87 protein-coding genes, 2 rRNA genes, 2 pseudogenes and 1 CRISPR repeat array (1 of these 92 only partly in view) are annotated in these 115343 nt (G+C 63.5%); of the genes and pseudogenes, 60 read left to right on the plus strand and 31 right to left on the minus strand.

Annotated elements, in window-relative coordinates; translation table 11 throughout:
• The first annotated feature begins 53 nt into the window (after positions 1-53).
• The 5 genes from NJ69_RS00510 to NJ69_RS00530 all read left to right on the plus strand — a co-directional run bounded on the left by NJ69_RS00510 (position 54) and on the right by NJ69_RS00530 (position 6978).
• Positions 54-2945, plus strand: a 23S ribosomal RNA gene (locus NJ69_RS00510).
• Positions 2946-3082: 137 nt separating this feature from the next.
• Positions 3083-3198 (plus strand): 5S ribosomal RNA (gene rrf, locus NJ69_RS00515).
• 217 nt (positions 3199-3415) lie between these two features.
• Entirely contained in the window at positions 3416-4075 is a 660-nt protein-coding gene (locus NJ69_RS00520) for a paraquat-inducible protein A (protein WP_029614576.1), read from the plus strand.
• Entirely contained in the window at positions 4062-4685 is a 624-nt protein-coding gene (locus NJ69_RS00525; protein ID WP_039575270.1) for a paraquat-inducible protein A, read from the plus strand. The genes NJ69_RS00520 and NJ69_RS00525 overlap by 14 nt, the downstream gene beginning before the upstream one ends.
• Entirely contained in the window at positions 4678-6978 is a 2301-nt protein-coding gene (locus tag NJ69_RS00530; protein ID WP_029614578.1) for a PqiB family protein, read from the plus strand. Before NJ69_RS00525 ends, NJ69_RS00530 begins: the two co-directional genes overlap by 8 nt.
• 123 nt (positions 6979-7101) lie before the next feature.
• Here NJ69_RS00530 and rpsT read toward each other — a convergent pair whose 3' ends face one another.
• Positions 7102-7380, minus strand: a complete 279-nt coding sequence (rpsT, locus tag NJ69_RS00535) for a 30S ribosomal protein S20 (RefSeq protein WP_029614579.1) — start codon at positions 7378-7380, stop codon at positions 7102-7104.
• A 253-nt stretch (positions 7381-7633) separates the two neighbouring features.
• On the opposite strand from rpsT, the gene murJ reads away from it, so the two are divergent.
• From murJ to ispH, 6 genes are all read left to right on the plus strand, one after another.
• A complete protein-coding gene (gene murJ / locus NJ69_RS00540; protein WP_039575272.1) occupies positions 7634-9172 on the plus strand; it encodes a murein biosynthesis integral membrane protein MurJ in 1539 nt (512 codons plus the stop codon).
• A 118-nt stretch (positions 9173-9290) separates the two neighbouring features.
• Positions 9291-10241, plus strand: a complete 951-nt coding sequence (gene ribF, locus NJ69_RS00545; protein WP_039575274.1) for a bifunctional riboflavin kinase/FAD synthetase — start codon at positions 9291-9293, stop codon at positions 10239-10241.
• A complete protein-coding gene (gene ileS / locus NJ69_RS00550) occupies positions 10238-13075 on the plus strand; it encodes an isoleucine--tRNA ligase (RefSeq protein WP_039575276.1) in 2838 nt (945 codons plus the stop codon). Before ribF ends, ileS begins: the two co-directional genes overlap by 4 nt.
• Positions 13068-13583: a signal peptidase II gene (gene lspA, locus NJ69_RS00555; RefSeq protein ID WP_039575279.1), complete on the plus strand. Its 516-nt coding sequence runs from the start codon at positions 13068-13070 to the stop codon at positions 13581-13583. Before ileS ends, lspA begins: the two co-directional genes overlap by 8 nt.
• Positions 13576-14013, plus strand: a complete 438-nt coding sequence (locus tag NJ69_RS00560) for an FKBP-type peptidyl-prolyl cis-trans isomerase (RefSeq protein WP_029614581.1) — start codon at positions 13576-13578, stop codon at positions 14011-14013. The genes lspA and NJ69_RS00560 overlap by 8 nt, the downstream gene beginning before the upstream one ends.
• Positions 14014-14027: 14 nt before the next feature.
• Positions 14028-14975, plus strand: a complete 948-nt coding sequence (gene ispH, locus NJ69_RS00565) for a 4-hydroxy-3-methylbut-2-enyl diphosphate reductase (RefSeq protein WP_039575282.1) — start codon at positions 14028-14030, stop codon at positions 14973-14975.
• On the opposite strand, the gene NJ69_RS00570 is transcribed toward ispH, so the two are convergent.
• Positions 14976-15440, minus strand: a complete 465-nt coding sequence (locus NJ69_RS00570; protein ID WP_245219491.1) for a GspH/FimT family protein — start codon at positions 15438-15440, stop codon at positions 14976-14978.
• Positions 15441-15570: 130 nt separating this feature from the next.
• On the opposite strand from NJ69_RS00570, the gene NJ69_RS22570 reads away from it, so the two are divergent.
• Genes NJ69_RS22570 through thiO form a run of 5 tightly spaced genes read left to right on the plus strand, consistent with a single transcriptional unit; the run spans position 15571 to position 18596 of the window.
• Positions 15571-15936 (plus strand): hypothetical protein, encoded by a 366-nt coding sequence (locus NJ69_RS22570; protein WP_155290505.1) that lies wholly within the window; start codon positions 15571-15573, stop codon positions 15934-15936.
• Positions 15933-16598 (plus strand): prepilin-type N-terminal cleavage/methylation domain-containing protein, encoded by a 666-nt coding sequence (locus NJ69_RS00580; protein ID WP_039575287.1) that lies wholly within the window; start codon positions 15933-15935, stop codon positions 16596-16598. The genes NJ69_RS22570 and NJ69_RS00580 overlap by 4 nt, the downstream gene beginning before the upstream one ends.
• A complete protein-coding gene (locus NJ69_RS00585; RefSeq protein ID WP_039575289.1) occupies positions 16595-17095 on the plus strand; it encodes a hypothetical protein in 501 nt (166 codons plus the stop codon). The genes NJ69_RS00580 and NJ69_RS00585 overlap by 4 nt, the downstream gene beginning before the upstream one ends.
• Complete coding sequence (locus tag NJ69_RS00590; RefSeq protein ID WP_039575291.1) at positions 17079-17468, plus strand: type IV pilin protein; 390 nt, start codon at positions 17079-17081, stop codon at positions 17466-17468. Before NJ69_RS00585 ends, NJ69_RS00590 begins: the two co-directional genes overlap by 17 nt.
• A gap of 30 nt (positions 17469-17498) precedes the next feature.
• On the plus strand, positions 17499-18596 hold the full coding sequence (gene thiO, locus NJ69_RS00595; RefSeq protein ID WP_039575294.1) for a glycine oxidase ThiO: 1098 nt from the start codon (positions 17499-17501) through the stop codon (positions 18594-18596).
• Positions 18597-18634: 38 nt separating this feature from the next.
• On the opposite strand, the gene NJ69_RS00600 is transcribed toward thiO, so the two are convergent.
• A complete protein-coding gene (locus tag NJ69_RS00600; RefSeq protein WP_039575295.1) occupies positions 18635-18865 on the minus strand; it encodes a PP0621 family protein in 231 nt (76 codons plus the stop codon).
• A 99-nt stretch (positions 18866-18964) separates the two neighbouring features.
• Positions 18965-19984, minus strand: a complete 1020-nt coding sequence (locus NJ69_RS00605; RefSeq protein WP_029614585.1) for an outer membrane protein assembly factor BamD — start codon at positions 19982-19984, stop codon at positions 18965-18967.
• A 147-nt stretch (positions 19985-20131) separates the two neighbouring features.
• Between NJ69_RS00605 and rluD the strand changes: the two genes are divergently transcribed.
• The 6 genes from rluD (at position 20132) to NJ69_RS00635 (ending at position 28080) form a co-directional block, all read left to right on the plus strand.
• Entirely contained in the window at positions 20132-21094 is a 963-nt protein-coding gene (gene rluD, locus NJ69_RS00610) for a 23S rRNA pseudouridine(1911/1915/1917) synthase RluD (RefSeq protein WP_029614586.1), read from the plus strand.
• Positions 21091-21831, plus strand: a complete 741-nt coding sequence (gene pgeF / locus NJ69_RS00615) for a peptidoglycan editing factor PgeF (protein ID WP_039575297.1) — start codon at positions 21091-21093, stop codon at positions 21829-21831. The genes rluD and pgeF overlap by 4 nt, the downstream gene beginning before the upstream one ends.
• 186 nt (positions 21832-22017) lie before the next feature.
• Complete coding sequence (locus NJ69_RS00620; protein WP_039575301.1) at positions 22018-24735, plus strand: LuxR C-terminal-related transcriptional regulator; 2718 nt, start codon at positions 22018-22020, stop codon at positions 24733-24735.
• Positions 24736-24868: 133 nt separating this feature from the next.
• Positions 24869-26476 carry a tetratricopeptide repeat-containing response regulator gene (locus NJ69_RS00625; RefSeq protein WP_039575303.1) on the plus strand — a complete coding sequence of 536 codons (1608 nt, stop codon included), beginning with the start codon at positions 24869-24871 and terminating at the stop codon, positions 26474-26476.
• Positions 26473-27165 (plus strand): sensor histidine kinase, encoded by a 693-nt coding sequence (locus NJ69_RS00630; RefSeq protein ID WP_029614588.1) that lies wholly within the window; start codon positions 26473-26475, stop codon positions 27163-27165. Before NJ69_RS00625 ends, NJ69_RS00630 begins: the two co-directional genes overlap by 4 nt.
• 177 nt (positions 27166-27342) lie before the next feature.
• Positions 27343-28080: an OmpA family protein gene (locus NJ69_RS00635; RefSeq protein WP_039575305.1), complete on the plus strand. Its 738-nt coding sequence runs from the start codon at positions 27343-27345 to the stop codon at positions 28078-28080.
• 37 nt (positions 28081-28117) lie between these two features.
• On the opposite strand, the gene pta is transcribed toward NJ69_RS00635, so the two are convergent.
• Both pta and NJ69_RS00645 read right to left on the minus strand, forming a co-directional pair.
• A complete protein-coding gene (gene pta, locus NJ69_RS00640) occupies positions 28118-30205 on the minus strand; it encodes a phosphate acetyltransferase (protein WP_039575308.1) in 2088 nt (695 codons plus the stop codon).
• 31 nt (positions 30206-30236) lie between these two features.
• Complete coding sequence (locus NJ69_RS00645; RefSeq protein ID WP_039575311.1) at positions 30237-30539, minus strand: DUF3565 domain-containing protein; 303 nt, start codon at positions 30537-30539, stop codon at positions 30237-30239.
• Here NJ69_RS00645 and NJ69_RS00650 point away from each other — a divergent pair.
• Both NJ69_RS00650 and NJ69_RS00655 read left to right on the plus strand, forming a co-directional pair.
• Positions 30538-31023: an FKBP-type peptidyl-prolyl cis-trans isomerase gene (locus NJ69_RS00650; protein ID WP_039575313.1), complete on the plus strand. Its 486-nt coding sequence runs from the start codon at positions 30538-30540 to the stop codon at positions 31021-31023. The genes NJ69_RS00645 and NJ69_RS00650 overlap by 2 nt on opposite strands.
• A 143-nt stretch (positions 31024-31166) precedes the next feature.
• Positions 31167-31649 (plus strand): glutathione peroxidase, encoded by a 483-nt coding sequence (locus NJ69_RS00655; protein ID WP_029614589.1) that lies wholly within the window; start codon positions 31167-31169, stop codon positions 31647-31649.
• Positions 31650-31672: 23 nt separating this feature from the next.
• Here NJ69_RS00655 and NJ69_RS00660 read toward each other — a convergent pair whose 3' ends face one another.
• Entirely contained in the window at positions 31673-32887 is a 1215-nt protein-coding gene (locus NJ69_RS00660; protein WP_039575316.1) for a glycosyltransferase family 4 protein, read from the minus strand.
• A 267-nt stretch (positions 32888-33154) separates the two neighbouring features.
• On the opposite strand from NJ69_RS00660, the pseudogene NJ69_RS23090 reads away from it, so the two are divergent.
• Positions 33155-33835: pseudogene (locus NJ69_RS23090) on the plus strand (PAS domain-containing protein); the annotation flags it as partial.
• A gap of 114 nt (positions 33836-33949) precedes the next feature.
• A pseudogene (locus NJ69_RS23095) lies at positions 33950-34381 on the plus strand (methyl-accepting chemotaxis protein); the annotation flags it as partial.
• A 30-nt stretch (positions 34382-34411) separates the two neighbouring features.
• On the opposite strand, the gene cysZ reads toward NJ69_RS23095, so the two are convergent.
• The gene (cysZ, locus tag NJ69_RS00670) at positions 34412-35149 is read right to left on the minus strand and encodes a sulfate transporter CysZ (RefSeq protein WP_039575321.1); all 738 of its coding nucleotides are present in this window, start codon (positions 35147-35149) and stop codon (positions 34412-34414) included.
• 365 nt (positions 35150-35514) lie between these two features.
• Here cysZ and trxB point away from each other — a divergent pair, with 365 nt between their 5' ends.
• Positions 35515-36477, plus strand: coding sequence for a thioredoxin-disulfide reductase (trxB, locus tag NJ69_RS00675; RefSeq protein WP_039575324.1), 963 nt, complete (start codon positions 35515-35517; stop codon positions 36475-36477).
• Between the two features lie 83 nt (positions 36478-36560).
• On the opposite strand, the gene nadC is transcribed toward trxB, so the two are convergent.
• Positions 36561-37409, minus strand: coding sequence for a carboxylating nicotinate-nucleotide diphosphorylase (nadC, locus tag NJ69_RS00680; RefSeq protein WP_039575329.1), 849 nt, complete (start codon positions 37407-37409; stop codon positions 36561-36563).
• Positions 37410-37626: 217 nt separating this feature from the next.
• Between nadC and NJ69_RS00685 the strand changes: the two genes are divergently transcribed.
• From NJ69_RS00685 to ampE, 3 genes are all read left to right on the plus strand, one after another.
• On the plus strand, positions 37627-39768 hold the full coding sequence (locus NJ69_RS00685) for a DUF1631 domain-containing protein (RefSeq protein ID WP_039575332.1): 2142 nt from the start codon (positions 37627-37629) through the stop codon (positions 39766-39768).
• Between the two features lie 83 nt (positions 39769-39851).
• Positions 39852-40412, plus strand: a complete 561-nt coding sequence (gene ampD / locus NJ69_RS00690) for a 1,6-anhydro-N-acetylmuramyl-L-alanine amidase AmpD (RefSeq protein ID WP_029614597.1) — start codon at positions 39852-39854, stop codon at positions 40410-40412.
• Positions 40409-41239: a regulatory signaling modulator protein AmpE gene (gene ampE, locus NJ69_RS00695; RefSeq protein WP_039575334.1), complete on the plus strand. Its 831-nt coding sequence runs from the start codon at positions 40409-40411 to the stop codon at positions 41237-41239. The genes ampD and ampE overlap by 4 nt, the downstream gene beginning before the upstream one ends.
• 18 nt (positions 41240-41257) lie before the next feature.
• On the opposite strand, the gene NJ69_RS00700 is transcribed toward ampE, so the two are convergent.
• Both NJ69_RS00700 and cra read right to left on the minus strand, forming a co-directional pair.
• Positions 41258-42046, minus strand: coding sequence for a TatD family hydrolase (locus tag NJ69_RS00700; RefSeq protein WP_039575337.1), 789 nt, complete (start codon positions 42044-42046; stop codon positions 41258-41260).
• Between the two features lie 2 nt (positions 42047-42048).
• Positions 42049-43041 (minus strand): catabolite repressor/activator, encoded by a 993-nt coding sequence (cra, locus tag NJ69_RS00705; RefSeq protein ID WP_039575340.1) that lies wholly within the window; start codon positions 43039-43041, stop codon positions 42049-42051.
• Between the two features lie 278 nt (positions 43042-43319).
• Here cra and ptsP point away from each other — a divergent pair, with 278 nt between their 5' ends.
• The 3 genes from ptsP to NJ69_RS00720 are packed head-to-tail and all read left to right on the plus strand — an operon-like array spanning position 43320 to position 48859.
• The gene (gene ptsP / locus NJ69_RS00710) at positions 43320-46172 is read left to right on the plus strand and encodes a phosphoenolpyruvate--protein phosphotransferase (protein WP_039575343.1); all 2853 of its coding nucleotides are present in this window, start codon (positions 43320-43322) and stop codon (positions 46170-46172) included.
• On the plus strand, positions 46173-47123 hold the full coding sequence (gene pfkB, locus NJ69_RS00715; protein WP_039575346.1) for a 1-phosphofructokinase: 951 nt from the start codon (positions 46173-46175) through the stop codon (positions 47121-47123).
• The gene (locus NJ69_RS00720) at positions 47120-48859 is read left to right on the plus strand and encodes a PTS fructose-like transporter subunit IIB (RefSeq protein ID WP_039575349.1); all 1740 of its coding nucleotides are present in this window, start codon (positions 47120-47122) and stop codon (positions 48857-48859) included. Before pfkB ends, NJ69_RS00720 begins: the two co-directional genes overlap by 4 nt.
• 7 nt (positions 48860-48866) lie before the next feature.
• On the opposite strand, the gene NJ69_RS00725 is transcribed toward NJ69_RS00720, so the two are convergent.
• Positions 48867-49088, minus strand: coding sequence for a DUF3820 family protein (locus tag NJ69_RS00725; RefSeq protein ID WP_039575351.1), 222 nt, complete (start codon positions 49086-49088; stop codon positions 48867-48869).
• A 218-nt stretch (positions 49089-49306) separates the two neighbouring features.
• Here NJ69_RS00725 and NJ69_RS00730 point away from each other — a divergent pair, with 218 nt between their 5' ends.
• On the plus strand, positions 49307-49783 hold the full coding sequence (locus NJ69_RS00730) for a ferritin-like domain-containing protein (protein WP_029614600.1): 477 nt from the start codon (positions 49307-49309) through the stop codon (positions 49781-49783).
• Here the strand turns inward: NJ69_RS00730 and NJ69_RS00735 are convergent.
• The 3 genes from NJ69_RS00735 to NJ69_RS00745 all read right to left on the minus strand — a co-directional run bounded on the left by NJ69_RS00735 (position 49780) and on the right by NJ69_RS00745 (position 53225).
• Complete coding sequence (locus NJ69_RS00735) at positions 49780-51279, minus strand: sensor domain-containing diguanylate cyclase (protein WP_039575355.1); 1500 nt, start codon at positions 51277-51279, stop codon at positions 49780-49782. The genes NJ69_RS00730 and NJ69_RS00735 overlap by 4 nt on opposite strands.
• Before the next feature lie 187 nt (positions 51280-51466).
• Positions 51467-52747: an OprD family porin gene (locus NJ69_RS00740; RefSeq protein WP_052191953.1), complete on the minus strand. Its 1281-nt coding sequence runs from the start codon at positions 52745-52747 to the stop codon at positions 51467-51469.
• A gap of 253 nt (positions 52748-53000) precedes the next feature.
• Positions 53001-53225 (minus strand): hypothetical protein, encoded by a 225-nt coding sequence (locus NJ69_RS00745; protein ID WP_029614603.1) that lies wholly within the window; start codon positions 53223-53225, stop codon positions 53001-53003.
• A gap of 305 nt (positions 53226-53530) precedes the next feature.
• Between NJ69_RS00745 and NJ69_RS00750 the strand changes: the two genes are divergently transcribed.
• On the plus strand, positions 53531-55069 hold the full coding sequence (locus NJ69_RS00750; protein ID WP_052191954.1) for a methyl-accepting chemotaxis protein: 1539 nt from the start codon (positions 53531-53533) through the stop codon (positions 55067-55069).
• Between the two features lie 66 nt (positions 55070-55135).
• On the opposite strand, the gene NJ69_RS00755 is transcribed toward NJ69_RS00750, so the two are convergent.
• From NJ69_RS00755 to NJ69_RS00775, 5 genes are all read right to left on the minus strand, one after another.
• Complete coding sequence (locus NJ69_RS00755; protein ID WP_039583040.1) at positions 55136-55870, minus strand: YkgJ family cysteine cluster protein; 735 nt, start codon at positions 55868-55870, stop codon at positions 55136-55138.
• Positions 55867-56178: a hypothetical protein gene (locus NJ69_RS00760; RefSeq protein ID WP_039575358.1), complete on the minus strand. Its 312-nt coding sequence runs from the start codon at positions 56176-56178 to the stop codon at positions 55867-55869. Before NJ69_RS00760 ends, NJ69_RS00755 begins: the two co-directional genes overlap by 4 nt.
• A gap of 88 nt (positions 56179-56266) precedes the next feature.
• Positions 56267-57166: a chemotaxis protein gene (locus NJ69_RS00765; RefSeq protein WP_039575360.1), complete on the minus strand. Its 900-nt coding sequence runs from the start codon at positions 57164-57166 to the stop codon at positions 56267-56269.
• Between the two features lie 200 nt (positions 57167-57366).
• Positions 57367-59610 (minus strand): autotransporter outer membrane beta-barrel domain-containing protein, encoded by a 2244-nt coding sequence (locus tag NJ69_RS00770; RefSeq protein WP_039575362.1) that lies wholly within the window; start codon positions 59608-59610, stop codon positions 57367-57369.
• Between the two features lie 123 nt (positions 59611-59733).
• Positions 59734-63225 (minus strand): autotransporter outer membrane beta-barrel domain-containing protein, encoded by a 3492-nt coding sequence (locus NJ69_RS00775; RefSeq protein ID WP_080754698.1) that lies wholly within the window; start codon positions 63223-63225, stop codon positions 59734-59736.
• A 242-nt stretch (positions 63226-63467) separates the two neighbouring features.
• Between NJ69_RS00775 and NJ69_RS00785 the strand changes: the two genes are divergently transcribed.
• Both NJ69_RS00785 and NJ69_RS00790 read left to right on the plus strand, forming a co-directional pair.
• Positions 63468-65441: a hypothetical protein gene (locus NJ69_RS00785; protein WP_039575365.1), complete on the plus strand. Its 1974-nt coding sequence runs from the start codon at positions 63468-63470 to the stop codon at positions 65439-65441.
• 50 nt (positions 65442-65491) lie between these two features.
• Positions 65492-65851: a hypothetical protein gene (locus NJ69_RS00790; RefSeq protein WP_039575368.1), complete on the plus strand. Its 360-nt coding sequence runs from the start codon at positions 65492-65494 to the stop codon at positions 65849-65851.
• Between the two features lie 47 nt (positions 65852-65898).
• On the opposite strand, the gene norR is transcribed toward NJ69_RS00790, so the two are convergent.
• A complete protein-coding gene (gene norR / locus NJ69_RS00795; RefSeq protein WP_052191958.1) occupies positions 65899-67479 on the minus strand; it encodes a nitric oxide reductase transcriptional regulator NorR in 1581 nt (526 codons plus the stop codon).
• Between the two features lie 154 nt (positions 67480-67633).
• Here norR and hmpA point away from each other — a divergent pair, with 154 nt between their 5' ends.
• The 14 genes from hmpA (at position 67634) to NJ69_RS00865 (ending at position 93993) form a co-directional block, all read left to right on the plus strand.
• Entirely contained in the window at positions 67634-68812 is a 1179-nt protein-coding gene (hmpA, locus tag NJ69_RS00800; RefSeq protein WP_039575371.1) for an NO-inducible flavohemoprotein, read from the plus strand.
• A 292-nt stretch (positions 68813-69104) separates the two neighbouring features.
• Positions 69105-69611, plus strand: a complete 507-nt coding sequence (locus NJ69_RS00805; RefSeq protein WP_029613089.1) for a disulfide bond formation protein B — start codon at positions 69105-69107, stop codon at positions 69609-69611.
• Positions 69612-70168: 557 nt separating this feature from the next.
• Complete coding sequence (cyoA, locus tag NJ69_RS00810) at positions 70169-71113, plus strand: ubiquinol oxidase subunit II (RefSeq protein WP_039575374.1); 945 nt, start codon at positions 70169-70171, stop codon at positions 71111-71113.
• Between the two features lie 3 nt (positions 71114-71116).
• Positions 71117-73126: a cytochrome o ubiquinol oxidase subunit I gene (gene cyoB / locus NJ69_RS00815; protein WP_029613088.1), complete on the plus strand. Its 2010-nt coding sequence runs from the start codon at positions 71117-71119 to the stop codon at positions 73124-73126.
• Between the two features lie 13 nt (positions 73127-73139).
• On the plus strand, positions 73140-73763 hold the full coding sequence (gene cyoC / locus NJ69_RS00820) for a cytochrome o ubiquinol oxidase subunit III (RefSeq protein ID WP_029613087.1): 624 nt from the start codon (positions 73140-73142) through the stop codon (positions 73761-73763).
• On the plus strand, positions 73763-74095 hold the full coding sequence (gene cyoD / locus NJ69_RS00825; protein ID WP_029613086.1) for a cytochrome o ubiquinol oxidase subunit IV: 333 nt from the start codon (positions 73763-73765) through the stop codon (positions 74093-74095). Before cyoC ends, cyoD begins: the two co-directional genes overlap by 1 nt.
• Positions 74096-74106: 11 nt before the next feature.
• Entirely contained in the window at positions 74107-74994 is an 888-nt protein-coding gene (gene cyoE / locus NJ69_RS00830; RefSeq protein ID WP_039575376.1) for a heme o synthase, read from the plus strand.
• A gap of 139 nt (positions 74995-75133) precedes the next feature.
• The gene (locus tag NJ69_RS00835; RefSeq protein WP_039575378.1) at positions 75134-76261 is read left to right on the plus strand and encodes a hypothetical protein; all 1128 of its coding nucleotides are present in this window, start codon (positions 75134-75136) and stop codon (positions 76259-76261) included.
• A gap of 135 nt (positions 76262-76396) precedes the next feature.
• Positions 76397-77593: an alanine transaminase gene (gene alaC / locus NJ69_RS00840; RefSeq protein WP_039575380.1), complete on the plus strand. Its 1197-nt coding sequence runs from the start codon at positions 76397-76399 to the stop codon at positions 77591-77593.
• 271 nt (positions 77594-77864) lie between these two features.
• A complete protein-coding gene (locus NJ69_RS00845; RefSeq protein WP_039575383.1) occupies positions 77865-78248 on the plus strand; it encodes a YkgJ family cysteine cluster protein in 384 nt (127 codons plus the stop codon).
• 265 nt (positions 78249-78513) lie between these two features.
• The gene (locus tag NJ69_RS00850) at positions 78514-92232 is read left to right on the plus strand and encodes an autotransporter-associated beta strand repeat-containing protein (protein WP_039575385.1); all 13719 of its coding nucleotides are present in this window, start codon (positions 78514-78516) and stop codon (positions 92230-92232) included.
• Between the two features lie 171 nt (positions 92233-92403).
• Positions 92404-92967, plus strand: a complete 564-nt coding sequence (locus tag NJ69_RS00855) for a GNAT family N-acetyltransferase (RefSeq protein ID WP_052191960.1) — start codon at positions 92404-92406, stop codon at positions 92965-92967.
• A gap of 52 nt (positions 92968-93019) precedes the next feature.
• Positions 93020-93559, plus strand: coding sequence for a hypothetical protein (locus NJ69_RS00860; RefSeq protein ID WP_039575388.1), 540 nt, complete (start codon positions 93020-93022; stop codon positions 93557-93559).
• A 44-nt stretch (positions 93560-93603) separates the two neighbouring features.
• Entirely contained in the window at positions 93604-93993 is a 390-nt protein-coding gene (locus NJ69_RS00865) for a lysozyme inhibitor LprI family protein (RefSeq protein ID WP_039575390.1), read from the plus strand.
• Between the two features lie 51 nt (positions 93994-94044).
• On the opposite strand, the gene mnmH is transcribed toward NJ69_RS00865, so the two are convergent.
• Both mnmH and selD read right to left on the minus strand, forming a co-directional pair.
• On the minus strand, positions 94045-95160 hold the full coding sequence (mnmH, locus tag NJ69_RS00870) for a tRNA 2-selenouridine(34) synthase MnmH (RefSeq protein ID WP_039575393.1): 1116 nt from the start codon (positions 95158-95160) through the stop codon (positions 94045-94047).
• On the minus strand, positions 95160-96194 hold the full coding sequence (gene selD / locus NJ69_RS00875) for a selenide, water dikinase SelD (RefSeq protein WP_039575397.1): 1035 nt from the start codon (positions 96192-96194) through the stop codon (positions 95160-95162). Before selD ends, mnmH begins: the two co-directional genes overlap by 1 nt.
• 190 nt (positions 96195-96384) lie before the next feature.
• On the opposite strand from selD, the gene NJ69_RS00880 reads away from it, so the two are divergent.
• Genes NJ69_RS00880 through phnE form a run of 4 tightly spaced genes read left to right on the plus strand, consistent with a single transcriptional unit; the run spans position 96385 to position 99615 of the window.
• Positions 96385-97239 (plus strand): putative selenate ABC transporter substrate-binding protein, encoded by an 855-nt coding sequence (locus NJ69_RS00880; protein WP_039575399.1) that lies wholly within the window; start codon positions 96385-96387, stop codon positions 97237-97239.
• Positions 97236-98030 carry a phosphonate ABC transporter ATP-binding protein gene (locus NJ69_RS00885; RefSeq protein WP_039575403.1) on the plus strand — a complete coding sequence of 265 codons (795 nt, stop codon included), beginning with the start codon at positions 97236-97238 and terminating at the stop codon, positions 98028-98030. Before NJ69_RS00880 ends, NJ69_RS00885 begins: the two co-directional genes overlap by 4 nt.
• The gene (locus NJ69_RS00890) at positions 98024-98851 is read left to right on the plus strand and encodes a PhnE/PtxC family ABC transporter permease (protein ID WP_039575406.1); all 828 of its coding nucleotides are present in this window, start codon (positions 98024-98026) and stop codon (positions 98849-98851) included. Before NJ69_RS00885 ends, NJ69_RS00890 begins: the two co-directional genes overlap by 7 nt.
• Complete coding sequence (gene phnE, locus NJ69_RS00895) at positions 98848-99615, plus strand: phosphonate ABC transporter, permease protein PhnE (protein ID WP_039575409.1); 768 nt, start codon at positions 98848-98850, stop codon at positions 99613-99615. Before NJ69_RS00890 ends, phnE begins: the two co-directional genes overlap by 4 nt.
• 46 nt (positions 99616-99661) lie before the next feature.
• On the opposite strand, the gene NJ69_RS00900 is transcribed toward phnE, so the two are convergent.
• Positions 99662-100552 (minus strand): bestrophin family protein, encoded by an 891-nt coding sequence (locus tag NJ69_RS00900; RefSeq protein WP_039575412.1) that lies wholly within the window; start codon positions 100550-100552, stop codon positions 99662-99664.
• Positions 100553-100800: 248 nt separating this feature from the next.
• Here NJ69_RS00900 and NJ69_RS00905 point away from each other — a divergent pair, with 248 nt between their 5' ends.
• The 4 genes from NJ69_RS00905 (at position 100801) to NJ69_RS00920 (ending at position 103883) form a co-directional block, all read left to right on the plus strand.
• Positions 100801-101856, plus strand: coding sequence for a diguanylate cyclase (locus tag NJ69_RS00905; protein ID WP_039575415.1), 1056 nt, complete (start codon positions 100801-100803; stop codon positions 101854-101856).
• Positions 101857-102044: 188 nt separating this feature from the next.
• Positions 102045-102509, plus strand: coding sequence for a hypothetical protein (locus NJ69_RS22150; RefSeq protein WP_052191962.1), 465 nt, complete (start codon positions 102045-102047; stop codon positions 102507-102509).
• A 179-nt stretch (positions 102510-102688) separates the two neighbouring features.
• On the plus strand, positions 102689-103309 hold the full coding sequence (locus tag NJ69_RS00915; RefSeq protein WP_039575417.1) for a LysE family translocator: 621 nt from the start codon (positions 102689-102691) through the stop codon (positions 103307-103309).
• A 10-nt stretch (positions 103310-103319) separates the two neighbouring features.
• Positions 103320-103883 carry a GNAT family N-acetyltransferase gene (locus NJ69_RS00920; protein ID WP_245219492.1) on the plus strand — a complete coding sequence of 188 codons (564 nt, stop codon included), beginning with the start codon at positions 103320-103322 and terminating at the stop codon, positions 103881-103883.
• On the opposite strand, the gene NJ69_RS00925 is transcribed toward NJ69_RS00920, so the two are convergent.
• Entirely contained in the window at positions 103868-105037 is a 1170-nt protein-coding gene (locus NJ69_RS00925) for a multidrug effflux MFS transporter (protein WP_080754699.1), read from the minus strand. The two genes, NJ69_RS00920 and NJ69_RS00925, sit on opposite strands and share 16 nt — an antisense overlap.
• Positions 105038-105172: 135 nt before the next feature.
• Between NJ69_RS00925 and NJ69_RS00930 the strand changes: the two genes are divergently transcribed.
• A complete protein-coding gene (locus NJ69_RS00930) occupies positions 105173-106063 on the plus strand; it encodes a LysR family transcriptional regulator (protein ID WP_039583048.1) in 891 nt (296 codons plus the stop codon).
• A gap of 314 nt (positions 106064-106377) precedes the next feature.
• Positions 106378-107307: direct repeats of the CRISPR family, unit length 28 nt; unit sequence TTTCTGAGCTGCCTACACGGCAGTGAAC.
• Positions 107308-107437: 130 nt separating this feature from the next.
• Here the strand turns inward: NJ69_RS00930 and cas6f are convergent.
• The 6 genes from cas6f to cas1f all read right to left on the minus strand — a co-directional run.
• Entirely contained in the window at positions 107438-108001 is a 564-nt protein-coding gene (gene cas6f / locus NJ69_RS00935; protein WP_039575421.1) for a type I-F CRISPR-associated endoribonuclease Cas6/Csy4, read from the minus strand.
• Positions 108002-108004: 3 nt separating this feature from the next.
• The gene (csy3, locus tag NJ69_RS00940; RefSeq protein WP_039575423.1) at positions 108005-109030 is read right to left on the minus strand and encodes a type I-F CRISPR-associated protein Csy3; all 1026 of its coding nucleotides are present in this window, start codon (positions 109028-109030) and stop codon (positions 108005-108007) included.
• Between the two features lie 33 nt (positions 109031-109063).
• Positions 109064-110041: a type I-F CRISPR-associated protein Csy2 gene (csy2, locus tag NJ69_RS00945; RefSeq protein ID WP_039575426.1), complete on the minus strand. Its 978-nt coding sequence runs from the start codon at positions 110039-110041 to the stop codon at positions 109064-109066.
• Complete coding sequence (gene csy1, locus NJ69_RS00950; RefSeq protein ID WP_052191963.1) at positions 110034-111359, minus strand: type I-F CRISPR-associated protein Csy1; 1326 nt, start codon at positions 111357-111359, stop codon at positions 110034-110036. Before csy1 ends, csy2 begins: the two co-directional genes overlap by 8 nt.
• A 90-nt stretch (positions 111360-111449) precedes the next feature.
• Positions 111450-114842, minus strand: coding sequence for a type I-F CRISPR-associated helicase Cas3f (gene cas3f, locus NJ69_RS00955; protein WP_039575428.1), 3393 nt, complete (start codon positions 114840-114842; stop codon positions 111450-111452).
• Positions 114839-115343 carry the 3' portion of a type I-F CRISPR-associated endonuclease Cas1f gene (gene cas1f / locus NJ69_RS00960; protein WP_245219493.1) on the minus strand. It continues 482 nt past the right edge of the window, so 505 of the gene's 987 nt are visible here — the last part of the coding sequence; its start codon lies off the right edge, out of view — the gene reads right to left on this strand; the stop codon is at positions 114839-114841. The genes cas3f and cas1f overlap by 4 nt, the downstream gene beginning before the upstream one ends.

Here is a 115343-nt window from a genome sequence, read left to right on the forward strand (position 1 = left end):
AATTTTCGGCGAATGTCGTCTTCACAGTATAACCAGATTGCTTGGGGTTATATGGTCAAGTGAAGAAGCGCATACGGTGGATGCCTTGGCAGTCAGAGGCGATGAAAGACGTGGTAGCCTGCGATAAGCTTTGGGGAGTCGGCAAACAGACTGTGATCCAGAGATCTCTGAATGGGGGAACCCACCTAGGATAACCTAGGTATCTTGTACTGAATCCATAGGTGCAAGAGGCGAACCAGGGGAACTGAAACATCTAAGTACCCTGAGGAATAGAAATCAACCGAGATTCCCTTAGTAGTGGCGAGCGAACGGGGACCAGCCCTTAAGTTGATTTGAGATTAGTGGAACGCTCTGGAAAGTGCGGCCATAGTGGGTGATAGCCCCGTACACGAAAGTCTCTTTTCAATGAAATCGAGTAGGACGGAGCACGAGAAACTTTGTCTGAACATGGGGGGACCATCCTCCAAGGCTAAATACTACTGACTGACCGATAGTGAACCAGTACCGTGAGGGAAAGGCGAAAAGAACCCCGGAGAGGGGAGTGAAATAGAACCTGAAACCGTATGCGTACAAGCAGTGGGAGCCTACTTTGTTAGGTGACTGCGTACCTTTTGTATAATGGGTCAGCGACTTATATTCAGTGGCGAGCTTAACCGAATAGGGGAGGCGTAGCGAAAGCGAGTCTTAATAGGGCGCTTAGTCGCTGGGTATAGACCCGAAACCGGGCGATCTATCCATGGGCAGGTTGAAGGTTAGGTAACACTGACTGGAGGACCGAACCGACTACCGTTGAAAAGTTAGCGGATGACCTGTGGATCGGAGTGAAAGGCTAATCAAGCTCGGAGATAGCTGGTTCTCCTCGAAAGCTATTTAGGTAGCGCCTCATGTATCACTGCTGGGGGTAGAGCACTGTTTCGGCTAGGGGGTCATCCCGACTTACCAAACCGATGCAAACTCCGAATACCAGCAAGTGCCGAGCATGGGAGACACACGGCGGGTGCTAACGTCCGTCGTGAAAAGGGAAACAACCCAGACCGTCAGCTAAGGTCCCAAAGTCATGGTTAAGTGGGAAACGATGTGGGAAGGCTTAGACAGCTAGGAGGTTGGCTTAGAAGCAGCCATCCTTTAAAGAAAGCGTAATAGCTCACTAGTCGAGTCGGCCTGCGCGGAAGATGTAACGGGGCTCAAACCATGCACCGAAGCTACGGGTATCACCTTTGGTGATGCGGTAGAGGAGCGTTCTGTAAGCCTGTGAAGGTGAGTTGAGAAGCTTGCTGGAGGTATCAGAAGTGCGAATGCTGACATGAGTAACGACAATGCGAGTGAAAAACTCGCACGCCGAAAGACCAAGGTTTCCTGCGCAACGTTAATCGACGCAGGGTTAGTCGGTCCCTAAGGCGAGGCTGAAAAGCGTAGTCGATGGAAAACAGGTTAATATTCCTGTACTTGCAGTTATTGCGATGGAGGGACGGAGAAGGCTAGGCCAGCCTGGCGTTGGTTGTCCAGGTTTAAGGTGGTAGGCTGAAATCTTAGGCAAATCCGGGATTTCAAGGCCGAGAGCTGATGACGAGTTGCCTTTAGGCGACGAAGTGGTTGATGCCATGCTTCCAAGAAAAGCTCCTAAGCTTCAGATAACTGGGAACCGTACCCCAAACCGACACAGGTGGTTAGGTAGAGAATACCAAGGCGCTTGAGAGAACTCGGGTGAAGGAACTAGGCAAAATGGCACCGTAACTTCGGGAGAAGGTGCGCCGGCGAGGGTGAAGGACTTGCTCCATAAGCCCATGCCGGTCGAAGATACCAGGCCGCTGCGACTGTTTATTAAAAACACAGCACTCTGCAAACACGAAAGTGGACGTATAGGGTGTGACGCCTGCCCGGTGCCGGAAGGTTAATTGATGGGGTTAGCGCAAGCGAAGCTCTTGATCGAAGCCCCGGTAAACGGCGGCCGTAACTATAACGGTCCTAAGGTAGCGAAATTCCTTGTCGGGTAAGTTCCGACCTGCACGAATGGCGTAACGATGGCGGCGCTGTCTCCACCCGAGACTCAGTGAAATTGAAATCGCTGTGAAGATGCAGTGTATCCGCGGCTAGACGGAAAGACCCCGTGAACCTTTACTATAGCTTTGCACTGGACTTTGAGCTTGCTTGTGTAGGATAGGTGGGAGGCTTTGAAGTGGGGACGCCAGTTCTCATGGAGCCATCCTTGAAATACCACCCTGGCAACCTTGAGGTTCTAACTCAGGTCCGTGATCCGGATCGAGGACAGTGTATGGTGGGTAGTTTGACTGGGGCGGTCTCCTCCCAAAGAGTAACGGAGGAGTACGAAGGTGCGCTCAGACCGGTCGGAAATCGGTCGTAGAGTATAAAGGCAAAAGCGCGCTTGACTGCGAGACAGACACGTCGAGCAGGTACGAAAGTAGGTCTTAGTGATCCGGTGGTTCTGTATGGAAGGGCCATCGCTCAACGGATAAAAGGTACTCCGGGGATAACAGGCTGATACCGCCCAAGAGTTCATATCGACGGCGGTGTTTGGCACCTCGATGTCGGCTCATCACATCCTGGGGCTGAAGCCGGTCCCAAGGGTATGGCTGTTCGCCATTTAAAGTGGTACGCGAGCTGGGTTTAGAACGTCGTGAGACAGTTCGGTCCCTATCTGCCGTGGACGTTTGAGATTTGAGAGGGGCTGCTCCTAGTACGAGAGGACCGGAGTGGACGAACCTCTGGTGTTCCGGTTGTCACGCCAGTGGCATTGCCGGGTAGCTATGTTCGGAAGAGATAACCGCTGAAAGCATCTAAGCGGGAAACTTGCCTCAAGATGAGATCTCACTGGGATCTAGAATCCCCTGAAGGGCCGTCGAAGACTACGACGTTGATAGGTGGGGTGTGTAAGCGCTGTGAGGCGTTGAGCTAACCCATACTAATTGCCCGTGAGGCTTGACCATATAACACCCAAGCAATTTGAGCGTGAGCGCCGAATTGTGGTGGTGAAGACGAGAGAACCGAAAGTTCGCGACGAACCACAGAATCACATATCCGAATAGGCTGGGGTGTCCGTAAGGACGCACTGGCAACCGAATTTCTTGACGACCATAGAGCATTGGAACCACCTGATCCCATCCCGAACTCAGCAGTGAAACGATGCATCGCCGATGGTAGTGTGGGGTTTCCCCATGTGAGAGTAGGTCATCGTCAAGATTCATTTCGCAAAACCCCTATCTGCGTGAGCAGGTAGGGGTTTTGTCTTTTCTAGTGGGTGATAATTTCTGACAGGATAGGATCGAGGACGGATCTCACGACGAGCTCAGACGCGCCTTTCCTCTGCAATCAATGGTAACTGCGCCTGTAACGCACCATCTCCCACATTTTTGGTCGGAACACTAGAATAGAGCCGACTTTCCTACCAGACCTCCCTATGCCTAACGTCGCCGACCCTGAAGCGCTGGCCGATCTGCCGCTGGATGACCTCGTGGCTTGTCATGAGTGCGACCTGCTATTACGCAGGCCCGTTTTGAAAAACGATGAGAAAGCCCTATGCCCGCGTTGCGGCTATGAGCTCTACGCGCATCGACACAATGTGGTCAATCGAAGTCTGGCATTGGTCCTGACCGCCCTGTTGCTCTACGTTCCGGCCAACTTCCTACCTATCATGCAGCTTCACCTGTTCGGCCAGACCTCCGATGACACCGTCTGGAGCGGCGTGCTAGGTCTGTATCATTCCGATATGCGAGGAGTCGCCGTGGTGGTGTTCCTCTGCAGCATGGCTATTCCGCTGCTCAAGCTGCTGTGTCAGTTGCTGGTACTGTTGAGTATTCGGCTGAATGTCGGTCGCAGTCATGGCCTGCTGGTCTATCGCATTTATCACCACCTGCGTGAGTGGGGCATGCTTGAGGTCTATTTCATGGGTGTACTGGTGGCGATCGTCAAACTGGTCGATCTTGCGCAATTGACGCTGGGCCTGGGGCTGTTTTGCTTTATCAGCCTGTTACTGGTCCAAGTATGGCTCGAGGTGGTGATGTCCCCACATCAGATCTGGGTCGCGCTTTCGGGGGAGGACACCCATGCGGGCGATTGATGCCGGTATTCTGGTGTGCAACGAATGTCATGCGTTAAACCGTCAGCGCCATGGCCACGACTCGCAGGCCTGTAGCCGTTGTGGCGCTGTGGTGCATGCCCGGCGGCCTAATAGCATCGTCTACACCTGGGCTTTGCTCATCACGGCGATGATTCTCTACATTCCGGCCAATCTGCTGCCGATCATGACCGTCAGCACACTGGGCCAGGGCAGTCCGGACACCATCATGTCCGGGGTCATTACATTGATGAAGCATGGCATGTTGCCGATTGCCGCCGTGGTCTTCACCGCCAGTATTCTGGTGCCTACCTTCAAGCTGATCGGTATAGGGCTGTTGCTGTACTCGGTTCAGCGTCACCAGCCTCTTTCCGCACGGCAGCGGATTCTGATGTACCGGTTCATTGAGTTCATCGGTCGCTGGTCGATGCTGGATATCTTCGTCATCGCCATCTTGGTGGCCGTGGTGAAATTCGGCCGTATTGCCAGTGTCGAACCCAATCTCGGCGCCGTTGCTTTCGCTGCCGTAGTGATTTTGACGATGCTTGCTGCCTTAACCTTCGATCCCCGACTGATCTGGGACAACACGGAGTCGGATGACGACCATGAGTGATCTGCCAACGGCAAAAACCCGCCCAGCTTCCAATTGGTCGGCCATCTGGATCCTTCCTTTGATTGCGCTACTTATCGGCGGTTGGCTTGCCTGGCAGGCTTATCGTGAGGCGGGTGTGGAGATCCAGGTGCGCTTCGAAACGGGTGAGGGGATCGTCGCCAACAAGACTGAGGTCATCTTCAAAGGGATGTCGGTCGGTAAGGTCAAGTCATTGGTGCTGGATGCCGAAGGCAGCAATAAAGGCGTGATCGCGACCATCGAGATGAATAAGGCAGCCGAAGTACACCTGACCACAGGCACGCGCTTTTGGCTGGTCAAACCGAGCGTGAGCCTTGCTGGCATATCGGGACTCGAAACGCTGGTCTCCGGCAACTACATTGCAGTCGATCCGGGACAGGGTGAGCCTACCAAGCGGTTCAAGGCCTTGGCCGAGGCGCCGCCGCTGTCCGATAAGGAGCCAGGCTTGCACCTGACCCTCAAGGCTGACCGTCTGGGGTCGCTGAACCGTGACAGTCCGGTGTTCTATAAACAGATCCAAGTCGGCAAGGTGAAGAGCTACAAACTGTCCGATGATCACGATACGGTCGAGATCAAGCTGTTCATCGAACCTGAATACGCGAACCTGGTGCGCAAACACACGCGCTTCTGGAATGCCAGCGGTATCAGCATCGACGCCAACCTGTCCGGCGTGAAGGTGCGCAGTGAGTCGCTGTCGAGCATCATCGCCGGCGGTATCGCCTTCGCCACGCCTGAGCATCGCAAGGACAGCCCGCCCACCGACCCGAATCTCCCGTTTCGGCTGTACGAAGATTTCGATGCTGCTCAAGCCGGTATCCGGGTCAAGGTGCACCTGACCGACTATGACGGTTTGCAGGCTGGCCGTACGCCTGTGATGTACAAGGGGATTCAGGTCGGCTCGATGAAGACCCTGAAGATCGACGACGACCTCACCGGTGCAATGGCAGAACTGACGCTCGATCCGTTGGCCGAGGACTACCTGGTCGAGGGTACGCAGTTCTGGGTGGTCAAACCGTCCATTTCCCTGGCCGGTATCACCGGTATCGAGGCGCTGGTCAAAGGTAACTACATCGCCATTCGGCCGGGCGAGAAAGGGGCGCGTCCGCAGCGCGAGTTTGAAGCCCGCCCCAAGGCGCCGCCACTCGATCTCAAGGCACCCGGCCTGCACTTGGTGCTGTTCGCCGATACGCTAGGTTCGCTGGAAGTGGGCAGTCCGGTGACCTACCGTCAGGTCCGGGTCGGCAGCGTGCAGAGCTATCAGTTCGCTCGCAACAGCAAGCGTATTCTGATTGGCGTTCATATCGAGAAGGAGTACGCCAATCTGGTCAATGGTTCTACACGTTTCTGGAATGCCAGCGGCATCACGCTCACCGGCGGTCTATCGGGTATCAAGATCAAGAGTGAGTCGCTGCAAACGCTGATGGCTGGGGGTATCGCATTCGATACGCCGCAGCCAAACGTGCCTTTGAAACGCCATATCCCGCGCTTCCGCCTGCTGGAGAACGAGGAGGCCGCCAATCGAGCTGGCAGCCTGATTACCATTCGCGTGGATCGCGCCGATGGTCTGAAGCCCGGTACGCCGATCCGCTTCCGTGGTCTTGAAGTTGGCAGCCTCGAAAGCGTCGACCTCACTGCCGACCTGCAGGCTGTGCTGCTGCGTGCGCGGATTACCGAGTCGGCAGACCGTATCGCTCGTGTAGGGACTCAATTCTGGGTGGTGAAGCCGGCGCTCGGGCTGGTTCGCACCGAGAACCTGGATACCTTGGTCAGTGGGCAGTACCTGGAGGTGCAGCCTGCCTCGAACAATCGAGGGCCGCAGCGCGATTTCATCGCCTTGAGCGAGGCCCCTGAAGTGAAAGGTCCTGAACTTGGCCTGCCGCTGACACTTAGCGCACCGAGGCGCGGCTCCATCAAGCCTGGCGTACCGGTCACTTATCGAGAGGTGCAAGTAGGCAAGGTCACCGGCTATGAGCTGGGCCAGAGTGCCGATCGTGTGTTGATCCACATACTCATCGAGCCTCGTTATGCGGCTTTGGTGCGCGGCGGTAGTCGTTTCTGGAACAGCAGCGGCTTTGGTTTCGACTGGGGCCTGTTCAAGGGCGCCACAGTGCGTACCGAATCGTTGGAAACTCTCATTGACGGTGGTATCGCCTTCGCGACGCCAGACGGGGAGCAGATGGGCAATCCTGCACGTGCGCAGCAGACTTTCCCGCTGTTCGACAAGCCAGACGACGCCTGGTTAGTGTGGGCGCCCAAGATTCCGCTGGGCAAATAGAACAACTGCCGGGCTGCCAAGCGCAGCCCGTTCTTGTGAACGCACGTTGACTACAAGGCATGCTCAAATTTCAGGCAACAAAAAACCGACCCTAAGGTCGGTTTTTTTGTTCAAGCGCGTCGCTTAGGCAGCTGCAGCTTCTTTCAGCGCCTTGATGTGGCCATTCAGACGGCCTTTGTGGCGAGCAGCCTTGTTCTTGTGGATGATGCCTTTGTCGGCCATACGGTCGATGACAGGCACAGCCAGAGTGTAGGCAGCTTGCGCTTTTTCGGCGTCTTTAGCGTCGATGGCCTTGACTACGTTCTTGATGTAGGTACGGACCATGGAACGCAGGCTGGCGTTGTGGCTGCGACGCTTCTCAGCCTGTTTTGCACGTTTCTTGGCGGAAGGTGTGTTGGCCACCGTCGAGCTCCTCGAAAGACTTTTGGGTAAATAGCAAACAAATAAGGCCGCGAATCATGCCGATGACTCGGACGGATGTCAAGGCCAGTTGCAAGGATCTGCCGAGTGGCATGCGAGCGCGGAAGGAGAGATTCCTTTCTGCGCAACGACCTGTAAACTCGGAAGTTTATTGCACCCCTGCAGAGAAGCGGGATTATCGCATACTCCAGCGCCATCTGGCAGCGCTCTCAAGTCTCAGGCGTAAAACTTTTCGATGAACCTGCTCAAATCCCTGGCTGCCGTCAGTTCGATCACCATGATTTCCCGGGTGCTCGGCTTTGTGCGCGACACCATACTGGCGCGCATTTTCGGCGCTGGCGTGGCCACCGACGCCTTCTTCATCGCCTTCAAACTGCCCAATCTGCTGCGACGTATTTTTGCCGAAGGCGCGTTTTCCCAAGCATTCGTGCCTATTCTGGCCGAGTACAAATCCCAACAAGGCGAGGAGGCGACGCGAACTTTCATCGCTTACGTCAGCGGCCTGCTGACATTGGTGCTGGCGTTGGTCACGGCACTGGGGATACTGGCTGCGCCCTGGGTGGTGTGGGTCACCGCGCCAGGTTTCGTCGACAGTACCGAGAAATACGCGCTCACCACTGCGCTGCTGCGAGTGACCTTTCCTTATATATTGCTGATCTCGCTGTCGTCCTTGGTAGGGGCGATTCTCAACACCTGGAACCGCTTCACGGTACCGGCGTTCACGCCCACGCTGTTGAACGTGGCGATGATCGGCTTCGCCGTGTTTCTCACGCCTTATTTCGACCCGCCGATCATGGCGTTGGCCTGGGGTGTGCTGGCCGGCGGCCTTGCGCAGTTGCTCTACCAACTGCCCGCGTTGAAGAAAATCGGCATGCTCGTACTCCCGCGCCTGAATTTGCGCGATACAGGTGTATGGCGCGTGCTCAAGCAGATGCTGCCGGCAATCCTCGGGGTGTCGGTGAGCCAGATCTCGTTGATCATCAACACCATCTTCGCCTCGTTCCTGGTCGCCGGGTCGGTGTCCTGGATGTACTACGCCGACCGTCTCATGGAGTTACCCTCGGGGGTGCTGGGCGTGGCGCTGGGAACCATTCTGTTGCCTACGCTGGCCAAGACCTACGCCAATCGGGATCGTGAAGAGTACTCGCGAATTCTCGACTGGGGCCTGCGCCTGTGCTTCCTGCTGGTATTGCCCTGCACCTTGGCCCTGGCGATCCTCGCCGAACCCCTGACGGTAGCGCTGTTCCAGTATGGCAAGTTCACCGCGACCGATGCCGCGATGACCCAGAGAGCACTGATCGCCTACTCCGTGGGACTGCTGGCGATCATTCTGGTCAAGGTGCTGGCTCCAGGCTTCTATGCCCAGCAGAACATTCGTACCCCGGTCAGGATCGCGATCTTCACGCTGGTCTGCACCCAGTTGTTCAACCTGGCGCTGGTCGGCCCGCTGCAGCATGCGGGCCTGGCCCTGGCCATCAGTCTGGGCGCGTGCCTGAATGCCGGACTGCTGTTCTGGAAGCTGCGCAGCCATCAGTTGTTCCAGCCACAGCCTGGCTGGATGCTGTTCCTCGCCAAACTGGTGCTGGCGGTGACGCTGATGTCGGCGGTACTGTTGCTGGGCATGCACGTTATGCCGGCCTGGGAGCAGGGCAACATGCCCGCGCGCTTCCTGCGCCTGGGGGCGTTGATCGTCGCTGGCGTGGTGACTTACTTCGGCTGCCTGCTACTGTGCGGCTTCCGGCCACGGCATTTTGCCCGCAAGGCGCTGCACTGAGGCCCTCCGTCGCCCTGGCGTCGATTTTTCCAACTCCATGGCCCGCCAAGGCGTTGCTGCCTGTCACCAGCGCCCTGGTGTGGTTATAATCGACCACTTTATGAGCAAGAAGCGCGTTATGCAGCTGGTTCGAGGTCTTCACAACCTGCGCCCCGAGTACCGGGGCTGTGTCGCCACCATTGGCAACTTCGACGGAGTGCACCGGGGCCACCAGGCCATCCTGGCGCGCCTGCGCGAGCGCGGACAAGCGCTCGGGCTGCCGACGTGCGTGGTGATCTTCGAGCCCCAGCCGCGCGAGTACTTCGCGCCGGATACCGCGCCGGCCCGCCTGGCGCGTTTGCGCGACAAGGTCGAGTTGCTGGCCGCCGAGGGCATCGACCGAGTGCTGTGCATGGCGTTCAACCAGCGCTTGAGCGAGCTGAGTGCCGAGCAGTTCGTCGAGACGATCCTGGTCGACGGCCTCGGTGTGCGTCATCTCGAAGTGGGCGACGATTTCCGCTTCGGCTGCGATCGCGCCGGCGACTTCGCCTTTCTGGTCGAGGCTGGCAAGCGCCATGGATTTACCGTCGAGGCCGCGCAAACCGTGGTTCAGGACGGTCTGCGGGTCAGCAGCACGCAAGTGCGCACGGCCTTGGCCAATGCTGACTTCGCCTTGGCTGCGCACCTGCTGGGCCGTCCCTACACCATCAGCGGACGCGTCCTGCACGGCCAGAAACTGGCTCGCCAGCTGGGCACGCCGACCGCCAACGTCCAGCTCAAGCGTCGCCGCATACCGTTGTCCGGCGTGTACCTGACCAGCGCCGAGATCGACGGCAAGGTTTGGCCAGGCATCGCCAATATCGGGGTTCGGCCCACCGTCGCCGGTGACGGCCGTCCCCACCTGGAGATTCATCTGCTGGATTACGCCGGCGATCTGTATGGCCGGCGCCTGACGGTGGAATTCCACCACAAGCTGCGCGAGGAGCAGCGATTCGCCTCCCTGGAGGCGCTGAAGTCGGCGATCGACGCGGACATCGCCGCCGCACGTGCCCACTGGCACGCTCAACCGCTAACCAAGAGCCTGAAATGACCGACTACAAAGCCACGCTTAACCTCCCGGACACCGCCTTCCCCATGAAGGCCGGCCTGCCTCAGCGCGAACCGCAGATCCTGCAGCGCTGGGACAGCATTGGCCTGTACCGGAAGTTGCGCGAGATTGGCAAGGACCGTCCGAAGTTCGTCCTGCACGACGGCCCGCCCTATGCCAACGGCAAGATCCACATCGGTCATGCACTGAACAAGATCCTGAAGGACATGATCGTGCGTTCGAAGACCCTGTCCGGCTTCGACGCGCCGTATGTGCCAGGCTGGGACTGCCACGGCCTGCCGATCGAGCACAAGATCGAGGTTACCCACGGCAAGCACCTGAGCCCCGACCAGACCCGCGAATTGTGCCGCGCCTACGCCGCCGAGCAGATCGAAGGGCAGAAGGCCGAGTTCATTCGCCTGGGTGTGCTGGGTGACTGGGACAATCCCTACAAGACCATGGACTTCGCCAACGAAGCCGGTGAAATCCGCGCGCTGGCCGAGATGGTCAAGCAAGGGTTCGTGTTCAAGGGCCTCAAGCCAGTGAACTGGTGCTTCGATTGCGGCTCGGCATTGGCTGAGGCCGAGGTCGAGTATGCGGACAAAAAATCCCAGACGCTGGACGTCGCGTTCCCCATCAGCCCTTCCGACACCGGCAAGCTGGCGGCAGCGTTCGGCATGGACACGCTGCCCAAGCCTGCTTCCATCGTGATCTGGACCACTACTGCCTGGACGATTCCTGCCAACCAGGCGTTGAGTGTCCATGCCGATTTCAGCTACGCCTTGGTGGATGTGGGCGACCGCCTGCTCGTGCTGGCTGAGGAGCTGGTGGCAGCCTGTCTCGATCGTTACGGCCGTGAGGGTCAGATCATCGCGCGCACGCCGGGTGCGGCCCTGGAACTGATCAACTTCCGTCATCCCTTCTACGACCGTAACTCGCCGATCTATCTGGCCGACTACGTCGAGCTCAGCGCAGGCACTGGTATCGTCCATACTGCGCCGTCCTATGGTGAGGACGACTTCATCACCTGCAAGCGCTACGGCATGCAAAACGATGAAATTCTCACGCCTGTGCAAAGCAACGGCGTGTACGCGCCTTCACTGGAATTCTTCGGTGGCCAGTTCATCTGGAAGGCCAATCCGGCCATCGTCGAGAAGCTGCAGGAAGTCGACGCGCTGCTGCACACAGAAACCATCACCCACAGCTACATGCATTGCTGGCGCCACAAGTCCCCGCTGATCTATCGCGCCACGGCGCAATGGTTCGTCGGCATGGACAAGCAGCCTGCCAGCGGTGAGAACCTGCGTGAGCGCGCGCTCAAGGCCATCGAGGACACCCAGTTCGTCCCGGCGTGGGGCCAGGCGCGCCTGCATGCGATGATCGCCACCCGTCCGGACTGGTGCATCTCGCGTCAACGCAACTGGGGCGTGCCAATCCCGTTCTTCCTCGACAAACAGACTGGTGAACTGCACCCGCGCACCGTCGAATTGATGGAGGCGGTAGCCAAGCGCGTCGAGCAGCAGGGTATCGAAGCCTGGTTCAACCTCGACGCTGCCGAACTGCTGGGTGATGAGGCCGCGCAGTACGAGAAGATCGCCGACACCCTGGACGTCTGGTTCGACTCTGGCACCACTCATTGGCACGTGCTGCGCGGCTCGCATGACATCGGTCATGCCACGGGGCCTCGCGCCGACCTGTATCTGGAAGGCTCCGACCAGCACCGCGGCTGGTTCCATTCCTCGTTGCTCACCGGCTGCGCCATCGATGGTCATGCCCCCTACCGCGAGCTGCTGACCCACGGCTTCACCGTCGACGAGAACGGCCGCAAGATGTCCAAGTCGCTGGGCAACACCATTGAGCCTGAAAAGGTCAACAACTCCCTGGGCGCCGATATCCTGCGTCTTTGGGTGGCCGCGACCGACTACTCCGGCGAGATGGCCGTTTCCGAGCAGATCCTGCAGCGCAGCGCCGATGCCTACCGGCGCATCCGCAACACTGCACGCTTCCTGCTTTCCAACCTGTCCGGTTTCGACCCGGCCCGCGATCTGCTGCCGGCCGAAGACATGCTGGCGCTCGACCGCTGGGCGGTCGACCGCACGTTGCTGCTGCAACGCGAGCTGCAGGAGCACTACGGCGAGTATCGCTTCTGGAACGTCTATTCCAAGGTGCACAACTTCTGCGTGCAGGAGTTGGGCGGCTTCTACCTCGACATCATCAAGGACCGTCAGTACACCACTGGCGCCAACAGCGTCGCCCGCCGCTCCTGCCAGACCGCGCTGTACCACATCAGCGAGGCCTTGGTGCGCTGGATTGCGCCGATCCTGTCCTTCACCGCCGATGAGATCTGGCAGTACCTGCCCGGTGAGCGCAATGAGTCGGTGATGCTCAACGAGTGGTATCAGGGCCTGACCGAGCTGCCGCAGGACAGTGAGCTGGATCGCGCGTACTGGGACCGCATCATGGCGGTCAAGGCGGCGGTCAACAAAGAGCTGGAGAACCAGCGCACAGCCAAGGTCATCGGCGGCAACCTGCAGGCCGAAGTGAGTCTGTTCGCTGAAGAGGGCCTGAGCGCCGACCTGGCCAAACTGGGCGACGAACTGCGCTTCGTGCTCATCACGTCGGCCGCCAGTTTGGCCCCATTCGCCCAGGCCCCGGCCGAAGCGGTGGCAACCGAAGTGGAGGGCCTGAAGCTCAAGGTGGTCAAGTCCGGTCACGCCAAGTGCGGTCGTTGCTGGCACTTCCGCGCCGACGTCGGCAGCCATCCGGAGCACCCGGAGATCTGCGGGCGTTGCGTCGACAACATCAGCGGCAAGGGCGAGGTGCGCCACTATGCCTAATCCTGCCGCAGGGCGCTTCGGCCGGCTGGCCTGGCTATGGCTGAGCTTGCTGGTCCTGGTCCTCGACCAGGCCACCAAGCTGTACTTCGACAACGCCCTGACCATGTACCAGCAGATCGTGGTGATTCCCGACTACTTCAGCTGGACGCTGGCCTACAACACAGGCGCGGCCTTCAGTTTCCTGGCCGACAGCTCGGGCTGGCAGCGCTGGCTGTTCGCGCTGATCGCGGTCGTGGTCAGCGCCGTGCTGGTGGTCTGGCTCAAGCGCCTGGGGCGCAACGAGACCTGGCTGGCTGTCGCGCTGGCCTTGGTGCTGGGCGGCGCCATCGGCAACCTGTGGGACCGGGTAGTGCTTGGCCATGTGGTCGACTTCATCCTGGTCCACTGGCGCAATACGCACTATTTCCCCGCCTTCAACCTGGCCGACAGCGCAATTACGGTGGGTGCGGTGATGTTGGCGCTGGACATGTTCAAGAGCAAGAAGTCCGAGGAGGCCGTGCATGACTGACACCCGTATCGGCCAGAACACCGAAGTCACCCTGCACTTCGCGTTGCATCTGGAAAACGGCGACACAGTCGACAGTACCTTCGACAAGGCGCCGGCCACGTTCAAGGTAGGTGATGGCAACCTGTTGCCGGGCTTCGAGAATGCGCTGTTCGGCTTCAAGGCCGGCGACGAGCGCACCTTGAGCATTGCCCCGGAAAACGCCTTTGGTCAGCCGAACCCACAGAATGTCCAGGTGATGCCGCGTACGCAATTCGAAGGTATGGAACTGTCCGACGGTCTGCTGGTGATTTTCAACGATGCTGCCAATACCGAGCTTCCGGGCGTGGTCAAGGCCTTCGACGATAACCAGGTGACCATCGATTTCAACCATCCGCTGGCTGGCAAGACCTTGAGCTTCGAGGTCAAGATCCTCGACGTGAAGGCCCTGTGAGTCTGGAGCCGAGCATGCAAATCAAACTCGCCAACCCGCGCGGCTTTTGCGCGGGCGTTGACCGGGCGATCGAGATCGTCAACCGTGCGCTGGAAGTCTTCGGTCCGCCGATCTATGTGCGTCATGAAGTGGTGCACAACAAGTTCGTGGTGGAAGACCTGCGTAACCGTGGTGCGGTGTTCGTCGAAGAACTGGACCAGGTGCCAGACGATGTCATCGTCATCTTCAGCGCCCATGGCGTGTCCCAGGCTGTGCGTCAAGAAGCGGCGGGGCGCGGACTGAAGGTATTCGATGCCACTTGTCCGTTGGTGACCAAGGTGCACATCGAGGTGGCCAAGTACAGCCGTGATGGCCGTGAGTGCATTCTCATCGGCCATGCCGGGCACCCGGAAGTCGAAGGCACCATGGGTCAGTACGATGCCAGCAATGGCGGTGCGATCTACCTGGTCGAGGACGAGAAGGATGTTGCCACCTTGCAGGTGCGCGACCCGGAGCATCTGGCGTTCGTCACCCAGACCACCTTGTCGATGGATGACACCAGTCGCGTCATCGACGCCTTGCGAGCACGCTTTCCGAACATTGGCGGGCCGCGCAAGGACGATATCTGCTATGCCACCCAGAATCGCCAGGATGCCGTCAAGCAACTGGCCGACGAGTGCGATGTGGTGCTGGTGGTCGGCAGCCCGAACAGTTCCAACTCCAATCGCCTGCGTGAGCTGGCCGAGCGCATGAGCACGCCAGCTTATCTGATCGACGGCGCCGAGGACCTGCAGCGCAGCTGGTTCGACGGTGTTCAGCGAATCGGCATCACCGCTGGTGCATCGGCGCCCGAAGTGCTGGTGCGTGGCGTGATCGATCAGCTCAGGGCCTGGGGCGCGAGTGGCGCCGAGGAACTCGATGGGCGCGAGGAGAACATCACCTTCTCCATGCCCAAAGAGCTGCGCGTGCGTACTCTGATCTGATCAGGGCTCTGCGCAGCGGGGTGTCTGCATTGCCTCGCTGCGCACACTGACACGCCCGCTGGGCGCCAGTACCACACGGTGCTGGCTGAGGCCTCGAGCCTCTGTGCAGATCTGCAACGTTCCCCCGACGAAAGCGCCGTTGTCGCGCCTCGGTATCCCCAGGGCATCGAACCTCACTTCGGCCAGGTTGGCGGCGATGTTCGACTGACGCCGCAATCGGTGTTCACGCACCACCTGCCCGCTGGCTTCCAGCACTGCGCGCCACCCCCGTCCCCACTCTTGCTCGATAGGTCGCACAACCATGGCCTGGCTGTGCAGCAGTGCCTGGCTGCGGGCGCTGCGCAGGCTCTGTGCCAACTCCCGTGCGACGGCAGCTTGGTAGACGCTTTCGCGCCAGTCGGCGTAGGCCGGCGCGCCGAGTTGTGTCAGAACACCGAGCAGGGCCAGGACGCCCAGCAGTTGCATCAGTGTTACTCCCTGTTGCCGCATCGTGCATTCCTCCCTGGAAGTGCTTCTCTGTAGCTTCGAGGTCTGGGGCCAGGAGGTCCAGTCGGCCGAACCGATCACGTCAGGCGGGAAATTTCGCAGGAGGCGAATGATGAAGCTCAGGGAGCAGGGCATGGCCTTGCTGGAGGTGGTGGTGGCGGTACTGGTACTGGGGGTGGGGCTGTTCACCTCGGCGTCGCTGCAGATGCGCGCGCTGCACGCGGCCGAGGGCGCACGGCGTGATGCCCAGGTGGTGCAATTGGGGCAGAGCCTCATCGAGCAGACGCGTAGTGCCGGGCAGCTTCAGCCCGCCGCGTTGCATGACTGGCGAGCGCGCCTGGAGGCGCTGTTGGGGAGTTCCGGTCGGGGGCAGGCGGTGGTAGCGGGTCAGTGGCTGCGTCTGGAAACCTGCTGGCAGGATGCGCGCGGTGCCCAGCCTCAGACCATCCAGTTGCAGGGTTGGGTCTTGCCATGAGCGCCCGGCAGCGCGGCTTCGGGCTCATGGAGGCTCTGCTGGCACTGGCGTTGGGTTTGATGGTACTGGCCGCAGCGGGCCAGGTGCTGTTCTCGGGCCAGCAGTTGTGGCGTGTGCAAGGCGCTCTGGCGCGCCTGCAGGAGGATGCCATGCTGGTGCTGCAACGGCTGGCTCTGGACATTCGCATGACTGCAAGCTTTGGCTGTCTGTCCCCGGAGGCCGTCGAGTTCCACGATGCCAGCGCGCGGCAGGCGTTCGCCCACCCCTTGCACATCGAGCACCTCAGCGATGGCCGCCTGGCCAGGCTCAGTCTCGTCACGGCCGAGCTGTCCGGTACGGCGAGCTCACCGGACTGGACCTTGCACACCGACTGTCTGGAATGGGCGCAAGTGCATGGAAAGCGTCACTCGCTCCCTGGTGCACCGCTGTCGATTGGCTTGCGCCACCATACCTATAGGCTCCAGGGCGGCAGCCTGATGCTTGCCAGCGGCGGATTCAATGCGTCGCTGATCGACAACGTGCGTGATTTCCGGGTGACGCGCGTTGAGGCCGAGCAGGGCACACGGCTCGATTTACAGCTGATCCTGGACGACCTGGAGGGGCAGGTGGAGCGCACCTATGCCCTGAGTGTGGCCCTGCGCAATCGGTTGCCCCCGTCATGAGTCGTCAGCGAGGCATGGTGCTGCTGCTGGCGCTGATGTCGAGCCTGTTGCTTGGACTGTTCGCAACCTCGGCACTGCGAGAAGCCTTGCTGCAGTCCACGTTGGCCGGCAATGTGCTGGCGTCCGCCCGCGCGCTGGAGCAGGCGGAGGCGAGTCTGCTGGCCGGTGCCCAAGCGCTTGCACACACACCGCTGCAAGCGTGCAGCGCCTGTGTGCCGCCTGCCGATCCTCACAATCTGATCGCTGATCAAGGGGATTGGCAAGCCAGCGAGCACGGCTTCTTTCTCGTGCAGCGTCTTGGCGTCACGACCCGAGCGGTACACGTGCCGCAGGGTACGCCTGTGACGCTGTACCGTGTCACCGCCGTGAGTCGCGAGGCGCGTGCGCGTCAAGTGATCGAGGCGATCTATGCGCAGGACAGCGTCGAGGCCCACCCGCCACAGCGTATCGTCTGGCGCCAGCGTTTCAGGGAGAGCAGCGATGCAGCGCGGCCTTAGCCTAATGGAGCTGTTGCTTGTGCTGGCGGTGCTCGGCATCCTGGCGGGCGTCGCCTATCCCAGCTACAGCGACTCCTTGCGGCGCGCAGCTCGCAGTGAGGTGGTCGGTCTATTGCACGATGCTGCGCAGCGCCTGGAGTATCATCATGCGCGCACTGGCCAGTATGCCGAAAACGACCCGTTGCACACGACGCTGCCAGAAGGCAGCCGGTTCTATCGCCTGCACGCCTGGCGAGAGGCGGATCGCTATCGTTTGCTGGCTGTACGTCTACCCGGTGGACTGATGGCCGATGATCGTTGCGGTGATTATCTTCTCGATCAGGCAGGCGTGCGCGACAACCCCGGTGCTCAGGACGCGACAGCGTGCTGGTGAGGCATTTCCCTTCAGGCAGTGGAACGACAGATGAGCAAGCGCGTAGTAATTGTCGGTGGTGGCGTGATCGGCCTGCTGACGGCCTACAACTTGGCGGCGAACGCCGAGCAGGTGGTGGTGTGCGATCAGGGGGCCGTGGGGCGAGAGTCGTCCTGGGCAGGAGGGGGCATCGTCTCGCCGTTGTACCCGTGGCGCTACAGCCCGGCAGTGACTGCGCTGGCGCACTGGTCGCAGGATTTCTATCCACAGTTGGGCGACCATCTGTTCGCCCGTACGGGTATCGACCCGCAGGTTCACACCACTGGATTGTACTGGCTCGACCTGGAGGACCAGGATCAGGCCTTGGCCTGGGCCGCGCGTGAGCAGCGGCCGCTGAGTGAAGTGGTCATTTCGGCCGCTTATGCGGCGGTGTCGGCGCTGGGTCCTGGCTACGAGCGAGCCCTGTATATGCCTGGGGTGGCCAATGTGCGTAATCCCCGCTTGGTGAAGTCGCTGAAAGCAGCATTGCTGGCGCTGCCGAATGTGAGCTTGCGCGAACACTGCCAGATCACCGGCTTTGTGCGCACGCACGAGCGCATCAGCGGTGTGGTCACGCAGGAGGGTGTGCTCAGTGCCGACGAGATCGTGCTCTGCGCTGGCGCCTGGAGCGGCGACTTGTTGCGCACGCTGGGTCTGGCGCTGCCAGTGGAGCCGGTTAAAGGGCAGATGATCCTGTTCAAGTGCGCCGCCGATTTTCTGCCGAGTATGGTGCTGGCCAAAGGGCGGTATGCGATTCCGCGTCGGGATGGGCACATTCTGGTGGGTAGCACCCTGGAGCACGAAGGCTACGACAAGACCCCGACCGAGGTGGCGCTGAACAGCCTGCGGGCATCGGCGATCGAGTTGTTGCCGCAGTTGGCGCAGGCGCCAGTGGTGGCGCATTGGGCGGGACTGCGGCCTGGGTCGCCAGAAGGCGTTCCCTATATAGGACCGGTGCCGGGGCATGCAGGGCTATGGCTGAACTGTGGCCATTATCGCAATGGACTGGTGCTTGCTCCGGCCTCGTGCAAGCTGTTGGTCGACCTGATGAGCGGCGCCAGGCCGCTCATTGATCCTGCTCCCTATGCGCCAGCAGGACGGGTCGATTGAATGTTTCGTCAGCGCAATGGGGTCGATGACGATCGAGGTCAGCCTTGCCGACCAGGCCCCTGCTCCAGATGCGCCTGGCTGCAGTACCAGTCATTGCCCAGGCGCAGCGCCCGGTCGTTGGGCAGGTGCACGCCGCAGTGGGCGCAGCGCACCATGGTCAGGGGATCTTCGAGGCGTTGCTCTGGGCGCGATTGCTGGCTGATCTTGAATTTGCGCCACAGCCAGAACGCGGCGGCGATCAGGGCGATCCAGAAGAGTAGACGAACCATGGTGTCCAGCTTGTCGTGAATTGAAGAGGCCACAGTCTAGGCTGCGGCCATGAAAAAAGGGAGACCTGCGGGTCTCCCTTTCTGTCGTTACGCGAGCGGTCAGTCGAACAGACCGAAGGTCAGATAGCTGAACCAGGAGCGATCTTCGTCGGCATCCTTCGGACCTGCTGGCAGGATCGGGTCGCCGTTCTCGTCCTTGGGCAGCAGTTCGGCTGGCATTTCCGAACGGGCGTCCTTGAACTGACGCACCACATCCTGGTTGGCGCGGGTTTCGCCCGGCGGCAGCGGGGTGTCGGTCTCGATCAGGCCCAGGGTGGCCTTGGACAGCCAGGAGCGGTCGTCATCGTCTTTTTGCTGCGGCACGAACTGGCCATCGACCAGGCTCGGGTGATTCGGGTAGTTGAGCTTGAGGGTTTCCAGGCTGGTGGCAGCCAACTCGTCCAGGTGCATCTTCTGGTAGGCCTCGGTCATCACGGCCAGACCATCGCCCACGGAAGGGGTTTCCTGGAAGTTTTCCACCACGTAGCGGCCACGGTTGGCGGCAGCGACGTAGGCCTCGCGGCTCAGGTAGTAGTCGGCGACATGGATCTCGTAGGAGGCCAGCAGGTTGCGCAGGTAGATCATGCGCTGCTTGGCGTCCGGGGCGTAGCGGCTGTTGGGGAAACGGCTGGTGAGCTGGGCGAACTCGTTGTAGGAGTCGCGGGCCGCGCCCGGGTCACGCTTGGTCATGTCCAGCGGCAGGAAGCGCGCCAGCAGGCCACGATCCTGGTCGAACGAGGTCAGGCCCTTGAGGTAGTAGGCGTAGTCGACGTTCGGGTGCTGGGGGTGCAGGCGAATGAAGCGCTCGGCGGCCGACTTGGCGGCTTCCGGCTCGGTGTTCTTGTAGTTGGCGTAGATCAGTTCGAGCTGGGCCTGGTCGGCGTAACGGCCGAACGGGTAGCGCGATTCCAGGGCCTTGAGCTTGTTCACGGCGCTGGTGAAGCTGTGGTTGTCCAGGTCGGCCTGCGCCTGCTGGTACAACTCGGCTTCGCTGAGGTTCTCGTCAATGACTTCCTTGTTCGAGGAACAGGCAGCGGTGAGCCCGAGGATGGCGATCAGCAGCAGGTGTTTCACTTGCATGGCGGCTTGCGTCCTTTGACGGCCGCTGTCTTGGGCGGTGCCGTCCTGTTATGATGAGCGCCCCCGGCGAACCCCGGGGCAAAAGAAGCCGTATTTAACCACAAGCACGCAGCCGAAACCAAAGGCTGTAAGCCCATCGATTCGAGCATGTCCGAGATCATTCAATTAAGTGCAGAGGTCCCGTCCGAACTGGGGGGGCAACGCCTCGACCAAGTCGCCGCCCAATTGTTCGACGAGTACTCGCGTTCGCGCCTGACTTCGTGGATCAAGGAAGGTCGCTTGACCGTCGATGGTGCGGTACTGCGCCCGCGCGACACCGTCCACAGTGGCTCGGTCCTGGCGCTCGAGGCTGAACAGGAAGCCCAGGGCGAGTGGGAGGCCGAGGACATTGCGCTGGACATCGTCTATGAAGACGATCAGATCCTGGTGATCAACAAACCGGCCGGGCTGGTGGTTCATCCGGCCGCCGGGCATGCCAGTGGCACCTTGCTCAACGCCTTGCTGCACCACGTGCCGGACATCGTCAACGTGCCGCGCGCCGGCATCGTTCATCGTCTGGACAAGGACACCACCGGCCTGATGGTGGTGGCCAAGACCCTGCAGGCGCAGACCAACCTGGTCGATCAGTTGCAGAAGCGCTCGGTGAGCCGCATCTACGAATGCATCGTGGTCGGCGTGGTCACCGCCGGTGGCAAGATCGACGCCCCCATCGGTCGTCATGGCGGCATGCGCCAGCGCATGGCGGTCACCGACGGTGGCAAACCGGCGGTCAGCCACTATCGCGTGCTCAAGCGCTTCCGCTCGCACACCCATGTGCGGGTCAAGCTGGAAACCGGGCGTACCCACCAGATCCGCGTGCACATGGCCCATGTCGGTTTCCCGTTGGTGGGCGACCAGACTTACGGCGGTCGCTTCCGCATTCCGCCGGCGGCCAGTGTGGCGATGGTCGAGGCGGTCAAGCATTTCCCTCGCCAGGCCCTGCATGCGCGCTTCCTGGCGCTGGACCATCCGGCCACGGGTGAGCGCATGGAGTGGAAGTCGCCACTGCCGGATGACTTCATGTGGCTGCTGTCGCTGCTGGACCAGGACCGCGAGAGCTTCATTGGATGAGTGAGCTGACGCACTCGCTGATCAATCCCGACTGGCCGGCCCCGGCCTCGGTTCGCGCTTGCGTCACTACCCGCGATGGCGGCGTCAGCCTGCCGCCCTATGCCACCTTCAATCTGGGCGATCACGTCGGTGACGATCCGGCAGCGGTTGCCGAAAACCGTCGGCGTCTGCGCGACACGCTGGATACCCAACCCGCCTGGCTCCAGCAAGTGCACGGTACGCACGTGGCCGACGCCGACCCCGCTCACGTGGCGCAGGCCGATGCCAGTTGGACCGATCAGCCGGGCATCGCCTGCTGCGTGATGACTGCCGACTGTCTGCCGGTGCTGTTCTGCGACCGTGCCGGTACCCGTGTCGCCGCCGCCCACGCCGGCTGGCGTGGCTTGGCTGGCGGCGTGCTGGAGGCCACCCTCGAGCGCCTGGGGTTGGCGCCTGAGGAGGTGCTGGTGTGGCTCGGGCCGGCAATCGGTCCACACGCCTTCGAAGTCGGTCTGGAGGTGCGCGATGCGTTTACCGACCTCCATCCGCACGCGGCCAGTGCCTTCGTGCCAGGCCAGCGCCCAGACAAACTGATGGCCGATATCTACGCGCTGGCGCGCATTCGCTTGGCCGCCTGCGGCGTCACTGCCGTATATGGCGGTGGTTTCTGCACGGTTAACGACCCCCGCTTCTTCTCCTATCGCCGTACCCCTCAAGGCGGGCGTTTCGCTTCGTTGGTCTGGTTGGCTGCTCGCTGACTGCGTTGAGTCATGCACCCGCTGTTCTATGACTCGCCATAGATCTCACTGATGCCTGTGAGTCTTGTTGCTTTTTGTCGTAGTCTTTTTCCCAGCAAGCGCGTTCATCTGCTTCAAACGCGGGGGAATTGTCGCTAGTCTCGCAGCACATCCGCGCCGTTACCTTCCTATTCGAACGAGTCGGCCATGACAGATCTGTCCCGCATGCATGGAGTCGCCAGCGAGGCCCAGGGTCTGCGGGATGGGCGTTTCTTTCGCCCACCGCTACCGGAGGGGCATGTGCTGCGTGGCCGTCTGTGCCAGCGGTTGCAGGCCGGGTTGCAGGGGCGTCTGCTGCTGGTGAATGCGCCTGCCGGTTTTGGCAAGAGCTCGTTGGCGATCGAATTCTGCGAGCGCCTGCCGCAGCGCTGGCGCAGTCTATGGCTGGGTCTGAGTGCGCGCGATGCCGAGCCTGGCCGGTTTCTCGAGCGCCTGCTCGAAGGCCTGCAGCAGTGCTGTCCGGCGGTCGGCGGTCAGGCCATGGGTCTGCTGCGCATGCGCCAGCGCCATCAGCCGTTTGCCTATGAAGCGTGGCTGGACGGCCTGCTTGACGAACTGGCCTTGCACCTCGATGCCGAGACGCCGTTGCTGCTGGTGCTGGATGACTATCACCTGGCACAAGGGCCGGTGCTCGACCGCTGCCTGCAATTTCTGCTCAATCATCTGCCGTCGGGCTTGACGCTGCTGGTCACCAGCCGTCAGCGGCCGGATTGGCATCTGGCCCGGCTGCGCCTGTCGCGGCAGTTGGTCGAACTCAACGAACAGGACTTGCGCCTGACCCCTGACGAAGCCCTGGCGGTGATTGGGAGGCAGCCCACCGGTCTGCGCGGGCAAGCCTTGGACAACCTGATCCAGCGCAGCGATGGCTGGGTCGCCGGCCTGCGCTTCTGGCAACTGGCGGCCAGCGAGGCAGGCGAGGAACAGGCGCTGCCCCAGGCCTTGCATGGCGCCCAAGGCCTGATTCGCGACTACCTGCTAGAGGAGGTGATCGAGATTCTGCCTGCGCAGGTTCAGGCCTTTCTCTACGACACCGCGTGTCAGGAGCGCTTTTGCAGCGACCTGTGCGATGCCCTGCGCGAGCGCCAGGACAGCGCCCAGATCCTCAGCTACCTCCAGGCCCACCAGGTGTTTCTGGTGCCATTGGATGAGCACGGACGCTGGTTTCGCTACCATCACCTGTTCTCCGACCTGCTGCGCAGCCGGCAGGTCAGCGACCCTTCGAGCGCCTCGCACCTGCGCGCCTGTCGCTGGTTCGAGCGCCAGGGGCTGCTCGACGAAGCCGTGGAGCAGGCGCTGCGTGCGGGGTCGCTGGAGGCCGCCGCCGAGCTGGTGCAGAGCCTTTCCGAGGAGCAACTGCTGGCCGAGCAGAACGTCGGCATGTTGCTGCGCTGGAAGATGGACCTGCCCGACAGCCTGCTGATCAGCACGCCGCGGCTGATCGTGCTGTACAGCTGGGCGCTGGGTCTGGCTTGCCAGCTCGATGCCGCCGAGGAGCTGGCAGCCCATCTCAGTCGTTTTCTGCCGGCGCCGTCAGCCACTGCGCAACGGTCCATGCTCGCCCAGTGGCTGGCGCTCAGCGGTGTCATCGCGCGTGGTCGCGGAGATCGTCAGCGCACGCTGGCGTACTGTGAAGAAGCGCTGCACAGCCTGCCGTGCAAACGCTATGGGCAGCGCCTGGTGTGCCTGTCGACGTTGTCCAACCTGGCCATTGCCGATGGCGACTTCTGGCGGGCGCGGGGCTGGAACCGTGAGGCGTTGGAGCTGGCCCAGCGCGTCGGCAATCCCTTGTTCGAGGCGCTGGCGCACTACGACCGCGCCCGTGTGCTGCATGCCCGCGGCCAGGTGCTGCGGGCGTTGGACGAGGTGCAGAGCGGCTTGAAGCGACTGCAGGGGTTGTCGAGTCAGCGTCTGTATGCGGTGCGTGCTCGACTGGTGCTCTACGAGGGCTATCTGCAGGCATCGCGGCTGCAGCCTGAGCAGGGCCGTGTGCGCTTGCGCGCGGGGATCGCCGAGGCGCGCGCCTGTCGCGATATCAGCGTGTTGATCGGCCATTGCATGATCGCTTCGCTTGAGGGGCGGGAGGGTCGATTCACCGAGGCCTTTGCCGAACTGGCTGAGGCCGAGCGGCTGATGCATATCTGGGACGTCCCACCGATCTTCTACCTGGCGATGATCACCCTGATCAAATGCGAGCTGTGGCAGGCCCAGGGCCGCACCGACCTGGCCGAGTCCTGGCTGCAACGCCTGGGGCAGACCTACGGCGGTGAACAGGCGGCGGCAGCGCCGGAATTTCACCCCTTGCTGGCGCTGCACATCGCACTGCAACAGGCGTTGCTCGACGCCACCCTTGGGCGTACCGATGTGGCGGAGCAACGCCTGCGGGCGCTGATGAGACAAGGTCAGGACACCGGCGGCTTGATGCTGGTGCTCAGTGCCGGGTGCCAGTTGATCAGCGTGTTATTGGGGCAAGGGCGTGGGCAGGAGGCGTCCGAGGTGGCCGGTCACGCCTTGCTGGCGGCCCGCGGCGGTGCGCTCTATCCCTTTCAGGCGCTGCTCGACGAGCACCCGGCCTGGCTGCGCGAGCTGCTCGATAAACTGCCGGCATGCCCCGTTCAGCGAGGACTGTTGGCGCGCCTGCCGCAGGCGCCTGTTCTGGGTGCGGTCGCCAGCGAGACCCTCAGCGGTCGCGAATTGGCGGTTCTGGAACTGATCGCCCAGGGCTGTTCCAACCAGCAGATCAGCGAGCGCCTGTTCATTTCCTTGCACACGGTCAAAACCCACGCCAGTCACATCAACAGCAAGTTGGGCGTGGAGCGGCGTACCCAGGCGGTGGCCAGGGCCAAATCGCTGGGCTTGCTGGCCTAGGTGCGCGCGGCCCGTTAGGATGATGGCTAATCGCTATCCTGCTGCCGTCATCCTCGCCTCATCTTTTCCGACGCACGGCCGATACAGCAAAGCGCCGCAGTCAATTTCCCATTCCCCAATACAGGTCGTGTCGATGCTGCAGTACGGGCAAAAAAGCTTTCTGATCGTCGACGACTACACCGACTTTCGTACCTCCACGCGCTCGATGCTGCGCGAACTTGGCGTGCGCGAGGTGGACACCGCCGACAGTGGCGAGCAGGCCCTGCGCATGTGCGCGCAGAAGCGCTACGACTTCGTCCTCCAGGACTTCCACCTGGGCGATGGCAAGAAAAATGGCCAGCAAGTGCTCGAAGACCTGCTGCTGGACAAGCTCATCAGCCATGAGTGCGTGTTCATCATGGTCACCGCCGAGAGCAGTCAGTCCATTGTGCTCAGTGCGCTGGAGCACGAGCCCGATGCTTACCTGACCAAACCGTTCAACCGTGTGGGGCTGGCCCAGCGCCTGGAGAAACTGACGCAGCGCAAGACGCTGCTCAAGCCGATCCTCCAGGCCCTGGACCGGGGACGGCCGGCCGAAGTGCTGGCCGCCTGTGCGCAGTTGTGCAAGCAGGATCCGCGCTTCGCCCCGCTGTGCCTGCGCTATCGGGCAGACGCGCTGCGCGAGCTCAACCGCTTCGAAGAATTGGAGAAGTTCCTCACCAGTATCCTGGCCAGCCGCCCACAGCCCTGGGCCTATGCCGCCCTGGGCAGTCTGCTGCACAAGCGCGGTCAGCAGGACCAGGCCCAGGGCGTGTACGAGCAGGCCCTGAAGGCCTTCCCGATCATGCCTGCCTTGTACGACGGCATGGCCGAGGTGCTGGTGGCCAAGGGCGAGACCAAGCGTGCCCAGACCATGCTTGAAGAAGCCGTGCGCCTGTCGCCCTTGGCTGTTCGGCGTCAGGCGGCGCTGGGCAAGCTGGCGCTGGACAACGAGGACTTCGAAGGCGCCTCCAAGGCTTACCGACATGCGGTCAGTCAGGGGCAGAGCTCGCGCTACAAGGATGCCGAGAGCAACCTCGGCCTGGCCCAGGCGCTGATGAACAAGAACGTCGGTAATGGCCTGGATGCGCGCACCCGCGTGGAAATCAACAGCGTGCTCAGCGAAGTGGCCAAAGAGAATACCGAGGACCAGGGCTTGCAGGTGCGGGCGCGCCTGATGAAGGCCGCCAGTCTGCAGCAGGCGGGCGATGCGCAGACCGCCGCCAAGCTGACCGAGCAGGCCATGCAGCGGCTGGAGAAGATGGACCAATTCTTCTCGGTCGATGCTGCGCTGACCGTGGCCAGCCAGCTCAATGCGCTGGGCCAGGCATCGGCCGGCACCTCCATTCTCAAAGGCTGCGTGGAAACCTATGGTGACGATCCGAAGGTGATGCAGAGCGTGGCCAAGGTCACTGACGATCCCACCGTGCTCGGCGCTGTGACCGAAGCCGTCGATCTCAACCGCCAAGGGGTGCGCAGCTACCAGGGCGGTCAATTGAACGAGGCCCTGGAGATGTTCCGCAAGGCACTCTCGCTGCAGCCGAAAAACATCAGTATCGCGCTCAACACCGCCCAGGCGCTGCTGCGCGTGGGCGGTGAAAGCCCGCCGGAGGCGATCATGCAGGAATGCCGCAACTGCCTGAACAGCGTGGCCGGCATTCCGGCCAGCGACAACCGCTTCGATCGCTACCGCAAACTGCATGTACGGGTGTTCGGGGCATGAGCCAGGATGAACAGGGGCTGGACTTCTCGACGGTGATCGCCTCCACCGTCCATGACATGAAGAACTCGCTGTCGGCGCTGATCCAGGCCCATGACCAGTGGCTGGCGCGCCTGCCCGAAGAGGCGCGCAGCGGGAGCGAACAAGGGGTGATCGAGCATGAGTTCCGCCATCTGAACGGCATGCTGGTGCAGATGCTGGGGCTGTACAAATTGGGCATCAACCAATTGCCGATCTGTCCCGACTATCACGAGCTCGAGGACTTCGTCGAAGCACAGTTGGCGCAGCAGCAGGAGGTCATTCGCCATCGCGACCTGCTGGCCACCTGGCGCATCGACAGCGAAAGCCCGCTGGGTTTCTTCGACCGCGAACTGGTCGCCTCGGTGGTGGGCAATGTGCTGACCAACGCCATTCGCCATGCCGGGCATGCCTTGCTGATCGGCGTCGAGCAGCAGGGCGAACAACTGGTGATCAGCGTCAACGACGACGGCGCCGGGTATCCGCCCTACATGCTCGAACGTCAGCACGATTACATCCAAGGTATCGATGGGCGCAGCGGCAGTACCGGACTGGGCCTGTACTTCGCCGCCAGGATCGCCGCGCTGCATGAGCGTGACGGCGTGCGTGGGCGGATCGAGTTGGCCAATGGCGGTGCATTGGGTGGTGGGCTGTTCCGCTTGTACTTGCCCTGAGTGGTCTGTTGCGGTGAGTGCGCTTTCCTGAGTGAAGGTAGGCGTGTTCCGAAGATCCGGTCGCGCCCGCTCCATGAACGGCATTTCATGGAATCTTTGCGCTTCGCTGTGATCCAATCCCGGCAGAGACCTGCCTGCGATCCGCCGCACTTTCCGAATTTCACCAGGAGCTTGTCCATGTTCAACATGCGCCGTCTGATTATCGTCGCTACTACCGCCGCCCTGATGACCGGCTGTGCCGGGCAGAACCCCTACGACAACCAGGGGCAGGCCCAGGGTGACGGTTCCGGGATGAGCAAGACCGCCAAGTATGGTGGTCTGGGCGCCTTGGCCGGTGCGCTGGCCGGTGCCGCCATCGACCACAACCACCGTGGCAAGGGCGCGCTGATCGGTGCTGCCGCCGTGGGCGCCGCCGCCGCCGGCTATGGCTACTATGCCGACAAGCAGGAAGCCGAGCTGCGCGCGCAGATGGCCAATACGGGTGTCGAGGTGCAGCGTCAGGGCGATCAGATCAAGCTGATCATGCCGGGTAACATCACCTTCGCCACCGACTCCGCGAACATCGCCCCTAGCTTCTACACCCCGCTGAACAACCTCGCCAACTCGTTCAAGCAGTTCAACCAGAACACCATCGAAGTGGTCGGCTTCACCGACAGCACCGGCAGCCGCCAGCACAACATGGACCTGTCCCAGCGTCGTGCCCAAGCGGTCAGCACCTACCTGACGTCCCAAGGCGTGGATGCTTCGCGCGTGAGCGTGCGTGGCATGGGCCCGGACCAGCCGATTGCCAGCAACGCCGACGCCAATGGCCGTGCGCAGAACCGTCGCGTCGAGGTCAACCTCAAGCCGATTCCGGGTCAGCAGTATGACCAACAGGGCGCCGGCCAGCAGGGCACCGTCCAGCAGTATCCCTGATCCCAGGAAGGGGCCGCACTGCGGCCCCGATGTCTGATCACCGCACCTGACTGGCCTGGATGGCGGTCAGGGCGATGGTGTGTACGATGTCATCCACCTGTGCGCCGCGCGGCAAATCGTTCACCGGCTTGCGCAACCCCTGCAGCATGGGCCCCAGGCTGACCCCGTCCGTGCTGCGCTGCACGGCTTTGTGGGTGGTGTTGCCGGTGTTCAGGTCGGGGAACACGAACACCGTCGCGCGCCCGGCCACCGCGCTGTTGGGCGCGAGCTGGCGGGCGACCTGCGGGTTGGCCGCTGCGTCGTATTGCAGAGGGCCGTCGATCAGCAGCCCCTGTTCGGTATCCTGGGCCAGGCGCGTGGCCTCCCGCACTTTCTCCACTTCTTCATCGCTCGCCGAATCGCTCGAATAGCTGATCATCGCCACCCGTGGAGCGATGCCGAAGGCCTGCGCCGATTCGGCGCTCTGCCGGGCGATCTCGGCCAGCTCGCTGGCATTGGGGTGCGGGTTCATCACGCAGTCGCCGTACACCAGCACCTGCTCGGGAAACAGCATGAAGAACACCGAGGACACCAGGCTGGCGCCGGGCGCGGTCTTGATCAGTTGCAGGGCCGGGCGAATGGTGTTGGCCGTGGAGTGCACCAGGCCCGACACCAGGCCATCGACCTCGCCGAGCGCGAGCATCATGGTGCCGATCACCACCGGATCTTCCAGTTGTTGCTCGGCCATCGGCGCATTGAGGTTCTTGCTTTTGCGCAGGTCGACCATCGGCTGCACGTAGCGCGCGCGAATCAGCTCGGGATCGAGTATTTCCAGGTCTGCCGGCAGGCTGATGCCCTGGGCGCGGGCTACGGCCTCGACGTCTTCGGGCTTGGCCAGCAGGACGCAGCGGGCGATGCCACGGGCCTGGCAGATGGCTGCAGCCTGCACCAGCAACGGTTCGGCGCCTTCGGGCAGGACGATGCGCTTGTTGGCCTGCTGTGCGCGCTGGATCAACTGATAGCGGAATACCGCCGGCGACAGCCGCAGTTCACGGGGCGTGCCGCAGCGCTGGTGCAGCCAGGCGGCGTCCAGGCGACTGGCGACGAAGTCGGTGATGAACTCGGCGCGGTCGCGATCGTCCACCGGGATTTCCCGGTTCAGCGAGTTCAGCAGGTTGGCGGTGTCGTAGGAGCCGGTGCTCACCGACAGAATCGGCAGGCCGGCCTGCAGCGCACCGCGGCACAGGCCGAGAATGCGCGCGTCCGGTTTGCTGTCGCTGGTCAGCAGCAGCCCGGCCAGCGGCACGCCATTGATCGCCGCCAGGCTCACCGCGAGGATGATGTCGTCGCGATCGCCCGGGGTCACCACCAAGGTGCCGGACGTCAGCAGCGGCACGGTGTTGGCCACCGTGCGCGCGCAGAGGATGATCTTGTTCATGCGCCGCTGTTCATAGTCGCCTGCATTGAGCACCTGGGCACCCAGCAGCTCGGCCACGTCACGGGTACGTGGCGCGTTCAACTCGGGTTGATAGGGAATGCAGCCGAGCAGGCGGAAGTCGTCGCCGCGCAGCAGCGGCGAATGCTCGCGCAGGCGAGTGGCGAAGTCGGTCATGCTCTCGTCGGTACGCACCTTGTTGAGAATGACCCCGAGCACTTTCGGGTCGCGCGGGCCGCCGTACATCTGCGCCTGCAATTCGACCCGCCCCGAGAGCTCGCTGAGCACTTCGTTTTCCGGAGCCGATACCAGGATCACCTCAGCGTCCAGGCTCTTGGCCAAGTGCAGGTTGACCCGCGCCGCGTAGCTGGCGTGGCGAGTCGGCACCATGCCTTCGACCACCACCACGTCGTTGCCGACGCAAGCCTGCTGGTACAGGCGGATGATCTGCTCGAGCAGTTCGTCGAGCTGGCCGTCGCCGAGCATACGCTCGACCTGGGCCAAGCTCAGCGGCGTCGGTGGCTTGATGCCGTGGGTGCGGGCAACCAGTTCGGTGGAGCGTTCCGGGCCGGTGTCCCCGGGGTGGGGCTGGGCGATCGGCTTGAAGAACCCGACCTTGAGCCCGCCGCGCTCGAGCGTGCGCACCAGGCCCAGGCTGATGGAGGTCAGGCCGACCCCGAAGTCGGTCGGCGCGATGAAAAATGTCTGCATGCGTGGCGTCTCGAATGAGCAGTGCAAGGAATCAACGGTCAAGGGTAGCGCCATCAGCCCCTCTCGCGCACCAGCCGCAGGTGAAGACCTGGCCGACACGGGCGGCGCGCTGCTCTGGGTCGAGCACCCAGGCTCGGTTCTGCCAGGGCGGCTGATGGCGCAGGTGCTGGGTATGGCCGCAGGAAAGTGCCACCACCCAATGGCCGTTCTCGTCTTGCTGGAAGCTGACGATCCGACTGATGGGGCGTTCCCCCTCGGCTGCGCGTTCGCATTCGGGCGAACCCTTCGTTACACTTGTGCGCTCTACATTCTTTTGCAAAAGGTCTTGCCCCATGCTGATCGCCGCCAACAAGGCAGTCTCCATCGACTATACCCTGACCAACGACGCCGGGGAGACCATCGACAGCTCCGCCGGTGGCGCGCCGCTGGTCTACCTGCACGGTGCCGCCAACATCATTCCGGGCCTGGAAAAGGCGCTGGAAGGCAAGCAGGCTGGTGATGAACTCACCGTTGCCATCGAGCCGGAAGAGGCCTACGGCGAGTACATGGCCGAGCTGGTCAGCACCCTGAACCGCAGCATGTTCGAAGGCGTCGACCAACTGGAAGTCGGCATGCAGTTTCACGCTTCGGCGCCGGACGGCCAGATGCAGATCGTCACCATCCGTGACCTCGACGGCGACGACGTCACCGTCGATGGCAACCACCCGCTGGCCGGCCAGCGCCTGAACTTCAAGGTCAAGGTGGTCAATGTGCGTGATGCCAGCGAGGAAGAACTCGCCCATGGCCACGTGCACGGCGAGGGTGGCCATCAGCACTGATTTCTCAGCTAAGCTCTGAGAGTCGTCAGGCGCTCGGGCAAGCCGACCCGCCCATCAAGGGGGGGTGAACGGCTTGGCCGAGCGCCTTTTTAGTGGGCGCCATTCGCCCCAGCGACCATCGGTCACCTGAGAGGGGAATCAACATGAGTGCATTTCACGGCCTGACGCTGAAGTCGCTCGACGGCGAGGACTTGCCTCTGGCGCCGTTCAAGGGGCAGGTCGTGCTGGTGGTGAACGTCGCCTCCAAGTGCGGCCTGACGCCCCAGTACGCGACACTGGAGAAGCTGTACCAGCAGTTCAAGGATCGAGGCTTTGCTGTGCTCGGCTTGCCCTGCAACCAGTTTGCCGGGCAGGAGCCAGGGTCGGCGCAGGAGATCCAGGCGTTCTGCAGCCTGAATTACGGGGTTAGTTTCCCGCTCAGTGCCAAGCTTGAGGTCAATGGGCCCGAGCGTCACCCGCTGTACCGGCTACTGGCGGGCGAGGGCGCCGAGTTTCCGGGTGACATCACCTGGAATTTCGAGAAGTTTCTGGTCGGCAAGGACGGCCGTGTGCTGGCGCGTTTCGCCCCGCGCATCGCGCCGGACGAGCCGAGCGTGCTACAGGCGATCGAGAAGGCGCTGGGCTGATCGCGCGCCGACCAGGTTGACGCTCAGTTGTTCGAGGCAGTCGAGCCCGGCTTTATTGCCAGCGGCTTGATTGCCTGGGCATCGTGGGTGGTGCTCGCCGCGCAGGCGGCATACAGATGACCTTCGAATTGCTCGACGATCGTCTGCCACCCTTGGCGGCTAGCGTGCTGGCGCGCATTGAGGCGCACGCGTCGCAGGGTTTCGTCGTCCTCGAGCAACCAGCAGGCGGCGTCGATGAACGCCGGTTGATCGCCTGGCATGGCCAGGGCGCCGCTATGACCATGTCGAATATGCTGGGCCGCGGCGGCTTCGTCGTAGGCGACCACCGCCAGGCCCGAGGCCAGCGCTTCGAGCACCACGTTACCGAAGGTTTCAGTCAGGCTGGGAAACAGGAACAGGTCGCCACTGGCGTAATGCTGAGCCAGCACTTCGCCGCGTTGCGCGCCGCAGAAGATCGCCTCGGGCATCTGCTGTTGCAACTGCGCACGTTGCGGCCCGTCGCCCACCACGATCAGGCGCAGGCGTCGCTGTGGATGGGCCTGTTGCAGGGCGCGCAGGCAGGGTTGCAGCAGGGCCAGGTTCTTTTCCGCCGCCAGCCGCCCGACATGCAGCACCGCGATATCGTCCGCCGCTAACCCCCAGTGATCGCGCAGCGCTTGATCGCGCTTTGCCGGATTGAACAATTGTCCATCGACGCCCCGAGCCATCAAGGACAGACGCTCGAAGCCGCGCCGTTCCAGCTCCAGGCGCTGGCTGGCGCTGGGCACCAGAGTGGTGGCCGTGCGCCGATGGAACCAGCGCAAGTAATGCGTGAGCAGGCGGGCCAGCAGGCCCAGGCCGTATTGCCCGGAATACTGCGGGAAATTGGTGTGGAAGCCGCTGACCACGGCGATGCCCAGGCGTCGGGCCGCACGCAGGGCGCTAAGGCCCAGTGGGCCTTCGGTGGCGATGTACAGCACGTCCGGACGCTGCCGCCGCCAGCGCCGCCACAATTTGTGCATCGACACTTCGCCCCATTGCAGTCCCGGGTAGCCCGGCAGCGGCCAGCCACGGCACAGCAGCAGGCTATCGTCGGCGTTGGTGGCCATTTCGCCGGCCTGGCGCGGACGCACCACCTCGACCAGATGCCCGCGCAGACGCAGGCCATCGCTGAGCCGGCCCAGGGTGTTGGCCACGCCGTTTATCTCGGGTGGAAAGGTCTCGCTGACCAGGGTGACGCGTAGCGGCGGTGTATTCATGTGAAAAATTTTCCGCCTGCTTGATTGCCGCCATGTGACACAAAAATGATGGCCTTATGACGCCTGTTTTTCGGCACTTTTGCGTCCATCATTATTTATTTTTGGGCGGTTCAAGACTGTCTGGTTTCAGCCGATGAAGATGCCATTGACGGGTGGGTACGCTCGGGGAGAGCGGTGATGTTCAATAGCAAACTGAAGCAAGAAATCCAGCAACTGCGCGAGGAACTGCAATCCATCGAGCAGATCAAGAACAGCCTCGACAGCGAAATGCTCGTGCTGCAACTCGACCCCAAAGGGCGCATCGAGTCGGCCAACGGTAATTTCGAGAAGGAGATGCTCTACACCCGCGATCGCCTGATCGGCCGCAACATCGAGGACATCGTTCCCGAGCATGTGAAGTCGCTGGATTTCTATCAGCGCATGAAGACGGCCATCACCCGTGGCGAGCACCTGAACGGCGCTTTCCGTCTGCTGCGAGGCAACGGTGAGGAGGCCTGGCTGCGCTCGATCCTGCAACCGGTCAAGGGCACCGACGGGCGCATCCAGTGCTTCAGCCTGCATTCGAGCGACCTGACGCGTACCATCCAGACGTCGCGTGAGCACGAAAGCCTGATCAAGGCATTGATGCGCTCCACGGCAGTGATCGAGTTCAATCTCGACGGCATCGTGCTCACTGCCAACGACCGTTTCCTGCACGCGATGGGCTACAGCCTCGAGCAGATCCGCGGCAAGCATCACCGCCTGTTCTGCGAACCCGAGGAAGCCAATTCGGCGGCCTACCAACAATTCTGGGACAAGCTGCGCCGCGGTGAATTCGTGGTCGAGCGCTTCAAGCGCATCGACGCCCACGGGCGGGTGGTCTGGCTGGAGGCGTCTTACAACCCGATCATCGATGCCCATGATGTGCTGTACAAGGTGGTCAAGTTCGCCACCGTGATCACCGATCAGGTGAATCAGGAGATGGCCGTGGCGCGGGCCGCCGACATGGCCTACGGCACCTCCCAGGACACCGATGCCGCCGCGCGCAAGGCGACCGAGGTGGTGACACAGACCGTCGAGGTGATGCGTGGCCTGGAGCGCTCCATGCAGGAGGCGGCCGAAGGCATTCAGGCGCTGGACAAGCAGTCGAAAGTGATCGGTTCGATCATCAAGACCATCAGCGACATCGCCGGGCAGACCAACCTGTTGGCGCTCAACGCGGCAATCGAAGCAGCGCGGGCTGGCGAGCAGGGCAGGGGCTTTGCCGTGGTCGCCGACGAGGTCCGCCAACTGGCCTCGCGTACCAGCAGCGCCACCGAGGAAATCGCCCGCGTGGTGCAGCAGAACGAGCAGTTGGCCCAGGCGGCGGTGGACATCATCGACACCAGCAAGCGTCAGGCCGAGCAAGGCCTGACACTGGCCGATGAGACCGGCCAGGTGATCGTGGAGATTCAGGATGGGGCGCGGCAAGTGGTCAGCGCGGTGGGGCAGTTTTCCAATCAGTTGAGCCACTGACCGCACTACCCCTGGTGAGCGGGCGACGGATCAGCGTGGGCGATCGCGCTCGCGCACCCAGAACACCGTCGCCCCCGCCACCGCCGCCGGCATCATCAGCACGTTCACCCCGGGAATCAACAGCGCCAGGTAGGTGATGCCGCCAAAACCCAGGCTCTGCCAGCGCTTCTGGCGCAGCCAGGCGAGCATGTCCTGCCAGCTCATCTTGTTGTTGTCCGCCGGGTAGTCGATGTACTGGATGGCCATCATCCACACACCGAATACCAGCCACAGCGGCGCGGCGACCACGTTTACCACCGGAATCAGCGACAGGATGAACAGTCCGATGGCCCGTGGCAGGAAGTAGCCGAGCTTGCGCATCTCGCGGCCAAGCGTGCGCGGCACCATGGCCATCAGCTCGCCCCAACTGAACGCCGGGAAGTGGTCTTCGCCACGTACCACCACTTCCACCTTCTCGGCCAGGAAGCCGTTGAACGGTGCAGCGATGATGTTGGCCAGCAGGGTGAAGGTGAAGAACACCATCAGGACCACCAGCACGACGAACAGTGGCCAGAGAATGTAGGTGAGAAAGCTCAGCCAACTGGGCAGGGTCGGCATCAGTGTGTCGACCCACAGGCTGAACTGATGGCCGGCGAAGTAGATCAGGCCGCCGAACAGCAGGATGTTGATCGCCAACGGCAGCAGCACGAACAGGCGCAGGCTGGGGCTCAGGACCAGCTTCAGGCCTTCGCGCAGGTACTGCGGGCCGGACAGGACGGGGGCTTGCATCGAAAGGCTCCACGGAAGGGAAAACGCGCTGACCTTACCGAGTTTGCGGCGTCGGCGAAAGACGCGACACCCTCTGTAACAAAGCCGAGCGACAGTACCGGCAACGACGGCGCGTGCGGATAGAGCCTGCCTATGAGGTGGATTGTCGAAGGATATTTCCTTACTCTTTGCCACCTCGCTACAGTGCGTTCACTTTATTTACGCCACGAAACGCCGCGAGCCCTCTGTGGGAGGTGGCCCCCCAGGTTTTCGGACCTGCGCGTAGTAGCCTTCCCCAAGTGCTGCGCAGGTCCTTTTTCATTTCCAGCCGGCTTTGCCGGCACAGCGGTGTCGGCCTGTTCAGGCCGGCTCGACAGGAGCACGCCATGTCCGAAGTTCGTCATTCCCGCGTCATCATCCTCGGTTCCGGTCCTGCCGGTTACAGCGCTGCGGTGTACGCGGCCCGTGCCAACCTCAAGCCGCTGCTGATCACCGGCATGCAGGCCGGCGGCCAGCTGACCACCACCACCGAAGTGGACAACTGGCCGGGCGACCCCCATGGCCTGACCGGCCCTGCGCTGATGCAGCGCATGCAGGAGCACGCGGAACGCTTCGAGACCGAGATCGTTTTCGATCACATCAATGCCGTCGACCTGGCCAACAAGCCGTTCACCCTGCGCGGTGACAGCGGCACCTACACGTGCGACGCGCTGATCGTCGCCACCGGCGCCAGCGCGCGCTATCTGGGCCTGCCGTCGGAAGAAACCTTCATGGGCAAGGGCGTGTCGGCCTGCGCGACCTGCGACGGTTTCTTCTATCGCAACAAGCCGGTCGCCGTGGTCGGTGGCGGCAACACCGCGGTGGAAGAGGCACTGTACCTGGCCAACATCGCCAGCAAAGTAACCCTGGTGCACCGCCGCGATACCTTCCGCGCCGAGAAGATCCTGATCGACAAGCTGCACGCTCGTGTGGCCGAGGGCAAGATCGAACTCAAGCTCAACGCCACCCTGGACGAAGTGCTCGGCGACAACATGGGCGTGACCGGCGCGCGCCTGAAGAACAACGATGGCAGCAGCGACGAGATCAAGGTCGATGGCGTGTTCATCGCCATCGGTCATACCCCGAACACGTCGCTGTTCGAAGGGCAACTGACGCTCAAGGATGGTTACCTGGTGGTCAGCGGCGGTCGCGAAGGCAATGCCACTGCCACCAATGTCGCCGGTGTGTTCGCGGCGGGCGACGTGGCTGACCATGTGTACCGTCAGGCCATCACGTCGGCGGGTGCCGGCTGCATGGCCGCGCTGGATGTGGAGCGTTATCTGGACGGCCTGGCCAACGCGTCGTTCTGATAGAAGGCGCGGCGCGCAACGCGCCGCGTTTGCGATCGCTGGGCCACGACAGCAGCCCGGCGATCCACCTGAACGGGCCGCAGTTACAGGCTCAATCGCATCGACAGATCCACCGCCTTCACATCCTTGGTCATCGCGCCGATGGAGATGTAGTCCACGCCGGTTTCAGCGATCACCCGCAGTGTACTTTCGTTGACCCCGCCGCTGGCCTCCAGCTTGGCTTTGCCTGCGTTCAGGCGAACGGCTTCACGCATCTCGTCCAGGCTCAGCTCGTCGAGCATCACGATATCTGCGCCCGCCGCCAGCGCCTGATGCAGTTCGTCCAGGCTTTCCACCTCGATTTCCACCGGCTTGCCGGGCGCAATGCGCCGTGCGGCTGCAACGGCTTCGGCCACGCCGCCACAGGCTGCAATGTGGTTCTCCTTGATCAGGAAGGCGTCGAACAGGCCGATGCGGTGGTTGTCGCAACCGCCGCAGGTCACGGCGTATTTCTGTGCCAGGCGTAGGCCGGGCAGGGTCTTGCGGGTATCGAGCAGCCGCACCTGGGTGCCTTCGACCAGATTGGTCAGAAAGCGTGCGCGGGTCGCCACGCCTGAGAGCATTTGCAGGAAATTCAACGCCGAACGCTCGCCAGTGAGCAGCGAGCGCGCCGGCCCTTCGAGGTGAAACAGCGCCTGGTCAGCTTCAGCCTGCTCACCGTCGATCACGCGCCAGTGCACGGCTACGCGCGGATCGAGCTGGCGGAACACCGCGTCGACCCAGGCGGTACCGGCGATCACGCAGCGCTCGCGGGTGATGACGGTGGCCTTGGCCAACCGCTCGGCAGGGATGAGCTGGGCGGTGATGTCGCCGCTGCCGACGTCTTCGAGCAGTGCGCGGCGCACGTTGGCTTCGATTTCGGCGGTGAGGTCGGCGAGACGTAGGTTCGGCATGGTCGGCTCCACAAGCAAAGTGGCGCCGATTATAGGGCAGGGGACCACGCTTTACAGCCGTGCAAGCCGATGTCGATAACTGTGCACCGGGTCGCGTACTCGGCAGGGCGTGTTGGCAGCTGTCATCTTTTTCATCAATAATGACGCCTTGTATTTGACGTCATCGCTTTGACGAATCGAATTCGACTGTCGATCAATACCCAGCAAGGAGTTCGGGATGCGCGATGAAGGCAGGGTGGGCCCCTTCGGGGTGACCCTCGACAGCAGGCGGCCAGCGCCCTTGCCTGGCCTTCCCATGGTCCTCCTGCAAGTGCGTGACAAAGCCGCGTTGCACTTGCGCCAGGGGCTCCAGGCGTTGTTCGACAACGCCGACGACACCCTCTTCGAGATGGCCGACAAGGCTGGCGTTGGCGATCCGCAGCACCTGTATTTCGAAGCCATGCGCGATCTTCGGCTCAAGCGTAAAAGTATCGAGCGCGCCTTTCTCGACACCCTTCACGACACCTTCCTGCAACTCGGTCAGATCGACCCGCTGGGAAACTTCGACCTGGCCATCGGCAAACCTTCGCGCGAGCGCACCTTGGCAATGGGGGCGATGGTCGAGCGCGTGCTGGCGCGCGATGGGTTCGCCCTGGAACAACTGAGCCAGCGTTTCACCGCGCTGCTCGACCGGCCCGTGCAGGTGCACGGCAATCCCCTCGGGCCTGCCTGTCTGTGCCGCTATTTTCTCGATGCGGGCCGCGAGCTGGGCGTGGGCCAGCGGGTCAAACTGATCCTGCTGCAATTGTTCGAGCGTTACGTGCTGCGCGATGTCGATGTGCTGTACGCGCAAGCCAACCAATTGCTGGCCGCCGCCGGCGTGCTTGGGCATCTGGCGCCGGGGCCGCGTCGGCGCGTCGAGGATCGGGCGCTGGTCGGACGCTGCGGTCCGACCTCTTTGATTGGCGGGCCTGACCTGGATGCCGACCGCGCCGGACAGGCCTTCTTCGCGTCGCTGCAGGACCTGCTGGCGCCCCGCCGCGGTCGCCTCGCCCCACGCGTACAGAGCGTGGCGGCGGCACAGGCGATCGGTACTGCGGACCTGTTGCGCCTGATCACGCACTTGCAGCACTACCTGCCGGAACCGGTCGAGGCCGACGATTTCGATCTCGGCCAGCAACTGGAGCAACTGCTGCTGCGCATTGGCGTACGCAGTGGCACCCGGCGGCGCCTGGCCACGGACGATGAAGACTTGATCAACCTCATCGGACTGTTGTTCGATCATGTCCGTCGCGACGACAACCTGCCCGAAGCCCTGCGGGCGCTGCTGGTCCGTCTGCACCTTCCCCTGCTCAAGGTGGCCTTGCTGGACAAAAGTCTGTTCAGCCGCACCAGTCATCCCGCGCGTCGGCTGCTCAACGAAATCGCCGCCATGGCCATCGACTGGGAGGGCGCCGGCGAGGCGCTGCATGCGCGGATGGAACGTGTCATCCAGCGCCTGCTCAGCGATTTCGACGACGACCTGCAGGTCGTTAACGATGTGCTCGAGGAGTTCCTGCAGTTCAGCGCAGAAGAGCGTCGGCGCAGTGAGTTGCTGGAACAGCGCACCCGTGATGCCGAACAGGGGCGGGCGCGTGCGTTGCAGGCGCGTCGACAGGTCCAGTTGGAACTCGACCGCCGCTTGCGCGGGCGCCTGGTGCCACGCGTGGTGCAGACCATGCTGATGGAGTGCTGGAGTCAGGTGTTGTTGCTCGCCTGGCTCAAGCATGGCGAAGGCTCGCAAGCCTGGGAGCACGGCCTGGCGACACTGGACGCCTTGCTCGAGAGCATCACCGTGCGGCCCCAGCCCCCGGCGCGCCAACGTTTGATCGAGCAGTTGCCCGGGCTGCTCAAGGCCTTGCGTGATGGCCTGGCCGGGGTGGCGCTGGACTCGGCCGTACAACGGGCCTTCTTCATGGAGTTGGAGCGTCTGCACCTGCGCGCTTGCGCCGAGCCCGGTCAATGGCAGGGCGAGATCGACGAGGTCCGGATACGTGAGCCGATCATCCTGGCCATCGCCGAGGAGCCGGCCGGCAGTTGCGTATCGCCGTTGGCGGCGCACAGCCTGCAGTTGCAGCAGGTCAGGCGCCTGCGCCTGGGCACTTGGGTCGAGTTGCATGATGAAGACGAGCCGCTGCGCTGCAAGTTGGTGGCACGCGTCGAAGGGAGCGATCGGCTGGTCTTCGCCAATCGCACCGGCATGAAAGTGCGCGAATGGAGCAGTGCTGGCCTGGCCCTGGCGCTGCGCCGAGGCGAGGCGAGGGTGCTGGATGACGGCTTGCTGTTCGAGCGCGCCTTGGAGGCCGTGCTGGAAGAGCTGCGTTCAGCCGAAGTGCGTTGAGCCGGGGCTATCATTCACATGCACGCGTCATCTGGCCGGGGCATACTGATGCCTTGTTCCCGGCGTCTTTCAGGATCTGCCTCATGCAATTGGACCGCGCCAGCGGCTGGTTCAGCGGTGTCACTCACTGCCCCTCGCCCAATTTCAACGCCCGTCCCCTCGGCGAGGCGATCTCCCTGCTGGTGATTCACAACATCAGCTTGCCGCCAGCCTGTTTCGGCACCGGCAAAGTCCAACAGTTCTTCCAGAATCGCCTCGATCCCGCCGAGCATCCTTATTTCGACAGCATCGCGCACCTGACCGTATCGGCACACCTGTTCGTCGAACGCGACGGCGCCGTGACCCAGTTCGTGTCGCTGCTCGACCGCGCCTGGCATGCCGGGGTGTCACGTTTCGACGGCCGTGAAGGCTGCAACGACTTTTCCATCGGCATCGAGCTGGAGGGCACCGATGCGCTGGCCTACACCGATGCCCAGTACGACGCTCTGGTCCAGCTCTCGCGCCAGATCCGCCAGCAATGGCCGGCGATCGATCTGGAGCGCATCCAGGGTCACAGCGACATTGCGCCGGGGCGCAAGACCGACCCCGGCCCGGCTTTCGACTGGCGGCGTTACCGCGCCGCGCTGAACGAGGATGCGGTATGAGTTTTCTGGTATTGGTCCTGATCCTCTGGGTCGAGCAGTTCTCGGCCTGGCGCCATCGTCTGCAGCGAGACGGCTTTTTCCTCGCCGAGCTGGCGCGTCTGGAGCGCCGAGGACGCGTGTCGGCCGACTGGAGTCTGGTGCTGCTGGTGCTGGCGCCCGTGCTGCTGCTGGCATTGCTGCTGTATGTGCTGCAGCCAGTGGCCTATGGCTTGCTGGCGCTGCCGGTGCACCTGCTGGTCCTGCTCTACAGCCTCGGCCGCGGCGATACCAAGGCGGCCCTCGGACCGTTTCGCGATGCCTGGCGTCGCGGCGACGAACAGGCCGCCCTGCATGTGGCCGAGCGCGACCTGGGCTTGGCCGCGGACGACCCGCGCGACCTTCTGGTCCGGGTGCAGGGCAACCTGCTGTGGCAGGCCTACCAGAGCTTTTTCGCGGTGATCTTCTGGTATGTCCTGCTGGGGCCGGCCGCGGCGCTCGGCTACCGGTTGCTCGCCCTGAGCGCCGCCCACGCTCATCAGCCCGCGCTCAAGGCGCGTGCGGTGCAATTGCGCCACCTCATGGACTGGCTACCGGTACGGGTGCTGGCGCTGAGTTTCGCGCTGGTCGGCAACTTCGTAGCGGTGACCCGGGTGATGCTGCACGAGTTGCTCAACTGGCACCTCAGTGCCGGGCAACTGATCGCTCGCGTAGGCAGGGTGGCCGACGATATTCCTGAGCAGGAAGAGGCGCAGAGCGCACTGGCGCGTCTGGACAGTCTGTGGGAACTGCTGCTGCGCAGTGCGGTGTTGTGGTATGCCGGGTTCGCCTTGTGGACGGTGCTGCTGTGAGCACCGGGGCGACGCCGGTCAGTCGTCGTGCGGCCAGCCGAACAGCTCGCAGGTGTTGCGGCGGGTAGCGTCGGCCAGCACCTGCGCCTCGACGCCCATGATGTCGGCCAGGGCGCGGGCGATGTCCGGCAGGTGCTCGGGGCTGTTGCGCACGCCTGGGTGCATGACCGGTGCCATGTCCGGCGCGTCCGTTTCCAGGACCAGACTCTCCAGCGGCAGACGCGGCAGTGTCTTGCGCAAGCGCAGCGCCTGGGGCCAGGTGGCGGCGCCGCCGAGGCCCAGCTTGAAGCCGAGCTTGATGTACTCACGCGCCTCCTCGGCGCTGCCGGCGAAGGCATGGACGATGCCCGCGCGTGACGGTCTGTAGCGTTTGAGGGTAGCGATCACCTGGGCGTGGCTGCGGCGCACGTGCAGCAAGGCGGGCAGGTCGAAATCGCAGGCCATCTGCAACTGCGCTTCGAACAGCGACTGCTGGCGCGCCTTGTCCAGCGCTGGAAGGTAATAGTCCAGCCCGAATTCGCCGACGGCGCACAGGCGCGGATCGCCGTGCAGGCGCTCCAGCCATTGGCGCAGTTGCGTCAGGTGTTCCGGGCGATGCTGGTCGAGGTACACCGGATGCAGGCCCAGCGCCGCGGGCAGGCGCGTGTCATGGCAAGCCAGGTTCCACACCCGTTGCCAGTTTTGCTGATCAACCCCCAGTACCACCATGCGCTCGACGCCGCGCGCCGTCGCGGTGGCCAGCAGGCGCTCGCGGTCGGCGTCGAAGTCGGGAAAGTCCAGGTGGGTGTGGGTGTCGATCAGGCGCATGCTCAGACCGCAATGCGCTGCTTGAAGGTCCGCGCCACCGCGTGCACCCCTGGCGCATAGCGCTTCTGCTCGATGGCGGCCAGCGCCAGTTCCAGGGCAGTGGCGGCGATCTGCCCGTGCTGCTGCGCCATGGCGTTGACCGGCAGCGGCAGGAAGTCCAGCAACTGGTTGTCGCCAAAGGTGCCCAACTGCAATTGCCGGGCTTCGCTGCCGCGTGCCTGCAGGGCATCGAACACGCCCTGCAGCAGCACGTACGAGGTGGTGATCAAGGCGTCGGGCAGGCCACCCAATTCGTCCAGCAGCGCCTGCATCAGTCGCTGACCGCAGGCGCGGCTGAACGCCTCGCCCTCTTGGCGTCGCACCTCGCCAACGAAGCCCTGCAAGGCGTCGTCGAAGCCTGCCGCACGGGCCTGACTCACCGACAGTTCCGGGCGTGCGCCGATCAGCGCGATGCTGCGCGGCGCGGTGAGCAGCAAGCTGTCGGTGAGCTGGCGGCTGGCATTGTGGTCGTCGCTGATCACCGAGCAGAAATGCTCGGGGTCCAGGCAGCGGTCGATGGCGATCACCGGCAGGCCCTTGGCCTGCATCTCGCGGTAGCTGTCGTCCTCGGCCGGCAGGCAACTGGCGACGAACAGCGCGTCGCAGCGGCGGGCGCGGAACAACTGCTGCAACTGGCGTTCGCTTTCGGGCTGGTCGTCGCTGCTGGCAATCAGCAACTGATAGCCACGGGCACGCGCGCCTTGCTCCAGTTGCTTGGCGATGCGCGCATAGCTGGGGTTTTCCAGGTCCGGCAAGATGAAGCCGAGGGTCCGCGTGTGACGGCTGCGCAGGCCGGCAGCCTGGGGATTGGGTGTGAAGTCATGGGCTGCGACGACGGCGCGCACCCGCTCGACGGTGGCGCTGCTGATGCGCTGCTGTTCGGCCTTGCCGTTGATGACATAGCTGGCAGTGGTCACGGAGACACCGGCCAGACGTGCGATATCGCTGAGTTTCACCGCATTTTCCTTGTTATTACCGAGGCAGTCGGAGACGCGTGGTGAGGTAGTCTTACCCGCAATTGTGTCCAAGTGCAGGCGACCATTGTCGCAATTGTTCCGACAAACTGGGGCTTTTTCCCACGCAGATTATCGAGTAACGTGGCGGCCTCGTCAGATTAAACGTTTCAGCATCCATCAATTGGGGTCTGCTCTGAAAGCCCCAGGATGAAAAATACGTTGAATCCCACAACAATAACCTCAGTTCCCGACTGCGGGTACTGCAAAAGGAGAGGGTCATGCTCGAGCTCGCCAATGAGCAGATAGCCATGGGCCAGGTGGCCGTCGACAAAGCGTCGGCGCTGCGCCTGCTCGCGGACCGGTTGGTCGCCGATGGTCTGGTCGCCGAGGGATACCTCGACGGGTTGCAGGCCCGCGAGGCGCAAGGTTCCACCTTTCTCGGTCAGGGCATCGCCATTCCCCATGGCACGCCGCAGACCCGCGACCTGGTGTTCGCCACCGGTGTACGTCTCTTGCAGTTTCCCGACGGCGTCGACTGGGGCGACGGTCAGATCGTCTACCTTGCCATCGGCATCGCCGCGCGCTCGGACGAGCACTTGCGCCTGCTGCAACTGCTCACCCGTGCCCTGGGTGAAACCGACCTGGCCGAGGCGCTGCGACGCGCCAGTTCCGCCGACGCGCTGCTCAAGCTGTTGCAGGGCGCACCGCGCGAACTGGAACTGGACGCCCAACTGATCAGCCTGAACCTGCCCGCCGACGACTTTGACGAACTGGCCTGGCGCGGCGCTCGCCTGCTGCAACGCGCAGGGTGTGTGGACAGTGGCTTTGCCGCGCTGCTGCAACAGGCCGAGCCGCTGCCGCTGGGCGAGGGCTTGTGGTGGTTGCACAGCGAGCGCGAGGTGCTGCAACCAGGGCTGGCCTTCGTGACCCCGCAGCAGCCCTTGCGCCACCGCGACCAGCCGCTCAATGGCCTGTTCTGCCTGGCCAGCCTGGGCGCTGCACACCAGGCGTTGCTTGAGCGCCTGTGCCAGGTGCTCATCGAAGGTCGGGGTCAGACCCTCTACCAGGCCACCAGCAGCCGCGATGTGCTTCAGCTGCTGGGCGGCGAGGTGCCAGCCGATTGGCCCAGTGTCCGGGTGATGCTGGCCAACCCTCACGGTTTGCATGCGCGCCCCGCCAAGGTACTGGCGCAGTTGGCCAAAGGGTTCGACGGCGAGATCCGTATCCGTGTGACCGACAGCGGCCAGGCTGGCGTTTCGGTCAAGAGCCTGAGCCGCCTGTTGTCCCTGGGCGCCCGCCGGGGACAGGAACTGGAGCTGATCGCCGAGCCGAGCATCGCCGCCGACGCGCTGCCGGTGCTGCTGGCGGCCATCGAGCAAGGCCTGGGCGAGGACGTCGAGCCGCTGCCGAGCACGCCTGAGCTTGCCCCGCAGCCCGTACCCGAAACCCTCCAGGCGCCGCTGCCGGGCACTCAAGTGCAGGGTGTCGGTGCGGCGCCGGGTATCGCCAGTGGCCCGGCCCACGTGCGCGTCGAACGCGAGATCGACTACCCACTGCGCGGCGAATCCTGCGCCCAGGAGCGCGCGCGTCTGCGCGCTGCCTTGGCTGCGGTTAACGATGAGTTGCAGGCGCTGGTACAGCGCAGCGACAAGGCCATCGCGGAGATTTTCGTCACCCACCAGGAAATGCTCGCCGATCCGGCCCTGACCGACGAAGTGGATCAGCGCCTGACCCAGGGCGAAAGCGCCGCAGCGGCCTGGATGACGGTGATCGAGGCTGCCGCCAGCCAGCAGGAAGCGCTGCGCGATGCGTTGCTGGCCGAGCGCGCTGCCGACCTGCGCGATGTCGGCCGGCGGGTGCTGGCCCAGTTGTGCGGCGTGACCGAGCAGGCTGAGCCGCAGCAGCCCTACGTGCTGGTCATGGCCGAAGTCGGGCCGTCCGACGTGGCGCGCCTGGACCCGCAGCGGGTCGCCGGTATCGTCACCGCCCATGGCGGCGCCACCGCCCACAGCGCCATTGTCGCCCGCGCCTTGGGCATTCCCGCCGTGGTCGGTGCGGGCGCAGCGATCCTGTTGCTCGAGCCCGGCACGGCGTTGCTCCTCGATGGCCAGCGCGGCAAGGTCAGCGTGGCGCCGCCGGCCGACGAGTTGCAGCGTGCGCTGGCCGAGCGCGACCAGCGCGAACAACGCTTGCAGGCGGCCTGGAGTCAGCGTCACGCGCCGGCAGTGACCCGTGACGGCCATGCCCTCGAAGTGTTCGCCAACATCGGCGACAGCAGCAGCATCGACAAAGTGGTCGAACAGGGCGCCGAAGGCGTCGGTCTGCTGCGCACCGAACTGATCTTCATGGCCCATCCGCAAGTACCGGACGTGGCCACCCAGGAAGCCGAGTACCGCCGTGTGCTCGATGGCCTGCAAGGGCGTCCCCTGGTGGTGCGCACCCTCGATGTGGGGGGCGACAAGCCGCTGCCGTACTGGCCCATCGCCGCCGAGGACAATCCGTTTTTGGGCGTGCGCGGGGTGCGCTTGACCCTGCAGCGTCCGCAGGTCATGGAAGACCAGTTGCGCGCACTGCTGCAGGCCGCCGACGACCGACCGCTGCGCATCATGTTCCCGATGGTCGGGCAGATGCACGAATGGCGAGCGGCCAAGGCCATGGTCGAGCGCCTGCGCCAGGACATCCCAGTGGCCGACCTGCAGGTGGGCATCATGATCGAAGTGCCCTCGGCGGCGCTGCTGGCCCCGCAACTGGCCCGCGAAGTGGACTTCTTCAGCATCGGCACCAACGACCTGACCCAGTACACCCTGGCCATCGACCGTGGCCATTCGAGCCTGTCGGCCCAGGCCGATGGCCTGCACCCGGCCGTGCTGCAACTGATCGACATGACCGTGCGCGCCGCCCATGCCGAAGGCAAGTGGGTGGGCGTGTGCGGCGAGCTGGCCGCCGACCCGCAAGCGGTGTCGGTGCTGCTGGGGCTGGCGGTCGATGAACTCAGCGTTTCGCCGCGCAGCATCGCCGAAGTCAAGGCCCTGGTCCGCCAGGCCGATTACTCGACGGCCTGCGCCCTGGCGCGCGAGGCCTTGCAACAAGACAGCGCCGAGGCAGTACGGGCGCTGGTGGAGCGTTATTGAATGGCCAAGATTCTCACCCTGACCCTCAACCCGGCGCTGGACCTCACCGTCAGCGTCGAGCGCCTGCGTATCGGTGCGGTCAATCGCGCCGTGGAGCAGCGTTGCCACGCCGCTGGCAAGGGCCTGAACGTGGCCCAGGTGCTGGCTGATCTCGGCCACCAGATCACCGTCGCCGGCTTTCTCGGGCGCGACAATCCACAGCCTTTCGAGGCGCTGATTGCCCAGCGCGGTTTTGTCGACGCGTTCGTACGCGTGGACGGTGAAACCCGCACCAACCTCAAGTTGGTCGAAGCGCACGGGCAAGTCACCGACGTCAATGGGCAAGGACCGCAGGTGGATGCCGCTGCCCAGGCCGAGCTGCTCGAACGACTGGCTGCGCTGGCGGGCGAACATGCGCTGGTGGTGGTGGCGGGCAGTCTGCCGCGGGGTATCAGCCCGCAGTGGTTCACTCACCTGCTGGAGCAACTGAAGTCGCAAGGGCTGAAGGTGGTGCTGGACACCAGCGGCGAGGCACTGCGTGCTGGTCTTCAGGCAGCGCCCTGGCTGATCAAACCCAACACCGACGAGCTGGCTGAACTGACGGGCAGCGGCGTCGAAGACTTCACCGCTCAGCAGACGGCGGCCCAGCGTCTGCTCGACAGCGGCGTCGGCCACGTGGTGGTGTCCCAGGGTGCCCAGGGCGTGAACTGGTTCAGCGCCGAGCGCACCCTGCATGCCCAGCCGCCCAAGGTCAGCGTCGCCAGTACCGTGGGCGCGGGCGACTCGCTGGTCGCCGGTATGGTGCACGGGCTGCTACTGGGCGAAGGCGCCGGCCAGACCCTGTGCCGTGCCACCGCCATCGCCGCCCAGGCGGTGACCCAGGTTGGCTTCGGGATCACTGATCGCGAGCAACTCGCGCAGTTGGAGGCCGCCGTGCAACTGACCGAACAACAACAAGAGGCTCGCCGATGAACATCGCGATCGTCACCGCCTGCCCGAATGGCCAGGTGTCGAGTGTATTGAGTGCGCGCCTGCTGGCGGCGGCAGCGCAGCGTCGAGGCTGGAGCACCAGCGTCGAGGTGTGGGATGCCGACCATCCCGAGCGACGCCTGAGTGCGGCGCAGATCGCCGAGGCTGACTGGGTGCTGGTGGTCAGCACCGGGACCGTGGACCTCAGCCGCTTCGTCGGCAAGCGCCTGTTCCAGAGCACGCCGGCCCAGGCCTTGGCCGACCGGGAAAACTTCCTCGACGACGCGGCGGCCAAGGCCCAGGTGCTGGAGCACAGCGTCGCTGCCGAGCCTGCGCACGTCCATGCCGCGCCGCGTATTGTCGCCGTCACCGCCTGCCCGACTGGCGTGGCGCACACCTTCATGGCCGCCGAAGCGCTGCAGCAAGCGGCGCGCGACCTGGGCTACGACTTCAATGTCGAGACCCAGGGCTCGGTCGGTGCACGCAATCCGCTGTCGGCCGAGGCCATCGTCCAAGCCGACGTGGTGCTGTTGGCCGCCGACATCGAAGTGCCCACCGCGCGCTTTGCCGGCAAGCGCATCTATCGCTGCGGCACCGGTATCGCCTTGAAGCAGGCACGCGCCACGCTGGACAAGGCGTTGGCCGAGGGGCGTGTCGAAACGGCTGACGCCGCCAGCGCCCAGGCGCCGGCCAAGGGCGAGAAGGCTGGGGTGTACAAGCACTTGCTGACGGGCGTGTCGTTCATGCTGCCGATGGTGGTGGCCGGTGGTCTGTTGATCGCCTTGTCGTTCGTCTTCGGCATCGAAGCCTACAAAGAGGCAGGCACCTTGCCTGCCGCGCTGATGCAGATCGGCGGCGAAGCGGCGTTCAAGCTGATGGTGCCGATGCTGGCCGGCTACATTGCCTGGTCCATCGCCGACCGTCCGGGCCTGGCGCCGGGCATGATCGGTGGGCTGCTGGCCAGCACCTTGGGCGCGGGCTTCATCGGCGGTATCGTCGCCGGCTTCCTGGCCGGTTACAGCGCCAAGGCGATCAGTCGCTGGGCGCGCCTGCCCAGCAGCCTGGAAGCGCTCAAACCGATTCTGATCATTCCGTTGCTGGCCAGCCTGTTCACAGGCCTGGTGATGATCTACGTGGTCGGTCATCCGGTGGCGGCAATGCTCGAAGGGCTGACGCGCTTTCTCGACAGCATGGGCACCACCAACGCCATCCTGCTCGGCCTGCTGCTGGGCGGCATGATGTGCGTGGACTTGGGCGGGCCGATCAACAAAGCGGCCTATGCCTTCTCGGTCGGGCTGCTGGCCTCGTCCAGCTACGCGCCAATGGCCGCGACCATGGCGGCGGGCATGGTGCCGCCGATCGGCCTGGGCCTGGCGACCTTCCTGGCGCGTCGCAAGTTCGCCCAGAGCGAGCGCGAGGCGGGCAAGGCGGCGTTGGTTCTGGGGTTGTGCTTCATTTCCGAAGGGGCGATCCCGTTCGCGGCCAAAGACCCGTTGCGGGTGATCCCGGCGAGCATCGCCGGCGGCGCGCTGACCGGTGCGCTGTCGATGTACTTCGGCTGCAAGCTCATGGCGCCGCACGGCGGGTTGTTCGTGCTGCTGATTCCCAACGCCATTAACCATGCCCTGCTGTACCTGCTGGCGATCGTGGCCGGCAGTGTGGTGACGGCCGTGGTCTATGCGCTGCTCAAGAAGCGTGAACAAGCGGAGTTGGTGGTGGCGCCTGCGTCGGTCAACTGACCGACAATCAGCCGCGCCGTTTGGCACGCAACGGCGTCAACAGATCGCCCAGGCCGTTGTGGTCGATCTCGTGCATCAAGGCCAGCAGCCCGCCCAGTTCTCCGGGCGGGAAGCCTTTGCGGGCGAACCAGGCCAGGTAGTCACCCGGCAGGTCGGCGATGAGTCGGCCTTGATACTTGCCGAAGGGCATGGAGCGAGTGACCAGCAGTTGCAAGAGCTCGGGTTTCATCTTTCTTACGGTCCTTTGCGTTGAAAGCCGACCATACAGCATTCGGTCCACCCTGCAATCTGCACGAGCCCCTAAGCGGCGATCATGCAGAACGCTGCAGTCGTGAAATGAGCCTTTAACTTCAACTTATTGAAATTAAAGGATTTATTTTTATCGTTCGACTTGGCACGAAGGCTGCTCTCTTCTTGGGGGACTATCACCTGCCAAGGAGTTACGCCATGAGCAACCCGAACAAAGACGTGATCGACGTACTGAACAACCTGATCGAGTACAGCAAAGACGGCGAGAAGGGTTTCAAGGAATCGGCCGATGATGTCAAGAATCCTCAACTGAAGGCATTCTTCGAGCAACGTGCAATCGACTGCGCCCAAGCCGCACGTGAACTGCAAGCTGAAGTGCGCCATCTGGGCGGCGATCCGGAAACCTCCACCAGCTTCAGCGGCGACCTTCACCGTGGCTGGCTGAACCTGAAATCGATGTTCACCGGCAAAGACGAAGAAGCCGTGCTGAACACCGTCGAAGAGGGCGAAGACCATGCGCTCAAGGCTTACAAAGAAGCCCGTGAAAAGCTGGTCAAGCTCAACAATGCCAACGCACACAATGCGTTGACTTTGGTCGACGGCCAGTTGCAAGGCGTGCAGCGTAACCACGACCAAGTCAAGACTCTGCGCAACGCTGCCCGCGCCAAGTCTTAAATAGCGGGTCCCTCTACGCGGTTACGGCCGTTGGCTTTGGCCCGGTAGAGCGCTTCATCGGCGGCACCCAGCACCCTGGTCAGGTCGTGCTGGGTGCCGGCTTCATGCAGCCCGATGCCGATACTCACGGTGATCGGTCGCTCATCCCCTCCGAACGGCGGCAATGCTTCGACGCTCAGGCGGATACGCTCTGCCAATAGCCGCGCGCCGGCCAACTCGGTCTCCGGCAACACCACCTGAAACTCCTCACCGCCATACCGCGCTGCCAGGTCGGCCGGACGGCGGATGCTCAATTCGATAGTGCGCGCCACTTCACGCAGGGCATGGTCGCCACCGGCGTGACCATGGCGCTGGTTGAACGCCTTGAAATGATCCACATCGACCATCAGCACCGCCAACGGCGTGCGGTTGCGCTGGGCACGAGCCCATTCCTGACGCAGCACCTGATCCAGCCGCCTGCGGTTGGCCAGGCCGGTCAGGCTATCGGTGGCGGCCAGAGTGGCAAGGCCTTGCTCGGCATGATGACGGCGGCGCAATTCGCGTCCTAGCAGCAGCGTGAGCCAGAGAATGCCCAGGCACAGCACGCCGGTGGCCAAGCCGACGATGATCGCCGTACGTCGCCAGGCCTGGAAGACTTCGCTGGAGGAGTGCGCCACCAGTACGATCAAGGGCAGATCGCCTACACGGGCGAAGGTGTACATGCGCTGTTCGTCGAACAATTCCGAATGGGCGCTGAAGCTGCCGCTGTGCTCTTGCAGGATGCGCTGGAAATTCGGTTGCTGGCTGAAGTCGCCGCCGATGGCCGGTTGTCCAGGCCCCAGGGGCTCTCGTGCAAGCAAGTGACCGCTGGTGTTGAGCAGGTTGATGCTGCTGTGCTCGCCGATGTCCAGGCGCTGGAACAGTTCGCTGAAGTACGACAGGCGCAGAGCGCCGGTCGCCAGGCCCGCGAACTCGCCATTGGCGCCTGAAATGCGTCGGCTGAAACTGATGCACCAATCCAGATCGCCCAGCCTGGCCTTGAACGGCGGCCCGATGAGCAGCCCGAGGTTGGGGTGGTCGCGATGCGCCTTGAACACGCCGGTATCAGCGAAATTGGCTTTGCGCGGGACCAGGCTGGTAGAGTCTCCGACCACATTGCCTTGCCCGTCCAGCCACAGCACATCGCCACGGCTCTGATCGACCAGCGCCGGGTTGAACAGCAGCCGATGCCGCATGGTACTCGGCACTTGCGCCAGGTCCTTGCGCCCCACCGCCCAGATGAGCTCCTTGAGCGACTGGTCGTAAAGCTCCGCGTTATTAAGGATATCGCTCTCGATCAACTGGACGATGTTGCTCGACGCGCGGATTGACGATTGCTCGACGTTGTCCCGTTCACGGCCCAGCAGGTAACTGACGATGCCGACTATCGCGAGCACGGCGAGGCAACTGCCCAGATTGAGGATCAGTTCGGGGTGAGGCCTGGAGAGGGTGGGGCGCGGGATTCGAGTGTGCGACATCAGGCTCGCGACTGCATAAGCCCCTCTTGCCGTGAGGGTCGGGCTATCAAGCGGCGGCGACAGTGTAGGCAAGTGGCTATTGTCGGACAAGACAGTCTGTCGCAAATGCGCGCCTCATGCGCGCCAGGCGAGCGGTGCTGGGCGAACGGGCAGAAGGCTGCCCGTTCGGAGAGTGGACGGTTGCCGCTCAGAACACCGCGAGCGGGTAATCGACGATCAGACGGATCTCGTCGTTGTCGTTGTCCACCGCCGAGTAGCCTCGACTGCCCCGGTGGCTGGCATAGCGCAGCAGCAGCGAGAGGTCCTTGAACTGCCCTTCCTGGAAGACGTATTTCACGTCCAGGTCGCGCTCCCAGTGGCGCGCATCCTTGCCCTCGGCGCTGTACCACTGACCGTAGCCGGCGCTGTCTGGATCGGCTCGGGTCAGGTCAAGTTTGCCCCGCGAGTACGACAGGGACGTGCTCAGTCCGGCTATGCCGAGCCCGGAAAAGTCATAGCCATATTGCAGCTTCCACGACCGCTCGCCCGGTCCGTTGAAGTCCGAGTACATGCGCGAGTTGTCCAGGTAAATGCTGTCGCCCAGGTTGATGTAGTCGAACGGTGTGTTGCCGTTGACCCGCTGGTAGGCGGTGGTGACGCTGTGGTGGCCGGCCGCCACGGTGAAATGCAGGCTGTAGGTGTTGTTGTCGATCTTGCCCAGTTTGGCCTGGCCGGTGTCCTGAGTGTGATAGACATGCACGCCTGGGTTCAGGCTGAGGCTGTCGTTGACCACATAGGTGTAGTCGAAGTCCGCGTAGTACTGGTTCCAGATGTCCTTGAGCTCGGCGGCGTAGAGGTTGGCGGTAATGTTCGGTAAGCCGCTCCAGGCCGCGCCGGCCCAGGACAAATGCTTGCTGCGCTGATCGTCCGTACGCTGGCTGTAGTAAGTATCGATACGCCGGTGGCCGCTCTGGTTGTAGGGCTTGGTGAAGCTGACCTGACCGCCTTCGAGCAGCAACCCGTCGAAATGGGTATTGCGCAGGGCTACGCCCCGGAAGGTCTGCGGCAGCATGCGGGTCTCGCCGCCGGCGATTACCGGGTTGGTGAGAAACAGGTCGCCTGCTTTGAGTTCGGTGTCGAAGCCCTTGAGTTTCACGGCGGCACCCGCGCTGGAGAAGCTAGTGGGCGCTGCGCCCAGGGCATCTTCGTTTTTCTGGTGAGTGGGCAGCAGGCTGGTGCCGGCGTGTCCGCCGCCGCCGTCGAGCTTCAGGCCTAGCATGCCGTAGGCATCGATGCCCACACCGAGTGCGCCGGGCGTATAGCCGGACTCGAAGCGCGCGACCGCCCCCTGTCCCCACTCGCGGTTGTCGCGTACGTCATGCGCGAGTTGGTTGCGGTAGAAATAGGCATTGCGAAAGTGCAGGTTCAGCGATGAACCCTCGACGAAACCCTCAGCCTTCTCTTCGGCATGGGTTGTGGAAGACATCATTGCAGAAAGCGCAACGAATAGCGGCGTGAGACGGACAGCGAAGGACACCAGTCAATGCTCCTTTGGTTGAACGGTGGAGCGCCATTTCAAGGTTCGAATTGAAAGCGTCCACACATCGGACGTACTGCGCCAACGTCATGTTCAAGCGCAAAAAAAAGCCGCTGATGCGCAGCGGCTAATGGAGGCTAACACACTGGCATGGGCACTGTTAAATACCTAGCCATCAAGGCACAAGCGCCTATTGAGTGACCGATCAGCTATCGGCCTGATCCCCTTCGAGCGTCTTCGAAGCGGTCTGTTGCGCATCTTTTCCGGCGTCATGCTGCTGCGCGGCGTAGGCGTCCTGTGACTGCTGCAGGCTCGCTGCGATCTCGGCGTTACGGGCGACGAAGGCCGGCGATTCTTCAGCCATGGCCAGGGGCGACAACAACAGGGACGACAGGACGAAGACGCTGGCAATACCCATACTGTTGGACATTTGAAACTACCTTCTTGCGTGGCAAGTGTGAATTGGGACAGCGCTAAGTTAGTCCTGTGCAGGCCGATGAAACAGCGCTCAACAAGAGAATCACTCTTGTATTAAACGTAACTATAAGTCGCTAAATGTTCGCCAAAAGCGCTGAAAACGCCTGGGTTGAGCGCCTGCCTTCATTTCCCCGTGCGTAGGCGCCAATGCCGTGGGTGGCCACTTGCCAGTTGGTTGCCGTGGATCAATGTTCCCGCAGCGGTTGCCCCTAGAGTCGAGCACCCTGCCGATTGTCCCCACGATGCTGAGAGCCTGCGATGAAGTGCAATGTGCCCATAACCGGTCGAGCCGTGGATTATCCGGCCGATGCCAACATTCTTTCGACCACCGACCTGGACAGCGTCATTACCTACGCCAATGACGACTTCGTACGCATCAGTGGTTTTTCCCGCGACGAACTGCTTGGCCAACCTCACCATGTGGTGCGCCATCCTGACATGCCGGCGCGCGCGTTCGAACAGATGTGGCGAGCGCTGAAGTCCGGACGTTCGTGGATGGGCTTGGTGAAGAACCGCTGCCGTAATGGCGACCATTACTGGGTCAGTGCCTTCGTCACGCCGATCAGCAGCGCGGGAAGCACGGTCGAGTACCAGTCGGTACGCACACGCCCCACCGACGAACAGATCGCCGCCGCCGAGCAGTGCTATGCGCGTCTGCGCAACGGGCGGCAGCGCTGGTGGGAGCGCTTGCCGGTACCGGGGCTGCAAGCGCGGCTGTCGCTGAGCATGGCGATGGTGCTGGCGCTGGTGATGGGTGTTGGCCAGGGCTGGACGTCACTGCGTTGGTACGAGGCGCTGTTTCAATGGACTGCGGCCGTCGCGTTGGCCAGCCTGGCGACCTGGGCACTGCTGCGCCCTTTCGAGCGCCTGCGCAGCCAAGCGCGAGCGCTGGCCAACAACCCCTTGAGCCAGCAGTTGTACACCGGTCGGCGTGACGACATCGGTCAAATCGACTTCGCCCTGTGCATGCTCAAGGCGCAACTGGGCGCGGTGGTTGGGCGCATTGGCGATACGTCGACGCGCCTGGCTGGGCACTCTGGTTCGTTGGTCGAGGCCACCGAGGCCAGCCACGCCAACAGTCTTGAACAGCAGAGCCAGGCGGATCAGGTCGCGACCGCCATCCACCAGATGAGCGCCAGCGTCGCCCAGGTGGCCAGCAGTGCGCAGATGGCAGCGCTGGCGGCCGATCAGGCCGAGGACGAGACCCAGTGCGGGCATCGCATGGTCGAGCGCAATCGCTGCGCGATCCAGGACCTGGCCGGCTCGCTGGTGGAGGCGAGCGAGGTGATCCAGCGCCTGGAGAGCGACAGCGGCGAGATCTCCAGTGTGCTCGATGTGATTCGCGGCATCGCCGAACAGACCAACCTGCTCGCGCTCAATGCCGCCATCGAGGCCGCCCGCGCCGGTGATCAGGGCCGCGGTTTCGCAGTGGTGGCCGATGAGGTGCGGGGGCTGGCCCAGCGCACCGCTCAGTCAACCCATGAGATTCAGCGCATGATCGGCGCCGTACAGGGAGGTACTCGCGCGGCAGTGCAGGTGATGCGCCAGAGTAGTGCGCATGCCGGGCACAGCGTCGAGCAGGCGCGTCTGGCCAGCGATGCGCTGGACGGCATCAGCGTGCGGGTCAACCAGATCAACGAGATGAGCCTGCAGATCGCGGCCGCGGTGGAGCAGCAGAGCCAGGTGAGCGAGGCCATCAACCGCAACATCGTCAGCATCCGCCAAGCCAGCGAAGCCACCGTGTCGGTGGGGCAACGCAGCCACGGTAGCGCCGCGGATGTGGCCGCGCTGGCCTAGGAGCTGCGGCGGCTGGCCGACGAGTTCTGGCGCCGCAGCCGCTGAAGATCCTTCAGGGTGGATGCGTCAGAACCCGATGAAGGCGTAGTACACCGGCGCTTGGGCGGTGGTCAGCAGCCCGTGCTGTTGCAGATCTTGCGTCAGGTCGGAGTCTTCCAAGTGCACCGACCACGCGGCGGCGGGTGCCTGCTGCCTGCTTTCCAGCGCCGTCAGGAAGGCCTGCATGTCAGGCAGCCAGGCGGTGAAACCATTGCCTTTGAGCGCGCTGGTGGTCATGCCCAGCCTCTGGCAGACCGCGACCTTGGCGGCGATGTCGTCGCGGTCGGCCTGGCGCGATGCGTCGATCAGGGCGGCGAGGTGTGGATCGGCAGGGCGATTGCCAACGATCAGTTGCGGGCCTTGCTGCCAGGCTTCGGGCGGGCAGTCCTTGGCGTCTGGGCGCAGCGGCAGGTGCGGATTGATTTCCGCCGGGTAGATACGGCACACCAGCGGCCGAGTTGCATAGATGCCGCACAGGTTGTCGGCATCAAGATGACGGCAGCGGCCGGGGTTGAAGGCGGCGAAGGTGACCGAAACGTGCAGTTGGGCATTGCCGCAGGGCACGGCCAGCGAGCGGCGTAGCACGTGGTCGCGCTGTTCGGGCGGCATGCCGGGGCCATCGGCGAGGAACCCTTCGATCAGCACCACCACCTGGCCACCGTCACGGGCCCACTGGTGCGATTCGGCAAGCGTCAGCGGCACATGGTGACCGCTGCAGCACTTGCCACAGCCGGTGCAGGCGAAGCGCAGGCCCTCGCTCACTTCGCGCCCGGCTTCCATTCGGTGACGTAGGCCTGGTGCTGGGCGCGATCGTACAGGCACAGTTCGGTGCCGGCCCGGTTTTTCATGTGCTTGGGTTTGTAGACGCCTTCGATCAGCAGTGCGCTGTAGGCGGTACGGTCGTCGAACTCGGCAGGCTTGCCCAGGGCATGGGCATCCTTGAACTGGCTGGCGGCCAGGCAACTCTTGACCATCTGCTGGCGGTACTGGTTCCAGGCGTCGGAACTGGAGGCATGGGCCGCGCCGGCGGTCATGGCCAGCGCGATCAGGGCAGTACGAAGAAGTGTCATGGCGATACCGACAAATAGACTCGGAAGGGTAGGAAGTATGCCCGAGTCCTACCCTTCATCAAGTGAAGGCACTAGGCCGCCAACTGTATCAGCGTTTTTCCGCATGCACCGCGCGCGCCGCCACCACCAGGCAGTCGGTCAGCTCGGGCGAGGAAAACTTGGTGAGGATTGCGTTGGCACCGGCGAGCTTGGCCTTTTCGGCGCTCATCGCGCTGTCCAGCGAGGTGTGCAGCAGGACATAGAGGTGCTGGAAGTCGGGTGTCTCGCGTAGCGTCCGGGTGAAGGCGTAGCCATCCATTTCCGACATCTCGATGTCGGACACCACGATGTTGATTTCCTGCCCGGTGCCCTGCTGTTCCAGCAGCACGTTGATCGCGTCCTTGGCGCTGCGTGCGGTGTGGCATTCCAGCCCGAGGTGGCGCAGGGTGTGCACGGACTGTTGCAGGGCCACCTGGCTGTCGTCCACCACCAGGATGTTGGCCGCCGCGAGCAGGCTGGCATCTTCCTCGGCGAGCTGGCCGGAAGGGGCTTCGGGCGGCGGTGGCGCGATGCCGTGGATGACCTTTTCGATATCCAGCACCTGCACCAGCGCGTTGTCCACGCGGGTGACGCCGGTGATGTAGGAACGGTTGCCGGAACCATAAGGTGGCGGTTTGATGTCGGTGCTCAGGCAATGCACGATGCGGCTTACCGCCTGGACGTGCAGCCCCTGGCGCGAGCGGCTGATGTCGGTGACGATCAGGCAGCCGCCGTCCGGGTCGGCCAGCGGTTGCTCGCCGATCGCCCGGGACAGGTCGATCACCGACAGCGACTGCCCGCGCAGGGTGGCCACGCCTTTGACGTGGGGGTGGGATTCGGGAAGCTTGGTCAGCGACGGGCAGGGGATGATTTCGCTCACTTTGAGCAGATTGATCGCCATCAGCTTGCCGCTTCGCAGGGTGAACAGCAGCAGGGACAATGCGTCCGCGCGGGCATTGGGCGTGGCCATGGGCAACCTTCGGGAGTATCGAAACGGGAGGATACCCAGCTTATCGGCCTGGCGCGGCCAGGCTTGAGGGGGCGAAAAAGAAATGCGGGCCACGGCCTTGAAGACCAGGCGGTGGCCCGCGATGAATCAGTATCGAAGTGGCGTTGCCCGCGCCCGAGGATCGGGAGCGCGGGTGAACCCGCACTCCTCGGACTGGCGCGTCACCAGTTGTAGCGCACGCCGACACTCACGCCCCAGGGCTGCTCGATGTGCTTGCCCTTCATGTAGTCGAAGCCGGCCTGAACCTGCAGCGTGTCTGACACTTGTGCCGAGATCCCGGTGCCCAGTTCGATGCGGCTGCCGGAGAGGTCATTGGCAAACTTGTTGCCGTTGACCCGCACCTGGTTGTCGCGGGCGAATTCATGGGCAGCGGCGACCTTCACGTAAGGCTGTACGAAGCCACCGTCTTTGAGCGGGAAGTTGCGCCCGACATGACTGCCGACCTTGCCCAGTACTGAACTGGCGCTGTTGGCATTGGCGCGCATGCCGTTGTCCAGGGTGTAGTCGGCGCCATCGATCCACAGCGTCGAGAGTTGGGTGTACGGTTCGACGAACCAGCCGTCCTTGAGCTTGAAGTGCTTGCCCACCTCAACCGTGGCACCGACCCCGTTGTTGCTGTAGTCGCCCTTGGCTTTGCGGCCATCGCTCATGCGCACGTCAGAGCTGTTCTGGAAGCGGTTGGCCTTGATCAACGCATCGATGTACAGGCCGTCATCGGCCAGCCAGGTGCTGTAGGCACCCACGTGGAAGCTGTCGACCTTGCCCGAGGTCCCGCCGGACAGGTCCAGGTTCGAGCGGCTGTAGCCGCCCATCAGGCCGATCAGCCACTGGCCATCGCTGCTGGCGATCGGCATGTCGGCACCGAAGGCGATGCCTTGCTGGGTCTGATCGTAGGCGGCACCGGCGCCGGCGCTGACTTTGTGCTTGTTGCCGTAGCTGCGCAGCCAGCCGCCGCCCTGGTCCTGACCGTTGCGCAACTCGCCCATGCGGGTACGCAGGGTGGAGGACTCGCCGTACCAGACGGTTGGCGCCGCGCTAAACAGGCCCGTCACCGAGCGGGTGCCGGGGGTCGTGGTGTTGCTTTTGCGCACGAGGAACCAGTCGTCGCCGCGCTGCTCGAGGTCGTAGGCATAGGTGCCGAAGTCGACCTGCCCGCCGACCAGGTCGAAGCGTGAACTGCTGCCTTCGCCGGTGTGCACCACGTGATGAGCGGATACCGCCGCATTGGGATCGGTACCGGTGTTCTCCACCAACAGGCGGTGATCGCCGCTGGCCTTGCCGCTGACGTCGACGAAGTCGCCCTGTCCGGTGGTCAGGTCGGCGCCGAGCATGAAGGTGCCACTGCCGGACAGTTCGCCCAGTTGCAAGCGGGTGAAGCCTGCGTTGGCCGGTTCACCGCGCAGGCTCACCGTGCCCTGATCGAGATTCAGGCGGTCCAGATTCGAGTCGCCGGTGAGGGTCCACAGCGAAGAGCCGTCGATGTTCAGCGAGCTGGCGTTGCTGATGGTGCCGGTCAGGCTGGCGTTGTCCGCCAGGGTCAAGTCGACCGTGGCGTCTTCGCTGGCCACGATGTCGCCAGTCAGGCGGCTGTCGCTCACCGAGAAGTCGACCTTGGCATCGTCCTGGACTTCCAGAATGATGCCGTTGCCGCCCACCAGGCGCGATCCATTGGCGACATGAATGTTGACCTGCGTGTCCACAAGCGGAGGGGTGTAAACCCTGATGGCGCTGCCCTCGCGCCCCTCGACGGTGGAGTTGTCGATCAGCAGGTGAGCGTTGTGATCCCCAGGGCCTCGCGCGCCGCCGAAGGTCACGACACCGTTGTTGTCGCCGATTATCCGGCTGTTCTCACGAATCCGGACACTGGCGCCAGCTACGACCACACCGACACCACCCGGCAGCCGATCGACGCCCGGCGTACCCGCCACGCCATGAACCTCGGTGTTGGTCAGGTCCACCAGTGCGCTGTTGGCGGCGTTGATGCCCCGGGCGATCCCGGAGACGAAACTGTTGGAGATGAAGGCGCTGGATGCTTCCTGGAAGCCGGACAGACGAATGCCGAAAGCCTGTTCATCAGGCCGGGCCGGGTCGAGCGTGGCTACGATCCGGCTGCTATCGATGACCGCGTGACTGTTGTAGAGCGCGATGCCGTTCTTGCCCTGGGCGCTGACCTCGGCGTTGTTGATGTTCACCTTGGCGCCGTTGGCCAGTATGTGCTGGGTGGCCGCTCCGGGCCTGACATTGAGCGTTGCGCCGGCTTTGAGGTTGTAGTCGTTGAGCGGCGATGACGGGTCCACGGCGAGCGTGCGTCCCTCGGGCACGACGATCGTCGCGGCGTCGACCGCTATCGGCACAGCGATAAAGCCCAGCGCCACCAGGTGCTGGGCGAGTAAGGTAGGTTTCATGATTGGATTCGACCGTAAAAAAATGACGGCGAGATTCAATCCTGACAGCCTTCCTGATGATGTAGGAGGATTCGCAAGAGCAGCAGGAAAAAACCTACACCTGCTGCTGCATTGGCTTTCAAATTACCAGCTAAAGCGTACCCCGACGTTCACGCCCCAGGGCTGTTCGATATGCTTGCCAGTGCTGTAGTCGACATCGACATGGGCCTGCAACGTGCCGCTGATCTTGGCGACCACGCCCCCGCCGAATTCGGCGCGGGCACCGGAGAGGTCGTCATGGAAAGTGTTGTCGTTCACCTTGACTTCATTGTTGCGCGCGAATTCGCGGGCGGCAGCGACTTTCACGTAGGGCTGCACGAAACCGCCGGATTGCAGGGGGATGGTCCGACCAATGTGTGTGCCGACCTTGCCGAGCAGGGAGTCTGCCTTGTTGCTGCTGGCTCGCAGATCGTTGTCGAGTCGATAGTTCTCGCCCTCCACCCACAAAGCAGCGACCTGGGCATAAGGCTCTATGAACCAGCCGTCATCGAGCTTGATGTGTCGGCCGGCCTCGACCTGGCCGCCCACGCCATAGTTGGAATAATCACCTTCGGCCTTGTTCCCGTCGCTCATGCGCACATCGGCTTTGTTGTCGAAGCGGTTGGCCTTGATCACGGCATCGAGGTAATAGCCGCTGTCGGTCAACCAAGTGCTGTACAGGCCCAGGTAGAAACTGTCGACGCGGCCATTGCTGCCCAGGCGCATGTTCAGCTCCGAGTCGCTGTAGCCGCCCATGACCCCGACCAGCCACTGTCCGCTTTCGGCGGGTAATGCGGTGTCGATACCGAAGGAGATACCTTGTTGGGTCTGTTGGTAGTCGACTTGGTCAGCGGTCGAAACCCGATAGCGATTGGCGTAGGTGCGCGCCCAGACCCCGCCCTGGCCGGCGCCGCCGTCACGCAGTTCGCCCATGCGGCTGCGCAGCGTGGTCAACTCGCCGTACCACACGCTGGGCGCGGCGCTGAACACGGCGATGGCGGTGGTCGCGCTGGGCGAGATGATCGGGGTCTCGGCCTGGGCCAGGTACCAGTCCGTATCGCGTTGTTGCAGCAAGTAGGAGTAAGCGCCCACATCCACCGTGCCGGTTTCGCTGATCAGGCTGAACTGCGCGGGGCCGCCTTCGGTGTGCACGACCCGCTGTGGCTGATCCCCCGACAGCGGTTCTGCGCCGGTGTTCTGGATGAGAAGGCCATGCTGGCCCTGCGCCTGGCCTTCGATGTTCACCAGATCGCTCTGATGGGCGGCCAGATCGGTGCCCAGCACGAACGTGCCCGCACCTTGGAGGCTGGTCGCGGTCAAGGTGCGGAACCCGGCCTGACCGGCCCGCAGGTCGACCGTACCGCCGTCGAGGCTGAGGGCGCCGACGCTCGAGTCGTTGATCATGTTCAGGCGAGCGTTGCTGGCGATGGCGGTGGCGCCGACGTTGCGCACGGTTCCAGTGAACAGTGAACCGTTGCTCAGGCTCAGCGCGCCGCTACCTGGTGCGTCCTGGGTCATGTCGCCGGTCATGCGGCTGTTGTCCAGGGACAGGCTGGCGACGTTGTTCACGTTACCGTCCAGGGTCGAGGCGTTGTTCAGGCGGATCGCTGTGGTGCTGCCGGTGCCCGAGAGCACATTGCCTTGCAGGCTGCTGGCATCGAGCGACAGCGTGCCGCCATCGACCACATCGCCGGTCAGGCGTGAGCCAGTGGTCAGGGTAGTGGTGCCGACATTGCGCGCAGTGCCGTTGAATTCGGCACTGTTGGCCAGGTTCAGCGTACCGCTGCCCGGCGCATCCTGGGTCACGTCGCCGGTCATGCGGCTGTTGTCCAGGGCCAGGCTGGCGGCGTTGTTCATGTTGCCGTCCAGGGTCGAGCCGTTGCCCAGCGCCACGCGGGTGCCGCTGCCAGCAGCCGAGAGCACATTGCCTTGCAGGCTGCTGGCATCGAGCGACAGCGTGCCGCCATCGACCACATCGCCGGTCAGGCGTGAGCCCGTGGTCAGGGTGGTGCTGCCGACATTGCGTGCAGTGCCATTGAATTCGGCACCGTTGGCCAGGTTCAGCGCGCCGCTGCCCGGCACGTCCTGGGTCATGTCGCCGGTCATGCGGCTGTTGTCCAGGGACAGGCTGGCGGCGTTGGTTACATTGCCGTCCAGGGTCGAGCCGTTGCCCAGCGCCACGCGGGTGCCGCTGCCAGCAGCCGAGAGCACATTGCCTTGCAGGCTGCTGGCATCGAGCGACAGCGTGCCGCCATCGACCACATCGCCGGTCAGGCGTGAGCCCGTGGTCAGGGTGGTGCTGCCGACATTGCGTGCAGTGCCGTTGAATTCGGCACCGTTGGCCAGGTTCAGCGCGCCGCTGCCCGGCACGTCCTGGGTCATGTCGCCGGTCATGCGGCTGTTGTCCAGGGACAGGCTGGCGGCGTTGGTTACATTGCCGTCCAGGGACGAGGCATTGCCCAGCGCCACGCGGGTGCTGCTGCCAGCGGCGGACAGTACATTGCCCTCAATGGCGCTGGCGTCTGCCGTGAGCGTGCCGACATTGTTGAAGTTGCCGGTGAATCGCGAACCGTTGGCCAGTGAGGCCGTTGCGCTGGACCCCAGAGGTTGATTGAGATTGCCCACAACCGTACTGGCGTCCAGGGCCAGGCTGTTGAGGTTGTTGAGGTCTCCCGTCAGGGCTGCCGCGTTTGCCAGGGTCACGTCGGCCACGGCACCAGTCGCTGCGCTGATGTTGCCGGTGAGGCTGCTGGCATCGATCAGGACCCGTGCCTGGGCGATGGCTCCGGCCGGATCGGACGGCAAGCCGACTTCGATCAAGGTCTGATTCGCAGCGTTGAGTTGTGATCCGTTGGCGATGACGATGTCGGCCTGCATGGCCTCGCCGCGCAAGTTGCCGACCACGATAGCGCTGCCCTCCTGGGAGGTCAGGCCGGCGTTGTCCAGGACCAGACGTGGTGCGGCTTCATCGCTGTTGAGCGCGAACAGACCCGCCCCCCAGCGGCTGCCCGTGGCATTACTGCCGCGCAGGATCGCTTCGCCGCCAGTGATCGATACCCCAAGGCCACTACCGGCAATCGACGTGCCTTGTGCACCCAGGCCGGTGATGGTCGAGTCGGTGAGCGTCACCGTGCTGCCCGAGGACACGGTGACGCCGCGTCCGATCCCTGAAATCGTGCTGTTCGACACCTCGACGAGGGAGCCTGCTGCGCCTGCCTGCAAGGCGCGAACAGCCTGCAGACCGGTCGCGGAAGTCGAGGATATGGTCGAGTTACGGATCGTGGCGTTCGAGCCGATCATGGATACGCCTGGCTGGGCGCCTGAGTTGACCGACGCACCGTCCAACGACACTGTGGACCCGGCTCTGGCGTTGATCCCCAACGTTTCTGCGCCTGCGAGCACGCTGAGGCTGGCCGACTCGAGCGTCCAGGTCTCAGGAGCGGTGCCTGGGTTGACGGTAGCGCTGTCTCCGGGACCCAGATTGGCCGCCAATGCGAAAGGGGTAAGCGCGCACAGCGCCACGAGTGTGGGTGAACGCTTCATTAGAATGAATGTAAAACGGCATCCGGACATCAGCGCGACTCCTGTTGATTTCATAGAGTTCTTCCAACACGGATTTTGTTGCACGCCTGACTATAGAGCGGCATTGAAATAGCGCACCTGATAAAAATGCTAGGTTACAGGCGCGACGGGGCTGCTCTAACTTGATGCTGCGGATGGGCATCAAGACAACGACGCTCTCGTCGAGCCGTGGCTGCCGAGGGTAAGCGTGAATAAAAGGAGCTTGAAAGTTTCTGGTCAGGTTCGTCTTCCACTTCCACGATCCCGAGGACTGTTCAATGAACGCTAGTCAACAAAGAAACAGTGCAGGCCTGGTGCAAAATTCCATTCTTCAGTTGCCGCAGATGCGTATTCCTGCTCGAGATCCCACACGCACCATCGTGCCGGTCGCTGAACTGCAGCGTGATCTCGAAATTAAAGTTCCCAAGAGCCCCGACTTGCGCCCCTTCGACACGATTAAACTCATCCGGGACGGCGTGTTTTTCGGCGATGAGAAGGTCATCACCCAGGCCGAACTGGACGACCCTGCTCTTACAGAATTCACAATGTTGTTTCGCATGGATGAGTTTCCCGCCAAGGGCACCGATGTAGTCATCGCCCTCGATTATGGTATTTACGATCCTGACTCCGAAGACGGTGAAGCCGCGGGGTACCCGTTGCGCACGCGTTTCGACCAACTTGCGCCTGCCGGTGTCAGACCGCCACCGATCGCTTTCACGGACGAACAGTTGGACGGCATTACCGATGCCGATCTGATCAATGACGCGCTGCCAGTGCTGATCAATCCGTATTATCAGGGTGAGGCCGAAGACAAGATCGAGTTTTGGATCGGCTCGCGCGAGGACATCGGCTCGGGCACCTGGTTACCTCAGTCCTTCGATGTCACCAACCCGTCGCTTTCTACTGCCGGCTTCATCACGCGCGCTGAGCTGGAGTCGATGGGTGATGGGCGTCGCTTCTTCGCTTACCGGGTGACCGACTGGGCAGGCAATGTCAGCGCGCCTTCGTCGCCGGTGGCCATTGACGTGTTCATCCAATTGCCAGCGCTCCAGGCTCCACTGATCCCTGAAGCCGATGATGGACTGATCACCTACAACGATGCCTATCCCGAGGTGGATGTCCAGATTCCCGCCTATCCTGGTGCATCCGTGGGCGACGAGATTGTTGTGACCTGGGGGGGGCAGACGATGCCTCCCTACAGGCTGACCGCTCAAGACGTCGGCAATGCGCCGATACTGGTCACCCTTCCTGTCCCCTTCGCCAGTGCGCTGGCGCAAGGTAACGGGCCAGTGGACGTCACCTACACGTTGCAACGCGGTAACCGTGCCCCTGTCAATGCCCCTATCACCCAAGTCCAGGTCAACCTCAGAACCCCCGGCGGTCCTGATCCTGATCCAGACCCCGAAAATCCAGTGCACGGCAATATTCAACCGCCGGTCGTCAAATGCGGTACCAGCCCCGACAACACCATTGAAGCGCGCGATTTCGGCAAGGATGCCGAGGCGTTGATCCCCAGGCTGGGCAAGGATGGCAACCCAATCTGGGTGGAGGGCGATATCATCCAACTGTATTGGCATGGCCAGGGTGATCCGGGCTTGCAGCCGATTCACGTCAACGCGGCCAACGGCTCTGCGGACATCCGCTACCCCATCCCCTTCGATCCGGTGATCAAGGCGACGGGCACAGGTGAATACGATGTGTACTTCACGGTTACCCGTCTGCTGGGTGCCAATCCTGCTCCCATCCCTGTCCACGTTTCGTCACCGACCCAGTTGGTGAAGGTGTCGGCTGGATCGCAAGTTCCAGGTGGTGAAGACCCTCTTGCACCCGCTACTTTCCCGGATGCGAACGCACGCAACATCATCATCAGAGCGGTTGGCATGGCGGGTACCCGTTTCCGTATCCCTCTGAGTGGTGTGAAGAACATCGAACTGTCCAGAAACCCACGCGTGAGCTACGACTTCTATGGCGTGCGGGTGCCGCTGGGTCAATATACTCCACCAACGGGCCAAGTCGATCCCATCGAGGATTCTCGAATCACGGGTGAGCAGGCCTTGGTCCAAGCGGATATTGATCGGGGCTATGTAGATGTGCTGCTGCCTTATAGCAAAACATATTACATATGCCGTAATGGGGGGTTCGCTGAATATTCGCTGTCCAATGATGCGGGCGCGAGTTCTCCTCAAGATCGAGGCTATGTGTATTTTGCATTGAACCGGGGCGGCGGTGTTTGTGACGTGCCATCGACTTGATCGCGCATGCACCTATCAATGCAGCAGAAACTTTTCTTGAGGATTTGAACATGAAAGCAGACGCAAAGAAATTATCCCTGCCGCCGATTGCTTTTACCGACGATCAGCGTCATGAAATCAATGATCAAACGCTGGAGAATGATGAGCTGTCAGCGGAAGTTGATCCGTTCTTCGGCAGCGAACAGGGCGATGTGGTCGAGTTGTGGGTAGGCGAAAGTCGAAGTTCAGGAGACTTTGTAAGTCCGACCTATACGGTCGACGATCCATCGAATGTACTCGTCGTGTCGTTCAGGCGGATCGATTTGTTGAAGGTCAACAACAAACGTGCGTACTTCGGTTATCGCGTCAACGGCGGGGAGTTGTCGACATTGGTCGGTATTCCCGTCAGTTTGAGCGAGAGTGCCGGCTGACACCAAGCGTTGGCGATTGCCCGACCTGATTTCAGGTCGGGCCTTGCTCAAGGCCGGGCGCCTGGCGCTTGTTGCTGTCCATGAATCCCCAATCGACGCGCCAACCGCCCGAGGTTGGCGCGGTCGATTCCCAGCTCCCGCGCTGCGGCTGCCCAGTTGTGGCCGTGACGTTGCAGGCATTGCTCGATCACGTGGCGTTGATACCCATCCAGTGCCTCCCGCAAACCCCCCTCGTGCACTGCCGGGTAGTGCAGCGACGGCCTATCCGCTTCGGGTTCGTGCCGGGTGATTGGGGTCAGTTCCAGATCGATGGCGTCCAGCGCCAGCAGTCGCGAGGCGGGCCTGCCACGCCCCAGCGCTTTGAGTGCGCAACGACCGATGAGGTGCTCGAGCTCACGCACGTTCCCCGGCCAGTCGTAGGCCAGCAACGCCGATTCGGCCGCCTTGGTCAAGCGCAGGCTGTCGAGCCCCAGGCGCGATCGATTCTGCTCGAGAAAAAAACCCGCGAGCAACAACACGTCGCGACCCCGCTCGCGCAGCGCAGGCACCGGCAGCGGATAGACGCTCAAACGATGATAAAGATCGGCACGGAATTGACCCGCGCGCACGCTGGCGGCCAGGTCGCGGTTGGTGGCGGCGATCAGCCGCACATCCACCCGGTGTTCCCGGTCCGAACCCAAGCGCTGCAGTTGCCCACTCTGCAACACGCGCAGCAGTTTGGCCTGTACGGCCAACGGCAATTCACCCACTTCATCGAGAAACAGCGTGCCGCCGTCGGCCAGCTCGAACTTGCCGCGCCGTTCGCCGTGGGCACCGGTGAACGCACCACGCACGTGCCCGAACAGCTCGCTTTCCACCAGGGTGTCGGGCAGGGCGGCGCAGTTGAGGCTGATCATCGGTTTGTCGGCGCGGTGGCTGGCCTGGTGCAGGGCTTGGGCGACCAACTCCTTGCCCACCCCGGTTTCGCCCGTGATCAAGACGGTGAGATCGCTGCCGGCGACCAGACGCAACTCCTCGAGCAGGCGCTTGTGCGCCGGACTCTGGCCGATCAACTCCTGGCTGCGGTCAGTGGCCTGGCGGAAAAGGTCGGCCCGACGTTGCTCGTCCTGCACGCGCAGCGCCAACTGGTCGATGCGTTCGGCCACGGTGACGGTGGCTGCGGCAAGGCTGGCGAAGGCTTCCAGCGCGTCGAGTTCCAGGCTCTGGAACTGCCCGGGGGTCAGCGCATCGAGGGTCAGCAGTCCCCACGGGCGCTCTTCGATCATCAAAGGACAGCCCATGCAGTCGTGCACGTGTAGATCGACATCGGTGGCTTCGACCAGGCCGTCGTACGGATCGGGCAATGGGGAGTCGCTGGCGAAGCGGGTTGGTTGCGGGCGGCTGAGCAGCACCTGGAAACGCGGATGGTCACTGACCTTGAAGCGCCGGCCGAGGGTATCGGTGGCCAGCCCGTTGATCGCCAGTGGCACCAGCCAGTCGCCCTCCAGACGCAGCAGCGCGGCGGCATCGCAGGGCAGCAGCGTGCGCAGGGCTTGTAGCAGGCGCCGATAGCGCTCTTGGTCGGGCAGGTCGCGCGACAGATCGCTGACCAAAGGGAGGAGGGCGGTGAGCAGGGGTTTTGCAGTCATTTGGACTCCTGTTGGTCATCCTGACTATACGCGGACACTGGTCAATATGACATGAATCCGCTCCAGGGCTTGATTTCGCAGGGCCTGCCAGTTGGCACGATTGGTGAAACGACCGGTGTAATCATTCGAAGCCCAAGGCTCAGGAGTCGCAGCAATGCTCAATGCCGAACACCGTGCAATCATCAAGGCCACCGTCCCCCTGCTCGAAAGCGGGGGCGAGGCACTGACCACCCACTTCTACAAGATGATGCTCAGCGAGTATCCCGAAGTGCGTCCGCTGTTCAACCAGGCGCACCAGGCCAGCGGCGACCAACCGCGCGCGCTGGCCAACGGCGTGCTGATGTACGCCAAGCACATCGACCGGCTCGACGCCCTGGGCGGTCTAGTAGGACAGATCATCAACAAGCACGTGGCCCTGCAGATTCTGCCCGAGCACTACCCCATCGTCGGCCGCTGCCTGCTGCGTGCCATCGAAGAGGTGCTGGGCAGCGAGATCGCCACGCCGGCGGTGATCGAAGCCTGGGCGGCGGCTTACGGGCAATTGGCCGAGATTCTCATCGGCGCCGAAGAGCAGTTGTACCAGGCCAAGGAGCAAGCCGAGGGCGGCTGGCGGGGCGGGCGGGCGTTCCGTCTGGTGCGCCGCGAGCAAGAGAGCGCGGAAATCGTCTCGTTCTACTTCGAGCCGGTCGATGGCGCGGCGGTGCTCAAGGCTGAGCCTGGGCAGTACATCGGTGTGCAGTTGTTCATCGAGGGCCGCGAGCAGCGCCGCAACTATTCGCTGTCGTCGCTCAGCGATGGCCGGCAGTACCGCATCAGCGTCAAACGCGAGGACGGGGGTGTGGTCTCCAATTACCTGCACGATCATCTGCAAGTCGACACTACCGTCACACTGTTTCCGCCTGCGGGCGATTTCACTTTGCAGGCCAGCGACAAGCCCTTGGTGCTGATCAGCGGTGGGGTAGGGATCACCCCGACTCTGGCCATGCTCGAAGCAGCGCTGCAGACCCAGCGTCCGATACGCTTCATCCACTGCGCGCGCAATGGCGCGGTGCATGCATTTCGCCAATGGGTCGATGAATTGGCCGAGCGCCACCCGCAACTGCAGCGCTTCTACTGCTACGACGAGCACGACGGCAGTCGGTCCGTCGATGCCGTGGGTCTGCTGAGTGAGGACTTGCTGGCCGAGTGGTTGCCCCGTGAGCGCGACATGGACGTCTACTTCCTCGGACCCAAGGGCTTCATGGCGGCGATCCGGCGTTCCTTGAACCATTTGGGCGTGCCGCCAACGCAGAGCCACTTCGAGTTCTTCGGACCGGCTGCGGCCTTGGAGTAGCGGGTCAGAGACCGGGCCGGGCCACGCTCGGCCCGGTTTCTCTATCAGTAGTGCAGTGTTTTTAACCCACCGTTAATCGCCGTATCCTTCACTTTCGCTCACCCACGTCTTTGTCATCGGATGGGTGAACCGACCTGCAGACTGTCGGTCTGAGCTTCCCATGGAAAGCCCGGGCCGCACCGCACTGTCACCTTTTCATCCATCGCCGGGTGCCCGCGCCGTGTAGACTGGCGGGCTTTGGGCATGGGCCATAGGGCAGCAGGCCTGCAACTCTCCAACGAAGGAACCGGTCATGAACGAACACAACCTGCGCCTGAATCGGGAACGGCGCTTTCTGGTACTGCTGGGGCTGATCTGCCTGTCGTTGATCGGCGGCGCTCTTTATATGCAGGTGGTGCTGGGCGAAGCACCGTGCCCGCTGTGCATCCTGCAGCGCTACGCCTTGCTGTTGATCGCCCTGTTCGCGTTCATCGCAGCCGCCATGCCGGGGCGGCGCAGCCTGACCTTCTTCGAAGCGTTGGTGGTGCTCAGCGCCATTGGCGGAATCGTTGCGGCCGGCAACCATGTGTATATACTCGCCAACCCCGCCGTCAGCTGTGGCATCGATGTGCTGCAACCGATCGTCGACGACCTGCCACTGGCGCAGGTCTGGCCGCTGGCGTTCCAGGTCGATGGTTTCTGCACCACGCCCTACCCGCCGATCCTGGGGCTGTCGCTGGCGCAATGGGCGCTGGTGGCCTTCGTCCTCACTGCCCTCCTGGTGCCACTGGGGATCTACCGAAATCGCCGTCGGGCTTAGACAAAAGTCCTTGTATGACGCAGGCCCATTGCGCAGCTTAATCGGTATCGAAAACCTGTCCTCGGCTGATGTAGATCAAGTTCCAGCCCTTGCAGCATGCGGGTTTCGGGTCTACAGCCGAGGGTGCGACAAACTGTCGCGAAGTTGATTTTTGAGCGCTGATTGTTACCGATTCGGTAAAGGACTGTTGCTCAATAAGTCATAGTAAAGGGGGGGCTACCTATCTACAATCGCCCCCAATTTCCGTTCGGCACTGCTTGCAAGTCGCAGGATTGAAGGAAGCCCCAGCGCTCCTTTTGCTGACTTCGACAAGTTTCGCCCAACGGCGATCCGGGCGGACACCCCTCCGCGTTTTCCGCACCAAATGGACTTGGTCTGAAGTACAGGCCTTTAGCCTACGAAAAACCCCAAGCTCGACCATACTTCCAACGCCCAGATCCTGCAGTCGGATCACAGGCCGGAGGGAGTTCGGGCTTAAAAATGCTAACGCTGGGCAGGACGAAGTGTTGGCGAACAAAACACATTGCATTGAAGCAAGCTGATCTAGAGGTCGTGAGATGAGTAAAAAGCGTTACCCCAGACTGTTTGGCATATTGCCCTTTTTAGGCATGCTTTTACTCAGTGGGTGCAACTGGACCCTGCTCGACCCCAAGGGCCAGGTCGGCATTGAGCAAAAGAACCTGATCCTGATCGCGATCGGCCTGATGCTGCTGGTGGTGATCCCGGTCATCATCATGACCCTGGTCTTCGCCTGGAAGTACCGTGCTTCCAACACGGCGGCCACCTACACGCCTGACTGGTCGCACTCGACCAAGATCGAGGCGGCGGTGTGGATCATCCCGATCCTGATCATCATCGTGCTGGGCTACGTCACCTACAAGTCCACCCATAAACTGGACCCCTACCGTCCACTGGATTCCGATGTGAAACCGGTGCAGATCGACGTGGTGGCCCTGGACTGGAAGTGGCTGTTCATCTATCCGGAGCAAGGCATCGCCACGGTCAACAAGATCGTCTTCCCGGCCAACACCCCGGTCAACTTCCGCGTGACCTCCGACGCCGTGATGAACTCGTTCTTCATCCCTGGCCTGGGCGGCCAGATCTACGCGATGGCCGGCATGACCACCAAGCTGCACCTGATCGCCAACGAAAATGGCGAGTTCGACGGTATCTCGGCGAACTACAGCGGTGCGGGCTTCACCGGTATGAAATTCAAGGCAACCGCCACCTCGCAAGCCGACTTCGATGCCTGGGTCGCGCAAGTGAAGGCGTCGCCGAAGAAGCTGGACAAGGCCGAATACGACGCCTTGGCCAAACCAAGCGAAAACAACCCAGTCGCGCTGTACAGCGAGGCTTCGCCTGACACGTTCCAGCTCATCGTCGACAAGTACGAAGGCATGAACCGCGGTCGTCCGAGCCATGAAGAAGCAGGCAGCAAAGACCTGGCCACTACCAAGGGTGTGGAATCGAGTATGCAACCAGCTGCCGGTGCAGAGGAGTAAGAGATGTTCGGTAAATTAAGCCTGGAGGCGATACCCTATCACGAGCCGATAGTCATGGTGACGCTTGCCATGATCGCGCTCGGTGGTATCGCCGTCGTTGGTGCCATCACCTATTTCCGCAAGTGGTCCTACCTGTGGACCGAGTGGCTGACCACGGTCGACCACAAGAAGATCGGGGTGATGTACATCATCGTCGCGATGGTCATGCTGCTGCGCGGCTTTGCCGACGCCATCATGATGCGTACCCAGCTGGCCGTCGCCACCGGCGGCTCCGAAGGCTACCTGCCGCCTGAACACTATGACCAGATCTTCACCGCCCACGGTGTGATCATGATCATCTTCATGGCGATGCCGTTCTTCACCGGCCTGATGAACCTGGCCCTGCCTCTGCAGATCGGTGCACGTGACGTTGCCTTCCCGTTCCTGAACTCCCTGAGCTTCTACCTGCTGCTGGCAGGCGTGCTGCTGGTGAACATCTCGCTGGGCGTCGGCGAATTCGCCAAGACCGGCTGGGTGGCCTATCCGCCGCTTGCGGGTATCCAGTACAGCCCTGGCGTGGGGGTCGATTACTATATCTGGGCGCTACAGCTATCAGGTCTAGGCACGACATTGACGGGCGTGAACTTCCTGGTCACCGTCCTGAAGATGCGTGCACCTGGCATGAAGCTGATGGATATGCCGATTTTCACCTGGACCTGCACCTGGGCCAACGTGCTGATCGTCGCTTCCTTCCCGATCCTGACCGCTGCACTGGCCCTGCTGACCGTTGACCGTTATCTGGACTTCCACATCTTCACCAACGAGCTTGGTGGGAACCCGATGATGTACGTCAACCTGTTCTGGGCCTGGGGTCACCCCGAGGTGTACATCCTGATCCTGCCGGCCTTCGGCGTGTTCTCGGAAGTGACCTCGACCTTCGCCAGCAAGCGCCTGTTCGGCCACCACGCGATGATCTACGCATCGGGTGCGATCGCCATCCTGGGCTTCGCGGTCTGGCTGCACCACTTCTTCACCATGGGTGCCGGCGCCAGCGTCAACACCTTCTTCGGCCTGGCGACGATGCTGATCTCCATCCCGACCGGTGTGAAGCTGTTCAACTGGCTGTTCACCATCTACCAGGGCCGTCTGCGCTTCACCCCGCCGATTCTCTGGACCCTGGGCTTCATGGTCACCTTCTCCATCGGTGGCATGACCGGCGTTCTGCTGGCCGTTCCGGGTGCTGACTTCGTGCTGCACAACAGCCTGTTCGTGATCGCCCACTTCCACAACGTGATCATCGGTGGTGCGGTGTTCGGCTACATCGCCGGCTTCGCCTTCTGGTTCCCGAAAGCCTTCGGCTTCACCCTCAACGAGAAGTGGGGCAAGGCGGCCTTCTGGTTCTGGATCTCGGGCTTCTACGTCGCCTTCATGCCGCTGTACGCCCTGGGCTTCATGGGCATGACCCGTCGTCTGAACCACTCCGACAACCCGCTGTGGGAACCCTACCTGTACGTCGCCGTGGTCGGTGCCGTGCTGATCCTGTTCGGTATCGCCTGCCAGCTGATCCAGCTCTACGTGTCGATCCGCGATCGCAAGCAGAACATGGACGTGACCGGCGACCCATGGGGCGGCCGTACCCTGGAATGGTCGACTTCGTCGCCACCACCGTTCTACAACTTCGCCCACATGCCCGAGAAAGTCGGTCTGGATGCCTGGCAAGAAGCCAAGGACGCCGGTGTCGCCTACAAGGCGCCAGCCAAGTACGAAGCGATCCACATGCCGAGCAACACCTCTACCGGTCTGTTCATGGGTATGTTCCTGACCGTGTTCGGCTTCGCCTTCATCTGGCACATCTGGTGGCTGGTAGGCCTGAGCCTGGTAGCGACCATCGCGGTCTTCGTTCGCCACGCTGCGCGTGACGACCAGGGCTACATGGTGCCTGCCGAAGAAGTGGCGCGCATCGAAGGTGAACGCCAACGGGCCCTGCAGCTTGCCGGTGTGCCTACCGGTGGCGCACGTGTCGAAAACGTTTGAACGGGTGTAATCAATGTCCAGTCAAGTAATTCACGGTGACGCCCATGGCCATGACCATGGGCACGACGATCACCACCACGACTCGGGCCAGATGACCGTCTTCGGTTTCTGGCTGTACCTGATGACCGACTGCATCCTGTTTGCGTCGCTCTTCGCCACCTACGCGGTGCTGTCCGGCAGTTTTGCCGGCGGCCCGTCGGGTCATGACATCTTCCAGCTCGACTTCGTGCTGGTCGAAACGGCGTTCCTGCTGCTGTCCTCGATCACTTTCGGCTTCGCCATGCTGAAGATGTTCGCCGGCAACAAGGCAGGTGTACTGGGCTGGTTGGCAGTGACCTTCCTGTTCGGTGCAGGCTTCATCGCGATGGAAATCTATGAGTTCCATCACCTGATCATGGAGGGCTACGGCCCGCAGCGCAGTGGTTTCCTCTCGGGCTTCTTCGCCCTGGTCGGCACCCACGGTCTGCACGTGACCTCGGGCCTGATCTGGATGGCGATCCTGATGTACCAGATCCAGACCAAGGGCATCACGCCGACCGCCAAGACCCGCATGAGCTGCCTGAGCCTGTTCTGGCACTTCCTGGACGTGGTCTGGATCTGCGTATTCACCGTCGTCTACCTGCTGGGGGTTCTGTAATGGCTAACGCACACGACACTCATCACGAAGGCAACCACGGCAGCGTGAAGTCGTACATGATCGGCTTCGTCCTCTCGATCATCCTCACCGCGATTCCGTTCGCGCTGGCGATGTCGCCGATGCTGCCGAAGAACCTGACCGTGCTGGTCATCGTCGCCATGGCCGTTATCCAGGTGGTCGTCCACCTGGTGTACTTCCTGCACATGGATCGCTCGAAAGAGCAGAGCTCCAACGTGTCGACGTTCCTGTTCACCACCCTGGTGATCGCACTGCTGGTCGGCTTGTCGCTGTGGATCATGTTCAGCATCCACTTCGAAATGCTGGCCAAGTGAGGTAAGACTGCATGTCCGTGAAGCACTTTATCCAAATCACCAAACCGGGGATCATTTTCGGTAACGTGCTTTCCGTGGCGGGCGGTTTCTTCCTTGCCGCGAAGGGCCATGTGGACTTCGCCCTGTTCCTGGCCGTGGTGGTCGGTACTTCGCTGGTGGTCGCATCCGGTTGCGTGTTCAACAACTGCATCGACCGTGACATCGACCAGAAGATGGAACGTACCAAGAACCGCGTCATGGTCCAGGGCGGCATGTCGCTGCCCCTCGCGCTGATCTACGCCACCCTGCTCGGGGTGGCGGGTTTCAGCCTGCTGTACGTCCAGGCCAACCCGCTGTCGGCGTACTGCGCGCTGATCGGCTTCGTGGTCTACGTGGGCTTCTACAGCCTGTGGCTCAAGCGTAAATCGGTGCACGGCACCTTGGTTGGCAGCCTGTCCGGTGCCATGCCTCCGGTAATCGGCTATTGCGCCGTGAGCAACAGCTTCGACCTGGCAGCGGTCACGCTGCTGGTGATGTTCAGCCTGTGGCAGATGCCGCACAGCTTCGCCATCGCCATCTTCCGCTTCAAGGACTACAGCGCGGCCAACATTCCGGTCCTGCCGGTGGCCCGCGGTATCCTGGCAGCGAAGAAGCAGATCGTGCTGTACGTGCTGGCCTTCGTGCTCGCCACCGTCATGCTCACCCTCGGTGGCTATGCTGGCCTGGCTTACCTGGCCGTCGCCGCTGCCATGGGCCTGTACTGGCTGTACATGGCCTGGGGTGGTTACAAGGCCGAGGACGACAGCAAGTGGGCGCGCAAAGTGTTCGGCTTCTCCATCCTCACCGTCATGGCCTTGAGCCTGATGATGTCGGTGGACAGCCAGACCGCGACCGATGTGCTGATGACCTACGCTCGCTGAAACCGCTTCACGCTTCACTGAAAACCCGGCCTAGCGCCGGGTTTTTTCATGGTGCGGCCGAAACCCGGCAGGGTTTCCGGCTGCTGGCCTTCGGTCATACCGCATAGTTTCGATGCCCCAACCTTCTGGAGGCACCGAGATGAGTGCGTTCACCGTGTACTTCTGCGGCACCGGCTCCCACCGATTCGATGACAGCAATCCCAATTTCTGGAACGGCGAACTGATTGCCACCCTGGCCAGCCATACCGGCGGCAGAGAGTTCGTCGACTGGATCGTGGTCGATGGGCCGGGCAGCGGCAATCTGCAGGACGATGCCTTGTTCGTCGATGACGGCGACCACCTCAAGGTGACGGGCACCCTGTTCGGCACAGGCTGGAACGAAAATGTGCAACATGCGTTGCAGGTCATCAAGGGCAAGAGCAACTGGGCACGGACCAAACTGACCGAGCAGCAATACGAGCATCTCAAGCAGGCCGGCATTCCGATTCCCGACGCCTCTGCCGCAGGTTCGTGGTTCTGGCGCACCTACGATTACGGCGAGCGTGCCGTGACCCCGCAGGCGTTGCAGGAACAGTTGATCAAGCAGATGCGCAAGCCATTGATTCCCAGCGTGGTCAATCTGGTGGGCTGGAGCCGTGGCGGGATCAGTTGCCATATGCTGGCCAATGCCATGGTTGCAGATCCGCAACTGCGCGACGTACCGGTCAACATCTTCGCCATTGATCCTGTCCCGGGTGTGGGGAACATCCAGGCTGATCGCGTGCAGTTGGGCGCGAACGTGAAGGAGTATGTCGGTTTCTACGCCCGTGACGAACGCTCCAAGGGCTTCGCCTGCGTGGTGCCGGTGACCGCGTTCGGCACGCGCATGAGCATCTTCCCGCTCCCCGGCCGGCATGCCACTCTGGTGGGCAATGCCTCCGCCGACGGCGCCAGTACAGGCAAGGTGCTGCCCGAGCCGGGCATGATCGTCCGGCATTTCGCCGAAACCTGCCTCAAGCGCTGGGGCACCGCGTTGGACAAATGCCAGGGGCTCGATGACCAGGCGCTGGAGACCTGCCACCAGGCCATGGCCGCTGCCGACAGCCAGTACCTGGCGCTGCGTCAACAGTCCTACACGGCAATCACCGAAGGTAGCCAGCAGGAGCGCATCGTTCATCATGGCCTGAACCCGACCGAGTTCAGCAAGGTGGCCAACGAGGGCATGCAGACCAAGGAAGGGTTGGGCCTGCGGCAGCTGACCTGCGACAGCTACCAGTCGCTGCACTGAATCATCGGGCGGGAGGGTTGCCCTCGGCAGCCCTCACTTTACAAAACATTACCGCTGCGCTTATCGTCTGCCTCGGCCACCGCAGTGGCCAACGTCGCTCGGACGGTTCCGGGCGCTTACGTCTTCGAGGAAATCATGGCCAACTCCGGTTCGCCGCGCCGCTTTGCGCGCATCGATCGTCTACCCCCCTACGTCTTCAACATCACTGCCGAACTCAAGATGGTTGCCCGTCGCCGTGGCGAGGACATCATCGACCTGAGCATGGGCAACCCCGACGGCGCCACCCCGCCGCACATCGTGCAGAAGCTGGTACAGGTCGCCCAGCGCGAAGACACTCACGGTTACTCCACCTCACGCGGCATTCCGCGCCTGCGCCGGGCCATTTCCAACTGGTACCGCGAACGCTACGAGGTCGAGATCGATCCGGACAGCGAAGCCATCGTCACCATCGGCTCGAAAGAAGGCCTGGCGCACCTGATGCTCGCCACCCTCGACCAGGGCGACACGGTGCTGGTACCCAACCCCAGCTACCCGATCCACATCTACGGTGCCGTGATTGCCGGCGCCCAGGTGCGTTCGGTGCCGCTGGTGCCGGGCGTGGACTTCTTCAATGAGCTGGAGCGGGCGATTCGCGAATCGATCCCCAAGCCGAAGATGATGATCCTGGGCTTCCCGTCCAATCCCACCGCGCAGTGCGTGGAGCTGGACTTCTTCGAGCGTGTGGTGGCCCTGGCCAAGCAGTACGACGTGCTGGTGGTTCACGACCTGGCCTATGCCGACATCGTCTACGACGGCTGGAAGGCGCCGTCGATCATGCAGGTCCCCGGGGCCAAGGACATCGCGGTGGAGTTCTTCACCCTGTCCAAGAGCTACAACATGGCCGGCTGGCGGATCGGCTTCATGGTGGGTAATCCCGAGCTGGTCAATGCCCTGGCGCGCATCAAGAGTTACCACGACTACGGCACCTTCACGCCGCTGCAAGTGGCGGCGATCGCTGCCCTGGAAGGCGATCAGCAATGCGTGCGGGACATCGCCGAGCAGTACCGCCAGCGTCGCAACCTGCTGGTCAAGGGCCTGCATGAGCTGGGCTGGATGGTGGAAAACCCCAAGGCTTCGATGTACGTCTGGGCCAAGATCCCGGAAGCCTACGCACACCTGGGCTCGCTGGAATTCGCCAAGAAGCTGCTGGCCGAGGCCAAGGTCTGCGTGTCCCCGGGTATCGGTTTCGGGGAGTATGGCGACGATCATGTACGTTTTGCCCTGATCGAAAACCAGGACCGCATCCGCCAGGCCATCCGCGGCATCCGCCACATGTTCCGCGCCGGGAAGTAAGCGGCACGCGGCAAGCCGCAGCCGCCAGCGGCAAGCGGCAAGCGGCAAGCTGCAAGATAGAACTGCGTTGTCAGTGCCACCGCGATCTAGCTTGTAGCTTGTAGCTTGTAGCTTGTAGCTTGTAGCTTGTAGCTTGTAGCTGGCGCTTAGCGCCTGGCGCGACCAGCGGCTGGTTTTTTTTGCGTGGGCCTCTGTTCAGGGGCGTGGGGTTGGATTACAAATGGCGGCGCGGGCGTCCGCTCGCTCCCCATAACCTCCCTTTCTGGCCATCATGTCCGAACAGAATCCTTGCCTGACCTGCGGCGCTTGCTGCGGCTACTTTCGTGTGTCCTTCTTCTGGGGTGAATGCCAATCCTCGGGCGGGTCGGTGCCCGACGATCTGGTGGTGCAAATCAACCCCACCCGCGTGGCGATGATCGGCACCGATGCCAAACCCTGCCGCTGCATCGGTCTGCAGGGGGAAATCGGCAACACAGTGGGCTGCACGCTCTACGAACAACGCTCCAGCCCGTGCCGCGAATTCGAGGCGTCCTGGGAGCATGGCACGCACAATCCGAGCTGCGACGCGGCCCGTGCCGCCTACGGTCTGCCACCGCTGACGCCGCCCGGCGCCAACGAGCCGCACTGGCCGGACGAGGGGGCCGAGGTGGCCTGATCCGCTCTCGGAACACCACCGTTCGTCGCTTGGATCCACTTTTGAAATCGCTGCAGCCCGCGTAATCCGGGCTGCCTAGACAAAGTATTAACCCGATTTGACCGCCCCTGCGCCGCGCCTGACTGCCTGTTCTGCGACTACACATTCCCCAACAAGGAAATTTGTCGCCAGGGTCAGGTGTTTCGTCGCGCGTGTGAAATCAACCGGCAACAGCGCTGTGCACGCATTCAAGGACTGAATCAGCTGATCCACGAAGGAGCTCTCCGTGGACAGAAGTCTCATCGTCGTTTCGCCCGCTCGTCTCTCGCACCTGTCATTGGCCGTGAGCCTCGCCGTCGGCGGACTGCTGTTCGGTCTGACCAGCCAGCCGGCACTGGCCGCTTGTAGCCTGAGTGGGGGCGTGGTCACCTGTACCGGCGCGCCCAGTCCACTGGCCCCGGGCTATGCCAGCAGCGCGAACAATCTCACGGTCAACGTCCAGCAAGGCGCCAGCCTCGGCGTGCTGCTGAACCTGCTCGGCACGGCGTTGAATCTGTCCGGCAGCAACATCACGCTGAACAACGCCGGCACGATTGACCCTTCGCTACTGGGCGCAGTCAGCCTGCTGAGCACCAGCACGCGCATCGGCAATGCCAACCCCAGCACCCTGGTGATCAACAACCTGGCCACCGGCGTGCTCAGAGGCACCGGGGGCGTTCTCGACGTCAACCTGGCCAATCTCAACGGCGCGGCGCTGGAGGTCACCAACGGTGCAGGCGGGAGCACCGTGATCAGCAACGCGGGGATCATCGGCTCTTCGGCACTCAGCGTCAGCGTGCTCAGCGAAGACACGCCCGTGGTCGCCGTCAGCGGCGGCGGCACGGTGAACATGACCAACACCGGCACCATCACCGGTCGCGCGGCGTTCCAGGCTTCCAGCAGCGGCAACACCTTCACCAACGTCGGCACCCTCAACGGCAGCCTGTCGATGGGTGCCGGCTCGACCAACCGTTTCAACGCCATCACCGGCTCCAGCGTCAACAAAGGCGGCGGCGCCGGCCTGCAATTGCTGGTAGTCAGCAATCCCAACCTGTCGTTCGCTGCCACCGGCACGGTCGATGGCGGCGCCGGCGGCAACAACACCCTGGCGTTGCAGAACGCCGTGGGCGGTGGCAGCGGCACGGCGGGTAGTGGCACGATCGCGGCGGGCACCTACGTCAACTTCAACCGCCTGATCGTCGACAGCGGTACCTGGACCCTCGGTGGGCCGCTGCTGACCGGCAGCAGTTCGACCACGCTCAACGGCGGGCTGGTCAGCGTCGACGACTCCGCGGCCTTCGGTTCCGGCGCGATCAGCGCCAATGGTGGCGCGCTGCAAAGCGGCGGCGCTGGCGTGAACCTGAGCAACGCGCTGATCCTGGGCAGCAATGGCCTGACGGTTTCCGGCAGCAACCCCCTGGGTCTCAACGGCGTCCTGTCAGGTAGCGGTGCGCTGATCAAGAGCGGTGCCAGCCTGCTGACGCTGAGCGGCAACAACACCTTCAGCGGCGGCATCAACCTGGCCGCTGGAGGCCTCGAACTGGGCAGCGCGGCGAGCCTGGGCGGCGGTGCGCTGAACGTGACCGGCGCGTCCCGATTGCAGGGCAGCGCGCCGCTGGTGCTGGCCAATGCCGTGCAACTCAACGGCGCCGCACTCAACGTGACCGGCGCCAACGCCGTCACCTTGGGTGGCACGGTAAGCGGAACGGGAGCGCTGGTCAAAAGCGGCAGCGCCAGCCTGACCCTCAACGCCAGCAACACCTACACCGGTGGCACCACCCTCGGCGCAGGCACGCTGGTGTTGGGCAACGCAGGTGCCTTGGGCAGTGGTGCGTTGGGCCTGACCGGTAACGCGGCGTTGGATGCCAGCACCGCCATCAGCCTCGGCACCGCGATCAACCTGGCCGGCAACACCCTGACCCTGACTGGCAGCAACGCCATGACCCTCACTGGCGCTATCGCTGGAACCGGTGGGCTGGTCAAGAACGGTGCGGCCAACCTGACCCTCAACGGCAACAACAGCTTCAGCGGCGGCACCACCGTCAATGGCGGCGCGTTGACCCTGGGCAACGGCAGTGCCTTGGGCAGCGGCGCCCTGAACCTGGGGGCGAGCCTGGTGCTCGACGCCGGTGCGGCGGTGAGCCTGGCCAACGCCATCAACCTCGGCGCCAGCACACTCGCGCTCGCCGGTTCCAGCGCCACCACCTTGGGCGGCGTGATCAGCGGCACGGGCGCCTTGGTGAAAAACGGTGCGGCCAACCTGACCCTCAACGGCAACAACAGCTTCAGCGGCGGCACCACCGTCAATGGCGGCGCGTTGATTCTGGGCAACGGCACTGCGCTGGGCAGCGGCGCGCTGAACCTCGGCGCCAGCACGCAGCTCGACACCAGCGCTGCACTGAACCTGAGCAATGCGATCAACCTTGGGAGCAACACGCTCGCGCTCGTCGGCAGCAACGCTGTGACCCTCGGTGGCGCCATCGGCGGCAGCGGGGCGCTGGTCAAGAATGGCGCGGCCGGCCTGACGCTCAACGGCAACAACAGCTTCAGCGGTGGCACCACGCTCAACGCCGGTGTGCTGACCTTGGGCAGCAGTACCGCCCTGGGCACGGGCGCATTGACCCTTGGCGGCAACGCCGGTCTCGATGCCAGCGCAGCGCTCAGTGTGGCCAACGCTGTCGATCTGGGCAGCAACACTTTGAACGTGGCGGGCAGCAACGACCTGCGCCTGGGCGGGACGATCGCCGGCACCGGGGCGTTGATCAAGAATGGCGCCGCCAACCTCACCCTCGGCGGCAGCAACACCTTCAGCGGCGGTCTGACGCTCAACACCGGCACCCTGACCCTGGCCAGTGCCGCCGCCCTGGGCAGCGGCGCGCTCACCGTCGGCGGCGCCGCCACCCTGGCCAACAGCACCGCGCTGAGCGTGAGCAACAACGTCAACCTCGACGCTAACCTGGCCTTGACCGGCAGCAACGACCTGACCTTGGCCGGCACCCTGAGCGGGGCCGGCGGTCTGGTCAAGAACGGCGCCGGCGCCCTTACCCTCAGTGGCGTCAATGCCCACACTGGCGCCACCACGCTCAACACCGGCACCCTGGTGCTCGGCAGTGCCGCCGCCCTGGGCAGCGGCGCCCTCAACGCCGCGGCCGGCACCACCTTGGACAGCACGGTGGCCGGGCTGAACCTCAGCAATTCGCTGAACCTGGGCGGCAACCTGAACCTGACCGGCCGCAACGACCTTGTCCTGAACGGCCTCCTGAGCGGCGCGGGCGGCTTGACCCAAAATGGCGCCAGCACCCTGACCCTCAACGGTGCCAACACCCAGATCGGCGCCACCAACCTCAATGCCGGCCGCCTCGTGCTCGGCAACGATGCCGCCTTGGGCAGCGGTGTGCTCAATACCGCCGCGGGCACTCGCCTGGATACCCGCACGGCGGTCAACCTCGGCAACGCCGTCAACCTCGGCGGAGCCCTGACCGTCGATGGCAGCGCCGACCTCGGCTTTGGCGGCCTGGTCAGTGGCGCCGGCAGCCTGCTCAAGCAGGGCGCTGCGACCTTGACCCTGTCCGGTCCCAACGTTTACCTGGGCGGCACCACCCTCGCCGCGGGTGGCTTGGTGCTGGGCAATGGCGACGCGCTGGGGCTCGGCAATTTGACCGTCACCGGGGCTGGAAGCCTGGATAACACGGTGGCGCTGTCGGTCGCCAACGCGGTCACCCTCGACGCCGACCTGGCCCTGCTCGGCAGCAACGACCTGCGTCTGGACGGTGTGATCGACGGTACCGGTCGCCTGATCAAGAACGGTGTCGGCACCCTCGCGCTCGGCGCACCGAACACCTTCATCGGCGGCACGCTGCTCAATGCCGGAACCTTGCTTTTGGACAACGCCAGTGCCATGGGCAGCGGCGCATTGAACGTGGGCGGCACGGCCACGCTGGATACCGGTTCGGCCTTCAACCTGGGCAACGACATCGCGCTGAATGCCGATCTCACCCTCGCTGGCAGCAATGCCCTGGACCTCTCCGGCGTCATCAGCGGGGCAGGGCAGTTGATCAAGAACGGCGCGACCACGCTCACCTTGAACGGCGCGAACAGCTACGCTGGCGGCATCACGCTCAATGCCGGTGCTCTGGTGGTGGGCAACGGCGCCGCCTTGGGCAGCGGTGCCCTCAACGTTGCCGGTGCGACGCGCCTGGACAACAGCACGTCGCTCACACTGGGCAACGCCATTACGCTCAATGCCGACCTGACCTTGGGCGGCAGCAACGACCTCGGCCTGGCAGGCGCCATCAGCGGCAGCGGCGGTCTGGTCAAGAATGGTCCAGCCAACCTCACCCTCAGCGGCAACAACAGCTTCACTGGCGTGGTCGATCTGCTCGGCGGCACCCTCACCAGCGCAACGGCGACGGCACTGGGCAACGCCTCGGCGGTGAACGTCGGTGCCGGCGCCAATCTCGCGCTCGGCGCCAGCACGGCCGTGGGTGGGCTCAACGGAGCGGGAGCAGTCAACCTCGGTGCGGGCAGCGACCTGAGCGTCGGTGGCAATGGCCTGGACAGCCTCTTCAGCGGCGCCTTGAGCGGCAGCGGCGGGCTGATCAAGCAAGGCCCCGGCACCCTGCAACTCACCGGCAGTAACGGGCTGACCGGCGCCACCACGGTCAACGCCGGGCTGCTTGTGGTCACCGGCTCGCTGGCCAGCGTCTCCGTGCAGGTCAATGCGGGCGCCAGCCTCGGTGGTGGCGGCAGCCTGCCGGGCGCGGTGGATATTGCCGATGGCGCGCACCTGCTGGCCAACAGCGGCAGCACCCTGAGCACCGGCGCGCTGACCCTGCACAGCGGTTCGATCCTCGATTTCGGCCTCGGCGCGCCGGTCAGCGGCAGCAACGCACTGGTCAGCGTCAACGGCAACCTCACCCTAGACGGCACCCTCAACGTCACCGACCTTGGCGGGTTCGGCACCGGTATCTACCGCCTGTTCGACTACACCGGCGCACTGCTCGACAACGGCCTGGCCTTGGGCACCTTGCCCGGCAGCGTGATGCCGAGCGACCTGCAAGTGCAGACGTCGGTCGGCGCGCAAGTCAACCTGTTGGTCGGCGGCGCGGCTGGTGGCGTGCAGTTCTGGGACGGTCTCGAGACACTGGCCAACGGTTCCATCGACGGCGGCAGCGGCACCTGGGACGCCAGCACCGGCAACTGGACCAACCTCGCCGGTACGCTCAACAGCGCCTGGGGCGGCGAGTTCGCGGTGTTCCAGGGCGCAGCGGGCGACGTCACCCTGGTCGGCTCCCAAACGGCCAGCGGCATGCAGTTCGTCACCGATGGCTATCGCCTGATCGGCAGCGGCGGGCTGGAGCTGGTCAACGCGGCCAACGGCGCGTTCGCCGTGCGGGTCGATCCCGGCGTGAACGCCACGCTGGAAGTCGATCTTTCGGGCAGCGGCCGACTGGCCAAGCTCGACCGCGGCACGCTGGTGCTCGGCGGGGTCAACAGCTACACCGGTGGCACCTTGCTGCAAGGCGGCCGGATCGTGCTCGGCAACGACCGCGCGCTCGGTGGCGGCGCGGTCACGACCGCAGGCGGCACGGCGCTGGACAGCCGCACGGCGGTCACCCTTGGCAACGACTTCGCCCTCGGCGGCGCGCTGACCTTGGACGGCAGCGCCGACCTTGGCCTGGTCGGCGTGATCCAGGGCGCCGGCAGCCTGGTCAAGAATGGCGCTGGCACGCTGACCCTCGGCAACGCCAACCGCTACAGCGGCGGCACCACCTTGAATGCCGGTAGCCTCGTCGTGGGCAGCGATCTGGCGCTGGGCAGCGGTAGCCTGACCGTCGGCGGTGCGTCCAGCCTCCTGGCGCCTGGCCAGATCGCACTGGCCAACGCAGTGACCCTCAACGCCAACCTGACCCTGCCCGGCACGGGCGACCTGCGTCTGGATGGCACGCTCAGTGGCAGCGCTGGGCTGATCAAGAATGGCAGCGGCTCGCTCGTCCTTTCCGGGAGCAACAGCTATCAGGGCGGCACGCGTCTGGACGCGGGCACGCTGCAGGTTGGCAGTGATGCCGCGCTGGGCAGCGGGACGCTCACGGCAGCGGCGGGCACCACCCTGTCGGCGACTGCTCAAGTGAACCTGTCCAACACCCTCGAACTGCTGGGCGATCTGACCTTGGCCAGCGCGCAGGACCTGGCGCTCAACGGCAGCGTCGGCGGCGCAGGTGGCCTGACCAAGACTGGAAGCGGCACCTTGACCCTGGGCGGCGGCAATACCTATCAAGGCGATACCATCCTGGCCGGCGGCACCCTGCTGCTGGAGAGCGACACGGCGCTCGGCCTGGGTGCACTGAACGCCGCCGACGGCACTCAGCTCGACAGCCGCGTGGCAGTCAACCTCGGCAACGCTGTCAATCTTGCGGGCACGCTGGCGATCCTCGGCAGCAACGACCTCAGTTTCTCCGGGCCGATCACTGGCCTCGGCGGCCTGAGCAAGACCGGACCGGGCAACCTCACCCTCGCGGGCGCCAACGCCTTCGACGGTGGCGTGGTCCTCGGCGCGGGCAGCCTGACGCTGGGCGACGATGCGGCGTTGGGCAACGGTGCGTTGTCGGTCATCGGCGACGGCACGCTGTCCGGCACCACCGCGCTGCAAATCGCCAATGCCATCGGCCTGGCCGATGGCGCCAACCTGACCCTCGACGTCGGCCAGGACCTGGCCCTGTCGGGCGCGATCAGCGGTGACGGCACCCTCACCAAGCAGGGCAGCGGTCAACTGCAACTCGCGGGCGATAACCGCTTCACCGGCGGCACGCTGCTGCAAGCCGGCAGCCTGTTGCTGGGCACCGCCAATGCCTTGGGCAGCGGTGCGTTGAGCGTGATCGACGATGCCTTGCTGGACATCACCCAGGCGCTGACGGTGAGCAATGCGATCAACCTGACCAGCGGTAACCTGACCCTCGGTGGCGCGCAGGATCTGGTGCTCGACGGCGTGATCGCAGGTGGCGGTGCGCTGGTCAAGAATGGCGGTGCCAGCCTGACCCTCGCAGGCGCCAACACCTTCGGGGGTGCCACCCAACTCAACGGCGGCACGCTGATCGTCGGCAACGACAGTGCCCTGGGCAGCGGGTCGCTGATCGCGGCCGACGGCACCGCGCTCGATGCCAACACCGACACTCGTCTGGCCAACAACCTGACAGTGGGTGGCGTACTCACCCTGCCAGGCTCTGCCGACTTCACCTTGAACGGTGTGATCGACGGCCCCGGCGGCCTGAACAAGTCGGGTGCCAGCACCCTGATCCTCAACGGCGCCAATACTTACCTGGGGGGCACCACGCTGGGCGCCGGCCAGTTGGTGGTCGGCGACGACACTGCCTTGGGCCTGGGCGGTCTCACCGTCGCCGGCGCTTCGACCTTGAGCAGTGGCAGCGCCGCCACCACATTGGCCAACGATGTGGCACTGGATGCCGACCTGAGCGTCGTGGGCAGCAACGACCTGACCTTGAATGGCGTGGTAAACGGCGCCGGCGCCCTGGTCAAGCAAGGCGACGGCAACCTGACCCTCTCCGCCAGCAATGGCTACCAAGGCGGCACTCAGCTCGAAGCCGGGCGCCTGACCCTCGGCAATGGTGGTGCGCTGGGCAGCGGGCCTCTGGCCGTGACCGGTGATGCCACGCTCGGCACTGCAGCGCCGCTGACCCTGGGCCGTCTTGTCGCCCTGAGCAATGGCGCCACGCTCACGCTCGATGCCGACAACGCGCTGGTCCTCACGGGCGACCTGAGCGGCACCGGCAACCTGATCAAGACCGGCGCCGACGACGTGACCCTGGTGGGCGGCAAGACGTTCACCGGCAACGTCGTCGTGCAGGCCGGTTCGCTCACCACACAGGGCAACGGCGTGTTGGCCAATGTCGGCACTCTGGACCTCGCTGCGGGTGGGCAGTTGAACCTCAACGGCGACGCCAGCCTCGGCGCGCTGAGTGGCAGCGGTCAGGCCAACCTCGGCAGCGGCGCCACCCTGAGCCTTGGCAGCAATGATCTCGACACAGCGTTCGCCGGGGCGCTGAACGGGCTCGGCAGCCTGGCCAAGGTCGGTAATGGGCGGCTGATCCTGAGTGGCGTCAGCGCCTTGGGCGGCAACACCCAGGTCAATGGCGGCACCTTGCAGGTCGATGGCACGCTATCCAGCGCCGGGCTTAACGTTGCCAGCGGCGCCAGCTTGAGCGGCAGCGGCACGGTTGCGGCGCCGGTCGGCATCGGTGCGAGCGGGCGCTTGATCGGCAACAGCGGCAGCACCCTGGGCCTTGGCTCACTGGTGCTGGACAACGCGGCCAACGTCGATGTCGGGCTGGCCACGCCGAGCATCAACAGCGCGGCGCTGTTCGCCGTGGGCGGTGACCTGACCTTGGGCGGTACGCTGAACATCAGCGACATCGGCGGCTTCGGCAACGGTGTGTACCGGCTGTTCGACTATGGCGGCGTGCTCACCGACAACGGCCTGGCCTTCGGCAACCTGCCGCTGGGCGTGGCGCTGGGTAACCTGGCGCTACAGACCGCGCTGGTCAATCAGGTCAACCTGCTGGTCAGCGGCAGCGGCTTGAACATCCTGTTCTGGAACGGCAGCCAGACCCAAGCCAGCGGCCAGATCGAAGGCGGGGCCGGGGTGTGGAACGCGAGCACGACCAACTGGACCGACTTCGACGGCACCGTCAACAGCATTTGGGGCGACACCTTCGCGGTGTTCCAGGGCACGCCGGGCGATGTCAGTGTCGAAGGCAACCAGCGCGTCACCGGCCTGCAGTTCGCCGCCGACGGTTACCGCGTGATCGACGGCAGCGCCGGTCAGTTGGAGCTGATCGACGGCGAACGCGGTGACACGCCGGTGCGGGTGGATCGCGGCGTGACGGCGACGCTCGACCTGCCGCTGGTGGGCAGCGGCAGGCTGACCAAACTCGACAGCGGCACCCTGGTGCTCGGTGGCAGCAACCGCTACAGCGGCGGCACCCAGCTCGGTGGCGGTACGCTGGTGCTGGGCAGCGACTCGGCGTTGGGCAGCGGTGCGCTGGATACCGTCGCCGGTACCACGCTGGATGCCAATCAAGCGGTGAACATCGGCAACGCAATCAACCTGACCGGGCCACTCACCGTGGCCGGTAGCAATGACTTGACCCTGAGCGGCACCGTCGCCGGGCCCGGCAGCCTGGTCAAGGCGGGCGATGCGGCGCTGGCGCTCTCCGGCGACAACGGCTATGCCGGTGGCACCTCGCTGCAAGGCGGCACCTTGGTGGTGGGCGCAGACACTGCGCTGGGCAGCGGCGTGCTGAGCGCGGCTGACGGCACGAGCCTGGACAGCAGCCAGGCGGTCACGCTGGCCAACGCCGTCAACCTGGCCGGCGACCTCACCGTGCTCGGCGACAACGAGCTGGCCCTGGGCGGTCCGGTCAGCGGCGCGGGGCGTCTGTTCAAGGCCGGCTTCGCGCGCTTCAGCCTGCTGGGCGCCAACCGCTTCAGCGGCGGCACCGAACTGCGCAGCGGCACCCTGGTGGTGGGTAACGATGCCGCCCTCGGTACCGGTTCACTGGACGTCACCGGTGCGGCCAGCCTGGACAGCAGCCAAGCGGTCAGACTGGCCAATCCGGTCAATGTCAGCGGTACGCTCGACGTCGAAGGCAGCAACGATCTGCAACTGGCCGGCGTGCTCAGCGGCAACGGTGTGCTGAACAAGAACGGCGCCGCCGACCTGACCCTGTCGGGCAACAACACCTTCAGCGGTATCCTCAACATCCTCTCCGGCAGCCTCAGCACCCTGGGCACCACTGCCCTCGGCACCCAGAGCGCGCTCAATGTCAGCAGCGGCGCTCGGCTCAACCTCGACGGCAGCACTACCCTGGGCGACATCGGCGGCACCGGGGCGATCCAGATCGCCCAGGGCAACAGCCTGAACGTGCAGGGCGGTGTATTCGATGGCCAGATCAGCGGCACCGGCACCCTGAACAAACTGAGCGTGCGTCGCCTGGCACTCACCCGCGTCAACACCCATGTGGGCGATACCCATGTGCAAGCCGGCGAACTGCAAGTGGACGGCTCGCTGGACAGCGGCAACGTGACCGTGGCCAGTGGCGCGACCCTGTCGGGCAGCGGCAACCTCGGTGGCGCGGTGTCGGTGAGCAATGGGGCGACGCTGTCCACCGTGACCGGCTCGACCTTGCAAGTGGGCAGCCTGAGCCTGGAGCCTGATGCGGTGGTGACGGCGCAGCTCGGGGCACCGGACCCTGACGGTCAGCCGCTGGTCCAGGTGGCCAACGACCTCACCCTGCATGGCACGCTGAATGTGGTCGACATCGGCGGCTTCGGCGCCGGCGTGCACCGCCTGTTCCTGTACGGCGGCGCCTTCACCGACAACGGCATCAGCGTCGGCAGCACGCCGCTGCCCGATGTCGAAGTAGCGCTGCAAGCGACCGTGCCCAACCAGGTCAACCTGGTGGTGGGAGGGGCCAGCAACGTGCTGTTCTGGGATGGCAGCGACACCACCGGCAATGGCCAGATCGACGGCGGCAACGGTACCTGGGACGCCGTCAGCCGCAACTGGACCGATGCCAACGGCGCGGTCAACAACGCCTGGAACAGCACTTTCGCCGTGTTCCAAGGCCCGGCGGGCACCGTCACCCTCGATGGCAGCCAGGCGATCACCGGCCTGCAGTTCATGACCGACGGCTATTCGCTGCAAAGCGCGGGCACGGGTGAACTGCTGACCAGCGGCACCACCAACGTGCGCGTCGACAGCGGCGCCACCGCCACGGTCGGCGTGCCGATCAACGGCACCGGTCTTCTGGCCAAGCAGGATGGCGGCACGCTGGTGCTCAATACGGCCAATGGCTACAGCGGCGGCACCGCGCTCAATCGCGGCGCTTTGGTGGTGGGCAACGACGGCGCCCTGGGCAGTGGCCTGCTTACCGCCGCAGCGGGCACCCTGCTGGACAGCAACACGGCGGTCAGCCTGGCCAATGCCGTGCTGCTCGAAGGCGCCTTGACCCTCGGCGGCAGCGCGGCGCTGACCTTGGCGGGTAGCGTCAGCGGCGAGGGCGGCCTGATCAAGAACGGCGCTGCGCCACTCACCCTCACCGGTAGCAACGTGTACAGCGGCGGCACCCAGATCAACGGCGGCAGCCTGATCGGCAACAGCAACAGCCTGCAAGGCGCGATCCTCAACAATGCGGCGTTGACCTTCGAGCAGGCAGCCGACGGTCGCTACACCGGCAATCTCACTGGCAGCGGCACCCTGAGCAAGAACGGCAGCGGCGAGCTGCTGCTCACTGGCAACAATGGCCTGACCGGTACCACTTCGGTGAATGCCGGCAGCCTGCGTGTCGACGGTCGCCTGGACAGCGCCAGGGTGCAGGTCGCCCGCGGCGCGCGGCTGGGCGGCAGTGGCGTCTACGCCGGGCAGGTGCTGCTCGCCGACGGCGCCAGCCTGGTGGCCGGACAGAGCAGCACGCCGCTGACCCTGGGCGGGCTCGAACTGGCGTCCGGTAGCACCCTGGACTTCGCCTTGGGCGCTCCGGATGCGGCCAGCACGGTGGTCAAGGTCGAGGGCAACCTGGTGCTCGACGGCACCTTGAATGTCACCGATGTCGGTGGATTCTCAACCGGCGTCTATCGACTGTTCAGCTACGGCGGGGCGCTGACCGACAACGGCCTGGCCCTCGGCGCCGTGCCGGGCAGCGTGGCCTTGGGCGATCTGGCGTTGCAGACCGCCATCGCCCGGCAGATCAACCTGGTGGTGCAGCATGCGGGCGATCCGGTGCAGTTCTGGAACGGTAACCAGACCAACCCCGACGGCAGCATCGGCGGCGGCAGTGGCACCTGGGGGCCGAACACCAACTGGACCAATGCCAACGGCACCACGGGTGAAACCTGGAGCGATGCCTACGCCGTGTTCGGTGGCCAGCCCGGCACCGTCACCGTGGTCGGCAACCCGTCGTTCAGCGGCCTGCAATTCCTCAGCGATGGCTACCAATTGGTGCCGGGTGCCGAGGGCAGCCTGACGCCGGTCAATGGCGCCGACGGCAGCCTGGCGCCAGTGCGTGTCGATGCCGGTGCCAGCGCCGAGATCAGTGTGCCGCTGGTGGGCAGCGGCGGTATCGAGAAGCTCGATGCCGGCACCTTGGTGCTCAGTGGCGCCAACCGCTACACCGGCGGCACCCTGGTCAGTGGCGGCACGCTGGTAGGCAACACCAGCAGCCTGCAGGACACGCTGACCAACAACGCCAACCTGGTGTTCGCGCAAGCCAACGACGGCACCTTCAACGGCGTGTTGCGCGGCACCGGCACCACCATCAAGCGTGGCTTCGGTCGTCTGTTGCTGCTGGGCAATCATCCCTTCAGCGGGCTGTTCAACGTCGATCAGGGCACGCTGCAAGTGGGCGATGCCGCCAACCCGCGCAGTCTACTGGCCGCGCGTGTGAACGTGGCCAACGGTGCCGGCCTGACCGGCAATGGCACGCTAGGCAGCCTGGTCAACCACGGCACGGTGCTGCCGGGGCCGGCGGGCAACCTGAATGTCAGCGGCGACTTTACCAATGCCAGCGATGGCAACCTGGTCATCGACCTGGGGACTGCACCGGTGAACTACCTCAACGTGGGCGGCACCGCCAACTTGGGTGGCAGCCTCACCGTGGCCAATTTGTCCGGTGGCAATGGTCGCTACACGCTGCTGTCTGCCGACGGCGGTATCAATGGCGTGTTCGCCAGCAACAACCTGATGAACTCGGCGTTCCTCACCAGTTCGCTGGACTACGGCACTAACCAAGTGACCCTGTCGGTGAGCCGCAACGACACCTCGCTCGCCGAGGTTGCGGTGTCCGGCAACCAGCGCGGCGTGGCCACTGCGCTAGAGAGCGCTGGGGTGCCGAACGTGCTGCGCGATGAAATCCTGCCGCTGGACCGGCCTTCGGCACAGGCGGCGTTCGACAGCCTGTCCGGCGAGATCCACGCCAGCACCGCCACGGTGTTGATCGAGGACACCCGCCACGTGCGCGAGGCGCTCAACGACCGCCTGCGCCAGGCCGATTGCAGCCGTGCCGACGATCCACGTCGCACCCTGGCCCCGACCGCCAATCAGCAATTGACCAGCGAAGGTTGCCAGGGTCAGCCGGTCGGCTGGATTCGCGCCATCGGCGCCTGGGGCGACTACGACGGCAGCGCCAACCATGCCAGCGTCGATCGCGACCTGTCCGGTTTCATGCTCGGTGTCGATCGTGCCCTGGACGATCAGTGGAAAGTGGGCATCGCGGCGGGCTACACCCGTAGCAGCATCGATGCACAGCGCCGCCGTTCGGACGCCAGCGTCGACAGCTACCACCTGGCGACCTACCTGGGTTACCAGATGGACGCCTTCGCTGCGCGTCTGGGGGCCAGCTACACCTGGCATGACATCGACACCAAGCGCGATGTGCAGGCGGGCGCTTACGACGATCGCCTGAAGGCGAAGTACAAGGCGCGCACCGCGCAGGTGTTCGGCGAGGTGGGCTACGCCCTGGACGTGGGCGGTATCGCGGTGGAGCCATTCGCCGGACTGGCCTATGTCAACCACGACAGCGACAGTGCGCGGGAGAAGGGCGGGGCGGGGCGTTTGAAAGCCAAGGTCGATCAGGACGTGACCTTCTCCACGGTGGGTGTGCGCGTCGGCAAGCGCATCACGTTGGACAATGGCAGTGAGATCACCCCACGGCTTTCGGTCGGTTGGCGACATGCCTTCGGTGATACCCAGCCCGAGGCCAAGTCGCGCTTCATCGGCGGGGGTGCGAGTTTCGGCAGTGAAGGCGTGGCGATCGCGCGCAACGCGGCGGTGGTGGAGGCTGGCCTTGACGTGGCTGTGGGCGAGAGCGGCAAGTTGGGCGTGGGGTATTCGGGGCAATTGTCCAATCAGGGCCGCGACCACGGTGTGGTGGTGAGTTTCAGCATGGGCTTCTGAACGGGGTGTCGTTGCGCCTGGCAGAGCTAGGCAGTGGTGGTGTGTGGGAGCGGTCGTGCAAGACTCCAGGAACAGGTCAACAGGAGGCCGCGCCCACGGTTACATCGACTTACTTTCATCACGCCACTGACGCTAGACTGTCATCTTCCCAGCTTTGGACAGGAGTTCGGCGTGATCCACCTCCGCAGTTTCCCCAGTGACCTGTGCCTGGACAGCCCGCGCTTGCAGTTGCGGCCCATGCGCCACGCCGATGCGGCGCGCTGGTTGACGATCATGGCCGACCCCGAGGTGATGCGTTACTGGTATCACGCGCCCTGGACCGAACTGGCCGAGGCCGAAAGCGCCCTGGCCGCCGACCGCGAAGCCTATGCGGCGGGCACGCTGCTCAAGCTGGGCATGTACCGGCGCGACAACGGCGAACTGATCGGTATGGTGCAGATGTTCAACATCGATCACGACTCGCGCCGGGGCGAGATCGGCTACTGCCTGGCCCGCGCCGTGCAGGGCCGGGGCTACATGGACGAGGCGCTGACCTGCTTCATCGACTACCTGGCCCACACCCTGCACATGCGCCGTCTGGAAGCGGAGATCGACCCGCGCAACCAGGGCTCGGCGCGCACCTTGGAGCGCCAGGGCTTCGTGCTGGAGGGCACCCTGCGTGCGCGCTGGTGCGTGGCCGGAGAGCTGTCCGACTCGGGCCTCTACGGCCTGCTGCTGGAACCGCCTGTCGCCTGAGGCGTGGGTGCGGTAAGGTCGGCGTTCGCTTTCAAGCCCGTGGAGTGTCCGGTTGCCCGCTTATTACCTCAGTCTCAGCCTGCTGCTGTACCTCTCCAGTCTGTTCTTCGATGGCGCGCTGATGGACGTCGGGCGCCAGATGCCGGCCTTGCAGATGCTGCTCTACGGCCCCTGGGGCGTGGCCTTCGGTGTGTACGCCTGGTTCGCCAACCCATTGCTGGCGCTGGCGGTACTCGCCCATCGGCGCTTTCGGCGTTTGGCGTTGCTGGTCGGCGCTGCGGCGCTGTACCTGGCAATCGGCAGCTTGACCATCGAGCGTCTGCCGGACAACCGCAGCTACGCTTTCCACGACATCACCGGTTTCGGCCTCGGGTTCTACCTGTGGCTGGGGTCGATGCTGGTGTTCTGCGCCGGCCAGCTCTGGTGGTGCTTCAAGGCCCGCCGCGCCGATGAGGTGCCGGGCTGGAACTGGGTGGACGTGGTGGTGATTGCGGCCCTGGCGCTCACGCTGTATGTCGCCACACAACTGCCGTCGCTGCGCTTCGAGGTGGATCAGGTGCTTATGCCGCCGGAGCCTGCGCAAAGTCTCTGACACTGCTAGGCTCAGCATCCTCTCCACGCAACGGATCCGCTTCGATGACTCGCTATGCTTTTGCCACGCTGTACGCCGTGCTGGCCTTCGCCACATCGGCCCAGGCCGACGACAATTCCCCGAGCTATGTCCAGTGCATGGACAAGGCCGCCAGCACCTTGGCGATGAATGTCTGCGTCACCGAGGAAACCAGCGTGCAGGATCAACGCCTGAACACCGCCTACAAGCAGTTGATCCGCAAGCTGGAGATCGCCCAGGTCAAGCGCCTGCGTGAAGTGCAGCGCGACTGGATCGCCTTTCGCGACAAGAACTGCGGCTTCCACGCGCAACTGAGCGGCGGCAGCATGGCCAGCGTCGAGCAAGGCATCTGCGTGATGGACATGACCCAGGAGCGCGCGGCGGAGATGGAGCGGCTGCTCAAGCCGGAGCAGTAGTGCTTCGAGGCGTGGCGCCGGGACGTCTACGGTCACGGCGCCGAGGCGCTGTCAGCGTGCCGGTGGCCGCTCGCGCTGCGCCCGTGCCTTGAGATATTCGCGCACCTCCACGCCATCGCCCGCGAACTCGATGCGGTGCGCCTTGGCCTCGCGCTGATAGGCGTACATCGGGTCGTAATACTCGTTCAGCAAGCCTTCGATCCAGCCCCGGTGCAGGTCCACTTCACCGCTGCGCAACTGTTCGTCCAAGGCCTGGTCCAGCAGCGCCTGCAGGCGCTGGAGACGTTCGCCGCCCAGGCGCTTGCGAATGTTGCCCAGGCTGTGGCGCAGACGTTCAGCGAACAACTGGCGACCTTCATCCTCGCCGTGCAAGGCGACGAACTCGGCGCACAGGTCGATCACGTAATCGCGCAGGATCCGCTCGACACGCTGGACGAAGCTATCCTCCAGCCACACCAGCGGATAGCGCTGCATGCCCTGGTAGAGCGGCAGCGGCACCGCGCAACTGCCGACGATGCGCCCCTCGTCTTCGAGCACGAATTGCTGCACGCCACGCGCCCGTTTCTTCAGCACGTCGATCGCCAACTGGTTTTCGAAGTCGATCTGCGCCGGCTGCGCGGTGGCGCGTTTGCCGAAGCTGGAGCCGCGATGGTTGGCGTGGCCTTCCAGGTCCAGCGCGTTATCCAGTTGCAGCAGGACGTCGGTCTTGCCTGTGCCGGTGAGCCCGCCCATGAGCACGAAGTCGCACTGCGCCACCGCCTGTGCCGTGGTGTCCAGCAGATAGTTGCGCAGGGCCTTGTAGCCGCCGCTGATGCGCGGGTAGTCGATACCGGCCTCTCTCAGCCAGCCTTGGACGATCTGCGAGCGCAGGCCGCCGCGAAAGCAGTACAGGTAGCCCTGCGGGTTGGCACTGGCAAAGGCCGCCCAGGCCTCCAGGCGCGCCTGCTTGACTGCGCCATTGACCAGTTGATGGCCCAGGGCGATGGCCGCGCCCTGGCCCTGCTGCTTGAAGCAGGTGCCGACCTTGTGCCGCTCCGCGTCGTTCATCAGCGGCAGGTTGACCACGCCGGGGAAGGCGCCTTTGGCAAACTCGATGGGCGCACGCATGTCCATCATCGGCACGTCATCGAGGAACAGCGGGTGGAAGTCGGTGCAGTCGGGGCGCATCAGATCACCTCGACTGCGTAGGTCTGTCGCTCGACCAGGGTGCCGATCGGCGCCAGGTCCAGGCCGAGTTCTGCGGCCACCGCGAGGAACTGCGCCTGCCCCTCGGGGCTGACGGCCACCAGCAGGCCGCCGCTGGTCTGCGGGTCGCACAGCAGGTGTTTCTGTTCATCGGTCAAGGCGGCGATCTTGTGACCGTAGCTCTCGTGGTTGCGCAGCGTGCCGCCGGGAATGCAGCCCTCGGCCAGGTAGTGCTCGACACCCGGCAGGCGCGGCACGGCGTCGAATTGCAGGCGCGCGGTGAGGCCGCTGCCTTCGGCCACTTCGACCAGGTGGCCGAGCAGGCCGAAGCCGGTGACGTCGGTCATGGCTTTGACCCCGTCGAGCTTGCCGAAGCGGCTGCCGGGGGTGTTCAAGGTACACATCCAGTCGCGCGCCAGGCCTTGGTCCTGGACACGCAGCTTGGCCTTTTTCTCGGCGGTGGTGAGGATGCCGATGCCCAGCGGCTTGGTGAGGTACAGCGTGCAGCCTGCGGTGGCGGTGTCGTTGCGCTTGAGCTGGCGCTTGCCGACCACGCCGGTCACCGCCAGGCCGAAGATCGGCTCGGGCGCGTCGATCGAATGCCCGCCGGCCAGCGGAATGCCGGCCTCGGCGCACACCGCGCGACCACCCCGGATCACTTCGCGGGCGACCTCAGGCGCCAGCACGTTGATCGGCCAGCCGAGAATGGCGATCGCCATCAGCGGATCGCCGCCCATGGCGTAGATGTCGCTGATGGCGTTGGTGGCCGCGATGCGGCCGAAATCGTAGGGGTCGTCGACGATGGGCATGAAGAAGTCGGTGGTCGAGACCACGCCACGCTCATCGTCCAGCGCATACACGGCGGCGTCGTCACGCGAAGCGTTGCCGACCCACAGCTTGGGATCCAGCGCCTGGCTGCCGCTGTCGGCCAGAATGACGTCGAGCACCTTGGGAGAGATCTTGCAGCCACAACCTGCGCCGTGGCTGTACTGGGTCAGGCGAATCGGCTCGCTCATGGGCACCTCGCAATCGAATGAATGCGCGAGTGTAGCAATAGAGCAGCTTCGAGCTTCAAGCTTCGAGCGGCAAGAGGAAGCAGCCGTGCGTGCTTGCGGCTAGAATGCCCAGCTACACCCAACCGCGATCCGCGTTCACTTGCAGCTTGCAGCTCACCGCTCGCAGCTGTCTCCAAAGGAGACCCCTCCCGTGCTGAAACGTCCCCTGGCGCTGGCCGCCGGCTTCGTCCTGTCTTGCTGTGCCGTGGTGGTTCAGGCTGCTGAGACCTTGCGCGTCAGCGCCATTCCCGATGAAGCGCCGACCGAGTTGCTGCGCAAGTTCAAGCCGCTGGGCGAGTACCTCGAGCAGCAACTGGGCATGAAAGTGCAGTTCGTGCCGGTGGCCGACTATCCGGCGGTGGTCGAGTCGCTGGCCAGCGACCGCCTCGACCTGGCCTGGCTGGGCGGCTTCACCTTCGTTCAGGTGCACCTGAAAGATCCCACCGCTACGCCGCTGGTACAGCGCGAGCAGGATGCCCAGTTCACCAGCAAGTTCATCACCGCCAACCCCGAGGTCAAGAGCCTGGCCGATCTGAAGGGCAAGACCTTCGCCTTCGGCTCGATCTCTTCGACGTCCGGCAGCCTGATGCCGCGCTACTTCATGCTCAAGCAGGACAACATCAAGCCGGAAAGCTACTTCAGCCGGGTCGCCTATTCCGGTGCCCACGACGCCACCGTCGCCTGGGTGCAGGCCGGCAAGGTCGATGCCGGCGTGCTCAACGCCAGCGTCTGGCAGAAGCTGGTCGATGCCGGCAAGGTCGATACCACCAAGGTGCGCGTGTTCGCGACCACCCCGACCTACTACGACTACAACTGGACGGTGCGCGGCAACATGGACCCGGCGCTCAAGGAGAAGATCAAGCAAGCCTTCCTCGCCCTGGATCCCGCCAAGCCCGAGCAGAAAGCGATCCTCGATCTGCAGGCGGCCAGCCGCTTCATCGAAACCCAGCCGGAGAACTACGTCGGCACCGAGCAGGCTGCCCGTGAGGCCGGCTTGCTCAAGTGAGTATCGAACTGCAGGGCGCGGGGCTGCGCCACGGCCAGGTTCGCGCCCTGGACCACGTCAACCTGCGTATCGACGCCGGCGAGCGGGTGGCGGTGATCGGCCCGTCCGGCGCGGGCAAGTCCAGCTTGCTGCACCTGATGGCCACCGCCGTGCAGCTGAGCAGCGGGTGCCTGCACCTGCTCGGCGAACAGCCCTGGGCACTGTCGGCCCGCGCTCGCCAGCGTTTGCGCGCGCGGGTTGCGCTGGTGCACCAGGCGCCGCCCTTGCCGCCGCGCCAACGGGTGGTCACCGCCGTGCTGGCCGGGCGTTTGGGGCAGTGGGGCACCCTGCGCGGGTTGCTCAACCTGCTGCACCCCACCGATGTATCCGGCGCGCGCCAGGTGCTAGGCGAACTGGGGCTGGCCGACAAGGTGTTCGTCCAGTGCGGGCAATTGTCCGGTGGTCAGTTGCAGCGCGTCGGCATCGCCCGCGCCTTGTACCAACAGGCTGAGGTGCTGCTGGCCGACGAGCCGGTCTCGGCGATGGACCCGGTACTGGCCGAGCATAGTTTGGGCCTGCTCAACCGCCATGCACGCGAGCGGGGCGTGACCCTGGTCGCCAGCCTGCACGCGGTGGACCTGGCGCTGGCGCATTTCCCGCGCATCATCGGCATTCGTGACGGCCAGGTGGCGTTCGATTGTGCGGCAGCGGCGGTCGCGCAGAGCATGCTCGACGAGCTCTATGCCAACGAGCACCTGACGGCGCCAGTGACCGTAGCGCCGACCCTGACGGTGCAGATGCCACGATGCTGAAGGCCGATGCCCGCGATCCGGCGGCCTGGCCGCGTCTGCTGCTGGCCGTGGTGTGCCTGGCGGTGCTGTGGCCGGGCGTGCAACTGAGCGAGCTGAACCCCGGGGTGCTGCTGCAGGCCGAGAACCGGCAGCAGATGGCCAGCTTTCTCGGCGCGTTCTGGCCACCGGCCCATGATCGTGATTTCCTCGCCTTGCTGCTGGAGGCGACGGTGCAGACGCTGGCCGTGGCCACGGCCGGGATGGCCCTGGCGTTGCTGTTGGCCGTGCCCGCCAGCCTGCTCGCCAGTCGCGCGCTGTCGTTGCGTGCCGCATCGCGCGGTGGCCGGCCGGGGCCATGGTCGCAATTGGCGCGCTTGCCGGTGCGCGGGCTGTTGGTGTTCCTGCGCAGCGTGCCGGAAATCGTCTGGGCGCTGCTGTTCGTCAGGGCGGTCGGGTTGGGACCGACGGCGGGGGTGCTGGCCATCGCCATCACCTACAGCGGCATGCTCGGCAAGGTCTATGCCGAGATCTTCGAGTCGGTCGACCAGCGTCCGGCGCATGCCCTGATGCAGGGTGGCAGCGGACGATTGGCGGCCTTCGCCTACGGCATCCTGCCGCTGGCGGCGGCCGAGGTGGTGTCCTACAGCGTCTACCGTTGGGAGTGTGCGGTGCGCGCGTCGGTGGTGATGGGCTTCGTCGGCGCTGGCGGGCTCGGTCAGCAGATCGACCTGTCGATGCGCATGTTCGCCGGCGCCGAGGTGGCGAGCATGCTGCTGGCGTTCCTGCTGCTGGTGACCCTGGCTGATGGCCTGAGCCGCCTGCTGCGCGGGAGGCTGGCGTGAAGCGGGTGATCAATTGGCTGGTGCTGCTGGCACTGCTGGCCGCCGTGGTGGCGTCGTTCGCCTACCTGCAACTGGACCTGGCCTCGGTGCTGGGCAACGGCGGCTCGGCGCAGATGGCTGACTATGCGGCGCGCTTCCTCAGCCCTGACCTCTCGACCGAGCACTTGCGCGCGGTGGGCCATGGAGCACTGGAAACCCTGGCCATGTCCGGCCTGGGTACGTTGCTGGCGATGCTCTTGGGATTGCTGCTCGCGTTGCCGGCGGCGGGGCGTTTCGGCTGGCCGCTGCAAGGCGCAGCGCGGCTGCTGCTCAATGCGCTGCGGGCAATTCCGGAACTGGTCTGGGCGGCCTTGACGGTGCTGGCGGCCGGGCTTGGTCCGAACGCCGGCACCCTGGCCCTGGCGTTGCACACAGCCGGGGTGCTGGGCCGATTGTTCGCCGAGGCGCTGGAAAACGCACCGCCCGAGCCTGCGCAGGCCATCCGCCTGCAGGGCGGTGGGCAGGTGGCGGCGTTCTGCTTCGGCACCTTGCCCAACCTGTGGCCGCAGTGGCTCGCCTACAGCCTGTACCGCTGGGAAAACAACATCCGCATGGCCAGCGTGCTCGGTTTCGTCGGCGCGGGCGGGCTGGGGCAGATGCTCTACACCACCCTCAGCCTGTTCCAGGAGGCGCAGGCCAGCACCGTGATCATCGGCATGCTGGTGCTGGTGTTGCTGGTGGATGCCTTGAGCGACGTACTGCGCCAGCGCTACGTACGCGCCTGATCCTGCGGGTCTTCAGCCGCGAACTGGCGCGAGCCGTAGACGCTCGTCACGGCGCCCACTCGCCGCACTGTGCTTCGCGCTGCATCGACTCCAGGTTGCGCTCGATGGTCTCGCAGATGGTGTCCATGGTGATCTGGTGCTCGCTGCGGCGGAACGGGCTCTGCAGGTCGGTGCCGATGCGTTCGATCGCCAGCAGCATGAAGCCGACCACGGTCGAGGCCAGCGGCGTGAACCACTCCAGCGACTCCACCAGGCCGATCGGCACGATCACGCAGAACAGCGTGATGAACAGCCGTGGGAAGTACACGTAGGGGTAGGGCAGCGGGGTATTGGCGATCCGCTCCATGCCACCTTGGGCATTGGACAGGTCCACCAGGGTCGACTCCAGCCGTGCCAGGCGAATGCTGTCCAGCCGCCCAGCCTTGTACTCACGAGAGAGCAAGGCGGCGGAGCCTGCGAGGATGTCGTTGGCGAAATTGTTCGAGCCATTGCGTCGCTCGAATTCGTGCTGCGGGATGAACGCCATCAGTTCGGCCGGGCACGGCTCGCCCTTGAGGTGCGCGGCCAGGCAGTTCACATAGGCCACGTGACGGCGCAGCAGCGTGGCTTTCACCGGATTGAGCCCGTCGTCGGTGTCGTCCACCAGCGTCAGCACCTGCCGCGCGAAGCTGCGCGAACTGTTGACCATCGCCCCCCACAGCGTTCGCGCTTCCCACCAGCGGTTGTAGGCGCTGCTGTTGCGAAAACTCACCAGCACCACCAGTGCCGAGCCGAGCAGGGTCAGCGGGATCAGCGGCAGGCTGAACTTGCTGTCGAGGAACAGCATGAAGTCCAGGGTCACCAGGATGTCCCAGAGCAGCAGCCACAGCAGCGACCAGCCAATGTAGTTGAAGGTCTTGAACACCAGGCGGTATTTGCGCACGAGGTAGTTTTTCACGCAGGGATCTCTTCATGGAGCGGATGAAGGATCGGACGCCGGGGGCGAGGTAAGGTTCGCGCAGAGGGATGGGAACGTTAAACGGTTCAGTTTTCCGAAGGCTGATGAAATGCGTAGGATTCGACCCCACCCGTTTGAACTCCCCTTTTCAGTAGTGGCACAATGCCAAAACGCCGAACCCCAGGGCCTGTCGCCGGCCTGGTTGCCTGTCCGGTGCAACCCAGGACAGTTTTTTTCGGTGATTCCCGATGAACCAGCGAACGGGCAAGGGCCTTTCTTTTGCCAAGCGCATGTACCCGCCACGTGCGATCGGCACCGGTCTGGGTTTCTTCTGCGTGCTCATTGGCCTGTGGCCCCTGCAACCGGCGTGGTGGGTCTGGACGCTGCTCGGGCTGCATGGCTTCGTTTGGCCACATCTGGCCTACCAGATCGCTCGACGCTCCCGGCAGCCTTTCGTCGCCGAGCAGCGCAACCTGGTGTTCGACGGCTTCGCCGGCGGCTGCTGGGCCGGGGCGATGGGGCTCAACCCGCTGCCAAGCGTGATCATCCTGTCGATGATTGCCATGGACAAGATCGCCGCCGGTGGCTGGCACATGCTGGTCAAGACCGTCATTGCCCAGGTGCTGGGTATCGCGCTGGGTCTGTGGCTGTACGCGCCGCCGCTGTTTCCGCCCACCACCCAGGCGCAGATGCTGGCCTGCCTGCCGATCCTGCTGATCTACCCCATGGCCATCGGCCTGATCTGTTACCAGGTCACGGTTCAACTGGGCCAGCACAAGCGCGCCCTGGCGCGCCTGAGCCAGACCGACAGCCTGACCGGACTGATCAACCACGGCGCCTGGAAAGACCTGCTGACGCGCGAGTTTCAGCGCTGCCGCCGCGCCGACCAGGCCAGTGTGCTGGCGTTGATCGACATCGATCACTTCAAGCAGATCAACGACGTTCATGGCCACCTGATGGGCGACGACATCCTGCGCACCCTGAGCGCGCTGCTACCCACGCACCTGCGCAAGACCGACCTGGTGGCCCGTTATGGCGGAGACGAATTCTGTGTGATGTTGCCCGGCGCTGGCCTGGCCCAGGCCGAGGAAATCCTCGAACGATTGCGCCAGGCGGTGGAGTGCTATAGGCATCCTGACCTGCCGGAGCAGCGGCTGAGCCTGAGCATCGGCATCGCCGCCTACGGCGCGCACCAGCTCAGTGCCGATGGCTGGCTGCATGAAGCGGACATGGCGCTGTACCAAGCCAAGAGCGCCGGGCGCAACCGGGTCGTGGTGGCGCGCAGCCAACCGTCGGCCGCTTGATAGGACCTGGGCGATGGATCCTCTTTCCTTTTGTGACCATAGGCATACCGACAACACACACAGATACATCCCACAGGTTATCTCTCCCGCATCCTCATGCGTTGACTGCTGAGTCGCCGTTAAATGCAGCGGCACGGCGGTTCGCGCTTTCGCGGACAGCGTTCATGGACACGAAAGGAGATGCACCTTTGAGCCTGACCGACAAGCGATTTCAGCGGTTCACTCAGCTGGGCTGGGGGGCGATGGATATGCTCATCGTCCTGGTCTATGTGGTCGACAGCCTGCGTCGCGGTGACATCCCGTTCTGGACCGACCTGCACAGCATTCTGGCGTTGGCGTCAGAACATGCGGAACTCGCCTACGCCATTGGCTTCGCCAGCTTGGCGGTCTATCTGACGGTGTTCATCAGCGGTTGTCTCTTTCTGAAAGGCGCGCGCATGGCGGCTTATCTCGGGCTGGCGCAGGCGCCGTTTCGGGTGATTCTGGTGCCCTCGATCCCGGTTGCGCTGTTTTGGCCCGATCCGCTGATCGAGACGGCGGGATGGCTGGTGTTCTTCCTCAGCCTCGTCGCCGAGGTGGTGAAGGTCTGGAGCTTGTTGCTGTTGCTGCGTAGCCAGAGCAATGGGGTAGCCGACGCGCCGGCGGCGGCTTGAGCCAGCCATTTCAGACGCCGCCTGGCAGCGGCCTGTGATCGCCGACGAGCGCGACGTTCCGTCAGACAAAAGATGGCCCACGGGCGATGAAGAAAATACTGAAATTTACCCGCGCCCGGACTACGGAAAACCCTTCCCAAAGGCTACGCTAGGCCAATTGTCCACAAGGCCGACTCGCCATGACCCTCGCCGATAACCTGCTTGCCTTTACCCTCGCCGCCACAGTGTTGACCATCACCCCAGGCCTGGACACGGCCCTGATCCTCAGAACCTCGGCCGTCGAAGGCCGCGTGCAGGGGCTGCGCGCCGCGCTGGGTATCAACGCCGGCTGCTTCATCTGGGGCGCGGCGGTGGCCTTCGGTCTCGGCGCCTTGATCGCCGTGTCGGAACTGGCCTACGACATACTCAAGTACTGCGGCGCGGCCTATCTGGCATGGTTGGGCCTGAACATGCTGCTGCGCCCCCGGCAGTCGTTGGCCCCGGCCGAGCAGGACGCACGGCCCACGCGGAACTGGTTCCTCAGGGGCATGCTCGGCAATCTGCTCAATCCGAAGATCGGCATCTTCTATGTGTCGTTCTTGCCGCAGTTCATCCCCCAAGGGGCACCGCTGATCACCTGGACCTTTGGTCTGGTAGCCATTCATGTGGTGCTCGGCCTGCTCTGGGCCGCGGCATTGATCGGCGCCACCCGCTCGTTGTCCGGTGTGCTGCGCAAGGGCTCGGTGGTCTCATGGATGGATCGCACCACCGGCGTGCTGTTCATCCTGTTCGCTGCCCGGCTGGCGTTGAGCCGCCGTTAAGGAGTTTTCTGTGAATACCCCCGCAACCTTGTATGAAACCGACCGACTGATCGTGCGTAGCTTCTGCGAGGGTGATGCCGCCGCGCTGTTCGACTACCTGCATCGACCGACCGCCAGTTGCTTTTTCTCACTGGCGCTGTCCGACATGGCTGCCGCCGCGCAAGAAGCGAAGCAGCGCGGTATCGACAACGAGTACTTTGCCGTGTGTCTCAAGCACGACGGCGCGTTGGTCGGCGATGTCTTCGCTCACCCGGAAAAGGACCAGCCGGACACGTTTTCCATCGGCTGGAATTTCAATCCCCGCTTCGCCGGGCAGGGCTATGCGCACGAGGCGGCGGTAGCGCTGGTGGACTATTTGTTCAACGAACGGGGCCTGCGACGATTATATGCCTACGTTGAGGACACCAACCTGCCGTCCCAGCGACTCTGCGAAAAGCTCGGCATGCGCCGGGAGGGACTGTTCATGGAGTTCGTGTCGTTCATGAAGGACGATCACGGGGTGCCGGTGTACGAGAATACTTATCAGTATGCGGTGTTGAGTAAGGAGTGGCGAACCACTCAGTCGCGCCCATGATGCAAGCAGCTACCTAGGCACGCGCCAAGCGCGATCAGGCTGAACATCGCAACGGCCCCCGCCAGCACAGCCAGGCTGGTCCCGAACACTGCGCTGATCGCCATGGCCATCAGCGCGGCACTGCCAATCTGACAGAAACCCACCAGCCCAGAGGCGGTGGCGGCATGGCCGTGCTCTGCGGCGATGGCTCCCGACACGGACAGTGACAATGATGAGCCATTGGCCAGGCTCACCAGGCACATCGGCAGCACTACCCCGGCCGCATTTCGCCAGTCCATCGCTGCAACCCCCAGGAAGACCACCCCGCCAAGCACGAAGCAGATCACCCCGGCGGCCACCAGCCGGTCATAGGGCCAGTATTCCAACCCGCGTTTCGTCAGCCAGTTCGCGCCGATGATGCCCGCTGTCAGCGGCAGGTACATCCAGCCGATCTGTTCTTCGCTCAGCCCTGCGCGTGTCAGCAGGAAGGGTGACTGCGTGAGGTAGACGAACCACGCGCAGTAGATCGCGCAGACCACCAGGGTGTAGCGGCGAAAGCCACGGTCGCGTAGTACTTGGCTGAAACCGTTGAAGGGGTTGGTCCGTACACGCGCCGCTGCCGGCAGCGTTTCAGGAAGTCGTATCAAGGCCAAGAGCAGTGCAACAGCCCCGAATCCCGCGACGAAAAGAAAATCTGCGCGCCAGCCGAACTGGGCGGCCAGGTGTCCGCCAATCACCGGCGCCAGCGCGGGGGAGAGTGACACCAGTGGGTAGACGATCGCATAGACCTTGGCCGAGGTTCGCTTGTCACAGGTATCGGCGATCAGCGCGCGGCCAATGACCAGCCCGGCAGCGGCGCCCATCGCCTCGATCATGCGCCATGCCAGAAATGCCGAGTAGCTGCTCGCCGCCGCACAGCCCAGCGAGCCCACTAGGTACAGCAGGCCGGCGCCCATCAATACCGGTTTGCGGCCATAGCGGTCCGAGAGTGGGCCGTACACCAATTGCGATACCGCCAGCGCCAGCAGATAGAACGACACGGTCTGCGGCATCTGCCAGTCGGCGATGCCAAAGGCGTGGGTCATGCTGGGCATGGCGGGCAAGTAGACGTCCGAGGCGATCAGGCCGAAGGCGCTGAGCATCGCGACGACGAGGATGAATGAGGAACGAGGCATGAGGCTCCCGGATGACAGGCCGGCTGTCGTAGTGAGTTGAAGGAAAGCGGCACATGCTAGACAGGCTGGGTTCATGTGAAAATGCACGCCAATGCAGTCATCGGCTGCATTTTTGCAGGTGCGTAGAAGGTGATCATGAACTGGGATGACATACGAATTTTTCTTGCTGTCCATCGTGCGAGCACCCTGACCGGCGCGGCGCAGCAGTTGGGTATCGACCAGACCACCGTGAGCCGACGCCTGGCCGGGCTGGAGCGCACACTCGGCAGTCGGTTGTTCCTGCGCAGCAACAGCGGCCTGACGCTGACCGTGACCGGCCGGGATGTGTTGCTCAAAGCGCAGGACATGGAGCGCATGGCCGTGTCGTTCGAGCGTCGGAGCGAGGGCGCCGATGCACGCGCCGAGGGCGAGGTGAGGGTCACCACCACCGATGCGCTGGCCGTCGATTTCCTGGTCCCGGCGATCGAGCGCTTGCGCGCGAGCCATCCCGACATTCGCGTGATCCTGACCACCACCACCCGACTGCTGGACCTGGCGCGCAGGGAGGCCGACATCGCCGTGCGCACCGTGCGTCCTGAGCAGCCGGATCTGATCGTGCGGCGGATGGCCAGTTGGGACGTGGGGCTATATGCCACTCGCGGCTATCTCGAACGCCATGGCACGCCAGAGCCACAGGGCCAGTTCGCCGGACACGACATTGCCCTGTACCAGGCCGGGGTGACCGAGCGCCAGGACGGGACGCTGGTGGGCGTGCCCATCAAGCAGGGGCGGGTGGTGGCCGAGCTGGACTCCAGCTTGATGTTGGCCACATTCGTGCGGGCAGGGTTGGCCTTGGGTGAACTACCTGACTATCTGGCGGCGCGCGATCCTCAGTTGACGCGGCTATGGCCGCAGCGCCGGCGTGCCACGCCTTATGAAGCGTGGCTGGTGTTGCATCAGGATCTGGCGCACACGGCGCGGGTGAAGGTGGTGGTTGAGGCGGTGGCAGGGGTGTTTGGGCAGGGGGCGACGGTGTCGGAGCTGTGAGGCAAGGATGCGCCCAGCCTGTTTCACGGTGGGTTACCGGGTACGGGCGGGCGACTCATGTGGCTGATGGATCAATTGTTACGCTGCCTATTCGGCAGTTGATGAGTTGAAGCTACGGCTTGCTGATTATGAGTCTTTCTGAGCTGCGTATGCGGCAGTGAAGGCTTGTACGTCTTTGGCCCCGCGTTTGACGGCTTTCTGAGTTGTCGGGTCAGCAGTGAACAGGTGCCTCAAGCCTATCGGCTGCTACCGTCGTTTCTGAACTGGCTCATGGCAGGGAACTTTAGAACGGCGGTGGACTTGAGGCTGGATAATTTCTGGGCTGCCTACAAGGCAGTGAACAGGCCCTGGCCCGGAGAGACACCACTCTTCTGTTTCTGAGCTGCCTAAACGGCAGTGAACGTCTACTACGACGGCCGGCGGTGCCGCATTGATTTTCTGAGCTGCCTACACGGCAGTGAACAACGCGGAATCGGCAGTACGCCTGCGCTACAATTTCTGAGCTGCCTACACGGCAGTGAACAACCGGCGCGCTCGGCTCTGCTCTGGCGGATATTTCTGAGCTGCCTACACGGCAGTGAACGTTCCCACTCGCGGACCCTGTCGACTTCCTCGTTTCTGAGCTGCCTACACGGCAGTGAACAGCGTGAAGGGCTGGGTGGTCTGACCGACGTATTTCTGAGCTGCCTACACGGCAGTGAACCTCGTGTTCTCAATCTACCGGGGCGAAGTGACTTTCTGAGCTGCCTACACGGCAGTGAACAGTTCAGCGTTGCTACCCGGGCCGATCGTCCTTTTCTGAGCTGCCTACACGGCAGTGAACATGTCGGCTACCTCATCCGGTGTCATGAACATTTTCTGAGCTGCCTACACGGCAGTGAACCAGCTCGGTTATTTCAGCCTCGGTGTGGGCTTTTTCTGAGCTGCCTACACGGCAGTGAACCTGCACTTTTGCAATGTCGGCATCGTGCTCCATTTCTGAACTGCCTACACGGCAGTGAACACGCGCCGGTGCACCAGGTGCAGTCCGATATTTTTCTGAGCTGCCTACACGGCAGTGAACAGCCTGTTCGATCACCTGCTGGAGTCCAACGCTTTCTGAGCTGCCTACACGGCAGTGAACAGGTGGTGGTCGGGTACGCGAAACGCCCCATCTTTCTGAGCTGCCTACACGGCAGTGAACGTGAGAGCTGGCGCTCGCTGCCGGCCTGCAGCTTTTCTGAGCTGCCTACACGGCAGTGAACTAGAGCAATTTGCATCTAACACCCTGAATCAACTAAACAAATCACCCTCTGAAACCAATCACCCCAATTTTATCGATCCTCCGTAACCCCTTGATTTTCAAACCCTCTATCGCCCACGCGAAAAAAAGGGTCAGAACCAAGGCACCGTCGCCTGGCTACTCAACCCGTACCCGCCAAACGTCCCCTCCCGCGCGCAATCCAGCAAAGGCCCATGCTGAACAAACAAGCGGAACATCTCCCCCGACGTCTTGCTACGTAGCTGCGCATACGGAAGGTTGCACGTCTTGCCACGGCTCTCCGGAATCCGCTGGCGGGCCTCTTCTTCGCTGATGCCGTGCCGCTTGATCAGCCGGCGACGCAGTCGCTCCGGATTACTGTCGACCTGCACGCGGCTGACACAGCGGTACTGCACGGCGCTGGGAACTGCATCGGGACCGGTACACCGAACATGATCGCGCATGCCACTCAGCCAGTCGGTGCGCTGCAGGCTGCCGAGCGCCTGCTCGCTGCCATGCACGCGCAGGCGGGCGCCCAGCGTGAGCGGGCGCTGGCTGACATCGGGGAAGCTGATGCCGATGTCATCGCGCCTCAAGTCATGCAGGGCCCGGTGAAACTTGGCCAGCAGCGCGTTCATGAGCAGGGGTTGGCTGAACTCCGGATCTGGCAGCAACGCCAGTTCAAGATAGTGATCCATGACTCAACCCGCCTCGCCGAAGACACCGCCGCGAATCAATGTAGCGATGACGAAGTGCTGTTGCTCCAGTGGGGGCACCTTGTCTTTGAGCACCCAGGCATCGAGCAGCGAGTAGAAATCGTCTTTGCTCTTGTTCCGAGGCTGGCGATAGGCTTTGCCTTGAGTGGTGACTGATCCATAGGGCTCGACGGCGATAGGGCCGTTGACATCGGCCTCTTCGTACCAGGTGTCGATGCTGCGCAGCGCATTGCCCACCTTTTGCGAGTGCAGCCCTGCAATACCGCTGACGGTATACAGCGTCTTGCTCTTGTCGCCCCGACCACGATCCATGATCAGTTCTTGCGAGGGGAAGACTTCCTGGCCGGCGCCAACTCGCGCATAGGCAGTGATGCGCAAAAGAACAGGCTGCTCGCCCAGCAGCCCGCTATTGATAAGCCGCGCCAGATCTTGCAATGCCGCCGCGTTTTCCCCTTCGCTGTCGAAGTGGCGCAAAGAAATGCTCAGGGCATCGAAGTTCCAGGTTTGCTGGGCCTGACCTTCGACCAGTTGCTCGACACGGACCTCGATTTGTTCGGCACCCACGCGATTGCGCCAGAGAAAGCGGGCATTGGCCAGGTTGCAGGCATAGCGATAAGCCAGTTCGTTGAAGCTGTTCTGCTGGACATAACTGTGCACCGTCGCCTGCAGCTTCTTTCGATAGTCAGCGCCGTTGCAGGCCGACGGCTGGCCCACCTGGCCCAGGACGCGCAGGGTGAAGGTGACTTTGAGCGTATCGGCGTCATGCGGCAGTGTCGCAACATCGATGGTCTGCAGATTCGGCTTCTGAACTTCCGCGTCCAGTTTGGCCGGGTCCGGGTCTTTGGTTTTCATGCGGTTGGAAATGGTGCCACGCACCGATTTTTCACGTACCTGAATGGGTGTCCACTCATCGCGATTACGCCAGTCACCGGCGTGGAACAGCGCGTCCGAAGGGTCGAGTTTTCGCTCGAAGGCCAGAACCGATGCAGTCTTAAGAGTCTCGGTAGTCATTTGCAAATCCTTATGTAATGAGCGGGCAGCGGTTTAGTCGAAGTTGGGTTCGGTATCAGGTTGGTAATCGTTGTGGCAGCGGTAAACGCCGTCATGCGCATCGGTGCTTGGATACCAGAGCAACTGCTCCACGCTTTCCAAGCGATGAGGGCTGATCCATTCGCCAATGCTGTAGAGGCTTTCCACCAAGCGCACTGGCGTCTCATAGTCGCGGCTGTTGGCGACCGAACCTGCGGGCAAGAGCGGCGTCAGCGCGCCATAACCCACAGGGATAGGCACTACCCAGCCCAGCCCTTGGCGATCACTGCGCCACTCTGCTTTGCCTAGACTGTCGGGTTGATCGGGGGACCAGTTGATTCTCGACAGCGATAACCACGCATCGAGTTGCGTACTGTTAGAGGCAAAACGGCGCAGGTCTTCATACCGTTGCTGCAGCAGATCCGTACGCTCGACCAGCGCGAAGCCGGGCAACCAGTTCGGCACGGTGGCGGCGAAGGTATCCATTCGAGCGTCTGCGTCTGTGGCGATCGGCATGAAATAAGGGCGGTGACGCGGGCCTTGCTGCTCTGCAGGTATCAGGCTGCCGCCAGCCACACGCAGGGGCTGCAGCATTTCAAGAAGCTGTACGGCCAACTGTGGGCGCCGGCTGGGATCGTCGAGCGCCTGGCCGCTGACGCCCAGCAACAGGGTTAGCCCGAGATGGATGCGGCCTTCTTCGACGATTGGCGAGGGATTGCCGCTGCGGTCGTTTGGGTTGCGGGTCAGGTGCAGGGTCTTGACGTAGCGATCCGAGGTGGCTTGTTCCTCGTGCTCATGAACGACTGCACCTACTGCGCGGAACTGCAATTGGACTCCGCCTGCTCTGGCTTTGCGCTCCAGCGCCCACATCAGCCCAATGAAGGCGGTCATGGAGGGGAAACCGTGGGTCAAGGGACTGGAAAGCGCGTTTGCGTTCTGAATGCGCAGATGGGGCAGAACCAGTACGGCGTCGAATTGTGGGCACTCAGCCATGGCTCACCTCCCGCGTGCTGACAGCGAAGCCCAAGGTATGCGCCAGCGCTTTACGCGCCCACTGCATGTGCTCTGCATCGCTGACGGCGAAGCCTTTGCGCGACAGCATCGCGTTGAGCCACAGCGCGAAGTGCTTGGCGACTTCTTCAGGCCACTGTTGGCGCTCAGCGGCCTGTTGAAATGCCCCGTCCATGTCTTCGTATCCTTCTCGAATGGCCATCTCGGCGCGGCCAGGGTCAAGCCAGAGTTGTTCGCACAGTGGGAGTTGGCAGTCCGGGTCGCGGGTCCAGCCGGCGGGGAACTGGGTGCGGATGCTCACGCCGAACGCGGTCAGGGCTAGACCTAAAGCACGCTCGATGCGCTCGCGCCTCTTGCGGGTGGCGAAGGTGGGGTCCGGCGCTTGCTCGAAATACTGATAAAGCGCGTTGAGCTGGCGTTGCACGCCGTCGAATCGCTGGAACCGCTTGAAGGATGAATCGAGTAGGAGCAGCGGCTTGCTGGGTTGGCGTTGCCAAGCGGGTGGGAGGGAGGACAGAAGGTAGTTCACGCCACCGCGCTCACTGTTGAGTTGGCTGATGTTTTGCGGCTTGGTCCCTCCCAGTTTGCGTACCAGCAGGCCACGGTACTCACGGTAGCCGTTAGGGTGCGCGCGGCCGCCGCGCCAAGCGAGTCGAGCTTCTTTATTGGCTTCACCGAATCTCGCGTCATTGACCTCAAGGTGAACGGCGTGGACCAAGCTGCTGGAAAATAGCGGCTCCAATAGATGAAAGGCTTCGGTGCGTGCCGGATCACCGTCCACGCACCAATACAGCTGCTTGGCTCGCTCGTGTGAGGTAACCGTTTCGTCCTGACGTATCAGGCCTTTGAACGCGGTTGCCCAGGTTGAAGCGCGTTCAGGCTGTGGAGACAGTGCTGCGAGCAAGTCCGCGTCGTCGTCTTGCAGCCAGTCGAGTAGCGAGCGGTTATCCACCTGCAGCTTCAAGAACTTGTAGACGTCCAACGCCGCTGCATTGCCGACGATATCGATGGCGAAGTCGGCACCCAGCGAGTGGCTGCCTATTTCATCTCGGCCCGGGAGTGATGTGGGGTCGATGTACAGGCTGCTGCCGCGAGCGTCAGGGTGGGTGGCCTTGAGCACATGAGTCACGGCCTGGATCTGGGATACTCGACGGGCGGCGTCAGCGAGCCAGGTTGAGTAGTCGTATTTGGCGGCGGTGACGGGGTCGTCCTTGCCATTGAGCTTGGTGTCACGTCGCTCTGTTATAAAACGCTCAATGGCTATTTGAAACCGCTGTGATCGAGTGAGTCTATCTTCCATAAGTAACTCTGATTCAACGTGTAGGGTGGGTATTTATCGGCCCGAAAATCACGGGCCAGAAACATAAGCTACTGCCCGAAGAGCACAACGTTATTGATCACTGCCCCTCCTTTTCTTCGCGAATCCTAAAACCGGGTGGTATCTCCAGCCGATGTCACTGTTGGGCACGTTTACCGGGGTAAAGCGCCGGGCGCACTCCATGATGTCGATATCTTGTGCCACGGCGAGCGCTTGCAATTGCTCCTTGAGGTCAACGACGCCCCAAGGACAAATCCCAGGCCCCATCACCGTCTCCAGCTCCACTCGCTCCAGTTTCATTTCGCTCGGCAGATACTCAGGCGGTTGGCGTTTATTGGGCTGGTGCAGGCAATGCAGGCGCGGTGGGGCATCTTCGTCTTCCATGAGAAACAGCAGGTCGATCGTCGGCTGAGTCTGGTGACGAAAAGGTTGATGCTGCGGCAGCGCCCACGTCAGTGCAGCCTGGGGATACTGCCAAGCGCACGCGGCGTCCAACTGCGGTTTGTCGCTGCTGGGCAGCATCAGGTTCATCAGGCGGCAATGTTCCAGGTCCACCAGATTAGCTTTGGCGTTCAGCGCGCTCGCTGGGCGTGGTTTGATCCGTGGACGGGCGTTGAAGGGAATGAGGTCTTCTTCGAGCAGCAGGCGTTCGAGGTTGTGACTGTCGAGGCGCAAAGGATGGCGGTGATCCCGCGTGTTCTGCTCGAACCCAGGAAATACAAAGGCCGCTTCATTGCGCGTGTCTTTGTCCAGCTTGTTTTCGAAATGCTTGAGGTTGGTGCTGAACACCAGGAGGTTCGGCGTTTGGCATGGCTGCTGACGGTGACGCTGGATACGACCCGCCAATTGGATCAGCGAACGCACCGAAGACGGCTCGACAATCGCCCAGTCGTAATCGTGATCGCGTCCCACCTCCGTGACAGGAGAGCCCAACACGACGAACAGGTGATCCTGCTCGGGATAAGCATCCAGCGCCTGCCGGATCTCTGGCAGGTCATACACCGCCTCTGGCTGCTTGCGGTTAAGGCAACGGTCGAGTCGGGACTCGATGGCGGAGCGTTGGATCATCGGGAAGCGCGAGTGGTACACGCACAAGTGAATACGCTGCCCTGTCATAGCGCCTTGTTTGAACAGCGCCAATGCAACATCGAACAGGGGCTCGATGTTGGCCATGCGCACCAGGCCGAAGCTGACCCGTTTGCCGCTGCGTGTGCAGGTCTGAGCATGGCGCTCATGGGCGCAGTGCATGGCGTGCCTCAACTGCTCGGCGAAGTCGTCCCGTACTTGCGCTTTCGAGAGAGGGCGGTCCATCTTCCATGGCCAGAGTTCGACGATCCTCAGAGGTGTCGCGCTGTTGCGATCCAAGACAGCGACCCGTTGTTCAACGAAGCATGCGTGAGCGGCCTCGAATGCTTCTGCGCTCTTGCAATGTTCTGCCGTTGTGGTGAATTCATCGACCCACAGACAAGGGATCTGCAGTGCCTCGACCTGATCGTGCACAGGTTCGCCGCGATTGCGCCGATAGTGCTGACGGCCTGCTCGGTACGCGTGAAACATGCCCATGACCAGCGCCGGGGGCAGGGTGGCCGAGGACAACAGTACGCGGGTGCCCAACAGGCCCGCCCAATGCACGAGCCGCGTCAGGGCCGGCAAGTCGCCGAGATCGAAGTCATCGAGTTCGTCCAGCACCAGATCGCCGCTCATCATTCTCAACATCGGCGCAATCTGTCGTCCGGCTCGTTGCGCTTCTGTGGCGGGCATCAGGTGGTCGATGGTGCAGACCAGCAAGGGTGCTGCGAGCATGGCGCGAATCGGCTGTTCGCTCATCGCTTTGCCCAAAAGACCATGCTCTTCGGTTTGGCCTTCGTAGAAGACGTGGCTGTCCTCGTCGATCAAGCTTTGGATCGATGCCGATCCCCGGGCTTCGTGCTGCGCTTCGAAATACGCCTGCAGCAATCCCGAATCCGAACCCCCAACGCGGATGGCCAATTCGTGTTCGCCCAGGTGCAGGTCGTTGCGATAGCTTTCGCCCGTCTGCCGCGTGAGTGTGCGCAGCCCGAGGGCGAAGGTGCCGCGCAAGCCCTGTTGCGGATCGGCGAGCGCATTCATGATGCGCGCGTTGGCCAAGGTCTTGCCGCAACCGGTCGACGCCATGTTGACGATGAAGGCGCCGTGCTCTGCGCCGGCTGCGCGCAGGCTGCCGGCGATGTCGGCCGCTGTGTCCTGCCAACGAAAGCGCGGGTCGCCACTGCGTTTGCGCAATCCTTTGTGTTGCGCGAGCCGGGGCAGATGGCGTTCGAAACGGGGCAGGGCATGGACGATGCTTGCCGACATGTGCTCGACGCCAATCAGGTGTTCGTCCAAAGGCTGCTTCGGATCGCCTTTGTCGTCGGTGTTGGCGTACAGCGCGGTGGTGCCGTCGCCCCGAACGCGTCGGGTATCGGTGGGGCTCAAGCCAGAATAATGATGGTCAGCCAACATCAGGCTCAAGCGCGCCAGGTGCATGACATAGGGGTTGCCCAGCCAGTCGCCCTTACCCGGTTTGTTTCGCAGCGCGAGTAACCGTGTCGCCAGTTTCGCAGCCCTGGCGCGCCACTTTTTCTCTGTAACAGGCAGGCCGTGATCGAAGCGCCAATAGCTGCTTGGATCATCCTCGCTTTGCTCTGGAGGCACTTCGTTCCAGCGATGGCTGATGCTCTCCAGCAGGTGCTGCAGCGCATTGCGGGTCAAGTCGGGGGTCGGGCTGCCAAAACGTCTGTCCCCGCCCGTTCTCTCGTCCTGGAAATTGGGTACTACCGGCAGTCGATGATGGCTGACCACTAGCCAGCCAATCGCTGCCGCCAGGGGCGGCAGGGATCGAAACGGTAACGCTGCCTGTGGGGCCAGATCATCACGCGTCAATCGGTCTACTGCCAGCCAGCGCGCGTCATCATCAGCGCTTGGGTGCGCCAGGCGCTCTAGCCACGCCGCGTCATCGTCGTCTCCGACGAAGGCTTGAAAGAGCCGTAGGGAAATCCACTCATGACGGTAGAGGTTGCGTGTTTTCGAGGGCTTTGCCAGTCGTTTCTGAAACGCTGCGCAGGCTTTGCCCAGGTCGTGCAGCAATGCGGCCATGCGTGCCAGCAGTTGGATGTCTTCGGCGGTGTGCCAATCGTTCTCGTCCTGCTGGCGCAGGACGTTGCGGCGAGTGCTGTGGGTGGGAACGCTGCCCTGCGCATTGAAGCGACTGGCATCGCCGACGATCCACAGCAGTTCGCTGTGGTCCAGGCCGCGTATCCAATGACAGGCGATGGCGCTGTTGCGCCGGGCGGTCTTTCGCAGCAGGCGTCGCAAAGTATCCAGGCCTGACTGAGTGATCGAAGTCTGCCAGGTCTTGTCGCCACGCCGCTCGGCAAACTGATCGAGGATGCGCCGCGTCTCTGTCAGTGCCCGTTTGTCGCATTGTGAAATCAGGAGGATGTTCACGCCGCAGGCGCTCCCAGCGCTTGGGCGATGGATTTCAGGCTGTCGATCATGAAGTCGAGGGCTTCCTGGCGGGTGAGACTTTCGATGCAGGCCTGACGGAACGCCTGCTCATCATCTCCACGCATCGCTGAGAGAAAGGCCTGGGGCAGGATCAAGCCGTCCTTGACCAGGTCCGCGACATCGAACACGAGTCCACCACGTCGTGTTTTACCGTGCAGCACGGCAAGGCCATGGGGCAAGCCCAACACCCAGGTGGCGGTGGCGCCCAGGCCGTAGGCCAGGTAGTTGCCATGATCGAGGAAACGGTTGGCAGGGTCGGTGCCGCTACCCCGCTTGGCGCGGGTGAAATCGCCATAGCCGGTGGCGGTGGCCGCGAGCTTGAACAGGCGCTTGGTCAGCCTCGCCTCTTCGGTCAGTAAATCATCGTGGTTGTGCGCTCGGTCGATGCGTGAGCGGGAGTCTGCCAGATGCTGCTGCAGGGTACTGGGGTCGAGGGTGAAC

Source organism: Pseudomonas parafulva, from assembly GCF_000800255.1.
Taxonomy (GTDB): domain Bacteria; phylum Pseudomonadota; class Gammaproteobacteria; order Pseudomonadales; family Pseudomonadaceae; genus Aquipseudomonas; species Aquipseudomonas boreofloridensis.

What these genes read in the sequence shown, in the direction of transcription:
- NJ69_RS00805 (WP_029613089.1), top strand. Translation starts at nt 69,105, where the DNA reads ATGAACGAACACAACCTGCGCCTGAATCGGGAACGGCGCTTTCTGGTA.
- mnmH (WP_039575393.1), bottom strand. Translation starts at nt 95,160, where the DNA reads ATGCGCCCCGACTGCACCGACTTCCACCCGCTGTTCCTCGATGACGTG.
- cyoB (WP_029613088.1), top strand. Translation starts at nt 71,117, where the DNA reads ATGTTCGGTAAATTAAGCCTGGAGGCGATACCCTATCACGAGCCGATA.
- NJ69_RS00560 (WP_029614581.1), top strand. Translation starts at nt 13,576, where the DNA reads ATGACTGACACCCGTATCGGCCAGAACACCGAAGTCACCCTGCACTTC.
- cyoA (WP_039575374.1), top strand. Translation starts at nt 70,169, where the DNA reads ATGAGTAAAAAGCGTTACCCCAGACTGTTTGGCATATTGCCCTTTTTA.
- thiO (WP_039575294.1), top strand. Translation starts at nt 17,499, where the DNA reads ATGAGCAAGCGCGTAGTAATTGTCGGTGGTGGCGTGATCGGCCTGCTG.
- NJ69_RS00845 (WP_039575383.1), top strand. Translation starts at nt 77,865, where the DNA reads ATGTCCGAACAGAATCCTTGCCTGACCTGCGGCGCTTGCTGCGGCTAC.
- NJ69_RS00520 (WP_029614576.1), top strand. Translation starts at nt 3,416, where the DNA reads ATGCCTAACGTCGCCGACCCTGAAGCGCTGGCCGATCTGCCGCTGGAT.
- NJ69_RS00750 (WP_052191954.1), top strand. Translation starts at nt 53,531, where the DNA reads ATGAAGTGCAATGTGCCCATAACCGGTCGAGCCGTGGATTATCCGGCC.
- NJ69_RS00600 (WP_039575295.1), bottom strand. Translation starts at nt 18,865, where the DNA reads ATGGTTCGTCTACTCTTCTGGATCGCCCTGATCGCCGCCGCGTTCTGG.
- NJ69_RS00570 (WP_245219491.1), bottom strand. Translation starts at nt 15,440, where the DNA reads ATGCAACTGCTGGGCGTCCTGGCCCTGCTCGGTGTTCTGACACAACTC.
- NJ69_RS00630 (WP_029614588.1), top strand. Translation starts at nt 26,473, where the DNA reads ATGAGCCAGGATGAACAGGGGCTGGACTTCTCGACGGTGATCGCCTCC.
- norR (WP_052191958.1), bottom strand. Translation starts at nt 67,479, where the DNA reads ATGACTGCAAAACCCCTGCTCACCGCCCTCCTCCCTTTGGTCAGCGAT.
- hmpA (WP_039575371.1), top strand. Translation starts at nt 67,634, where the DNA reads ATGCTCAATGCCGAACACCGTGCAATCATCAAGGCCACCGTCCCCCTG.
- NJ69_RS00915 (WP_039575417.1), top strand. Translation starts at nt 102,689, where the DNA reads ATGACCCTCGCCGATAACCTGCTTGCCTTTACCCTCGCCGCCACAGTG.
- pgeF (WP_039575297.1), top strand. Translation starts at nt 21,091, where the DNA reads ATGAGTGAGCTGACGCACTCGCTGATCAATCCCGACTGGCCGGCCCCG.
- cyoE (WP_039575376.1), top strand. Translation starts at nt 74,107, where the DNA reads ATGTCCGTGAAGCACTTTATCCAAATCACCAAACCGGGGATCATTTTC.
- ispH (WP_039575282.1), top strand. Translation starts at nt 14,028, where the DNA reads ATGCAAATCAAACTCGCCAACCCGCGCGGCTTTTGCGCGGGCGTTGAC.
- ampD (WP_029614597.1), top strand. Translation starts at nt 39,852, where the DNA reads ATGCAATTGGACCGCGCCAGCGGCTGGTTCAGCGGTGTCACTCACTGC.
- NJ69_RS00740 (WP_052191953.1), bottom strand. Translation starts at nt 52,747, where the DNA reads ATGATGTCTTCCACAACCCATGCCGAAGAGAAGGCTGAGGGTTTCGTC.
- NJ69_RS00790 (WP_039575368.1), top strand. Translation starts at nt 65,492, where the DNA reads ATGAAAGCAGACGCAAAGAAATTATCCCTGCCGCCGATTGCTTTTACC.
- cyoC (WP_029613087.1), top strand. Translation starts at nt 73,140, where the DNA reads ATGTCCAGTCAAGTAATTCACGGTGACGCCCATGGCCATGACCATGGG.
- NJ69_RS00760 (WP_039575358.1), bottom strand. Translation starts at nt 56,178, where the DNA reads ATGACACTTCTTCGTACTGCCCTGATCGCGCTGGCCATGACCGCCGGC.
- alaC (WP_039575380.1), top strand. Translation starts at nt 76,397, where the DNA reads ATGGCCAACTCCGGTTCGCCGCGCCGCTTTGCGCGCATCGATCGTCTA.
- NJ69_RS00700 (WP_039575337.1), bottom strand. Translation starts at nt 42,046, where the DNA reads ATGCGCCTGATCGACACCCACACCCACCTGGACTTTCCCGACTTCGAC.
- NJ69_RS00580 (WP_039575287.1), top strand. Translation starts at nt 15,933, where the DNA reads ATGAGCGCCCGGCAGCGCGGCTTCGGGCTCATGGAGGCTCTGCTGGCA.
- csy3 (WP_039575423.1), bottom strand. Translation starts at nt 109,030, where the DNA reads ATGACTACCGAGACTCTTAAGACTGCATCGGTTCTGGCCTTCGAGCGA.
- csy2 (WP_039575426.1), bottom strand. Translation starts at nt 110,041, where the DNA reads ATGGCTGAGTGCCCACAATTCGACGCCGTACTGGTTCTGCCCCATCTG.
- nadC (WP_039575329.1), bottom strand. Translation starts at nt 37,409, where the DNA reads ATGCCGAACCTACGTCTCGCCGACCTCACCGCCGAAATCGAAGCCAAC.
- murJ (WP_039575272.1), top strand. Translation starts at nt 7,634, where the DNA reads ATGAACCTGCTCAAATCCCTGGCTGCCGTCAGTTCGATCACCATGATT.
- pta (WP_039575308.1), bottom strand. Translation starts at nt 30,205, where the DNA reads ATGCAGACATTTTTCATCGCGCCGACCGACTTCGGGGTCGGCCTGACC.
- ribF (WP_039575274.1), top strand. Translation starts at nt 9,291, where the DNA reads ATGCAGCTGGTTCGAGGTCTTCACAACCTGCGCCCCGAGTACCGGGGC.
- trxB (WP_039575324.1), top strand. Translation starts at nt 35,515, where the DNA reads ATGTCCGAAGTTCGTCATTCCCGCGTCATCATCCTCGGTTCCGGTCCT.
- NJ69_RS00835 (WP_039575378.1), top strand. Translation starts at nt 75,134, where the DNA reads ATGAGTGCGTTCACCGTGTACTTCTGCGGCACCGGCTCCCACCGATTC.
- cysZ (WP_039575321.1), bottom strand. Translation starts at nt 35,149, where the DNA reads ATGCAAGCCCCCGTCCTGTCCGGCCCGCAGTACCTGCGCGAAGGCCTG.
- NJ69_RS00765 (WP_039575360.1), bottom strand. Translation starts at nt 57,166, where the DNA reads ATGGCCACGCCCAATGCCCGCGCGGACGCATTGTCCCTGCTGCTGTTC.
- NJ69_RS00865 (WP_039575390.1), top strand. Translation starts at nt 93,604, where the DNA reads ATGACTCGCTATGCTTTTGCCACGCTGTACGCCGTGCTGGCCTTCGCC.
- NJ69_RS00660 (WP_039575316.1), bottom strand. Translation starts at nt 32,887, where the DNA reads ATGAATACACCGCCGCTACGCGTCACCCTGGTCAGCGAGACCTTTCCA.
- ptsP (WP_039575343.1), top strand. Translation starts at nt 43,320, where the DNA reads ATGCTCGAGCTCGCCAATGAGCAGATAGCCATGGGCCAGGTGGCCGTC.
- NJ69_RS00605 (WP_029614585.1), bottom strand. Translation starts at nt 19,984, where the DNA reads ATGCAAGTGAAACACCTGCTGCTGATCGCCATCCTCGGGCTCACCGCT.
- NJ69_RS00890 (WP_039575406.1), top strand. Translation starts at nt 98,024, where the DNA reads ATGCTGAAGGCCGATGCCCGCGATCCGGCGGCCTGGCCGCGTCTGCTG.
- NJ69_RS00905 (WP_039575415.1), top strand. Translation starts at nt 100,801, where the DNA reads ATGAACCAGCGAACGGGCAAGGGCCTTTCTTTTGCCAAGCGCATGTAC.
- NJ69_RS00650 (WP_039575313.1), top strand. Translation starts at nt 30,538, where the DNA reads ATGCTGATCGCCGCCAACAAGGCAGTCTCCATCGACTATACCCTGACC.
- cyoD (WP_029613086.1), top strand. Translation starts at nt 73,763, where the DNA reads ATGGCTAACGCACACGACACTCATCACGAAGGCAACCACGGCAGCGTG.
- NJ69_RS00625 (WP_039575303.1), top strand. Translation starts at nt 24,869, where the DNA reads ATGCTGCAGTACGGGCAAAAAAGCTTTCTGATCGTCGACGACTACACC.
- selD (WP_039575397.1), bottom strand. Translation starts at nt 96,194, where the DNA reads ATGAGCGAGCCGATTCGCCTGACCCAGTACAGCCACGGCGCAGGTTGT.
- NJ69_RS00635 (WP_039575305.1), top strand. Translation starts at nt 27,343, where the DNA reads ATGTTCAACATGCGCCGTCTGATTATCGTCGCTACTACCGCCGCCCTG.
- cas6f (WP_039575421.1), bottom strand. Translation starts at nt 108,001, where the DNA reads ATGGATCACTATCTTGAACTGGCGTTGCTGCCAGATCCGGAGTTCAGC.
- NJ69_RS00725 (WP_039575351.1), bottom strand. Translation starts at nt 49,088, where the DNA reads ATGAAACCCGAGCTCTTGCAACTGCTGGTCACTCGCTCCATGCCCTTC.
- NJ69_RS00530 (WP_029614578.1), top strand. Translation starts at nt 4,678, where the DNA reads ATGAGTGATCTGCCAACGGCAAAAACCCGCCCAGCTTCCAATTGGTCG.
- NJ69_RS00620 (WP_039575301.1), top strand. Translation starts at nt 22,018, where the DNA reads ATGACAGATCTGTCCCGCATGCATGGAGTCGCCAGCGAGGCCCAGGGT.
- NJ69_RS00775 (WP_080754698.1), bottom strand. Translation starts at nt 63,225, where the DNA reads ATGAAATCAACAGGAGTCGCGCTGATGTCCGGATGCCGTTTTACATTC.
- ampE (WP_039575334.1), top strand. Translation starts at nt 40,409, where the DNA reads ATGAGTTTTCTGGTATTGGTCCTGATCCTCTGGGTCGAGCAGTTCTCG.
- NJ69_RS00720 (WP_039575349.1), top strand. Translation starts at nt 47,120, where the DNA reads ATGAACATCGCGATCGTCACCGCCTGCCCGAATGGCCAGGTGTCGAGT.
- NJ69_RS00525 (WP_039575270.1), top strand. Translation starts at nt 4,062, where the DNA reads ATGCGGGCGATTGATGCCGGTATTCTGGTGTGCAACGAATGTCATGCG.
- lspA (WP_039575279.1), top strand. Translation starts at nt 13,068, where the DNA reads ATGCCTAATCCTGCCGCAGGGCGCTTCGGCCGGCTGGCCTGGCTATGG.
- NJ69_RS00590 (WP_039575291.1), top strand. Translation starts at nt 17,079, where the DNA reads ATGCAGCGCGGCCTTAGCCTAATGGAGCTGTTGCTTGTGCTGGCGGTG.
- NJ69_RS00745 (WP_029614603.1), bottom strand. Translation starts at nt 53,225, where the DNA reads ATGTCCAACAGTATGGGTATTGCCAGCGTCTTCGTCCTGTCGTCCCTG.
- NJ69_RS00645 (WP_039575311.1), bottom strand. Translation starts at nt 30,539, where the DNA reads ATGGGGCAAGACCTTTTGCAAAAGAATGTAGAGCGCACAAGTGTAACG.
- NJ69_RS00730 (WP_029614600.1), top strand. Translation starts at nt 49,307, where the DNA reads ATGAGCAACCCGAACAAAGACGTGATCGACGTACTGAACAACCTGATC.
- csy1 (WP_052191963.1), bottom strand. Translation starts at nt 111,359, where the DNA reads ATGGAAGATAGACTCACTCGATCACAGCGGTTTCAAATAGCCATTGAG.
- NJ69_RS00735 (WP_039575355.1), bottom strand. Translation starts at nt 51,279, where the DNA reads ATGTCGCACACTCGAATCCCGCGCCCCACCCTCTCCAGGCCTCACCCC.
- NJ69_RS00930 (WP_039583048.1), top strand. Translation starts at nt 105,173, where the DNA reads ATGAACTGGGATGACATACGAATTTTTCTTGCTGTCCATCGTGCGAGC.
- NJ69_RS22570 (WP_155290505.1), top strand. Translation starts at nt 15,571, where the DNA reads ATGATGAAGCTCAGGGAGCAGGGCATGGCCTTGCTGGAGGTGGTGGTG.
- NJ69_RS00685 (WP_039575332.1), top strand. Translation starts at nt 37,627, where the DNA reads ATGCGCGATGAAGGCAGGGTGGGCCCCTTCGGGGTGACCCTCGACAGC.
- NJ69_RS00785 (WP_039575365.1), top strand. Translation starts at nt 63,468, where the DNA reads ATGAACGCTAGTCAACAAAGAAACAGTGCAGGCCTGGTGCAAAATTCC.
- NJ69_RS00925 (WP_080754699.1), bottom strand. Translation starts at nt 105,037, where the DNA reads ATGCCTCGTTCCTCATTCATCCTCGTCGTCGCGATGCTCAGCGCCTTC.
- NJ69_RS00585 (WP_039575289.1), top strand. Translation starts at nt 16,595, where the DNA reads ATGAGTCGTCAGCGAGGCATGGTGCTGCTGCTGGCGCTGATGTCGAGC.
- pfkB (WP_039575346.1), top strand. Translation starts at nt 46,173, where the DNA reads ATGGCCAAGATTCTCACCCTGACCCTCAACCCGGCGCTGGACCTCACC.
- rluD (WP_029614586.1), top strand. Translation starts at nt 20,132, where the DNA reads ATGTCCGAGATCATTCAATTAAGTGCAGAGGTCCCGTCCGAACTGGGG.
- NJ69_RS00770 (WP_039575362.1), bottom strand. Translation starts at nt 59,610, where the DNA reads ATGAAACCTACCTTACTCGCCCAGCACCTGGTGGCGCTGGGCTTTATC.
- NJ69_RS00655 (WP_029614589.1), top strand. Translation starts at nt 31,167, where the DNA reads ATGAGTGCATTTCACGGCCTGACGCTGAAGTCGCTCGACGGCGAGGAC.
- ileS (WP_039575276.1), top strand. Translation starts at nt 10,238, where the DNA reads ATGACCGACTACAAAGCCACGCTTAACCTCCCGGACACCGCCTTCCCC.